The 89,592-nt window shown below is 71.6% G+C and carries 82 protein-coding genes, 7 tRNA genes and 3 pseudogenes; 29 read left to right on the top strand and 63 right to left on the bottom strand.

Annotated elements, in window-relative coordinates; translation table 11 throughout:
* From ACZ7J0_RS27340 to ACZ7J0_RS27330, 3 genes and pseudogenes are all read right to left on the bottom strand, one after another.
* Positions 1-140, bottom strand: a pseudogene (locus ACZ7J0_RS27340) (vitamin K epoxide reductase family protein); the annotation flags it as partial.
* A 173-nt stretch (positions 141-313) separates the two neighbouring features.
* Positions 314-1,576: a histidine--tRNA ligase gene (gene hisS / locus ACZ7J0_RS27335; protein ID WP_470891648.1), complete on the bottom strand. Its 1,263-nt coding sequence runs from the start codon at positions 1,574-1,576 to the stop codon at positions 314-316.
* A gap of 10 nt (positions 1,577-1,586) precedes the next feature.
* Entirely contained in the window at positions 1,587-2,294 is a 708-nt protein-coding gene (locus ACZ7J0_RS27330; RefSeq protein ID WP_468709276.1) for an MBL fold metallo-hydrolase, read from the bottom strand.
* A 154-nt stretch (positions 2,295-2,448) separates the two neighbouring features.
* Here ACZ7J0_RS27330 and ACZ7J0_RS27325 point away from each other — a divergent pair, with 154 nt between their 5' ends.
* Positions 2,449-3,234: a peptidylprolyl isomerase gene (locus tag ACZ7J0_RS27325; protein ID WP_470891646.1), complete on the top strand. Its 786-nt coding sequence runs from the start codon at positions 2,449-2,451 to the stop codon at positions 3,232-3,234.
* Positions 3,235-3,409: 175 nt separating this feature from the next.
* Complete coding sequence (locus tag ACZ7J0_RS27320; protein WP_470891644.1) at positions 3,410-4,639, top strand: DUF349 domain-containing protein; 1,230 nt, start codon at positions 3,410-3,412, stop codon at positions 4,637-4,639.
* 66 nt (positions 4,640-4,705) lie between these two features.
* Here ACZ7J0_RS27320 and ACZ7J0_RS27315 read toward each other — a convergent pair whose 3' ends face one another.
* The 16 genes from ACZ7J0_RS27315 to pgsA all read right to left on the bottom strand — a co-directional run bounded on the left by ACZ7J0_RS27315 (position 4,706) and on the right by pgsA (position 20,783).
* Positions 4,706-7,198: a RelA/SpoT family protein gene (locus ACZ7J0_RS27315; protein ID WP_470891642.1), complete on the bottom strand. Its 2,493-nt coding sequence runs from the start codon at positions 7,196-7,198 to the stop codon at positions 4,706-4,708.
* A 148-nt stretch (positions 7,199-7,346) separates the two neighbouring features.
* Positions 7,347-7,739: a hypothetical protein gene (locus tag ACZ7J0_RS27310; protein ID WP_470891640.1), complete on the bottom strand. Its 393-nt coding sequence runs from the start codon at positions 7,737-7,739 to the stop codon at positions 7,347-7,349.
* Between the two features lie 126 nt (positions 7,740-7,865).
* Entirely contained in the window at positions 7,866-8,408 is a 543-nt protein-coding gene (locus tag ACZ7J0_RS27305; RefSeq protein ID WP_470891638.1) for an adenine phosphoribosyltransferase, read from the bottom strand.
* Entirely contained in the window at positions 8,405-9,502 is a 1,098-nt protein-coding gene (gene secF / locus ACZ7J0_RS27300) for a protein translocase subunit SecF (protein WP_470891636.1), read from the bottom strand. Before secF ends, ACZ7J0_RS27305 begins: the two co-directional genes overlap by 4 nt.
* 1 nt (position 9,503) lies before the next feature.
* The gene (gene secD, locus ACZ7J0_RS27295) at positions 9,504-11,264 is read right to left on the bottom strand and encodes a protein translocase subunit SecD (protein WP_470891634.1); all 1,761 of its coding nucleotides are present in this window, start codon (positions 11,262-11,264) and stop codon (positions 9,504-9,506) included.
* A gap of 144 nt (positions 11,265-11,408) precedes the next feature.
* On the bottom strand, positions 11,409-11,888 hold the full coding sequence (yajC, locus tag ACZ7J0_RS27290; RefSeq protein WP_470891632.1) for a preprotein translocase subunit YajC: 480 nt from the start codon (positions 11,886-11,888) through the stop codon (positions 11,409-11,411).
* 165 nt (positions 11,889-12,053) lie between these two features.
* Complete coding sequence (gene ruvB / locus ACZ7J0_RS27285; RefSeq protein ID WP_470891630.1) at positions 12,054-13,145, bottom strand: Holliday junction branch migration DNA helicase RuvB; 1,092 nt, start codon at positions 13,143-13,145, stop codon at positions 12,054-12,056.
* Between the two features lie 7 nt (positions 13,146-13,152).
* A complete protein-coding gene (gene ruvA / locus ACZ7J0_RS27280; RefSeq protein ID WP_470891627.1) occupies positions 13,153-13,779 on the bottom strand; it encodes a Holliday junction branch migration protein RuvA in 627 nt (208 codons plus the stop codon).
* Positions 13,776-14,399 carry a crossover junction endodeoxyribonuclease RuvC gene (gene ruvC, locus ACZ7J0_RS27275; protein WP_470891625.1) on the bottom strand — a complete coding sequence of 208 codons (624 nt, stop codon included), beginning with the start codon at positions 14,397-14,399 and terminating at the stop codon, positions 13,776-13,778. The genes ruvA and ruvC overlap by 4 nt, the downstream gene beginning before the upstream one ends.
* 146 nt (positions 14,400-14,545) lie before the next feature.
* On the bottom strand, positions 14,546-15,298 hold the full coding sequence (locus tag ACZ7J0_RS27270; RefSeq protein WP_470891623.1) for a YebC/PmpR family DNA-binding transcriptional regulator: 753 nt from the start codon (positions 15,296-15,298) through the stop codon (positions 14,546-14,548).
* 62 nt (positions 15,299-15,360) lie between these two features.
* Positions 15,361-15,951 (bottom strand): pyridoxal 5'-phosphate synthase glutaminase subunit PdxT, encoded by a 591-nt coding sequence (pdxT, locus tag ACZ7J0_RS27265; RefSeq protein WP_470891621.1) that lies wholly within the window; start codon positions 15,949-15,951, stop codon positions 15,361-15,363.
* 3 nt (positions 15,952-15,954) lie between these two features.
* The gene (gene pdxS / locus ACZ7J0_RS27260) at positions 15,955-16,869 is read right to left on the bottom strand and encodes a pyridoxal 5'-phosphate synthase lyase subunit PdxS (RefSeq protein WP_468709298.1); all 915 of its coding nucleotides are present in this window, start codon (positions 16,867-16,869) and stop codon (positions 15,955-15,957) included.
* 159 nt (positions 16,870-17,028) lie between these two features.
* Positions 17,029-17,574, bottom strand: a complete 546-nt coding sequence (locus tag ACZ7J0_RS27255) for a LemA family protein (protein ID WP_470891619.1) — start codon at positions 17,572-17,574, stop codon at positions 17,029-17,031.
* 406 nt (positions 17,575-17,980) lie between these two features.
* Positions 17,981-19,171 (bottom strand): glycosyltransferase family 4 protein, encoded by a 1,191-nt coding sequence (locus tag ACZ7J0_RS27250; protein ID WP_470891617.1) that lies wholly within the window; start codon positions 19,169-19,171, stop codon positions 17,981-17,983.
* Complete coding sequence (locus ACZ7J0_RS27245; protein WP_470891615.1) at positions 19,168-20,073, bottom strand: phosphatidylinositol mannoside acyltransferase; 906 nt, start codon at positions 20,071-20,073, stop codon at positions 19,168-19,170. The genes ACZ7J0_RS27250 and ACZ7J0_RS27245 overlap by 4 nt, the downstream gene beginning before the upstream one ends.
* Positions 20,070-20,783, bottom strand: coding sequence for a phosphatidylinositol phosphate synthase (gene pgsA / locus ACZ7J0_RS27240; RefSeq protein WP_470891663.1), 714 nt, complete (start codon positions 20,781-20,783; stop codon positions 20,070-20,072). The genes ACZ7J0_RS27245 and pgsA overlap by 4 nt, the downstream gene beginning before the upstream one ends.
* A gap of 225 nt (positions 20,784-21,008) precedes the next feature.
* On the opposite strand from pgsA, the gene ACZ7J0_RS27235 reads away from it, so the two are divergent.
* Together ACZ7J0_RS27235 and ACZ7J0_RS27230 are read left to right on the top strand one after the other, a co-directional pair.
* On the top strand, positions 21,009-23,216 hold the full coding sequence (locus ACZ7J0_RS27235; protein WP_470891613.1) for an elongation factor G-like protein EF-G2: 2,208 nt from the start codon (positions 21,009-21,011) through the stop codon (positions 23,214-23,216).
* Between the two features lie 210 nt (positions 23,217-23,426).
* Positions 23,427-25,082: a hypothetical protein gene (locus tag ACZ7J0_RS27230; RefSeq protein WP_470891611.1), complete on the top strand. Its 1,656-nt coding sequence runs from the start codon at positions 23,427-23,429 to the stop codon at positions 25,080-25,082.
* A 63-nt stretch (positions 25,083-25,145) separates the two neighbouring features.
* On the opposite strand, the gene ACZ7J0_RS27225 is transcribed toward ACZ7J0_RS27230, so the two are convergent.
* Positions 25,146-25,706, bottom strand: a complete 561-nt coding sequence (locus ACZ7J0_RS27225; protein WP_470891609.1) for an HIT family protein — start codon at positions 25,704-25,706, stop codon at positions 25,146-25,148.
* A 66-nt stretch (positions 25,707-25,772) separates the two neighbouring features.
* Between ACZ7J0_RS27225 and ACZ7J0_RS27220 the strand changes: the two genes are divergently transcribed.
* A complete protein-coding gene (locus ACZ7J0_RS27220) occupies positions 25,773-26,450 on the top strand; it encodes a potassium channel family protein (RefSeq protein ID WP_470891607.1) in 678 nt (225 codons plus the stop codon).
* A 12-nt stretch (positions 26,451-26,462) separates the two neighbouring features.
* Here the strand turns inward: ACZ7J0_RS27220 and thrS are convergent, their stop codons facing one another.
* From thrS to ACZ7J0_RS27205, 3 genes are all read right to left on the bottom strand, one after another.
* Positions 26,463-28,439: a threonine--tRNA ligase gene (gene thrS, locus ACZ7J0_RS27215; RefSeq protein ID WP_470891605.1), complete on the bottom strand. Its 1,977-nt coding sequence runs from the start codon at positions 28,437-28,439 to the stop codon at positions 26,463-26,465.
* A gap of 113 nt (positions 28,440-28,552) precedes the next feature.
* On the bottom strand, positions 28,553-29,806 hold the full coding sequence (locus ACZ7J0_RS27210) for a hypothetical protein (RefSeq protein WP_470891603.1): 1,254 nt from the start codon (positions 29,804-29,806) through the stop codon (positions 28,553-28,555).
* Positions 29,806-30,372, bottom strand: a complete 567-nt coding sequence (locus ACZ7J0_RS27205) for a DUF4365 domain-containing protein (RefSeq protein WP_470891601.1) — start codon at positions 30,370-30,372, stop codon at positions 29,806-29,808. The genes ACZ7J0_RS27210 and ACZ7J0_RS27205 overlap by 1 nt, the downstream gene beginning before the upstream one ends.
* Before the next feature lie 184 nt (positions 30,373-30,556).
* On the opposite strand from ACZ7J0_RS27205, the gene ACZ7J0_RS27200 reads away from it, so the two are divergent.
* Positions 30,557-31,285 (top strand): exonuclease domain-containing protein, encoded by a 729-nt coding sequence (locus ACZ7J0_RS27200; RefSeq protein ID WP_469122817.1) that lies wholly within the window; start codon positions 30,557-30,559, stop codon positions 31,283-31,285.
* Between the two features lie 86 nt (positions 31,286-31,371).
* Here ACZ7J0_RS27200 and ACZ7J0_RS27195 read toward each other — a convergent pair.
* Together ACZ7J0_RS27195 and ACZ7J0_RS27190 are read right to left on the bottom strand one after the other, a co-directional pair.
* Positions 31,372-31,443: transfer RNA gene (locus ACZ7J0_RS27195), tRNA-Val, on the bottom strand.
* Positions 31,444-31,482: 39 nt separating this feature from the next.
* Positions 31,483-31,929, bottom strand: coding sequence for an SRPBCC family protein (locus tag ACZ7J0_RS27190; RefSeq protein ID WP_470891599.1), 447 nt, complete (start codon positions 31,927-31,929; stop codon positions 31,483-31,485).
* 91 nt (positions 31,930-32,020) lie between these two features.
* Between ACZ7J0_RS27190 and ACZ7J0_RS27185 the strand changes: the two genes are divergently transcribed.
* Entirely contained in the window at positions 32,021-34,723 is a 2,703-nt protein-coding gene (locus ACZ7J0_RS27185) for an SCO7613 C-terminal domain-containing membrane protein (protein ID WP_470891597.1), read from the top strand.
* A 62-nt stretch (positions 34,724-34,785) separates the two neighbouring features.
* On the opposite strand, the gene ACZ7J0_RS27180 is transcribed toward ACZ7J0_RS27185, so the two are convergent.
* A tRNA-Val gene (locus tag ACZ7J0_RS27180) sits at positions 34,786-34,860 on the bottom strand.
* Between the two features lie 54 nt (positions 34,861-34,914).
* Positions 34,915-35,382: a TIGR02611 family protein gene (locus tag ACZ7J0_RS27175; protein ID WP_469122814.1), complete on the bottom strand. Its 468-nt coding sequence runs from the start codon at positions 35,380-35,382 to the stop codon at positions 34,915-34,917.
* 190 nt (positions 35,383-35,572) lie between these two features.
* Here ACZ7J0_RS27175 and ACZ7J0_RS27170 point away from each other — a divergent pair, with 190 nt between their 5' ends.
* Together ACZ7J0_RS27170 and ACZ7J0_RS27165 are read left to right on the top strand one after the other, a co-directional pair.
* Positions 35,573-35,986, top strand: coding sequence for an SsgA family sporulation/cell division regulator (locus ACZ7J0_RS27170; protein ID WP_003959770.1), 414 nt, complete (start codon positions 35,573-35,575; stop codon positions 35,984-35,986).
* Positions 35,987-36,240: 254 nt separating this feature from the next.
* On the top strand, positions 36,241-36,798 hold the full coding sequence (locus ACZ7J0_RS27165; RefSeq protein WP_470891595.1) for a CGNR zinc finger domain-containing protein: 558 nt from the start codon (positions 36,241-36,243) through the stop codon (positions 36,796-36,798).
* 31 nt (positions 36,799-36,829) lie between these two features.
* Here ACZ7J0_RS27165 and ACZ7J0_RS27160 read toward each other — a convergent pair whose 3' ends face one another.
* Both ACZ7J0_RS27160 and ACZ7J0_RS27155 read right to left on the bottom strand, forming a co-directional pair.
* On the bottom strand, positions 36,830-36,982 hold the full coding sequence (locus tag ACZ7J0_RS27160) for a hypothetical protein (RefSeq protein ID WP_468709318.1): 153 nt from the start codon (positions 36,980-36,982) through the stop codon (positions 36,830-36,832).
* 133 nt (positions 36,983-37,115) lie between these two features.
* On the bottom strand, positions 37,116-37,565 hold the full coding sequence (locus ACZ7J0_RS27155) for a hypothetical protein (protein ID WP_470891593.1): 450 nt from the start codon (positions 37,563-37,565) through the stop codon (positions 37,116-37,118).
* Between the two features lie 156 nt (positions 37,566-37,721).
* Here ACZ7J0_RS27155 and ACZ7J0_RS27150 point away from each other — a divergent pair, with 156 nt between their 5' ends.
* Entirely contained in the window at positions 37,722-38,252 is a 531-nt protein-coding gene (locus tag ACZ7J0_RS27150) for a DsbA family protein (protein WP_470891591.1), read from the top strand.
* 19 nt (positions 38,253-38,271) lie between these two features.
* On the opposite strand, the gene ACZ7J0_RS27145 is transcribed toward ACZ7J0_RS27150, so the two are convergent.
* From ACZ7J0_RS27145 to ACZ7J0_RS27135, 3 genes are read right to left on the bottom strand one after another with little or no spacing between them, the layout of a single operon-like run.
* Positions 38,272-39,108 (bottom strand): GNAT family N-acetyltransferase, encoded by an 837-nt coding sequence (locus tag ACZ7J0_RS27145; protein WP_470891589.1) that lies wholly within the window; start codon positions 39,106-39,108, stop codon positions 38,272-38,274.
* Between the two features lie 42 nt (positions 39,109-39,150).
* Positions 39,151-39,981, bottom strand: coding sequence for an aminotransferase class IV (locus tag ACZ7J0_RS27140; protein ID WP_470891587.1), 831 nt, complete (start codon positions 39,979-39,981; stop codon positions 39,151-39,153).
* Entirely contained in the window at positions 39,978-41,039 is a 1,062-nt protein-coding gene (locus tag ACZ7J0_RS27135) for a chorismate-binding protein (RefSeq protein WP_470891585.1), read from the bottom strand. The genes ACZ7J0_RS27140 and ACZ7J0_RS27135 overlap by 4 nt, the downstream gene beginning before the upstream one ends.
* 189 nt (positions 41,040-41,228) lie before the next feature.
* On the opposite strand from ACZ7J0_RS27135, the gene ACZ7J0_RS27130 reads away from it, so the two are divergent.
* From ACZ7J0_RS27130 to ACZ7J0_RS27110, 5 genes are all read left to right on the top strand, one after another.
* Positions 41,229-41,301 (top strand) — tRNA-Gly (locus ACZ7J0_RS27130).
* A gap of 38 nt (positions 41,302-41,339) precedes the next feature.
* Positions 41,340-41,413 (top strand) — tRNA-Cys (locus ACZ7J0_RS27125).
* Between the two features lies 1 nt (position 41,414).
* Positions 41,415-41,486: transfer RNA gene (locus ACZ7J0_RS27120), tRNA-Val, on the top strand.
* 19 nt (positions 41,487-41,505) lie between these two features.
* Positions 41,506-41,577, top strand: a tRNA-Val gene (locus ACZ7J0_RS27115).
* A 48-nt stretch (positions 41,578-41,625) separates the two neighbouring features.
* Positions 41,626-41,697 (top strand) — tRNA-Val (locus tag ACZ7J0_RS27110).
* Positions 41,698-41,743: 46 nt separating this feature from the next.
* On the opposite strand, the gene ACZ7J0_RS27105 is transcribed toward ACZ7J0_RS27110, so the two are convergent.
* From ACZ7J0_RS27105 to ACZ7J0_RS27090, 4 genes are all read right to left on the bottom strand, one after another.
* Positions 41,744-42,031, bottom strand: a complete 288-nt coding sequence (locus ACZ7J0_RS27105) for a TFIIB-type zinc ribbon-containing protein (protein WP_470891583.1) — start codon at positions 42,029-42,031, stop codon at positions 41,744-41,746.
* A gap of 40 nt (positions 42,032-42,071) precedes the next feature.
* A complete protein-coding gene (locus ACZ7J0_RS27100; RefSeq protein WP_470891581.1) occupies positions 42,072-43,058 on the bottom strand; it encodes a phosphotransferase family protein in 987 nt (328 codons plus the stop codon).
* 237 nt (positions 43,059-43,295) lie between these two features.
* The gene (locus ACZ7J0_RS27095) at positions 43,296-43,481 is read right to left on the bottom strand and encodes a hypothetical protein (RefSeq protein ID WP_470891579.1); all 186 of its coding nucleotides are present in this window, start codon (positions 43,479-43,481) and stop codon (positions 43,296-43,298) included.
* A gap of 213 nt (positions 43,482-43,694) precedes the next feature.
* The gene (locus tag ACZ7J0_RS27090; protein ID WP_468709329.1) at positions 43,695-43,925 is read right to left on the bottom strand and encodes a hypothetical protein; all 231 of its coding nucleotides are present in this window, start codon (positions 43,923-43,925) and stop codon (positions 43,695-43,697) included.
* 232 nt (positions 43,926-44,157) lie between these two features.
* Between ACZ7J0_RS27090 and ACZ7J0_RS27085 the strand changes: the two genes are divergently transcribed.
* Entirely contained in the window at positions 44,158-45,321 is a 1,164-nt protein-coding gene (locus tag ACZ7J0_RS27085; RefSeq protein WP_470891577.1) for a serine/threonine-protein kinase, read from the top strand.
* 3 nt (positions 45,322-45,324) lie between these two features.
* Here the strand turns inward: ACZ7J0_RS27085 and ACZ7J0_RS27080 are convergent, their stop codons facing one another.
* The 8 genes from ACZ7J0_RS27080 to ACZ7J0_RS27045 all read right to left on the bottom strand — a co-directional run bounded on the left by ACZ7J0_RS27080 (position 45,325) and on the right by ACZ7J0_RS27045 (position 56,993).
* Entirely contained in the window at positions 45,325-46,143 is an 819-nt protein-coding gene (locus tag ACZ7J0_RS27080; protein ID WP_470891575.1) for a TrmH family RNA methyltransferase, read from the bottom strand.
* Positions 46,144-46,206: 63 nt separating this feature from the next.
* Positions 46,207-47,430 (bottom strand): uroporphyrinogen-III C-methyltransferase, encoded by a 1,224-nt coding sequence (gene cobA / locus ACZ7J0_RS27075; protein WP_470891573.1) that lies wholly within the window; start codon positions 47,428-47,430, stop codon positions 46,207-46,209.
* Between the two features lie 725 nt (positions 47,431-48,155).
* A complete protein-coding gene (cobT, locus tag ACZ7J0_RS27070) occupies positions 48,156-51,614 on the bottom strand; it encodes a nicotinate-nucleotide--dimethylbenzimidazole phosphoribosyltransferase (protein WP_470891571.1) in 3,459 nt (1,152 codons plus the stop codon).
* Positions 51,615-51,943: 329 nt separating this feature from the next.
* On the bottom strand, positions 51,944-53,308 hold the full coding sequence (gene cbiE, locus ACZ7J0_RS27065; protein ID WP_470891569.1) for a precorrin-6y C5,15-methyltransferase (decarboxylating) subunit CbiE: 1,365 nt from the start codon (positions 53,306-53,308) through the stop codon (positions 51,944-51,946).
* Positions 53,309-53,463: 155 nt separating this feature from the next.
* Positions 53,464-54,102 carry a GNAT family N-acetyltransferase gene (locus ACZ7J0_RS27060; protein ID WP_470891567.1) on the bottom strand — a complete coding sequence of 213 codons (639 nt, stop codon included), beginning with the start codon at positions 54,100-54,102 and terminating at the stop codon, positions 53,464-53,466.
* Positions 54,103-54,271: 169 nt separating this feature from the next.
* On the bottom strand, positions 54,272-55,135 hold the full coding sequence (locus ACZ7J0_RS27055) for a MetQ/NlpA family ABC transporter substrate-binding protein (protein WP_470891565.1): 864 nt from the start codon (positions 55,133-55,135) through the stop codon (positions 54,272-54,274).
* A gap of 68 nt (positions 55,136-55,203) precedes the next feature.
* On the bottom strand, positions 55,204-55,875 hold the full coding sequence (locus tag ACZ7J0_RS27050; protein ID WP_470891563.1) for a methionine ABC transporter permease: 672 nt from the start codon (positions 55,873-55,875) through the stop codon (positions 55,204-55,206).
* Positions 55,872-56,993 carry a methionine ABC transporter ATP-binding protein gene (locus ACZ7J0_RS27045; RefSeq protein ID WP_470891561.1) on the bottom strand — a complete coding sequence of 374 codons (1,122 nt, stop codon included), beginning with the start codon at positions 56,991-56,993 and terminating at the stop codon, positions 55,872-55,874. The genes ACZ7J0_RS27050 and ACZ7J0_RS27045 overlap by 4 nt, the downstream gene beginning before the upstream one ends.
* A 580-nt stretch (positions 56,994-57,573) precedes the next feature.
* On the opposite strand from ACZ7J0_RS27045, the gene ACZ7J0_RS27040 reads away from it, so the two are divergent.
* The 3 genes and pseudogenes from ACZ7J0_RS27040 to ACZ7J0_RS27030 all read left to right on the top strand — a co-directional run.
* Positions 57,574-57,942 (top strand): hypothetical protein, encoded by a 369-nt coding sequence (locus ACZ7J0_RS27040; RefSeq protein ID WP_470891559.1) that lies wholly within the window; start codon positions 57,574-57,576, stop codon positions 57,940-57,942.
* A gap of 58 nt (positions 57,943-58,000) precedes the next feature.
* Entirely contained in the window at positions 58,001-58,363 is a 363-nt protein-coding gene (locus tag ACZ7J0_RS27035; protein WP_470891661.1) for a hypothetical protein, read from the top strand.
* Positions 58,364-58,374: 11 nt separating this feature from the next.
* Positions 58,375-58,630 (top strand): annotated as a pseudogene (locus ACZ7J0_RS27030) (SAM-dependent methyltransferase); the annotation flags it as partial.
* On the opposite strand, the gene ACZ7J0_RS27025 reads toward ACZ7J0_RS27030, so the two are convergent.
* The 3 genes and pseudogenes from ACZ7J0_RS27025 to ACZ7J0_RS27015 all read right to left on the bottom strand — a co-directional run bounded on the left by ACZ7J0_RS27025 (position 58,627) and on the right by ACZ7J0_RS27015 (position 61,252).
* Positions 58,627-59,109 carry a GNAT family N-acetyltransferase gene (locus ACZ7J0_RS27025; RefSeq protein ID WP_470891557.1) on the bottom strand — a complete coding sequence of 161 codons (483 nt, stop codon included), beginning with the start codon at positions 59,107-59,109 and terminating at the stop codon, positions 58,627-58,629. The pseudogene ACZ7J0_RS27030 and the gene ACZ7J0_RS27025 overlap by 4 nt on opposite strands.
* A gap of 39 nt (positions 59,110-59,148) precedes the next feature.
* Positions 59,149-59,717 (bottom strand): annotated as a pseudogene (locus ACZ7J0_RS27020) (sigma-70 family RNA polymerase sigma factor).
* Positions 59,718-60,091: 374 nt separating this feature from the next.
* A complete protein-coding gene (locus ACZ7J0_RS27015) occupies positions 60,092-61,252 on the bottom strand; it encodes a glycerophosphodiester phosphodiesterase (protein ID WP_470891555.1) in 1,161 nt (386 codons plus the stop codon).
* A 286-nt stretch (positions 61,253-61,538) separates the two neighbouring features.
* On the opposite strand from ACZ7J0_RS27015, the gene ACZ7J0_RS27010 reads away from it, so the two are divergent.
* On the top strand, positions 61,539-62,210 hold the full coding sequence (locus tag ACZ7J0_RS27010) for a lysophospholipid acyltransferase family protein (protein ID WP_470891553.1): 672 nt from the start codon (positions 61,539-61,541) through the stop codon (positions 62,208-62,210).
* A gap of 93 nt (positions 62,211-62,303) precedes the next feature.
* Here the strand turns inward: ACZ7J0_RS27010 and ACZ7J0_RS27005 are convergent, their stop codons facing one another.
* The 4 genes from ACZ7J0_RS27005 to ACZ7J0_RS26990 all read right to left on the bottom strand — a co-directional run bounded on the left by ACZ7J0_RS27005 (position 62,304) and on the right by ACZ7J0_RS26990 (position 67,430).
* Positions 62,304-63,848 carry an MFS transporter gene (locus tag ACZ7J0_RS27005; protein ID WP_470891551.1) on the bottom strand — a complete coding sequence of 515 codons (1,545 nt, stop codon included), beginning with the start codon at positions 63,846-63,848 and terminating at the stop codon, positions 62,304-62,306.
* Positions 63,845-64,396, bottom strand: a complete 552-nt coding sequence (locus ACZ7J0_RS27000; protein ID WP_470891549.1) for a TetR/AcrR family transcriptional regulator — start codon at positions 64,394-64,396, stop codon at positions 63,845-63,847. Before ACZ7J0_RS27000 ends, ACZ7J0_RS27005 begins: the two co-directional genes overlap by 4 nt.
* Positions 64,397-64,718: 322 nt before the next feature.
* Positions 64,719-66,146 carry an argininosuccinate lyase gene (gene argH, locus ACZ7J0_RS26995; RefSeq protein WP_470891547.1) on the bottom strand — a complete coding sequence of 476 codons (1,428 nt, stop codon included), beginning with the start codon at positions 66,144-66,146 and terminating at the stop codon, positions 64,719-64,721.
* A 90-nt stretch (positions 66,147-66,236) separates the two neighbouring features.
* Complete coding sequence (locus tag ACZ7J0_RS26990) at positions 66,237-67,430, bottom strand: argininosuccinate synthase (RefSeq protein WP_470891545.1); 1,194 nt, start codon at positions 67,428-67,430, stop codon at positions 66,237-66,239.
* A 180-nt stretch (positions 67,431-67,610) separates the two neighbouring features.
* Here ACZ7J0_RS26990 and ACZ7J0_RS26985 point away from each other — a divergent pair, with 180 nt between their 5' ends.
* Positions 67,611-68,300 (top strand): L,D-transpeptidase family protein, encoded by a 690-nt coding sequence (locus tag ACZ7J0_RS26985; protein ID WP_470891543.1) that lies wholly within the window; start codon positions 67,611-67,613, stop codon positions 68,298-68,300.
* Between the two features lie 9 nt (positions 68,301-68,309).
* Here ACZ7J0_RS26985 and ACZ7J0_RS26980 read toward each other — a convergent pair whose 3' ends face one another.
* The 5 genes from ACZ7J0_RS26980 to argC are packed head-to-tail and all read right to left on the bottom strand — an operon-like array spanning position 68,310 to position 73,149.
* Positions 68,310-68,846, bottom strand: a complete 537-nt coding sequence (locus ACZ7J0_RS26980) for an arginine repressor (protein WP_468709363.1) — start codon at positions 68,844-68,846, stop codon at positions 68,310-68,312.
* A gap of 10 nt (positions 68,847-68,856) precedes the next feature.
* Positions 68,857-70,065 (bottom strand): acetylornithine transaminase, encoded by a 1,209-nt coding sequence (locus tag ACZ7J0_RS26975; RefSeq protein ID WP_470891541.1) that lies wholly within the window; start codon positions 70,063-70,065, stop codon positions 68,857-68,859.
* Positions 70,062-70,964 (bottom strand): acetylglutamate kinase, encoded by a 903-nt coding sequence (gene argB / locus ACZ7J0_RS26970; protein ID WP_470891539.1) that lies wholly within the window; start codon positions 70,962-70,964, stop codon positions 70,062-70,064. The genes ACZ7J0_RS26975 and argB overlap by 4 nt, the downstream gene beginning before the upstream one ends.
* A complete protein-coding gene (gene argJ / locus ACZ7J0_RS26965; RefSeq protein WP_470891537.1) occupies positions 70,961-72,112 on the bottom strand; it encodes a bifunctional glutamate N-acetyltransferase/amino-acid acetyltransferase ArgJ in 1,152 nt (383 codons plus the stop codon). The genes argB and argJ overlap by 4 nt, the downstream gene beginning before the upstream one ends.
* A complete protein-coding gene (gene argC, locus ACZ7J0_RS26960) occupies positions 72,109-73,149 on the bottom strand; it encodes an N-acetyl-gamma-glutamyl-phosphate reductase (RefSeq protein WP_470891535.1) in 1,041 nt (346 codons plus the stop codon). Before argC ends, argJ begins: the two co-directional genes overlap by 4 nt.
* 229 nt (positions 73,150-73,378) lie before the next feature.
* On the opposite strand from argC, the gene ACZ7J0_RS26955 reads away from it, so the two are divergent.
* The 5 genes from ACZ7J0_RS26955 (at position 73,379) to ACZ7J0_RS26935 (ending at position 79,898) form a co-directional block, all read left to right on the top strand.
* Positions 73,379-75,601: an NADP-dependent isocitrate dehydrogenase gene (locus ACZ7J0_RS26955; protein ID WP_470891533.1), complete on the top strand. Its 2,223-nt coding sequence runs from the start codon at positions 73,379-73,381 to the stop codon at positions 75,599-75,601.
* Positions 75,602-75,812: 211 nt separating this feature from the next.
* The gene (locus ACZ7J0_RS26950) at positions 75,813-76,760 is read left to right on the top strand and encodes an alpha/beta hydrolase (RefSeq protein WP_470891531.1); all 948 of its coding nucleotides are present in this window, start codon (positions 75,813-75,815) and stop codon (positions 76,758-76,760) included.
* Positions 76,753-77,928, top strand: a complete 1,176-nt coding sequence (locus ACZ7J0_RS26945) for an acyltransferase family protein (protein ID WP_470891529.1) — start codon at positions 76,753-76,755, stop codon at positions 77,926-77,928. Before ACZ7J0_RS26950 ends, ACZ7J0_RS26945 begins: the two co-directional genes overlap by 8 nt.
* 36 nt (positions 77,929-77,964) lie before the next feature.
* A complete protein-coding gene (locus ACZ7J0_RS26940) occupies positions 77,965-79,233 on the top strand; it encodes a sensor histidine kinase (protein ID WP_470891527.1) in 1,269 nt (422 codons plus the stop codon).
* The gene (locus ACZ7J0_RS26935) at positions 79,230-79,898 is read left to right on the top strand and encodes a response regulator (RefSeq protein WP_470891526.1); all 669 of its coding nucleotides are present in this window, start codon (positions 79,230-79,232) and stop codon (positions 79,896-79,898) included. Before ACZ7J0_RS26940 ends, ACZ7J0_RS26935 begins: the two co-directional genes overlap by 4 nt.
* A gap of 11 nt (positions 79,899-79,909) precedes the next feature.
* Here the strand turns inward: ACZ7J0_RS26935 and ACZ7J0_RS26930 are convergent, their stop codons facing one another.
* The 3 genes from ACZ7J0_RS26930 to ACZ7J0_RS26920 form a co-directional block, all read right to left on the bottom strand.
* Entirely contained in the window at positions 79,910-81,061 is a 1,152-nt protein-coding gene (locus ACZ7J0_RS26930; protein ID WP_470891524.1) for a methyltransferase, read from the bottom strand.
* 194 nt (positions 81,062-81,255) lie between these two features.
* A complete protein-coding gene (locus ACZ7J0_RS26925) occupies positions 81,256-81,831 on the bottom strand; it encodes a histidine phosphatase family protein (protein WP_470891522.1) in 576 nt (191 codons plus the stop codon).
* Positions 81,832-81,886: 55 nt separating this feature from the next.
* Positions 81,887-82,294, bottom strand: a complete 408-nt coding sequence (locus ACZ7J0_RS26920) for a GNAT family N-acetyltransferase (RefSeq protein ID WP_470891659.1) — start codon at positions 82,292-82,294, stop codon at positions 81,887-81,889.
* Positions 82,295-82,795: 501 nt separating this feature from the next.
* Here ACZ7J0_RS26920 and ACZ7J0_RS26915 point away from each other — a divergent pair.
* Positions 82,796-82,999, top strand: coding sequence for a DUF1918 domain-containing protein (locus tag ACZ7J0_RS26915; RefSeq protein WP_468709379.1), 204 nt, complete (start codon positions 82,796-82,798; stop codon positions 82,997-82,999).
* 7 nt (positions 83,000-83,006) lie between these two features.
* Here ACZ7J0_RS26915 and ACZ7J0_RS26910 read toward each other — a convergent pair whose 3' ends face one another.
* Complete coding sequence (locus ACZ7J0_RS26910) at positions 83,007-84,239, bottom strand: glycoside hydrolase family 10-like protein (protein WP_470891520.1); 1,233 nt, start codon at positions 84,237-84,239, stop codon at positions 83,007-83,009.
* Between the two features lie 297 nt (positions 84,240-84,536).
* Here ACZ7J0_RS26910 and ACZ7J0_RS26905 point away from each other — a divergent pair, with 297 nt between their 5' ends.
* Complete coding sequence (locus ACZ7J0_RS26905; RefSeq protein WP_468709381.1) at positions 84,537-85,397, top strand: 3-hydroxybutyryl-CoA dehydrogenase; 861 nt, start codon at positions 84,537-84,539, stop codon at positions 85,395-85,397.
* A gap of 132 nt (positions 85,398-85,529) precedes the next feature.
* Positions 85,530-85,787 carry a hypothetical protein gene (locus tag ACZ7J0_RS26900; protein WP_470891517.1) on the top strand — a complete coding sequence of 86 codons (258 nt, stop codon included), beginning with the start codon at positions 85,530-85,532 and terminating at the stop codon, positions 85,785-85,787.
* 18 nt (positions 85,788-85,805) lie between these two features.
* Here ACZ7J0_RS26900 and ACZ7J0_RS26895 read toward each other — a convergent pair whose 3' ends face one another.
* The 3 genes from ACZ7J0_RS26895 to ACZ7J0_RS26885 all read right to left on the bottom strand — a co-directional run bounded on the left by ACZ7J0_RS26895 (position 85,806) and on the right by ACZ7J0_RS26885 (position 89,119).
* Complete coding sequence (locus ACZ7J0_RS26895) at positions 85,806-86,336, bottom strand: NUDIX hydrolase (RefSeq protein ID WP_468709384.1); 531 nt, start codon at positions 86,334-86,336, stop codon at positions 85,806-85,808.
* A 65-nt stretch (positions 86,337-86,401) separates the two neighbouring features.
* Positions 86,402-87,742 carry a transcriptional regulator gene (locus ACZ7J0_RS26890; RefSeq protein ID WP_470891515.1) on the bottom strand — a complete coding sequence of 447 codons (1,341 nt, stop codon included), beginning with the start codon at positions 87,740-87,742 and terminating at the stop codon, positions 86,402-86,404.
* 267 nt (positions 87,743-88,009) lie between these two features.
* Complete coding sequence (locus ACZ7J0_RS26885; protein WP_470891513.1) at positions 88,010-89,119, bottom strand: PP2C family protein-serine/threonine phosphatase; 1,110 nt, start codon at positions 89,117-89,119, stop codon at positions 88,010-88,012.
* Between the last annotated feature and the right edge of the window lie 473 nt (positions 89,120-89,592).

The raw sequence follows: 89,592 nt of genomic DNA, 5'->3' as shown, positions 1-89,592 counted from the left end.
CTGAACTTGTCAATGGTGATCACCCAGGCAGCCAACAGCCCGGCCGCGCCGGTGACCACCAGCAGCCACGCCAGCGCCCGGCTCGCACCCACGAGTCCGTCCCGCTCGGAGGGGGCGCCGTCAACCGCTGCTTTCGTCATATCGCCGTTCCATCACTCGGGGCCGCTGGGCACGGACATTCTGCCGTACGGCCCACCGGGTCCACCGTTCGATGGGCATAAGGACGGGACGCAACGAGAGCTCTCGGGCCGCACCGACACGAAGGGGCCCGGACCGCTGGAACGGTCCGGGCCCCTTCGCTGTCGTACGTGGCTCAGCTGAGCTTCGCCCGGATCGCCTCGGTCACCGCGTCCAGGGCGACGGCCTCCTGTTCGCCGGACTCCATGTCCTTGAGCTGGACGACGCCGTCGGCGAGGTCGCGCTCGCCGGCGACGAGCGTGAAGCGCGCGCCCGAGCGGTTGGCGTTCTTCATGTGGCTCTTCAGGCCCTTGGAGCCGTACGAGAAGTCGGCCGCGACTCCTGCCCTGCGCAGCTCGGTGACCTTGGCGAAGAGCACCCGGCGGGCCTCCTCGCCCAGGGCCACCGCGAAGACGCTGGTGGTGGCGGGGATGTCCAACTCGACGCCCTCCGCCTCCAGGGCGAGGACCGTGCGGTCCACGCCCAGCGCCCAGCCGACCGACGGGAGAGCCGGGCCGCCGATCATCTCGGACAGGCCGTCGTAGCGGCCGCCGCCGCCCACGGCCGACTGCGAACCGAGACCGTCGTGCACGAACTCGAAGGTCGTGCGCGTGTAGTAGTCCAGGCCGCGCACCAGCTTCTCGTCGTCCTCGAAGGCGACCCCGGCGGCCGTGATCAGCTCGCGGACCTCCTCGTGGTACGCCTTGCAGGCGTCGCACAGGTAGTCGCGCAGCACCGGCGCCCCCGCCAGCTGCTTCTGCACCTCGGGACGCTTGTCGTCGAGGACCCGCAGCGGATTGATCTCGCTGCGCCGCAGGGTCTCGTCGTCGAGGTCGAGGCCGCGCAGGAAGCCCTGGAGAGCGTCGCGGTAGACGGGACGGCACTCCTTGTCGCCCAGCGAGTTCAGCAGGATGCGGAAGTTCCGCAGACCGAGCGAGCGGTACGCCTGGTCGGCGAGGATGATCAGTTCGGCGTCGAGCGCCGGGTCCTCGGCCCCGATGGCCTCGGCGCCGACCTGCGAGAAGTGGCGGTAGCGGCCCTTCTGCGGACGCTCGTAGCGGTAGTACGAACCGGAGTACCAGAGCTTGACCGGCAGACCACCGGCCTTGTGCATGTTGGCCTCCAGCGCCGCGCGCAGCACGGAGGCGGTGCCCTCGGGGCGCAGCGCCAGGTTGGCGCCCCCCTTCGTGGTGAGGGTGTACATCTCCTTGGTCACGATGTCGGTGGACTCACCGACACCGCGGGCGAACAGGTCGACGTCCTCAAAACCCGGCGTCTCGATGTATCCGTAGCCGGACTTCCGCAGCGGGCCGGAGATCGCGTCCCGGACGGCCAGGTACGCGGCGGAGTACGGCGGGATGAGGTCGTAGGTGCCCTTGGGGGCCTTGAAGGTGCTCACGGGACTCTCGTCACATTCCTCGTCGTGGAGCGGGCTGCGCTCCGAGGCCGGCGGCCACTTCCCTGAGGTAGGGATTCGTGGCGCGCTCGCGGCCGATGGTCGTCTGGGGGCCGTGGCCGGACAGCACCACGGTCGAGTCGTCGAGCGGCAGGGCCACACGGGCCAGCGACTCGAGCATCTCGGCGTGGTCGCCGCCGGGCAGGTCGGTGCGTCCGATGGAGCCGGCGAAGAGCAGATCCCCGGAGAAGAGCACGGACGGGATGTCCGGCGCCTCGGGCATCTGGAAGGTCACCGACCCCTTGGTATGCCCGGGCGCGTGCGCGACCGAGAACTCCAGACCCGCCAGGCTCAGCTTCGCGCCGTCGCTCAGCTCCTTGACGTCGTCCGGCTCACCCACGGTGAGCTCGCCCATGAGCGGCATCCCGATGGAGCGGCCCAGGGCCTTCTCGGGGTCGCTCATCATGTACCGGTCGGAGGGGTGGATCCACGCGGGTACGTCATGGGCCCCGCAGACCGGGACGACGGAGGCGACATGGTCGATGTGGCCATGGGTGAGCACAACGGCGACAGGCTTGAGCCGATGCTTCCTGAGCGTCTCCTCGACTCCCTGGGCGGCCTGGTGGCCCGGGTCGATGATCACGCACTCCTCGCCTGCGGCGGGGGCGACCAGATAGCAATTGGTCCCCCAGGCCCCGGCGGGGAACCCGGCAATGAGCACGATCGTCCTTAGATGTCGTCCCGCCGACGGATACGGCAGAGCGGAATGCGGCAGATCAGAGCCTACCGGCGCTGCTCATTCCACAGCCAACCCGTATACGGTACGGGCACATCCGGGCAGGACAGGAACAGACGACCGACAAGGAGCACAACCGGTGGTCAGCAGCGATCAGCGGCGGCGGCAGCTCGCCAGGGAGAAGTTCGAGCGGCAGCAGCAGCGCCGGCAGGAAGCACGGCAGAAGGCCAGGCGCCGCAACACGATCATCGCCGCCGCGCTGGCCGTCGTGCTGGCCTCCGGCGCCGCCGTGTACGCCTCCGTCGGGCTGACCGACGGCGACCGCAAGGACGACGCCGCCACTCCGTCCGACAGCCCGACGCCCTCGGCGAGCGAGTCGAAGGTGCCCGAGCCCGCGATGGCCATCGACAAGAAGGCCACGTACGCGATGTCGCTCGCGACCAGCCAGGGCGACATCACGATCACGATGGACGCGTCGAAGGCCCCGCGGACGGTGAACTCGTTCAAGCACCTCGCGGACAAGAAGTACTTCGACCACACGAAGTGCCACCGCCTGACGACGTCCGGCATCTTCGTGCTGCAGTGCGGCGACCCGAAGGGCGACGGCACCGGCGGCCCCGGCTACACCATCCCCGACGAGAACCTGAACGCGCTGGGCAAGGCGGGCAAGGACGGTTCGGTGACCTTCCCGGCCGGGACGGTGGCGATGGCCAACACGATGCAGCCGAACACCGGCGGCAGCCAGTTCTTCCTCGTCTACGAGGACACCAAGCTGCCTCCGCAGTTCACCCCCTTCGGCACGATCGACGCGGCCGGTCTGAAGGTCGTCCGGGACGTGGCGAAGGCCGGCGTCGAGGGCGGCGCCAAGGACGGTGCGCCCAAGAAGGCCGTCACCATCGAGAAGGCCGCTGTCCGGAAGGTGTGAACCGGCGAAATCCGGTCGCGCTGAGTGCGGACAGCCGGGCGGCCGGTCGCCTAGATTGGCGTTGTGGCAGCGCGGGCTCGACCCGCGTTGTGGAGGGCGGGCGAGGCCCGTCAGGAACTGTGGACGATGCCCAGGGGGCACAACCCCCTCAGCGGCATCATGTGGAGGAGGCGCTGTGAGCAGCGACCCGTGGGGCCGCGTCGACGAGACGGGCACCGTGTACGTGCGGACAGCCGAGGGCGAGAAGGTCGTCGGATCGTGGCAGGCCGGAACTCCAGAGGAGGCACTGGCTTACTTCGAGCGCAAGTACGAGGGCTTGGTGGTCGAGATCGGCCTCCTCGAGAAGCGGGTGAAGACCACCGACCTCTCGGCGAAGGACGCGACGGCGGCGATCGATCACATCCGCAAGCAGGTCGACGAGCATCACGCCGTCGGTGACCTGGCGGCGCTCGGCACGCGCCTCGACAAGCTCGTCGAGACCGTGGAGTCGCGTCGCGAGGAGCGCAAGGTCCAGAAGGCCAAGCAGACCGACGAGGCCAAGGCGGCCAAGGAGAAGCTGGTCACCGAGGCCGAGTCGCTGGCCGAGAGTGAGCAGTGGCGCTCGGCCGGGGAGCGGCTGAGGGCCCTGGTGGACATCTGGAAGGGCCTGCCGCGGCTCGACCGGAAGTCCGACGACGAGCTCTGGCACCGCTTCTCGCACGCCCGCTCGGCCTTCTCCAAGCGCCGCAAGGCCCACTTCGCCTCGCTGGACGCCCAGCGCGAGGAGGCCCGCAAGGCCAAGGAGAAGCTGGTCGCCGAGGCCGAGTCGCTCTCCAACTCCACCGACTGGGGGGCGACGGCCGCGCGCTACCGCGACCTCATGACGGAGTGGAAGGCGGCGGGCCGCGCCCAGCGCGAGCACGAGGACGACTTGTGGAACCGCTTCCGCGGCGCCCAGGACGTCTTCTTCGCGGCGCGTGGCGAGGTCTTCGCCGAGCGGGACGCGGAGCAGACCGAGAACCTCAAGCTGAAGGAGGAGCTCGCGGTCGAGGCCGAGAAGCTGGTGCCCGTGAAGGACCTGAAGGCGGCCCGTGCGGCCTTCCGTGCCCTGAACGAGCGCTGGGAGGCCATCGGCCACGTGCCGCGCGACGCCCGCCCGAAGGTCGAGGGCCGGATGCACGCGGTGGAGCGGGCGCTTCAGGAGGCCGAGGAGACCGAGTGGCGGCGTACGAACCCGGAGGCACGCGCGCGTGCGGCGGGTCTGACCGGTCAGCTCCAGGACGCCGTCGACAAGCTGCAGAAGCAGATCGACGCGGCCCGTTCGGCGGGCAACGACGCGAAGGCCGACAAGCTCGCCCGTGAGCTCGAGGGCCGTCAGGCGCTGCTCGACCAGGCTCTGAAGGGCCTGGAGGAGTTCGGCGGCTGAGTTTTCCCGTACGAGGAAGGAGGCCCCCGGTACGCATCCGTACCGGGGGCCTCTTCGTGTGCTCCGTTACGGCCTGCGCGCCGAGGTCACCCGGTAGACGTCATAGACGCCCTCCACGCCGCGTACGGCCTTCAGGACGTGCCCGAGGTGCTTCGGGTCGCCCATCTCGAAGGTGAAGCGGGAGGTGGCCACCCGGTCGCGGGAGGTCTGGACTGCGGCGGACAGGATGTTGACGTGCTGGTCCGACAGGACGCGCGTGACGTCCGAGAGGAGCCGGGAGCGGTCCAGCGCCTCGACCTGGATGGCGACCAGGAAGACCGAGGACTGGGTGGGCGCCCACTCGACGTCCAGCATCCGCTCGGGCTGCTGGGAGAGCGAGTCCACGTTGACGCAGTCGGCGCGGTGCACCGATACGCCGCTGCCCCGGGTGACGAAGCCGATGATCGGGTCGCCGGGCACCGGCGTACAGCAGCGGGCGAGCTTCACCCAGACGTCCTCGACGCCCTTGACGACCACGCCGGGGTCGGCGTTGGCACGGCGCTTGGAGCGGCCGCGGGACGGCGGGGTGGTCTCGACGAGGTCCTCGTTGGCGGCCTCTTCGCCGCCGAGGGCCTGGACCAGTTTCTGGACGACGCCCTGGGCCGCGACATGGCCCTCGCCGATCGCCGCGTAGAGGGAGGAGATGTCGGGGTAGCGCATCTCGTGGGCGAGGGTGACGAGCGAGTCGCCGGTGAGGATCCGCTGGATCGGCAGGTTCTGCTTGCGCATGGCCCGCGCGATGGCGTCCTTGCCCTGCTCGATCGCCTCGTCGCGGCGCTCCTTGGAGAACCACGCGCGGATCTTGTTGCGCGCGCGGGGCGACTTGACGAAGCCGAGCCAGTCGCGGGACGGGCCCGCGCCGGCCGCCTTCGAGGTGAAGACCTCCACCAGGTCGCCGTTGTCGAGGGTCGATTCGAGCGGGACGAGCCGCCCGTTGACCCGCGCCCCTATGGTCCGGTGTCCGACCTCGGTGTGGACGGCGTAGGAGAAGTCGACCGGTGTCGCCCCGGCCGGCAGCGCTATGACATCGCCCTTGGGGGTGAAGACGAAGACCTCGTTGCGCGACAGGTCGAAGCGCAGGGACTCGAGGAACTCCGACGGGTCCTCGGTCTCCTTCTGCCAGTCCAGGAGCTGGCGCAGCCACGCCATGTCGTTGAGGTGGTCGTCCTTGCCGGTCTTCTTCGGTACGTCGGTGCGCACCTTGGAGGCACCGGCGACGGCCTCCTGCTTGTACTTCCAGTGCGCGGCGATGCCGTACTCGGCGCGGCGGTGCATGTCGAAGGTACGGATCTGCAGCTCGACCGGCTTGCCGTTGGGCCCTATGACCGTCGTGTGGAGCGACTGGTACATGTTGAACTTCGGCATCGCGATGTAGTCCTTGAACCGGCCGGGGACCGGGTTCCATCGCGCGTGCACGGTGCCGAGGGCCGCGTAGCAGTCGCGGACCGTGTCGACGAGGACACGGATGCCGACCAGGTCGTAGATCTCCGCGAAGTCACGGCCGCGGACGATCATCTTCTGGTAGACGCTGTAGTAGTGCTTGGGGCGGCCGGTGACGGTGGCCTTGATCCGGGCGGAGCGCAGATCGGACTGGACCTCGTCGGTCACTATGGCGAGGTACTCGTCGCGCTTGGGCGCCCGCTCGGCGACGAGCCGCACGATCTCGTCGTACATCTTGGGGTAGAGGATCGCGAAGGCGAGGTCCTCCAGCTCCCACTTGATGGTGTTCATGCCCAGGCGGTGGGCCAGGGGCGCGTAGATCTCGAGGGTCTCGCGGGCCTTCTTCTCCTGCTTCTCCCGCTTGAGATAACGCATGGTGCGCATGTTGTGCAGCCGGTCGGCGAGCTTGATGACCAGGACACGGGGGTCCTTGGCCATGGCGACGACCATCTTGCGCACGGTCTCGGCCTGGGCGGCCTCGCCGAACTTGACCTTGTCCAGCTTGGTGACGCCGTCGACGAGCAGCGCGACCTGGTCGCCGAAGTCGCGGCGCAGGGTGTCCAGGCCGTACTCGGTGTCCTCGACGGTGTCGTGCAGCAGTCCCGCCATCAGCGTCGCCGGGTCCATGCCCAGCTCGGCCAGGATGGTGGTGACGGCCAGGGGATGCGTGATGTACGGGTCGCCGCTCTTGCGCTTCTGGCCGCGGTGCCAGCGCTCGGCGACCTGGTAGGCCCGTTCGATCTGGCGGAGCGTGGCCGTCTCGATCTTGGGGTCGTTGCTGCGGACGATGCGCAGCAGGGGTTCGAGGACCGGGTTGTAGGGCGAGGAGCGCTGCACGCCGAGGCGGGCGAGGCGGGCGCGGACCCGGTTGGAGGAGCCGCCGCCGGTGCGGGCGGCGGAGGCGGGCACGGGCTTGGGGGCGGAGACGGGCACCGGTGCCGGGCTCTGCGCGCGCTCGGGCACCGCCGGCTTCGGCTCGTGCTCCGCGGGCTTGTTCTGGGGCGCGGCGGGACCCGCCGCGGCCTTCTCGGCCTGCTGGTCGTGGTTCGCGGCGGAGAGTGGCTGGGCCTCGTCTGGCAAGAGCGCTCCTCGGGCGGGTCCGGGTCCCCCGGTCAGGCCCGGACATCCCATGGTATCGACCCGCGCGCCCCGCTGCTCACGGGCTGTTGCCAAGGACACGTGGAGGGGGCGCCGAGACCCCTCCACGCGCCCCTGGCGGGCCGCTCGGCTATGCCCATCGGATCAGCGAAGCGCCCTTGATCATGATCTCCTTCTCGGCGGCGACGTTGCCCCACGGCACCTTGATCGACGCGCCCTTGCCGCAGCCCGCGTCGAACCACGCCTTCTTGCCCTGGCTGTCGAATCCCTTGACCTTGACGCAGGCGCTGCCCTTGAAGGCCTTCCAGGAGTAGCCCATCCGCATGCCCGGGGCTCCGAAGTGGCCGCAGCCGTCATGAGCGGTGCTCCACTTCAGCGGGACGCCGCCCGCGTTCTTCCAGCCCACGCAGGTGTTGGCGGTGGGAGCGGCACCGGCCGGGGCCGCGCTCGTGGTCAGCGCCGCGACGGCGAGCAGCGCGGCGAGTGCGGCCTCGCGGGTGAATGTCAGAGGTGTGCGGGTCATGGCTGTCCTTCTGTCCGGATGCCTCGATCGATGGCATCCCCAAGATCCAACCAGGACATCTCCGGAAAAACGGGAAGGGCACCCCGGGAGATCCCGGGGTGCCCCGCCGTATCCGTGGACACGGCCTCAGATCGTGATCAGCGCCTCCAGCGGGGCGCCGCGCAGGGCCGGCTCAAGCCGGGCCCGGCCGGACAGGAAACCCAGCTCCATGAGGACCGCGACGCCCGCGACCTCGGCGCCGGCCCGCCGGATGAGCTCCAGCGAGGCCTCGGCCGTACCGCCGGTGGCGAGGACGTCGTCGATGACCATGACGCGGTCGCCCGCGGCCAGGTCCTCGGCGTGCACCTCGATCTCGGCGGTGCCGTACTCCAGCTCGTACGCCTGGCTGAGGGTCGCTCCGGGGAGCTTGCCCGCCTTGCGTACGGGGATGAACCCCAGGCCGGAGCGGACGGCGACGGGCGCGGCCAGGATGAAGCCGCGCGCCTCCAGACCGACGACCTTCGTCGCGCCGTGCGTCAGGCACAGCTCGGCGAGCTCATGGGTCAGGGCCGTGAACGCCTCCGGGTCCGCGAGCAGCGGCGTGATGTCCTTGAACAGCACACCGGGCTTTGGATAGTCGGCGACGTCCCTGATCCGGCTGAGCAGGAGCTCCCGCGTGGACTCGGTCATCGGCGCTTGCCCGACGGGCGGCCACGGCGGCCGCGCGGGCCGACGACGGCGCCGGCCGCCGCGGGCTCGTCGTCCCCGAACCCGTCCGTGCCGTCCGTACCGTCCGGCGACTCGCCCTTGGCGGCGGCCGCGGCGCGCTTCGCCAGGATGCGCTTCTTGAGCGCCTTCATCTGCGGGTCGCGCTCCTTGAGGTCGGCGACCAGCGGAGTGGCGATGAAGATCGACGAGTACGCACCGGCGGCGAGACCGACGAAGAGCGACAGCGAGATGTCGTTCAGCATGCCGGCGCCGAGGACTCCGCCACCGATGAAGAGCAGACCGGCGACCGGGAGCAGCGCGACCACGGTGGTGTTGATCGAACGGACCAGGGTGCCGTTGATCGAACGGTTGGCGATCTCGCTGTACGTCCACCGGGTCTGCTTGGTGATGTCCTTCGTGCCCTCCTTGAGGGAGTCGAAGACCACGACCGTGTCGTAGAGCGAGTAACCGAGGATGGTCAGCAGACCGATCACGGTGCCCGGGGTGACCTCGAAGCCGACCAGGGCGTAGATGCCGACCGTGATGGTGATGTCGTGGATCAGCGCGACCAGGGCCGCGACGGCCATGCGCCACTCGAAGGCGATGGCCAGGTAGACGACGACCAGGACCATGAAGACGCCGAGGCCCGTCCAGGCCTTGTTGGCGATCTGCTCGCCCCAGCTGGGGCCGACCAGCGCGGAGTTGATCTTGTCCGCCGGGACGCCGAGGTTCTTGGAGAGCTCGGCCTCGATCTGGTTGGCCTTGGCGGTGTCGACCTCGGTGATCTGGATCCGCAGACCGCCGTCACCGAGCTCCTGGACGATGGCCTCGTGGCCCGAGGCCTCGACCGCGAAGTCATGGGCCTGGGAGAGCGAGACCTTGGCCTTCTGGTCGGTCGTGAAGACCGCGCCGCCCTTGAACTCGATACCCATGTTCAGGCCGCTGACCGCCAGACCGAGGATGGCCGTGATGGTGATCAGGATCGAGACGCCGTACCAGATCTTGCGCTTGCCGATGAAGTCGTAGCCGACCTCGCCGCGGTAGAGCCGGGCGCCGAGATTGCCGAGTCGCGACATCTCACGCCTCCTTCGGGTCGGTGGATGCGTTGACACGGCGGGAGCGGCGCAGAGGCGGCTTGGCGCCGAGCCGCTGCGGGTCCAGACCGGACCACGCGTGACCGCTCCCGAAGAACTTCGTACGCGCCATCAGCGTCATCACCGGCTTGGTGAAGAGGAAGACCACGACCACGTCGAGCAGGGTGGTCAGGCCGAGCGTGAAGGCGAAGCCCTGCACCTTGCCGACGGTGACGATGAAGAGCACCGCGGCCGCCAGGAACGACACGAAGTCGGAGACCATGATCGTGCGGCGGGCACGGGGCCAGGCGCGCTCGACGGCCGGACGCAGGGTGCGGCCTTCCCGGATCTCGTCACGGATGCGTTCGAAGTAGACGATGAACGAGTCCGCGGTGATACCGATCGCGACGATCGCACCGCACACCGCGGGCAGATTGAGCGCGAAGCCGATGGCCGGGCCGAGCAGCGCCATGATCGTGTACGTCAGGATCGCCGAGGCGAGCAGGCTCAGCAGCGCGATCAGCGAGAGGCCGCGGTAGTAGACCACCAGGTAGATGACGACCAGGGCGAGACCGATCGCACCGGCGATCAGACCGGCCTTCAGCTGCTCACCGCCCAGCGCGGCGGTGACCGTGTCGACGCTCTGCTCCTGGAAGGTGAGGGGGAGCGCGCCGTAGGACAGGATGTTGCCGAGGTCCTGGGCGGACTGCTGGTTGAAGCTGCCGGAGATCTCCGCGTTCGCGCTGAGCGTCGTACGCACCGACGGGGCCGAGACAACCTCGCCGTCGAGGACGATGGCGAACTGGTTCATCGGCGGCTGCTGCTGCGACAGACGGCCGGTGATCTTCTGGAACTTCTTGGCGCCGCCGTCGGTGAACTCCATCTGGACGATCCACTGACCATTGCGCTGGTCGATGGCGGCCTTGGCGTTGTCGACGTCCTTACCGTCCACCTCGGACGGGCCGAGGATGTACTTCTCCCACTGGCCGATGCCGTTCTTGCCACAGGCGACGGTCGTCTCGGTGGGCTTGGTGCCCTTGCCGGCGGCGGCGCGCTGCTTCGGGTCGGTGCAGTTCAGAGCGGCGAACTGCTGCTCGACCTTGGCGGTGGAGGGGTCCGGCGCCGGGGCCTTGGGGGTCTCCGGCGTCTTCGGCTTGCCCGAGGGGGTGGCACTCGGGGTGGGCGCCTTCTTCAGGGCGTCGGTGACCGCGCGTCCCTGGGTGGTGGCGCTTGCCGTGGGCGTGGCGGAGGTGCCCTTGCCCTTGTCCTTGGCCTTACCGTCGGACGCCGAGGCGCCCGGGGAGGGCTTGGAGCTGGGGCTCGTCGACGGCTTCGGCTTCGGCGCCGGCTCGCTCGCGGCGAGGGTGAGCACCGGGCGGAAGTACAGCTGAGCGGTCTTGCCGACCTGCTCGCGGGCCTGCTTCGCGTTCGTCCCCTTGGGGACGTTCACGATGATGTTCTCCTTGCCCTGCGTCTGGACCTCGGCCTCCGTGACGCCGAGACCGTTGACACGGCGCTCGATGATGCCGACCGCGGTGTTCATGTTGGTCTCGTTGACGGCGGACGGGTCCTGCCCGGGCTCGACCTTCGCCTTGAGCGTGATCGTCGTGCCGCCCGCCAGGTCGATGCCCAGCCGCGGCGTGACATGACCGGACCAGAACATCCCGCCGGTGAGGGCGACCATGGCGATGAGGATCAGTGCCAGGGCACGCCCCGGCCTGCCCTGTCCCCCCGCCGGCCCGCGGCCCTTCTTCGGTGCTGCCACCTTGTCGTTTCTCCCTGTCCAACCGCCCCGCGCCGGGTGTGCGCGGGACGGCCACGAAGTGTTGTGGGGACCTGCCCCCGCAGAGGTAGACACGATCCGGGGACCGCGGGCGCCGGTAGGCGTCCCCGCGGTCCCCGGTCCTGGCTACTTGGCGTCGGTCTCGCCGTCGGCCTTGCCGTCCTTCTTGTCGCCCTCGACGTCCACGACGTCCGCGTCGGCCTTCTTGGTGAGGTCCGGCTTGGCGGCGTCGGCGTCGGCGTCCGCGTCCGTCGCGACGACGGTGTCCTCGGTCAGGGAGGAGACGTCGTCCGGCACGACGGCGTCGTCGCCGACGGAGGCCACCTCGCCGTGCACGATGCGGTTGTACTCGTCGTCGCCGAGTACCGCACCGATGGCGTTCTTGGCGAAGAGCGCGTGGACGGCCGGGGCCAGCTCGAGGAGGACGGTGTCGTCGTTGACCTCCTTGACCGTGGCGTACAGGCCGCCGATGGTGCGGACGCCGGTGCCGGGCTGCATCTCATTGCGCATCTGCGCGGCGGCCTGCTGCTTCTTCTTGGCGGACCGGGTCATCAGGAACATTGCCCCGATGAGCACGATGAAGGGGAGGAGAGTCACGAGGTTCACGGGACGGGGTTTCCTTCGCACGACCGCGAGGAAGCGCGGCCTGATCTTCGGGGGTGGGCACGCCGACCGAGAAGGGCGGCATCGGCGGAGTCTAAGCGAGTCCGCATCGATGGAACAACGCCCAGCATGGCACCGTGGTTCCTCCAACCACGACTCTCCTCGCCCTCAGGCCCCGAACAGGCCGGCTTGTCCCGGTGTCCCCGCGCCGCCACCGGGCCCCCCTTGTGGGGGTACGAGGCCCAGGTGGGCCCAGGCCGCGGGGGTGGCGACCCGGCCACGGGGCGTACGCGCCAGTAGGCCCTCGCGCACCAGGAAGGGCTCGGCGACCTCCTCGACCGTCTCGCGCTCCTCCCCCACCGCCACCGCCAGGGTGGACAGGCCGACCGGTCCGCCGCCGAAGAGCTTGAGCAGGGCCCGCAGGACGGCCCGGTCCAGGCGGTCGAGGCCCCGGCTGTCCACCTCGTACACCCCAAGGGCGGCGGCGGAGATCTCCTGGGTGATGACACCGTCGGCCTTGACCTGGGCGTAGTCGCGGACGCGGCGCAGCAGCCTGTTCGCGATCCGGGGCGTGCCGCGCGAACGGCCGGCGATCTCGGCGGCTCCCGCGGTGTCGATCTCGACGTCGAGCAGGCCGGCCGAGCGGTGGATGACGCGCTCCAGCTCGGTGGGCTCGTAGAACTCCATGTGTCCCGTGAAGCCGAAGCGGTCGCGCAGCGGCGGCGGCAGCAGTCCTGCCCGGGTGGTGGCGCCGACCAGGGTGAAGGGCGGCAGCTCCAGGGGGATGGCGGTGGCGCCGGGGCCCTTGCCGACGATCACGTCGACCCGGAAGTCCTCCATCGCCATGTACAGCATCTCCTCGGCGGGGCGCGACATCCGGTGGATCTCGTCGAGGAACAGGACCTCGCCCTCCTGGAGGGAGGAGAGGATCGCGGCGAGGTCGCCGGCGTGCTGGATGGCCGGGCCCGAAGTGATCCGGATCGGGGCGTTCATCTCCGCCGCGATGATCATGGAGAGGGTGGTCTTGCCGAGGCCGGGGGCACCGGACAGCAGGACGTGGTCGGCGGTGGCGCCTCGGGCGAGGGCCGCCTTGAGGACGAGATCGAGCTGCTCGCGGACCCGCTCCTGGCCGACGAACTCGCCGAGCGACTTGGGGCGCAGAGCCGCTTCTACGGCCTGGTCCTCGCCGTCGGCCACCGCCTCGACCAGGCGGCCGTCCAGGGACTCTTCGGGGCCCGGTGTGGTGTCGTCCCAGTTCACAGCCGGATCACCTCGTGCGGTTCAGGGTCTGGAGGGCGGCCTTGAGGAGCCCGCCGATCTGCGGGGTGCCGCCCTCGGCGACAGCGGCCTCGGCCTGGGGGGCGACAGCGGTCACCGCTTCGTCGGCCTCCCGAGCCGCGTATCCGAGCCCGATCAGCGCGGCGCTCAGCTGATCGCGCCAGGGCGCGGGGCCGGCCGCGGAGGTGCCCTGCTTGCCGATGTGCGCGCCGAGCGGCTCTCCGAGACGGTCCTTCAGTTCGAGGAGGAGCTTCTGCGCCCCCTTCTTGCCGATGCCGGGAACGGCGGTGAGCGCCTTCTCGTCCCCCGAGGCGACCGCGATCCGCAGCGCGTCCGGGGTGTGCACGGCGAGCATGGCCTGGGCGAGCCGTGGGCCGACGCCGCTCGCGGTCTGGAGCAGTTCGAAGATCTGACGCTCGTCGTCGGCGGCGAAGCCGTACAGCGTCAGCGAGTCCTCCCGGACGACCAGGGAGGTGGCGAGCCTGGCGTCCTGACCGATCCTCAGGGTGGAAAGAGTGTTCGGAGTGCACTGGACGGCCATGCCGATGCCGCCGACCTCGATCACGGCCGTCGTCGGGGCGAGCGCGGCGACGGGGCCGCTCACAAAGGCGATCATGCGGAACGGCCTTTCGATGCGTGGGGCGTTGACGCGTGGGGGGTCGATGGGCGGGGGGTCGACGCCTGGGGCCCGGAGGCCGGTCGCGCCGGTGTCTGCCGCACGGCCGCCTGGTGCGCTGCGACGGCCCGCTGGAGGCGGTTCTGCGCGGGAGCCCGCCAGATGTGACAGATGGCGAGGGCGAGGGCGTCCGCCGCGTCGGCCGGTTTGGGCGGGGAGTCGAGCCGCAGCAGCCGCGTCACCATCGCGCCGACCTGCGCCTTGTCGGCCCGTCCGCTGCCTGTGACGGCTGCCTTGACCTCGCTGGGGGTGTGCAGGGCGACCGGGATGCCGCGGCGCGCGGCACAGAGCATGGCGACGGCGCTGGCCTGGGCGGTCCCCATGACCGTACGCACGTTGTGCTGGCTGAACACCCGCTCCACGGCGACGTATTCGGGCCGGTGTTCGTCGAGCCACTGCTCGATGCCCTGCTCGATCGCGACCAGCCGGTGGCCCAACTCGGCGTCCGCCGGAGTGCGCACGACACCGACGCCGAGCATCGTCAGCGGGCGGCCCGCGACGCCCTCGACTACGCCGACACCGCACCGGGTCAGACCCGGATCCACCCCGAGTACGCGCACCCCGCCCCTCCTTTGTTCTTCCCCGGCTACCGCTGGGAGGTGCCCCCAATTCGTGCAGGCTATCGGGTGGCTCTGACAATCGGCGGCACCGACAAAGCGACGGGCCGACGGGGGGTGTCCCGTCGGCCCGTTCGCTGTCAGCCGGTTCAGGCGTCGACCTTCTCCATGACCTCGTCCGAGACATCGAAGTTGGCGAAGACGTTCTGCACGTCGTCGCTGTCCTCGAGCGCGTCGATCAGCTTGAAGATCTTGCGCGCGCCCTCTTCGTCGAGTTCGACCTGCATGGTCGGGACGAAGTTGGCCTCGGCGGAGTCGTAGTCGATGCCCGCCCCCTGGAGCGCGGTGCGGACCGCGACCAGGTCGGTGGCCTCGCTCATCACCTCGAAGGACTCACCGAGGTCGTTGACCTCTTCGGCGCCCGCGTCCAGGACCGCGCCGAGCACGTCGTCCTCGGTCAGCTCGCCCTTCGGGACGATGACGACGCCCTTGCGGTTGAAGAGGTACGAGACGGAGCCCGGGTCGGCCATCGAGCCGCCGTTGCGGGTCATGGCGACGCGCACGTCGGAGGCGGCCCGGTTGCGGTTGTCGGTGAGGCACTCGATGAGCACCGCGACACCGTTCGGTCCGTAGCCCTCGTACATGATGGTCTCGTAGTCGACGCCGCCCGCCTCGAGACCGCCACCGCGCTTGACCGCGGAGTCGATGTTCTTGTTGGGGACGGAGCTCTTCTTCGCCTTCTGGATGGCGTCGAAGAGGGTCGGGTTTCCGTCGATGTCGGCGCCACCGGTGCGCGCCGCCACCTCGATGTTCTTGATCAGCTTCGCGAAGAGCTTGCCGCGCTTGGCGTCGATCACGGCCTTCTTGTGCTTCGTCGTAGCCCATTTAGAGTGGCCGGACATCTGCCTGTCTCCTTCGCGTAACCAATTTCTGAACGAACCCGAGAGATCCTACCGGGATCCGCTCAGGCCGCAGCGCGCACCATGTCGACGAACAGGGCGTGCATGCGGTGGTCACCCGTCAGTTCCGGGTGGAAGGACGTGGCCAGGGCGTTGCCCTGCCGTACGGCGACGACATGGCCCTCGTGCTCGGCGAGGACCTCGACCTGGGCGCCGGTCGATTCGACCCAGGGGGCACGGATGAAGACGCCCTCGACGGGGCCGTCCTCGACGCCGGTGACGTCGACGGCCGCTTCGAAGGACTCGTTCTGCCGGCCGAAGGCGTTGCGGCGGACGATCATGTCGATGCCGCCGAGCGTCTCCTGGCCCGAACGCGGGTCGAGGATCTTGTCGGCGAGCATGATCAGGCCGGCGCAGGTGCCGTAGACGGGCATTCCCGCCGCGATGCGCTCGCGCAGCGGCTGCATCATGCCGAAGATCGTCGCGAGCTTGGACATCGTGGTGGACTCGCCACCGGGGATGACCAGGCCGTCGATCTCGGCGAGCTCCTCGGGGCGCCGGACCGGCCTGGCCACGGCGTCAGCCGAGGCCAGGGCGATCAGATGCTCCCGTACGTCGCCCTGCAGTGCCAGGACGCCAATGACGGGGGTGTTCATGGGTTACCAGCCGCGGTTGGCGTAGCGCTCGGACTCGGGGAGGGTGTCGCAGTTGATGCCGACCATGGCCTCGCCCAGGTTGCGGGACGCGTCCGCGATGATCTTCGGGTCGTCGAAGAAGGTGGTGGCCTTCACGATGGCGGCGGCGCGCTTGGCCGGGTCGCCCGACTTGAAGATGCCGGAGCCGACGAAGACACCCTCGGCACCGAGCTGGCGCATCAGCGCGGCGTCCGCGGGGGTGGCGACACCACCGGCGGAGAACAGCACCACGGGGAGCTTGCCGAGCTCGGCGACCTCCTTGACGAGCTCGTACGGCGCGCGCAGCTCCTTGGCGGCGGCGAAGAGCTCGTTGTTGTCGTAGCCGCGCAGGCGGGCGATCTCGTTCTTGATCTGGCGCAGGTGACGGACGGCCTCGACGACGTTGCCGGTGCCGGCCTCGCCCTTGGAGCGGATCATGGCCGCGCCCTCGGCGATGCGGCGCAGGGCCTCGCCCAGGTTGGTGGCGCCACAGACGAAGGGGGTCGTGAAGGCCCACTTGTCGGAGTGGTTGACCTCGTCGGCCGGGGTGAGGACCTCGGACTCGTCGATGTAGTCGACACCGAGGGACTGCAGGACCTGGGCCTCGACGAAGTGGCCGATGCGGGACTTGGCCATGACCGGGATGGAGACGGCCTCGATGATCTCTTCGATCATGTTCGGGTCGGACATACGGGCCACGCCGCCGTCCTTGCGGATGTCGGCCGGGACCCGCTCGAGGGCCATGACCGCCACGGCGCCGGCGTCCTCGGCGATCTTCGCCTGCTCGGCGTTGACCACGTCCATGATCACGCCGCCCTTGAGCTGCTCGGCCATGCCGCGCTTCACGCGGGCGGTGCCGGTCTCGGGGGTCTGGGGGGTGGTGGGAAGCGTGCTGGACACGGGACGACCTCACTCGTGAGAACGGGGGTTTTACGACACCAGTGAGGAAACAGGCCAGGACCAGTCCACTGCAAGGGCCAATAGCGAGCCGGTGGCTCGTTTTCCGAGGTCAGGGGTGAGGGTCGGCTTCGATTACCGGGTGGTTCAGGGGTTTCAAGGTCATGTTCCGGGGCGGTCCGCCAGGGCGGTGGGGGGTTCGTCGTCCATTTCGAAGGCCAGCGGGAAGGGGGCATGGCCCGCCAGCCGGAACCAGCGGACCTTGCGGTGGCGGCGCAGCGCGCGGGCCGCGCGGACGGCGTCGTTGTGGAAGCGGCGGGCCATCGGGACGCGGCGCACGGCGGCCGCGAGCTCGCCCGCCGCCTCCTCGCCGCCCGGGGCCTCCCGTACGAGCTCCACCTGCTCCGGCTCCCCGAAGACGGCGCGCAACGCCTGGCTGAGCTCGCTCTCGGCGACCTCCCGGTGGTCCTCCTCGGCCTGGCGTGCGGCGTGCGCGGCCTGGTAGAGCACGATGGATGCGGCCGGGTCGAGGACGCCGGAGGTGGCCAGTTCCTGGGTGACCGAGGCGCGGCGTACGAGCTGGGCGTCGAGCGCGGCACGGGCCGCGTCGATCCGGGCGTGGAGCCGGTCGAGCCGCCCGGCGGTCCAGCTCAGATAGAGGCCGATCGCGAACAGGCCGACGATGATCCAGATGAGAGTTGCGGTCACGGGCGCACAGGCTACCGGCCAGATCAGCGGGTGCGCCGGGGGCGGCGGGTACGGGGGCGGCGGGGGCCGGGGCCCGGACCTCGCGGTCGCCGGGCAGAACACGGGGTGCGCCGGGGGACGGCGGGGCCTCGGGCGCGGGGCAGATCAGCCGGTGCGCCGGGGCGTGGCCTCGCGCGCCGGGGCGGACCCCGCGGTCACGAGCGCACAGCTATCGGGCAGAACAGCGGGTGCGCCGGGGGCGGCGGGCTCGGGCGCGGGGCAGATCAGCCGGTGCGTCGGGGGCCGGACTTCACCGTCACGGGGACCAGCCACCCGGCGGGTGGCCCCGGCCCTGGCGACCGACCGGGCGGGCGGTGCCGCTCCCCGCTGGATGGACGCGGCCGGGCTCCCACTGGGGGCGGTCCCCCTACGCGCCGTTCCCCTTCCGCGCGAGGCTTCCGTTCCAGCGTCCGCCCCACGGCGCCCGCAGGCCCGTGCGCTCGTCCTCCGCCACCGACGCCGCGCCGTCCGTCACCGTCTCGTACACCGCCAGGATGTCCGCACCCACCGTCGACCAGTCGAAGCGCCGGACGTGCGCGCTGCCCCGCGCGCGCAGTTCCTCGCGGCGCGCCGGGTCGCCCAGGAGCCGGATCGCCCCCGTGGCCAGGGCGTCCGCGTCCTCGTTGGCGAAGAGTTCGCCGGCGCCGCCCTGGTCGAGGACCTGCGCGAAGGCGTCCAGGTCGCTGGCGAGGACCGGCGCGGCGGCCGAGAGGGCCTCGACGAGGATGATGCCGAAGCTCTCGCCGCCGGTGTTCGGCGCCACGTACACGTCGACGCTGCTCAGCAGCCTGGCCTTGTCCTCGTCACTGATCATTCCGAGGAACTCGACGCGGGAGCGCATCTCCTTGGGGAGGGAGGCGACCGCCTCCTCCTCGTCGCCGCGGCCGGCCACCAGGAGCCGGGCGTCGGGCCGTTCGGCGAGGATCTTGGGCAGGGCGTGCATGAGGACCGGCAGGCCCTTGCGCGGTTCGTCGATCCGGCCGATGAAGCCGAGCGTGCCGCCCTGCCACTCGGCCTTGGGCTCGGCCTCGGCGAAGAAGTCGACATCGACGCCGTTGGGGATGACGACCGCGTCACCGCCCAGGTGCTCGACCAGCGTCCGGCGCGCGTACTCGCTGACCGCGATCCGCGCGCTGATCTTCTCCAGCGCGGGCTGGAGGATCGGGTACGCGGCGATCATCGCCCGCGAGCGCGGGTTCGAGGTGTGGAAGGTCGCGACGATCGGGCCCTGCGCCGCCCAGCAGGTGAGCAGCCCGAGCGACGGGGAGGTCGGCTCGTGGATGTGGATCACGTCGAAGGTGCCGTCGTGGAGCCAGCGCCGCACCCGCGCGGCGGAGAGGAAACCGAAGTTGAGCCGGGCGACCGAGCCGTTGTACGGGACGGGGACGGCCCGGCCCGCCGAGACGACGTACGGCGGCAGCGGGGTCTCGTCGTCCGCGGGGGCGAGGACGGAGACCTGGTGGCCGAGCCCGATCAGATGCTCGGCGAGGTCCCGGATGTGGAACTGGACGCCGCCCGGCACGTCCCAGGAGTAGGGGCAGACGATGCCGATCTTCACGGACGCCGCTCCTCCAGGTCCGCGAGCCACAGTCGCTGGAGCATGTGCCAGTCCTCCGGGTGTTCGGCGATTCCGGTGGCGAAGGCGTCGGCCAGCGCCTGTGTCATGGAGGCCGTCCGCTCGGTCCTGTCACCTGTCTCGGGGACGTCGACGGGCGGGTGGATCCGCCCCTTCATGACCGCCGACTCGTCGTACCAGAGCGTCACGGGCAGCAGCAGCGCGCCCGTCTGCTGGGCCAGCAGCGCCGGTCCCGCCGGCATGCGCGCGGTGTCGCCGAAGAACTTCACCTCGACCCCCGAGGCGGACAGATCCCGGTCGGAGACCAGGCAGACGAGGCCACCGGCGCGCAGCCGGCGCGCCAGCGTCCCGAAGGCGGCGCCTCCGGTGTGCGGCAGCACCTCCATGCCCAGGGATTCCCGGTAGGCCACGAACCGGTCGTAGAGCGTCTCGGGCTTGAGCCGCTCGGCGACCGTCGTGAACGGCACTCCGAGGGAACGGGTGACCCAGACGCCCGCGAGGTCCCAGTTGGCCAGGTGGGGCAGCGCGAGGACCACGCCGCGGCCGGACGCGAGGCCGTCCTTCAGGTAGTGGACGTCCTTCACGTCGAAGCCGGCGGAGACCCGCTCCGCGCTCCAGGACGGCAGCCGGAAGGACTCCATCCAGTACCGCATGTACGAGCGCATGCCGGCCTTGGAGAGCTCGGCGAGCCGCTCGGGCGTGGCGTCCGGGACCACGCGCGCGAGGTTGGACTCCAGCCGCAGCACGCTCTTGCCGCGCCGCTTCCAGGCGGTGTCGGCGATGCGCCGGCCGAGTCCGGCCGCGACGGGCTCGGGAAGCTTTTTCACGGCGCTCCAGCCGAGCCCGTACAGGGCGTCGGTGAGCCTGTCCTTCACACCGCTCACGAGGTCGCCCCGGTTCCCCTGGAGGCGGCGTCCGCCTCGGCCGACTCCCGGCGCACGGTCACGACCCGCTGTCCGAGGGTGACGGCGCTGCCGATGGCCACGATCCACAGGGCGATGGGCAGCAGGATGTCGATGCCCGGCACACCGAAGCCGTGGAGTCCGGCGAGGCCGGCCGCGACCAGCGAGATCACCAGTCGCTCGGCGCGCTCCACCAGTCCGTTGACCGCGACCGGCAGGCCAATCGATTCGCCGCGCGCCTTGGTGTACGAGACGACCTGGCCGCTGGCCAGGCAGAAGATGGCCACCGCGCACAGAATGTTGTCATCGCCCGTGCCGGCGTACCAGAGCGCGAAACCGCCGAAGATCGCCCCGTCGGCGACCCGGTCGAGCGTCGAGTCCAGGAACGCGCCCCAGCGGCTGGAGATCCCGGCCTGCCGGGCCATGTTCCCGTCGACCAGGTCCGAGAAGACGAAGAGGGTGATGACGATCGTGCCCCAGAAGAACTCTCCCCGCGGGAAGAAGACCAGCGCACCCGCCATCACCCCGGCCGTACCGATGAGCGTGACCGCGTCCGGACTGACCCCTCGTCGGAGCAGAAACGCGGCGAACGGTGTGAGGACACGCGTAAAAAACGCACGCGCGTACTTGTTCAGCATGGCCTTCCCGAGGGTCGGTGGCCGGGCGGCCCCAATGGCCTCCGGCTGGCCCATCGTAGCCAGGACGTCGGGGCTCCAGTGCCGGGCACCCGGCCGGTCGCGTCCCGTCCGGCGGATGGCCGTGGTCACGTACGACGTATGGACGCACCGTGACGGCAATGCGAAGCTCGAAGGACGACCGCGGGCATCGTCGGAGCCGCCGCGGATGCTCCCCCTCGCCCGCGCCCCCACTCCTCTCCTCACCGTGTGATCGGATCGGGACATCGGAGGGCAAGAATCATGGGCGAAAAGGCGCACGCACACCCCGGGGCCGCCGGCAGGGCCACAGCGGCCGACCGGCCCTCGGCGGTACGGAACGTGGTGCTGGTCGGCCACAGCGGTTCGGGAAAGACGACTCTGGTCGAGGCCCTCGCGTTGACCGCTGGAGCGGTCAACCGGGCGGGCCGAGTCGAGGACGGCGGCACGATCTCCGACTACGACGAGATCGAGCACCGTCAGCAACGCTCCGTACAGCTGTCCCTCGTCCCCGTCGAATGGGGCGGGTACAAGATCAACCTCTTGGACACTCCCGGATACGCCGACTTCGTCGGTGAGCTGAGGGCCGGTCTGCGTGCGGCGGACGCGGCCCTTTTCGTCGTCTCGGCCGCCCAGGAGGCCGACGCCGTGGCGGGGGCCACCCGCATGGTCTGGGAGGAGTGCGCGGCGGTCGGGATGCCGCGCGCCATCGTGGTGACCCATCTGGACACCGCGCGCACCGGCTTCGACGAGCTCACCTCGGTCTGCGGCCGGATCTTCGGCGGCGACGACCCGGACGCCGTGCTGCCGCTGTACCTGCCGGTGCACGGTGCCGAGGCGGCCGACGGGCACGCCCCCGCCACCGGCCTCGTCGGCCTGCTCACGCGCAAGATCTTCGACTACTCGTCGGGGTCGCGGACGGAGAACGCGCCGGACTCCGGTCAGGAGTCACTGATCCAGGAGGCACGCAGCAGGCTCATCGAGGGGATCATCGCCGAGAGCGAGGACGAGTCCCTGATGGACCGCTATCTCGGCGGCGAGGAGATCGATCTCAAGACCCTCGTCGACGACCTGGAGAAGGCCGTCGCGCGGGGCACGTTCCATCCCGTCCTGGCGGCCGCGCCGGCCTCCGACGGCGGAAAGCAGGGCCTGGGGACCGTCGAGCTCCTGGAGCTGATCACGGGCGGTTTCCCCACGCCGCTGGAGCGGCAGGCGCCGGCCGTCACCACTCCCAAGGGCGCTCCGCGCCCGCCGATCAGCTGCGACCCGGACGGTCCGCTGGTGGCCGAGGTGGTCAAGACGGCCTCGGACCCCTACGTCGGGCGGATCTCGCTGGTGCGGGTCTTCTCCGGCACGCTGCGTCCCGACGAGACGGTCCATGTCTCCGGGCACGGCCTTGAGGACCGGGGTCATGAGGACCACGACGTCGAGGAGCGGGTCGGCGCGCTGTCGGTCCCCTTCGGCAAGCAGCAGCGCGGCCTGAACGCGTGCATCGCCGGTGATCTCGCCTGTGTCGCCAAACTGGGCCGCGCGGAGACCGGCGACACGCTCTCCGCCAAGGACGATCCGCTGCTGATGGAGCCCTGGTCGATGCCGGAGCCGCTGCTGCCGCTCGCCATCCAGGCGCACAGCAAGGCCGACGAGGACAAGCTCTCCCAGGGCCTCGCGCGACTGGTCGCCGAGGACCCGACGATGCGTCTGGAGCAGAACCAGGACACGCATCAGGTGGTGCTGTGGTGCCTGGGCGAGGCCCATAGGGACGTGACGCTGGAGCGCTTGCGCAGCCGGTACGGAGTCCAGGTCGACGCCGTCCCGCACAAGGTGTCGCTGCGGGAGACGTTCGCGGGAGCCTCGGCGGGGCGCGGCCGGCATGTGAAGCAGTCCGGCGGCCACGGCCAGTTCGCGATCTGCGAGATCCAGGTGGATCCGCTGCCGCCCGGGTCGGGACTCGAGTTCGTCGACAAGGTGGTCGGCGGGGCGGTGCCGCGGCAGTTCATCCCGTCCGTGGAGAAGGGCGTGCGGGCCCAGGCGGCCCGTGGGGTCGCGGCCGGATATCCGCTGGTGGACGTGCGCGTGACGCTGCTGGACGGCAAGGCCCACTCGGTGGACTCCTCCGACGCCGCGTTCCAGACGGCGGGCGCGCTGGCACTGCGCGAGGCGGCCGCCGAGGCGCGGATCAGTCTGCTGGAGCCGGTGGTCGAGGTGCGGGTACTGGTGCCGGACAGCTATGTCGGCCCGGTGATGAGCGATCTGTCGGGGCGGCGCGGACGCGTCGTCGGCACGGAACAGGCGGGCCCGGGGCGCACGCTCGTCCGGGCGGAGGTGCCGGAGATCGAGATCGGCCGGTACGCCGTGGACCTGCGGTCCATCTCTCACGGCACCGGGCGCTTCGACCGTTCGTACGCCCGGCACGAGCCCATGCCGCCCCAGCTGGCCGACAAGATCCGCGAACAGGCCGAGAAAGGCTCATAGTTGAGAGGCCGTCCGGAAACCGCCCGCCCAACCGTCTTGCGGACGGGCGGTATTCGGCCGGTCGGGGCGGGGGCGCGCGCCCCGCTTTTCCCTACCACCTGACGCGCCCGCCGCTCCCCCGATACGCTGGGGTGCCCAGCTCAGAAGGTGTGCGGGGCGCGGTGGTGGGGAACAGGCCGCAGAGCGGAGTACTCGCGTGGCAACGCGGCGATGGGGGCGCAGTTGAGTTTCGACGGATTCGGTCCCGGGGCGCAGATCCCCCTGCAGGGCTCGGACGGGCAGACGGCGGCGACCCATGCGCTCGCCTCCGCCGCGTACCGCGACGGCCCGGCCGACGAGATACTCAAGGCGAACAACGAGTGGCACGAATCCACGCTCAAGAAGGGCAAGTTCGCCCTCTTCAGGCCGGACCTCGGAGAGGCGTTCTCCCGGGCCGTGCAGGTGCGGATGCTGGGCGGCGCCCGTAAGCCGCTCATCCAGTCCTTCGGAACCGAACCGCAGCCGGTCGTCGAGCACTGCCTGGCCGCCACCGGGATCCGCAAGCAGCGTGACACCCGGCTCACCCTGGTGACGCTCTTCTTCGGCGTGCTCTTCCTGCCCGGGCTGCTGCTGTGGCTCGGCATCTTCCAGCTGCGCCGGATGATCGCCGGCGCCTCCGACCGGCGTGCGGGGGCCCTGGGGACGATTCTGCTGGCGGGCTTCGGCATCCTCGCCGTGATCTTCATGATCAAGCTGCCCTTCAGCGGGCTGCTCTCGATATACCTGCGCGCCATGATGGTCGCCCCGGTCCTCGGCTGGGTGCTCGCCAAGCGGATCTGCGAATCGACCGCGCAGGACCTGCGCGCCCGCTGGGACTCGCTGCTCAGCGGCGGCGGCGTCGGCGCGAAGATCCCCGAGGCCGTGCCGCAGGACCCGAACCAGACGGCCGCCGAGGAGCTGCGCCAGTCCCTGGAGAAGCTCACCGCGGAGCAGCAGTCCAATGTCGTCTTCTACGCGGGGCCCAAGGGAATACTGGGCATGGGCACCCGCTGGGGCAGCTGGCACCTGGCCGAGGAGCTCGTTCCCCAGGCGGGCCGGGAGATCCATGACTTCCGCAGCTGGGACGTCATCCGGCCGATCCACGACCAGTTGAAGATGCTGGAGCGCGGCTCCCTCAAGACCGGCTTCCCCAAGCCGGTGGTCAAGCACTGGATCGTGGCGCCGGTGGGCGAGGGGGCCGCGGAGGTCGCCCGCCCCGAGGGCGAGAACATCGTCACGTTCCAGGTCAAGCCGCACGAGATACAGCGCATCTGCAACGACCAGCAGTTCGGCAGCGGCAACCGCCACTACCTGGGGGTGCAGTTCACCCTCTGGGACGGCCAGCTGGTCCTCACCATGATGATCACGGTGACGTCGCTGCTGCACACGCTCCGTATCGAGGTGACGGGTCACGCGCTCGGCCCGGTGCATCCCCTCTTCACCACCAAGCCGAAGCCGAACACCAAGGAGATCAGCAAGACGGTCCGGTTCTGGGAGACCAAGGAGATAACGCTGCCGCTCATCACGACGGACGAGGTCGTCCGTCTCGCGGTCCGCGCCCCGCTCACCTGGTTCCCGCCGGTGCTGGACTTCCTCGGCGGCAAGCTCGTCCTGCCCGAGCCCTTCGGACTGCGGCACGCCTGGGCCGACAAGCCCTGGCGTCACCGCTTCATGGCCGATGACGCGATCCGCGCGGCGACGCCCGTGATGCGGGCCGTCCACGCCGCGACGATCAAGGTGCTCGACGAGCACGGCGTGGACACCGAGCGCTTCAGCAACCGCTCCCTCGTCCTGAGCGGGTTCGTCCAGGACCCGACCCCGAAGAAGGCCGACTCCTACGACGCCTGAGCCGCGCGAGCCCGAACCGCGCGGAGCCGCCCGGGCCTGAGCCCGGGGCGGCTCCGCGCGGCTCTAGGTGGCCGGCCAGGCGTCGGCGAGCATCTTGCGGGTGTCCGCGAGCAGTTGCGGAAGCACCTTGGTGTGGCCGACGACCGGCATGAAGTTGGTGTCGCCGCCCCAGCGAGGCACGACGTGCTGGTGCAGATGGGCGGCGATTCCGGCGCCGGCCACCCCGCCCTGGTTCATGCCGATGTTGAATCCATGTGCCCCGGAGGCCGTCCGCAGCGCGGTCATCGCGTACTTGGTGAACGCGGCAAGCTCCACCGTCTCCGCGTCGTCCAGCTCCGTGTAGTCGGCGACATGGCGGAAGGGCACCACCATCAGGTGGCCGCCGTTGTACGGGTAGAGGTTGAGTACGGCGTACACCTTCTCGCCGCGGGCGATGACCAGCCCGTCCTCGTCCGACATCGCCGGGATCGTGCAGAACGGACAGCCGTCGTCAGCCCCGGGCCCGGTGGGCTTGTTCTCGCCCTGGATGTACGCCATCCGATGGGGCGTCCAGAGGCGCTGGAACGCGTCCTGCGTCCCCACTCCGATCTGCTGCTCCGGCTCAATCGTCATGCTGTGCAGCATATTGCTTCGCCCGTTCGGAGCGTGTCGCCGGGGCGGCCGATCAAGGCGTCCGGCGATGCTGACGTGATGACCGACAGCGGTGGGACCCCTCAGGAGCGCTGGGAGCGCCGCAGCGAGCTCCCGCTGGCGGTGGCGTCGCTGCTGTTCCTCGCCGGGTACGCGGTCCGTGTGCTCGCGCACGGTCTCCCCGAGGGATGGCGGGACGTGTGCCTGGCGGTCACGCTCGGCGCCTGGGCGGTCTTCGCGGTGGACTACGCGGTGCGGCTGCGGCTCAGCGGCGAGGGCCCGGGGTTCGTCCACCGGCACTGGCTGGACACCGTGGTGCTCGTCCTGCCGCTGCTGCGGCCGGTGCGGATGGTCCGGCTGTACGAGAGGGTCCAGCGCCATCGGGAGCGGCCGCGCCTGAGCCTGCACGCGCGCGTGATCGTGTACGCGGGGGTGACGGTGACCCTGCTCGGCTTCGCCGGGGCGCTGAGCGTCTACCACGTGGAGCACGCGGCGCCGGGCGCCACCGTCCGTACCTTCGGGGACGCGGTGTGGTGGACCTGCTCGACGCTCGCGACGGTGGGATACGGGGACGTGGCGCCGGTGACGCCGCTCGGCCGGGTGGTCGCGGTGGGCCTGATGGGGTGCGGTCTGGCGCTGCTGGGGGCGGTGACCGGATCGTTCTCGTCGTGGCTGCTGCAGACGTTCACACGTGAGGACGAGAAGAGGCCCCCGGGGAGCTCCCCGGGGGCCTCGTGAAGCGTCGGCGGATCAGACCTGGACGCGGTCCTCGACGATCTTGGCGATCTTGGCGATGGCCTCGTCGACCGGGACGCCGTTCTCCTGCGAACCGTCGCGGTAGCGGAAGGAGACCGCGCCTGCGGCCATGTCCTCGTCGCCCGCGATGATCATGAACGGGACCTTCTGCTTCTGGGCGTTGCGGATCTTCTTCTGCATCCGGTCGGAGGACGCGTCGACGTCCACACGGAGCCCCTGGGCCTTCGCCTTGGCGGCGAAGCCCTGGAGGTACTCGACGTGCGCGTCGCCGATCGGGATGCCGAGCGCCTGGACCGGGGCCAGCCACACGGGGAAGGCGCCCGCGTAGTGCTCGAGGAGCACCGCGAAGAAGCGCTCGATGGAGCCGAACAGGGCGCGGTGGATCATGACCGGGCGCTGCTTGGTGCCGTCGGGGCCGGTGTACTCCAGGTCGAAGCGCTCCGGCAGGTTGAAGTCCAGCTGGACCGTCGACATCTGCCAGGTACGGCCGATGGCGTCCTTGGCCTGGACGGAGATCTTCGGGCCGTAGAACGCGGCGCCGCCCGGGTCGGGGACCAGCGGCAGGCCCTGCTTCTCGGCCACCTGCCGCAGCGTCTCGGTGGCCTCCTCCCAGACCTCGTCCGAGCCGACGAACTTCTCCGGGTCCTTGGTGGACAGCTCCAGGTAGAAGTCGGTCAGACCGTAGTCGCGCAGCAGGTCGAGGACGAAGGTGAGCGTCTTGTCGAGCTCGTCCGCCATCTGCTCCTTGGTGCAGTAGATGTGCGCGTCGTCCTGGGTGAAGCCGCGGGCCCGGGTCAGACCGTGCACGACGCCGGACTTCTCGTACCGGTACACGGTCCCGAACTCGAAGAGACGCAGCGGCAGTTCACGGTACGAGCGGCCGCGCGCGTCGAAGATCAGGTTGTGCATCGGGCAGTTCATGGGCTTGAGGTAGTAGTCCACGCCCTCGTCGAGCTGCATGGGGGGGTACATGCCCTCGGCGTACCAGTCCAGGTGGCCCGACTTCTCGAACAGCTTGCCCTTGGTGGCGTGCGGCGAGTACACGAACTCGTAGCCGTGCTCCTCGTGCCGGCGGCGCGAGTAGTCCTCCATGACCCGGCGGATGATGCCGCCCTTGGGGTGGAAGACCGCGAGGCCGGAACCGACCTCGTCGGGGAAGGAGAAGAGGTCCAGCTCGTTGCCGAGCTTGCGGTGGTCGCGCTTCTCGGCCTCGGCGAGGAAGTCCAGGTGCGCCTTCAGCTCGTCCTTCGACGGCCATGCGGTGCCGTAGATGCGCTGGAGCATCGGGTTCTTCTCGCTGCCCCGCCAGTAGGCGGCGGCGTTGCGCATCAGCTTGAAAGCCGGGATGTTGCGGGTGGTGGGCAGGTGCGGACCGCGGCAGAGGTCCTTCCAGCACAGGTCACCGGTCTTGGCGTCCAGGTTGTCGTAGATGGTCAGCTCGCCGCCGCCCACCTCGACGTTCGCGCCGTCGTCGGTCGACGCGGAGCCCTTGATGCCGATGAGCTCCAGCTTGTACGGCTCGTCCGCGAGCTCCTCGCGGGCGGCGTCGTCGGTCACCACGCGGCGCGAGAAGCGCTGGCCGCGCTTCTGGATCTCCTGCATCTTCTTCTCGACGGCCTTGAGGTCCTCGGGCGTGAACGGCTTCTCGACGTCGAAGTCGTAGTAGAAGCCGTCCTTGACCGGCGGGCCGATGCCGAGCTTGGCCTCGGGGAAGAGCTCCTGCACGGCCTGGGCCATGACGTGCGCGGTGGAGTGGCGCAGGATGTTGAGACCGTCCTCGGAGGAGATCTCGACGGGCTCGACCTCCTCGCCGTCCTTCACCTCGTACGCGAGGTCCTTCAGCTCACCCGCGACGCGCGCGGCGACGATGGAGCGCTCGCCGGCGAAGAGCTCGGCCGCCGTAGTCCCCGTCGTCACCACGCGCTCTTCCCGCTCGGAATCGCGATGGATGATCACACGGACGTCTGACACCGGTCTCTCCTGACTGAAGGGAAGCGCCGCATCACGTAGTGCGGACGCAATACGTCATGTTACCGAGCCGCCGGGGGCGCTCGCGAAACGGTTTCCGCTCCCTCCGGGTCCGGTCAGTCGCCGGGCCCGCACGCCTCCTCGAAGAAGTCCAGGTTCTCCTGGAGCGACTTCATCAGCCGGTCCCGCTCCGCCTCGTCCACCTGCACCGGCACCACTCCCGACGCGTCGGTGAGCCGCCGGAAGCCGCCCCGGCTCTCCAGCCGCCCGACGACGCGAATGGGCAGCCCGACCAGATGGGCGTGGCCGGCCGTGCGATAGGACTCCTCGTCGAGCGCCACCCGCACGTGCGCCACCTCCGCGCCGCCGAGCACCCTCAGCCGTACGGTTCCCCGGCCGCGCGGCCCGGCCCTGCGCATCCGCACCACCGCGCCCGTGATCCGGACCGGCACGGACGGCTCGCCCATGAGGTAGCGGGCCCCCGCCTCGCGCAGCGCGGGCAGGTCCCCGGGGGAGAACTCCACCGGCTCGGGCCGGGCCGCGCACCCCTCGGGCACTCCGGCGGCCGGGGCCCACCGCAGGGCGATCCTGGCCCCCTCGGCGCCGCGCACGAGGGCGATGAGCGCCTCCGTCAGTTCACGGCTCGCGCCCGCCTCGACGGCGGCGTCGAAGGCCTCCATGCCGCCGGTCGCCCGCTGGTAGTCCGCGGCCTCACGGACCGCGTAGAGCGCGCGGTAGAGCCGCGCGGTGACCGTCCGGCCCGGGTCGACCGGCACGAACGCGGTGAGGCCGCGCCCGCCGGACGCGGAGCCGACCAGGACGCCGTCGAGCGAGGCCTGGGCCTGTCGCCGGTGGCGTGCTCCGTAGTACCCGGCGCGTGCGCGGGCGGCCAGCGCGCCGGCCAGGAGCAGTTGTCTGGCCGCCGACCTGAACTGCTCCTGCACCACCCAGGGGATCTCGCCGGAGGGCCCCTGTGGCACATCGCGCCACCAGCGGATCTCGTCGCTGGGCACGGTCAGTCCGACCAGGACGTCACGGGCGGAGGGCGCGGAGCTGCGCGCGAGCGCGGTGAGGGCCTCGCCGAGCAGGTCCTCGCAGTCCGGAAAGGCACTGCTCTCGGGCACGAGCAGACTCGGGCCGCCCGCGGCGGGCCCGGGCGGTGTCCAGCGCGTGTACCGCCCGGCGGCCCCTCCGCGCCGGCGCCAGCCGTGCCGGTCGAGGAGCGCGCCGAGGACGCGCGGGTCGACGCGCGCGGGGTCGGGAGAGCCGCCGGCGTCGTGCCAGCGGTCCGGAACACCGCCCGCGGCGCGCGGGCGCGCCTCGGGCGGAAGCTCCGGATTGACGGGTGGTTCGTCGATCGGCCGGTGCATCAGGGTCTCCCTCCCGCCCCGACCCGGGACATGATCTCGCAGAGCGCCCGGTCGTCGAATATCCGCGAGGTCGGAATGCGCACGGTGGTCCTGCGCCTGCCCGTCACCGGGTGGCCTGCCAGGTTGATCCAGTAGCAGCAGTGCCGCAGGTCGAGCCCGTCGTGGCCGGCCCGCAGCCACTCGTCCTGGGTCCTGGGCACGAGCATCACGACCAGGATCTTGTGCACCGCGACGGGGCTGCGGGCCAGCTTCACCAGGTGGTCGTTGTCGAGGGTGAAGGAGAACGCGGCCCCGGGCGGGTTCGGCGGAATCTGGTACGTGCACTTGAGCTGGACCTTGATGGTGACTTCGTCGTCGACCGTGTGCCCGGGAGCGCTGTGGCTCACGTGCCAGTCGATGCCGTTGTCCGGAAACGGCTGCGCGAGAGAACATCCCGCGGCGGCCGCGACCGCGTGCAGATAGCCCACTTGGAAGGTCTCCATGCAGGCGGTGGTGGCGAGCGCTCCGCGCAGCGGTACGACCCGCTGGGGTAGCAGCCCCCCGGATTCGGGCTGCGCGAGTGCCATGGCTCCCCGTGCCTTCCGGGCTGTGCCGATCGGCTTCCCGTTGGTGCGTGTGGCGACGGGGTGTCAACTCTCTTGCCCGTCATCTGTGTTGTCACCGCCCGGCGTACGGCGCAAACAGGCCGGGTATCACCGATTCGGGCAGGGGGATCACGCCATCTGCCAGTCAGGTGCGAGGAGTTCGGCGATGACGCTCTGGTACGAGGGGCCCTTGGCCGCATTCGACACGGAAACCACAGGAGTTGACGTCGAGGAGGACCGGATCGTTTCGGCCGCCCTCGTCGTCCAGGACACGGCGGGCGGGCGCGCCCGGGTCACCCGCTGGCTGGTCAACCCGGGAGTGCCCGTACCGCCGGGGGCCACCGAGATACACGGACTGACGGACGATCACCTGCGGCGCAACGGACGGTGGCCGTCGCCGGTGATGGAGGAGATAGCCCGGGGACTGGCCGAGCAGTGCGCGGCCGGCCGGCCGCTCGTGGTGATGAACGCGCCGTTCGACCTGACGCTCCTCGACCGTGAACTGCGGCGCCACCGGGCGTCGTCGCTGGCCCGCTATCTGGAGAACGTCCCGCTGTGCGTGCTCGACCCCCGGGTCATGGACAAGCATCTGGACCGCTACCGCAAGGGCCGGCGCACCCTCACGGATCTGTGCGCGCAGTACGGCGTGGTGCTGGACGGCGCGCATGACGCGGCGGCGGACGCCACGGCGGCGCTGGAGGTCGTCCGAGCGGTGGCGCGACGGTTCGCGTCCCGGATGGAGCGGCTGTCCCCGGCGGAGCTGCACACCCTGCAGGCGGTGTGGCACGCGGCGCAGGCCCGGGGCCTGCAGGCGTGGTTCGCGCGCAACGGATCACCGGAGGCGGTCGACCCGGCCTGGCCGCTGCGGCCCGAACTCCCGGCGGCGGCCGCCTGAGCGTGCCCGACCCGACCACGACACGGCCGAAGGGCCGTTCCATGCGGAAGGGCCGGTCCGCGTGATGCGGACCGGCCCTTTCCCGGTGGGCGATACTGGGTTCGAACCAGTGACCTCTTCGGTGTGAACGAAGCGCTCTCCCACTGAGCTAATCGCCCGGGAACGGGTTGAACCATACAGCCCCCGGCGGGCTTCCTTCAAACCGATCGCAGGTGGGCCGCCAGTCCGCGGCGGCCGGCGCGCATCATCAGGGTGTGGTTGGCGGTGAACACGGGCCGCCCGGGCACGGCGAGGCGCCGCATCAGGGGCTTGCGCACCTCCACCTCCTGCTCGAAGAGAGCCCGGGTGCCCGCGCCGCAGGGGGTCACGGTCCAGCGGGCCCACCCCTCGAGGTCCCCGGTGAGCCCGATCTCCAGGACACCCGCGGCCGGGTCGTGACGCCGCGCGGTCGCGGTGACGACGAGGTCGTACGGGAGGAGCGAGCGGAATCGGGCGGTACCGGTCCGGTCGTCGACGCGGGTGACCTCGCGGACCTGGGGCCACCAGCGGGGGTACTCCTCGGTCCGTTCGAGCGCCGCGAGGACGGCGCCGGGCGGCGCGGCCAACTGCCAGACGCTGCGGAAGCGGTATCGGCACCAGTCCATGCGGCCAGTGTGACCCGGTGGGGCGTACTCACACGCGATCTGAGTACGCGCGCCCATACCGTCGCGGTGTGGCGGGGGACACACTCCAGGCATGGTCAATGCCCTGCCGCCCGCCGAGGAGCTGACGCTCGTCGACCGGGAGCTGTCCCAACTCGACGCCCGCCGGTCCCATTTGCTGGCGCGCCGCGCCTGGCTGCTCCAGGTTCTGCACCCGCCCGTCGCGCCCGTTCCCGGTCCGCAGTGGCAGCCGGGTCCACCGCGGCCCGGTCCGGACGCCTCCCCGCCGAGCGTGCAGAACGTGCTGCTCGTGCTCGGTGGGATTCTGCTGACGGTCGCCGCCCTCGCCTTCACGCTGGTCAGCTGGGGCCACATGGGCATCGGCGGCCGCTCGGCGGTCCTCGGCCTGGTGACGGCCGCCGCCCTCGCGGCGCCGGTCGTGCTGCTGCGCCGGGGCCTGGCCTCGACGGCCGAGTCGGTGGCGGCCCTGGGGCTGGTCCTGACCGTGCTGGACGCGTACGCGCTGCACCGGGTCGCGCTGCCGGAGGCCGACGGCGTGGGTTACACGGCCGTGGCGTCCGCCGTGCTCGCGGGCCTGTGGACGGTGTACGGGTCGGCTCTCGACCGGCTCCGCATCCCGCTGCCCGTCGCCGTCGTCGCCGCTCAACTGCCGCTGCCGCTCTGGGCGCTCGCCGTGGACGCGAATGCCCTGACGGTGGGCTGGGCGATGCTGGCCACCGCGGCGGTGGACCTCGCGCTCGTGCTGTGGGCCAAGCCCGTCGCCGTCCGGGCGCTCGCCGCGACGGGGGCGTGCCTGACGGGCGGCTGGGCGCTGCTGGCCGGCGGATGGTTCTCGGTGACGGCGCAGAGCCCGGCCGGTGCCCTGGCCCCGGGCGCGCTGGTGCTGGCCGGCGCCGCGCTGGCGCTGTACGCGGCGTGGCGCCTGACGGCGGCCGCCGTCGCCGCGTCCGCGGTGGCCGGTCTCGCGGCGGTCCTCGCGGCGGGCGGCGTGCTCCGCCCCGCCGTCCCGGAGGGCTGGTCGGTCCTCGGCTATCTGCTGTGCGCGGTCGCCCTGGCGGCCGTCCTGCGGACACCGGCGCCGCGCGCGGTGAAGCGGGGGCTGGTGGGCGCCTCCGGCGGCGTGCAGGCACTCTCGGTCCTGTGGTCCCTTCCGGCGGTCGCGACGGCCCTCGCCGCGCCGCTCACCGTCGTCACGGACATCTGGTCCGGCGCCCCGTCTCGCCCCCATGCCGACCTGCCGTGGGCGGACCTGTCGGCGGCCCCGTTGACCCTGCTCGTCGTCGCCGCGGTCCTGACGGCGGTCCCCCGCCTCTGGACCCGCTCCACCGCTCTGGCCCTGACCTGGTCCACGGCCGTCCTGCTCCCCGCGTCCCTCGATCTCGCGTACGCCCCGACGGTGGCGGTCCTCCTCCTGACGACGGCGGCCGCGCTGTACGCGGCGACGCGTCCGACGCTCCTGACCCGGGGCCTGGACGCGCCGGCCGCCCGTACGGGCACGGACTCCGCGGCGGGCCCCGCCGGTCGTACCGCCCCGGGCTCGGCGCCCGGCGCCGCGTCCGGACAGGCTGGACCGGTCGCACCGGACTCCGCCGCAGGACCGGACACCGCCGGCCGCCCGGCGCCCCCGGAAGGCGCTCCGGCATCGGGAACGCCCGACGCGCCCGGCACCGCGCCCGGGCCGGTCGGGAAGAGCGGCGCCTTCGGGGCCGCGGGCCAGGCTGTCCCGGATCCGCGTCAGGACGGCACACCGGGCGCCGCCGGATGGGCCGGTCCCTCCGCGGCGAGCGCTCCCCCCACGCCCCTCTCCCCCGCCGTCGCCGTCGCGTGGACCGCTCTGGCCTGCGCGCTCACGTCCGGCGTGACCGGGGTGCTCTTCGCGCTCGCCACGCGGTCCGCGACGTTCGCCGCGCTGGGCGTACTGGTGGCGCTGTTCGCGGGGGCGGGATTCGCCGCCGCCGGTGTCGTACGGGTGGTCGCGGCCTGCTCCGCCGTCGTCGCCGTCACCGGGCTCGTCGCCGCGGGTGCGGCGGCCGCCGATCTCACGGGCCCTCAGGCGGCCTTGGCGCTGCTCGCCGTGCCGGCGGCCACCGCCGGCCTCGGGGCGCGGCTGCGCCGGCACCCGGTCTCGCTGCCGGTCGAACTGACCGGCGCCGCCGCCGGCCTGCTGGCGGTGAGCCTCGCGGCGCCCCGGCCCGCGTATCTGGCGACGGTTCTGGCCCTCACCGGTGTGATCGCCGCGGCCACCGCGGTGCGGGAGGAACGCCGCCCGGTCGCCGGGTGGGTCGCTGCGGGGCTCTTCGTCATCGCGACCTGGGTGCGGCTGGGCGCGTGGGAGGTCTCCGCTCCGGAGGCGTACACCCTTCCCGTCACCCTTCCCGCGCTGGCCGTGGGTGTGGTGCGACGGCGGCGGGACCCGGAGGCGTCGTCCTGGACGGCGTACGGCCCCGGGCTCGCCGCGACGCTGCTGCCGAGCCTCTTCGCCGCCTGGGGCGACGACCTGTGGACGCGCCCCCTCCTCCTGGGCCTCGCGGCGCTTGCGGTCACCCTGGCCGGCGCGCGGCTGCGGCTGCAGGCGCCCCTGGTGCTCGGCGGGCTGGTGCTCGGGCTCGACGCGCTCCACGAGCTGGCGCCGTACGTCGTCCAGGTCGTCGGGGCGCTGCCCCGCTGGCTGCCGCCCGCGGTCGCCGGTCTGCTGCTGCTCGCGCTGGGCGCGACGTACGAGCAGCGGCTGCGTGACGCCCGCAGGCTGCGCGAGCGCCTGGGCCGGATGCACTGAGGCGCCCGACACGGGCGCACGACGAAGGCCCTGGAGATCATCTCCAGGGCCTTCGATCCGGGTGGTGGGCGATACTGGGTTCGAACCAGTGACCTCTTCGGTGTGAACGAAGCGCTCTCCCACTGAGCTAATCGCCCGGGCGCACCGCAAACATTACCCCATGTCAGCGGCGCTTCCGGACCGGTCCGGGGTCACTCGTCGATCTTCCACGGCATGACGAGGCCGAACTTCCAGAGGTACACCCCGACCAGCACGGCGATGATCACCAGACCGATCGTGGTGAGGATGATGTTGCGACGCCGCACCCGGGGGTCGAGGGCGCGCTGCGCGGCCTCGCTCACCTTCCGCTTGGTCCAGCGCAGCACCAGCTGGGCCCAGACGAACTCGGTCGCCCAGATCGCCATGCCGCCGAAGATCACGATCCAGCCCGGGCCGGGCAGGACCAGCATGGCGACGCCCGCGCCGACGACGGCGAGGCCGATGACGAAGACACCGACCTGCCAGCTCAGGTGGAGCGTCCTTCGCGCCTTGATGAACTCGGGCGCGCGGGAGCCGAGCTCCGGCTCACCCTGCGTCACGCCGTCGGTCGCGTCCCCCGTGGCGGGTGCCTCGGGCAGGGGCCCGTCGACCTTTCCCCGCTCGTCACTCTCCGCATTCATGGGCACCAACCTACCGGACTCTGCCGCGTCACCCGTTTGGCCGTATAACCCGAAGTTACACGCCCCCATACGAGCTACCTGAAGGATCACAAAACAGACAGAGGGGTTTACAACGGCACCGTAGGTGGCATGTCGATTTCGCCGACGTGCGAATCCCCGAGCGCACACTGAGCGAAAGGCCCTGGCGCTTATGAACACCACGGTCAGCTGCGAGCTGCACCTGCGCCTCGTTGTGTCGAGCGAGTCCTCACTGCCTGTACCCGCGGGCCTGCGGTATGACACGGCCGATCCTTATGCCGTGCACGCCACCTTCCACACCGGAGCCGAGGAGACGGTCGAGTGGGTCTTCGCCCGCGACCTTCTCGCCGAGGGCCTTCACCGGCCCACCGGCACCGGCGACGTCAGAGTCTGGCCGTCACGCAGTCATGGCCAGGGCGTCGTCTGCATCGCGCTGAGCTCCCCTGAGGGCGAAGCCCTGCTCGAGGCCCCCGCGAGGGCCCTGGAATCGTTCCTGAAGCGGACCGACGCCGCGGTGCCACCGGGCACCGAGCACCGCCACTTCGACCTGGACACGGAGCTCTCCCACATCCTGGCCGAAAGCTGAGCCAGGCCGAGAGCCGCACGGCGCCGTCCGACTCGGGGCGACGGCGCCGCGCGGACAACCCCCTACGGCGGACATCGGCGCCCTCACCGCGAAGCCACCGCGGTGAGGGCGCCGATGCGCTTTTCGGCCCCGACCGACCCGGTTCGCGCCCTCTTCGTGCCCACTTTCGGACCGCCCCGGGTCTCTTACGGCCGAGCCGCTAGAGTCAGCGCAATCCGGCGGGCGCCCGCCCGCAGCTGGCCAGGGAGCGAATCGTGCTGATCCCCCACGACACCCGGATCGCCCTCGACACCGTCGTCGATCTGATGAACACCGCGCCGGAGGGCGAGCGCGGCGACGAGCTCGGGGACATCACGGCGCTGAACGCGTTCGTGCGCGCTCATGACATCAGCGACGTCGGGGAGCTCGGGGAGCGCGACCTGAAGGCCGTACAGGACGTGCGCGGCCGGTTCGCCGCCGTGTTCGGGGCCCCGGACGCCCGGGTCGCCGCAGCGCTGATCAACCAGCTGGTGGCCGCCGCCGGTACGACTCCCCAGCTGACCGACCACGACGGCTACGACTGGCACGTGCACTACTTCGCGCCGGGCGCCTCGGTCGCCGACCACCTGGCCGCCGACTGCGGGATGGCACTGGCGTTCATCGTGGTCGCCGGCGAGCAGGAGCGGCTGCGGCGCTGCGAGGCGCCGGACTGCGGGCGCGCGTTCGTCGACCTGTCGCGCAACCGCTCGCGCCGCTACTGCGACAGCCGCACCTGCGGTAACCGCCTGCACGTGGCCGCGTACCGGGCCCGGCGCAAGGAAGCGGCCGGCTGAGCGGTGGCGCACGGCGCCGCGGGTGAGGGCCTCACAGCAGGAAGAGATCGTGCACGGAGGCCATGAGCAACAGACAGCCGATCACCGCCAGGAAGATCATCAGCGGCGGCTGGGAGAGCGCGAAAAGGCAGCCTCGCGGCTCTTCGGTGGGGGCGGGGGGCTGTTCCCGCGAGGTTTCCAGCATCTCGGGGCGATGATGGCGCAGGAGGCCGCCGGGCAACGATCAACACGCCCCACATCGGCGGCAGTTCATCACATCTCGTCAGCGCCTCCCACAATCATGGGAAGCGCTGGTCGGGCTGTCGGCCGACTGCCGGTCAGATGCCGTGCTTCTTGAGAATGGCCTCGATGTCGCTGAAGTCCTCCCCCGCGTCGGTGGCGCGAGGCTTCGCCGTCTGCTGCGCGGCGGCGGGCTTCGTCGACGGGCCGAGCGACGGCACGGACGCGGCGGGGGCGACCGCCTCCTCCCGGGACGCCCTGGCCGCGGCTCTGCGCTCCTTGCGGGTGCCACCGGTACGGCGCTCGACGGCTCGGGTGACCATGAAGAGCAGCCAGGCGACGCCCAGTACGCCGAACCCGGCCCACGCCATCGGGCTGAACGCCGTCTCCGCCAGCCACTCGACCGCGCCGGTCATGACCAGGCCGACCGGGACGAGCGCGTAGGCCGCGAGCCGTGCGGCGGTCAGGAACCGCTTGCGGTAGGCCGTGATCGCGGCGATGCCCAGCCCGGCCGCGGACACCGCGGAGCAAATGGTCTCGGCAAGCATCCCGTCCTCCAGGCATGGGGCGATACGTCCCTTCCATCCTGCACCTCATGGACCGGCCGTGGCCACGCCGCCGGAGGACCTCAGGGAGATCTCCGGGAGGCCCTCCTCCCCAGGTGCCGGTTGGGCGGCCGGCACGGGGGCTGGAAGACTGGCCCCATGAGTGACTCCACCACCCACCGCGCCGCCGCCCCGGTCGTCCTCGACGTCTGGTGCGAGCTCCAGTGCTCCGACTGCCACAGCGCCCTGGACGACATCCGCGCGCTGCGGGCCCGCTACGGGGACCGTCTGGATGTGCGGCTGCGCCACTTCCCCCTGGAGAAGCACAAGCACGCGTTCGCCGCCGCGCAGGCGGCCGAGGAGGCCGCCGAGCAGGGCCAGGGCTGGGCGTACGCGGAGGCCGTCCTGGCCAGGACCGCGGAGCTGGCCGACCGGGGTGAGCCGCTGCTCGTCGAGGTGGCGCGCGAACTGGGCCTGGACGCCGAGGAGTTCGACACCGCCCTCATCGACGGGCGGCACATCCTGATCGTCGACGCCGACCAGGCGGAGGGCAAGGCGATCGGGGTCACCGGCACCCCGACCTACGTCATCGACGGCGAACGCCTCGACGGCGGCAAGAGCCAGGAGGGGCTGCGGGCCCGCGTCGAGGAGATCGCCGACCGGCTCCTGACCGCGGGCGGCCAGGCCTGAGGGCCGAGCAGCCCACTGGCTAGAACAGCTCCTTGAGGCTGTTGACGTTGGTCGTCCGGTAACCGAGCGACTCGTACAGCCGCAGCGCCGGGGTGTTGCCCGCGAAGACATGGAGTCCGAGCAGGCGTGCCCCGGCTTCCAGGGCGACCCGTTCGGCGAGCAGCATCAGCGCGCGGCCGTAGCCCTTGCCGCGCTGGGCCTCGGCGACCCCGACGTCGTACACGAACGCCGCCTCGACGCCCGGTTCCACCTCGTGCGGTCCGGTCCAGAGCGTGCCGACGACCTGCCCGTCGCGGACGGCCACGTGAACGGCCACGCCCCGGGTCGCGAGCCCGTCGGGGAGATGCTCCCGCGCGCTGGCCTCGGCCTTGGCCCTGGCCTGCTCCGCGGGCAGCCCCCGGGCGATCCAGCTCTGAGCGAAGCTGTCGTGGGTGGCGGCTGCCCACACTTCGTACTCGGCCTGCGTCATCGGGCGCATGTCGAGGCCTTCCGGCAGCTCGGGCGCGGGGCCGAGCTCCTTGAGCATGTTGCGGCTGCGTTCGGTGTAGCCGAGGGTGGTCGCCATGCGCAGGGCCACCTGCGCGTCGGCCGGTACGGAGATCATGATCTGGCGGCAGCGCCAGCCACGCAGCACCTCCTCGGCGGCGAGCGCGGCGACCGTGCCCCGGCCCCGGCGACGGTCGGCCTCGTCGATGCGCAGCCCGCTGATCGTCCCCACCGCGGGGCCGAAGTCGGCCACGGTGGCCAGCTCGACCGCACCCACGGGACGGCTGTTGACGCAGACCTCGTAGGTACGCGAGCGGGTGCCGTCAGCGGCCTGCTGAAGCGGCCCGGTCGGCCGCAGGGTGGTGGTCATCAGGGGTGTTCTACCTGCCCCACGGCCGGCCGTCACCACCTTTTACGCGGTGATGGGGTCCGGATCGGCCGCGGCCCGCTCGTCGAAGATCCGCATGGCCTTGGCGGTCACCGGGCCCGGGGCGCCCGTGAGTTGACGGTCGTCGACGCGGTGGACGGCCTGCACGTCGCGGAGCGTGGAGGTCAGGAAGATCTCGTCGGCCCGCTCCAGCACGTCCATGGGCAGGTCGGTCTCCTGCGCCCCGGTCCACTCGACGGTCAGCGCGCGGGTGATGCCGGCGAGGCAGCCGGAGGCGACCGGCGGAGTGTGGATCTGCCCGTCGAGGACGACGAAGACGTTGGACCCGGTGCCTTCGCAGAGCTGCCCGACGGTGTTGGCGAACAGCGCCTCCGAGGCGCCCTGCTCCCGCGCCCTGGCGAGGGCGACGACGTTCTCCCCGTAGGAGGTGGTCTTCAGGCCCGTGAGCGCGCCGCGTTCGTTGCGGGTCCAGGGGACGGTGATCACCGCGGTGGAGTCGGGGCGGCGGCTCGACTCGCCCAGCGCCACGATCAGGGTGGGCCCGGCGTCGCCCCGGTCGGAGCCGAGCGGAGACAATCCGCCGGTGTACGTGATGCGGAGCCGGCCCAGCTCCATCGGGTTGGCCTCGAGGACCGCCGCGCACGCGCGCCGCACCTCGTCGAGGTCGGGGTCGGGCAGCCCGAGACCGCGGGCCGAGCGGGTCAGCCGCTCGAGGTGACGGGTCAGCGCGAACGTTTCACCACGCACCGCCTTGACCGTCTCGAAAATGCCGTCGCCCACGGTCAGACCGTGGTCCAGCACGGAGACCCGGGCTGCGTCCTCGTCGTACAGCCCGCCGTTGACCCAGAGTTTCATCGCGATATGGCCCTTCCGCTCGCCTCGTACGCTCCCGACGCTACCGCGAGCAGCCGTGAGGCCTTGAGTTCGGTCTCCGCCCACTCCCGCTCCGGGTCCGAGCCCCAGGTGATGCCCGCGCCGGTACCGAAGCGCAGGGCGGCCCCCCCGGGGGCGGCGCGGTCGATCCAGAAGGTACGTATCCCGACGGCGAGCTCGGCAGTGCCGGCATCGGCGTCCACCCAGCCGACGCCGCCGCAGTACGGCCCGCGCGGGGCGGTCTCCAGGGCGTCGATGATCCTCAGCGCGCTGGACTTGGGGGCTCCGGTGACGGAGCCCGGCGGGAAGGTCGCGGTCAGCAGCTCGCGCCACCCGGCGTCCTCCCGCAGTACCCCGCGCACGGTCGACACGAGGTGGACCAGGCCGGGGTGCTCCTCGACCGCGCAGAGCTCGGGCACCGAGACGGAACCGGTCTCGCAGACCCGCCCCAGGTCGTTGCGGACCAAGTCGACGATCATGACGTTCTCGGCGTGGTCCTTCTCCAGCAGGTCGGCGGCGGTCCGGCCGGTCCCCTTGATGGGCCCCGACTCGACGACGGCCCCGGAGCGGCGCAGGAAGAGCTCGGGGGACGCGGTGGCGATCTCCACGCCGTGGGCGGACAGCCGAATCGTTCCGGCATAGGGGGCCGGGTTGCCCCGGGCCAGCAGGGAGGTCAGCGCGTCGACGTCCGCGGCCGCCGGGTCGGGCAGCGGGGCGGAGAGCACCCGGCAGAGGTTCGCCTGATAGACCTCGCCCGCCGCGATGTGCTCGCGGATACGACGGACCCCGGCCGTGTACGCGGAGCGGTCGAGCGATGACGTCCAGTCACCGGCGGCGGGCCCGCGCCAGGCGTCCGGGGCGGGCGCGGGGACCGGCTCGCGCCGTACGTCGCCGAAGCGGGCGCAGGTCAGACGGCCTTCGAAGTCCGCCGCGACGGCCCAGAAGCCGGAGGAGTCGAGGGCCTCGGGATCACTGGTGACATCCCGGAGGTCGGTTGCGACGAGGCCGCCGAAGCGGGCCAGAGGAGCGAGGTCGTGCACGGATGTGAGTCTAGGGCGGCGCGGGACGGGATGCCCCGGGGCCGCCACGGGGCGCCGCCGGAGCGTGTCCACGGCGAACGCGACACGAACACAGGTCAGCACGCTGCGGAAACGCGTTTTTGTGCTGGCCCAGGAATCCGCTAGAGTTCAACACGTCGCCGGGACGCGCAAGCGGATCGGAAACGACAAGCGGACGTGGCTCAGTTGGTAGAGCATCACCTTGCCAAGGTGAGGGTCGCGAGTTCGAATCTCGTCGTCCGCTCGATGTGGGGGATCTTCCCGACCCCTGTATTCACTCCTGGTGGAGTGGCCGAGAGGCGAGGCAACGGCCTGCAAAGCCGTCTACACGGGTTCAAATCCCGTCTCCACCTCCAAGGACGATTAGCTCAGCGGGAGAGCGCTTCCCTGACACGGAAGAGGTCACTGGTTCAATCCCAGTATCGTCCACTGATCCGCAAGGATCCCCGCGCGATTAGCTCAGCGGGAGAGCGCTTCCCTGACACGGAAGAGGTCACTGGTTCAATCCCAGTATCGCGCACGCAGCACCACGCAGTAACGGCATGACCTGCGGTATTCGTACCGTCCCGCGCGATTAGCTCAGCGGGAGAGCGCTTCCCTGACACGGAAGAGGTCACTGGTTCAATCCCAGTATCGCGCACAGCCCGGAGCCCCCGGCCGCATCTCGCGGCCGGGGGCTCCGTCGTTCAGGAGGAGAACAGCATCCGGCCGAAGCTGCGCTGACGGTAGTGACCGCCGTGGCTACCGTGGCCGTGGTGCTGCGGGGCGCCCCAGGCCGGAGCGGCGGGCGCGGGGTAGGCCTGGGGGGCCGGCGGCGCGGGCGGGGCCTGCTGGCCCCACTGGGACTCCAGGCGGGTCAGGGACTCCAGCTCGCCGTAGTCCAGGAAGATGCCCCGGCAGCCGCTGCACTGCTCGATCTGGACGCCGTTGCGGTTGTACGTGTGCATCGCCGCGTGGCACTTGGGACACTGCATGATCGGCTCAACTCCTCGCCGTTCGGATGATGGCTTCACCCTACGATGACGCCGGATCCGCCAACTCGGTTCGGAGCGACGCGATTCGGGCACACGTGTCGATCATCACCTGCTCGACGTCGTCGACCTCGCGGTTCTCGGCAGCGGACTTGGCCAGAGCGAGGGCGGCCGTCTGCACGGTGAGGGCCCGGGCGGGCACGTCGAGTTGGGGCCAGGGGTCGCCCTGCGGGGGTGTGGCGGGGCCACCGGCCGCGCGGTACGCGTCCAGGAAACGGGTCCATATCTCCGGCGGCAGCAGCCCGGCGGCGTACCAGGCGGCGGGCCGGGCCAGATCCCAGGCGGGGTCGCCGAGCCCGAGGTCGTCCACGTCGATGAGCAGCCAGGGGCCGTCGGGCTCGGGGTGGCGGACGAGCTGGCCCAGGTGGAGATCGCCGTGGCAGACGGCGCCGGGACGGGGGGACGGTGCCTCGTCGCGGGCCCAGGCGGGAAGGCTCTCCCAGGCGCGGATCACGGTCCGCTCCGCGGGGTGCGGTCCGGCGGCACGCATCCGGGCGACGGCGAGGGCGGCCTTCGCGGGGCCGCGCATCGGCGGGAGCGGCCCGGGCATCGCGGCGGCCGGGACGCGGTGCAGCCGGGCGAGGAGGACGGCGGCCTCTTCCCAGGGGGCGGCGTCCGGGTCGGCGGGGTCGACGGGGGTGCCGTAGGGCCAGGCGGTGACGGGGCGACCGTGGACCTCGGTCGCGTCCGCCGCCGGCAGGGGCGGCAGCAGAATCCCGGCGAGCCGTGGGTGCCCGGCGACGGCGACGCGGACGCGGTGCGCGTCGGGGTCCGTCCCGGGCGCGTGCGCCTTGGCGACAGCACGCCCGTGCCGGACGACTGTGCCGTCGGCCCGGTCGGCGAGGACGGGGCCTGCGGGGGCGGCGGCGGCTCCGCAGGCTCGGCAGGGGTCGCGGGGCGCGAGCAGGTGCGCGGCGTGGCGGGCGACATCGCCGAGGACACGGAGAAGGGCCGGGGAGTCGGACTGCACGGAGGGAGCCTACGCGTGGGGCTTCGCGGGGGATCCCGGTCCCCCCGCCACTTGCCGAAGCCGGTGGCAGGCGCCAGGGACCAGGCGCGGGGGCCGACCCGCCCCGGGGAAAGCGCGATGGCCGGTCAGCTCCCCAGCTGACCGGCCAAACGCTGCCGTCCGCCGCACCCCCGTCCCCACGGGGTTGTTGGCCGGATGTCCCCGACCCGGGCCGCTCTCCCGGGTCCGGGGCGCCGCTCAGCGCCCCAGCATCACGCCCACGGACGACGCCTGTGTGACCACCGCGTCCCAGCCGCCGAAGACGACTACGAGCAGGGCCGCGAGAGGGAGGACCATGGCGGTCGCCACCAGGGGGTGGCGGCGGCCGGACGGGGCCGTGGGCCGCTGGGTGCGGATCATGCTCCGTACTGCCGTGTCCGCCATGGGTCCTCTCCTTCATGTCTGACAGCGGCGGGTGTCTGACCTCGGGGGACGAGTACTCCACCCGCCGCTTGCCTCAACACTAGGGACGCCGGGGGCCCGGGGCGTCATGCCCGCGTACCGCTTGGCGGGCCTCCCGGAGGATGAGCCGCCCCCGTCCCGCGTACTCCCCTGGGTGGAGACGGGGGTCCGCGGGTGGGGGTCATCCCCCAGGGGTCACTCCTGCTCGGCCTCCCTCGGGACCGGCTGCTCGACCAGGGCCAGGACACGGTTGGCCATGAAACGGGCGGTCCGGACGACCGAGCCGTTCCGGGTGACTTCGCTCACTTCGACCACCCCTCTGCGCACCGCCGTCTCGACCCTGCGACCTGCCCGGCTTGCCACCACTTCGTAGGTACGCGTCGTGTCTCCCGCGTCCACGACTATCTCCACGCGGTCACCCTTCATCGATCCAATCCCCCTTCTGCGACGGACCATTGGGATATCGCACGGGTCAAGAGAGCCTGGATCCCCGGCTCCCTGACCACTCCTCAAGTTTCCCACCCAGCACTGACAATCGATCGGTTCATGAGGGCGCGGCCTATGAGCGCACCGGGGCCGGGATACGTAAGCTGTGCCACGTCAAACGGATAACCGCGGCTGCGGGGTGGGGCCTGCCCACCGTAGGTAGGGGACGGACATGGCGATGATGCGGCTCCGGCGCGAGGATCCGCGGGTCGTCGGCTCGTTCAGGCTCCATCGGCGGCTCGGCGCCGGCGGCATGGGGGTCGTCTATCTCGGCTCCGACCGGCGCGGACAGCGGGTGGCCCTGAAGGTGATCCGACCGGATCTCGCCGAGGACCAGGAGTTCCGGTCACGGTTCGCCCGCGAGGTGTCGGCGGCGCGCCGGATCCGGGGCGGGTGCACGGCCCGGCTGGTGGCCGCCGATCTCGAGGCGGACCGCCCGTGGTTCGCCACCCAGTACGTCCCCGGCCCCTCCCTGCACGACCGGGTCGCCGACGAGGGGCCCCTGCAGGCCGCCGATGTCGCCGCGATCGGCGCGGCCCTCTCCGAAGGCCTGGTGGCCGTTCACGAGGCCGGCGTCGTCCACCGGGATCTCAAGCCGTCGAACATCCTGCTCTCCCCGAAGGGCCCCCGGATCATCGACTTCGGCATCGCCTGGGCCACCGGCGCGAGCACGCTCACCCATGTGGGCACCGCCGTCGGCTCGCCCGGCTTCCTCGCCCCCGAGCAGGTGCGGGGCGCGGCGGTCACCCCCGCCACTGACGTCTTCTCGCTGGGCGCCACCCTCGCGTACGCCGCGATGGCGGACTCTCCGTTCGGGCACGGCAGTTCGGAGGTCATGCTGTACCGAGTGGTGCACGAGGAGCCGCACCTGGACGGGGTGCCCGACGCCCTGGCCCCGCTCGTACGGGCGTGTCTCGCGAAGGATCCGGAGGAGCGCCCCAGCACCCTGCAACTGTCCATGCGGCTCAAGGAGATCGCCGCACGTGAGGCGCAGGGGCTGCCCGAGACGAGGCCGCCGGCGCAGCGGGACCGCACGGAGCAGGAACGGCCCACGGAGCGGTACACGGAGCGCGGGTCCACGCAGGGACGTACGACTCAGGGCTCCTCGCCCCGCCCGCCAGGGCCCCGCACCGGCGGCTCAAGGCCCCAGCAGGGCCGTCCCACCGGTGCCCGCACGGGCGGTGGGCGCCCGGCGTCCCGTCCCGGCGTACGCACCACGTCCACCGGCCGCAGGCCCGCGAACCCCCGTCTGCTGCGGCAGCGGATCTTCGTCTTCGTCGTCGTGACGCTGATCGTGGCCCTGGGCATCGCGGCGGCCCAGGGCCTTCAGGGCTGAGTCTCAGTCCTGCGGGCGGCCCGTGGCCACCGCGTAGAACGCCACCGCCGCCGCGGCGCCGACGTTCAGCGAGTCCACGCCGTGCGCCATCGGGATGCGCACCCACTCGTCGGCGGCCATCAGGGCCTTCGTCGACAGGCCGTCGCCCTCCGCGCCCAGCATGAGCGCGACCCGCTCGAGCCGGTGTGCCGCCGCCTCGTCGATCGAGGACGCCTTCTCGTCGGGCGTGAGGGCAAGGAGCTTGAATCCCGCCTCGCGCACCGACTCGAGGCCCTTGGGCCATGTTTCGAGGCGGGCGTACGGCACGGAGAACACCGCTCCCATGGAGACCTTGACCGAGCGCCGGTACAGCGGGTCCGCGCAGTCCGGCGACAGCAGTACGGCGTCCATGCCGAGGGCCGCCGCGCTACGGAAGATCGCGCCGATGTTGGTGTGGTCGTTGACCGACTCCATCACGACCACCCGGCGGGCCGTGGTGAGCAGCTCGTCGGCCGTCGGCAGCGGCTTGCGCTGCATGGACGCCAGCGCGCCCCGGTGGACGTGGTAGCCGGTGACGCGCTCGGCGAGGTCGGGGTTTACCGCGTACACCGGCGCCGGTACCTCGTCGATGACATCGCGCATGACGTCGACCCACTTGGCGGACAGCAGCATGGACCGCATCTCGTAACCGGCCTGCTTCGCCCGCCTGATGACCTTCTCGCCCTCGGCGATGAACAGGCCCTCCTCCGGCTCGCGTCTGCGGCGGAGCTCGACGTCGGTCAGACCCGTGTAATCGCGCAGGCGCGGGTCGTCGGGGTCGTCAACAGTGATGAGTTCGGCCACAGGGTGATACTGCCTTGTCCGGAGTGAGGTTCCAACGGCTGGGCGGAGTTGGGTAACCGGCGGTTACTTGTTCGGGCCCTCGGCGACGACAGCGCCGATGACGATGACAGCGGGCGGTCGTACGTCTTCGGCCCTGACCGTCTCGGCCACCGTCGCGAGCGTCGCGTCGACGCGGCGCTGGGTGGCCGTCGTGCCCTCCTGGACCAGGGCCAGAGGGGTTTCGGGGGACTTGCCGTGGGCGATCAGCGCCTCGGCGATCTTTCCGATCTTGTCGACGCCCATGAGGATCACCAGCGTGCCGCGCAGCTTAGCGAGGGACGCCCAGTCGACGAGGGAACGCGGGTCGTCGGGCGCGACATGGCCGCTGACGACGGTGAACTCGTGCGCCACTCCGCGGTGCGTGACCGGGATGCCGGCCGCGCCGGGCACGGAGATGGAGCTGGAGATACCGGGGACGACCGTGCAGGCGATACCGGCCTCGGCGAGCGCCTGGGCCTCCTCCATGCCGCGGCCGAAGACGAACGGGTCGCCGCCCTTGAGGCGGACCACCGACTTGCCGGCCTTCGCGTGCTCGATCAGCGCGTTGTTGATGGCCTCCTGCGCCATGAAACGGCCGTACGGGATCTTCGCCGCGTCGATGACCTCGACGTGCGGCGGGAGTTCGCTGAGGAGGTCGCGCGGGCCGAGCCGGTCGGCGATCACCACATCGGCCTCGGCGAGCAGCCTGCGTCCACGGACCGTGATCAAGTCCGGGTCACCGGGGCCGCCGCCGACCAGCGCGACGAAGGGGGTACGGGAACGGTGCTGCGGCGCCGCGATCGAACCGTCGCGCAGACCCTCCACGATCGCGTCGCGCACGGCGGCGGAGCGGCGGGGGTCCCTGCCGGTGAGCACGGCGACCGTCACGCCCTCGCTGCGCCCGGTCGCCGGGGTCCAGGCGGTCGCGGCCTCGGCGTCGTCGGAGCGCACGCACCACGTCCTGGTCCGCTCGGCCTCGGCGGACGCGCGCGCGTTGGCGTCGGGGTCGCTCGTGGCGACGAGGGCGTACCAGGTGTCGGCGAGGTCGCCGTCCTCGTAGCGGCGCTTCACCCAGGTGATCTCGCCCGCTTCGGCCATCGCCTCGACGGAGGGGGTCGCGGACGGGGAGACGAGCGTGACGTCGGCACCGGCCGCGACGAGGGCGGGGAGGCGGCGCTGGGCGACCTGGCCGCCCCCGACGACGACAACGCGGCGCCCGGTCAGGCGCAGTCCGACGGGGTAGGCGGGGTGCTCGGCATGCTCGGCCATGGCGGTGCGGCTCCTCGGAGGGGGCGTGGCGTGTGCGGGGCCGCTGCGGCGGTGAAGCGGCTGGTGGGAGGGGGTGCGGAGTGGGCCGGGGGCCCAGCGAACACGATAGCGGGATGGTGGGGGGTGTGGCGGTGGGGAGTGGGGTTCGTCTCGCGCCGCGACGGCGGTTCGCGGGCGGGGCAGGCGCCCCAAGCCTCCGGAACCGCCCACCGCGACGCACACCGCACGTGCGGTCGGCCACGGCGTCGTGTCCACCCACGGGACTCCGTGGGCGCGAGGGCTGCCCTCGGCCAGAGGGGACTTGCCCCCTGGACTCCGTCCGACGCAGGCCGTCCTCCGGGCAGGAGGGGACACTTTCGGACTCCGTCCGGGGGGCGGTTGCCACCGGCCAGAGAAGGCCCTCCACCGAGCTCCGTCGGACGCGACGACTACCCACCAGCCTGAGGAGGCCGGCCCCCGGACTCCGTTCGGCAGGGCGGTTACCCACGGCCCGAGGTCGACCTTCGCCCAAAGGGGGCCGGGCCACAGGCCGGAGGGGGCCGGGGCCGCAGGTGGGGGGTGTTCGGACGTAAAGCACCGGAACTCGCGCGAAGCGCGGTGAGGCTGCAGTCCGAACACCCCCCACCGGAGGCCCCGGCCCCCGCACCACCCCGGGGGCAACCGGACCACCCACCGGGTGACCGGGCCGACCCGGGACCGGCCCACCCACGGGGTGACCGGACCGCCTACTTCTCCGTGACGCCCGCCGAGTCGAACGTCGCCACCTCGTGCATCGCACGAGCCGCGCTCTGGACGATCGGCAGGGCCAGCAGCGCGCCCGTCCCCTCGCCCAGGCGGAGGTCGAGGTCGACCAGCGGCCGCAGGCCCAGCTTGTTCAGAGCCGCCACGTGCCCCGGCTCCGCGCTGCGGTGGCCCGCGATACAGGCCGCGAGGGCCTCCGGGGCGATCGCGCGGGCGACCAGCGCCGCCGCGCCGGTGGAGACGCCGTCCAGAATCACCGGCGTACGCAGGGACGCGCCGCCGAGGATCAGGCCGACGATCGCCGCGTGCTCGAGTCCGCCGACCGCCGAGAGGACGCCGATCGGGTCCGCCGGGTCGGGCTTGTGGAGGTCCAGCGCACGGCGGACGACGTCGACCTTGCGGGCGTGCATCTCGTCGTTGATGCCGGTGCCCCGCCCGGTGACCTCGACCGGGTCGACGCCGGTGTACACGGAGATGAGCGCGGCCGACGCCGTGGTGTTCGCGATGCCCATCTCGCCGGTCAGCAGCGCCTTGTTGCCGGCGGCGACGAGGTCACGGGCCGTCTCGATGCCGACCTCGATCGCGGCGAGGACATCCTCGCGGGTCATGGCGAGACCCGTGGTGAAGTCGCCCGTACCGGCGCGGACCTTGCGCGGCAGCAGGCCCGGCGTGGCGGGGAGGTCCGAGGCGACACCCACGTCGATGACGCAGACCTCGGCGCCCACCTGATTGGCGAACGCGTTGCAGACCGCGCCGCCGCCCAGGAAGTTGGCGACCATCTGGCCGGTCACCTCCTGGGGCCAGGCGGTGACGCCCTGGGCGTGCACGCCGTGGTCGCCGGCGAAGATGGCGACGGCGGCCGGCTCCGGGATCGGCGGCGGGCACTTCCGGGACAGCCCGGACAGCTGCGCCGAGATGATCTCCAGCATGCCGAGCGCCCCGGCCGGCTTGGTCATCCGCTTCTGCCGCTCCCACGCCTCGCCGAGGGCCTTGGCGTCGAGGGGGCGGATGTTGGTGATGGTCTCCTGCAGGAGGTCGTGCGGCTCCTCGCCGGGCAGGGCGCGGCGGCCGTACGTCTCCTCGTGGACGACCCAGGAGAGCGGGCGGCGCTTGGACCAGCCCGCCTGCATCAGCTCGGGCTCCTCGGGGAACTCGTCGACGTACCCGACGCAGAGGTACGCGACGACCTCCAGGTGCTCGGGCAGGCCCAGGCACCTGACCATCTCCCGCTCGTCGAAGAAGCTGACCCAGCCGACGCCGAGGCCTTCGGCACGGGCGGCGAGCCAGAGGTTCTCGACGGCGAGGGCGGAGGAGTAGGGGGCCATCTGCGGCTGCGTGTGCCGGCCGAGGGTGTGGCGGCCACCGCGGGTCGGGTCGGCGGTGACGACGATGTTCACCGGCGTGTCGAGGATGGCCTCGATCTTCAGTTCCTTGAACTGCTTGGCCCGGCCCTTGGGCAGCGACTTGGCGTATGCCTCACGCTGACGGGTGGCCAGTTCGTGCATCGTCCGGCGGGTCTCGGCGGAGCGGATGACGACGAAGTCCCAGGGCTGCGAATGCCCGACGCTCGGCGCGGTGTGCGCGGCCTCGAGGACGCGCAGCAGCACCTCGTGCGGGATGGGGTCGCTGCGGAAGCCGTTCCGGATGTCGCGGCGCTCGCGCATGACGCGCAGGACGGCCTCGCGCTCGGCGTCGTCGTAGCCGGGCGCCCGGGCGCCGAGCTGCCCGGCGGCCGGCTCGACGCCGGCCTCCTGCGCGTCCGGCTCGGCATCCGCTTCACCGACGGACTCACCGACGGGCTCAGCAACGATCGGCTCGGGGGCCGCTCCCTGCTCGGCCTCCGCCTGCACCTGCTGGTCGCCCGGCACGGGCGCCTGCCCCTCCGCGGCGACCACCGGAACGTCCTCCGCACCAGCCGCAACAGCGGCGACGGCCGCGACCGGCTCGGCAACTTCCACAACCTCTACGGCCTCAGCGACCGCCGGTGCCTCAGACTCCTCGCCGGGCTGGACCGGCTCCACGGCCACCGCGGCCTCGGCGGGAGCCTCCGAAGCCGGCTCGCCTTCACGCGGCGCCGGGACGACGGCCACCGCGTCCTCGGCCACAACCTCGGCCACCGGCTCGGCCCCGGGCTCGTCGACCGCAACGACCTCAGCCACGGTGACCGCCTCGGGTACGGATTCGGGTCCCGGCACGGAAACCGGAGCAGGCTCCTCCAGGGCCACGGCCACGGGCTCCACGACCTCTACGGGCTCCACTGCCTCGCCGGGCTCGGCCTGCTCGACGGGCGCGACCGGAGCCACGGCCTCAACCACGTTCTCGGCCACCGCCTGGGGCGCCTCCTCGGCCACCGGCTCAGCAGCGACCGGCTCCACGGCGACCGGCTCCACCGGGGCGACCTCCCCCACCGGCGTCGGAGCCAGATGCGGAGTCGTCGGAACGGAACCCTCGACCGGGACGAACTGAGCGGCGGCCGCCGGAGCGTCCGGGGCCGCCTCCGGGACGACCGTTTCTGCTGGGACTGGTGCAGGCGCCTGAGGCTGCTGCGCCTCGTGTGACTGGGCTGATTCCTGAGGCTGGCCCACTCCCTGGGGCTGAGCCACCTCCTGGGGCTGGACTGGCCCCTGGGGCTGGACTGGCTCCTGCGGCTGCGACGCCCACGGCGCGCCCGCCTGCGGCGGGATCTCGCCGAGCTGCGGACCGGGCAGCGCGGCCTCGACCGGAGCGGCGACCGGCTGGGGAGCGGACACCGCGGCGGGGGCCGCCGCCTGGGCCGGGGCGGTCTCCTCGCCCGAAACGTCCAAGTACTCGAGACCCGTGGCCTGGGGGGCGGCCACGCGGGCGGGCATCGGGGTCGGCGGGGTGCCCGCCGGGCCGCGGTCGGCGAGCGAGCGGACGACGCCACCGCTGCCCTCGGGCACGGGCGGGCCCATGTGCAGGGGGCGACGCGAGGGCGGCGCCTGGGCGGCGACGGGCGGCGGCACGCGTACGCCTCCGAGGTCCACGGACCCGGAGTCGCGGCCGGACGTCTCGTGGACGCCCGGCTCATAGGTGTCGTACGCGGGCACGGCCTGCATCTGTTCCTGCGCCGGCCCCTGGGCGTAGGCCTGCGGCTGTCCCTGACTCTGGCCGTGCGCGACCGGCTCGGCGGTCACGGGTCCGGACGCGGGGGCCTGGGGCTGGCCCGCCATCGGCACCTGACCCGGGACGATCCCCACCGCGGGGACCTGCCCCGGGACCTGCGCCGGCGCGGACACGGAGCCCTGGTGCGGTTCACTCCACGCACCCTGCGCACCGGGCATCAGCAGCAGGTCGTCGTCCTCGGCAGCGCTCTCGGAGGGGTCCAGGAAGGTGTACGCGCCCGGAGCGGGGATGCCCGGCTGCTCGACCATGCCTGCGTTCTCCGGCAGCCCCTCGCCCGGGATCTGGCCGGTGTCAGTCATGCGTACCCCTCGCCCATCGGTTGTGCTCCTTCAGACCTTCGCCCGCAACAAGAACGAGCCTGCGCGCCGTGCGGCACGAAACGGCTCGCGGACATGAAGCATTGTCGCGGCCTTTCCCCCGCCGCGGCAGCGAGATCCGCCACGGTGCGCTGTGGACTGCGCCACGTCGCGCGTCCCCCAGTTCCGCCGTACCACGCATGGGGGGTCAAAACGGGCCCCTTTTCCGGATATTGACGGGGCACCTTCCAGCGGTCGCTGGACAGAACCGCCGAACACCGGGCTGCGGTACAACAATCGGCCAGCCTACCTGCCGTTCCGTGCCGTATCGGTCACGGGGCGCGTTCCGGCCTGCGTCCGGAGAGGAGGAAGACGACGGAGCGCTCACGCTCGGTCCAGGCGCCGGGGTCGAGTTCGACGGACTGGAGGAGCGAGCACTCCACCTCGTAGCCGCCCTCGGCGAGAGCGGCGCCGATCGCCTCCGCCTCGTCGCGGTTGGCGGCGTGGGTGACGATGCGTTCGGGGCGGCGGTCGGCGCAGGCGGTGACGACGGGGACTCCGCCGCCACCGATCCGTACGACGTCGGGCTCGGGCAGGGATTCCAGTACGTGCGGGGCGCGGCCGGGTACGGCCTGGAGCTGGACACCGAAGCGGCGGGCGGCGGCCTCGGTCCGGGCGCAGGCGGCCGGGTCCAGATCGACGGCGATGACGGCGGCGCCGAAGCGCGCGGCCTCGACGGAGAGCGCGCCGCCGCCGCAGCCGATGTCCCACACGAGGTCGCCGATGCGCGGGCCCAGACGTGCCAGTTGAGCGGCGCGCAACCCGGCCGACTCCCCCGCCGGCACGGCATCGGACCGCGGCGCGTCCGCCCGTACCGCATCGGACCGCGCCCCCTCCGCTCGCACCGCGTCCGCCCCTACCGCGTCGGACCGCACGGCGGCGGGCCGCGCGACATCGGCCCGTACCCTCTCGCCGTGCGACCCGCCTGCCTGGTGGTCGGCGTACGCCTCCGCCGGCAGCGCCCAGCCCCGCACCCCTGAGGGGAAGCCGGCGTCGTGGCCCATCAGCCAGCCACCGCCCGGCGCGGCGGTGGCGGCGCCGCCGATGACGATGACGACATTGGGGTCGCGCCAGGCGTGGTCGGCGGCCTTGTCGGAGGTGAGGACGGTGACCTGTTCGCGCGGGGTGCCGAGTTCCTCGCAGATGACGAAGGTCCGGTGGACGCCGTCGAGGAGGAGGGCCAGTTCGGCGGGGCCCGCGCCGGGAGAGGTGAGGACGGCGACCTTGGGGTGGGCCCGGCAGACGTTCACGGCGCGGCGCAGGGTGCGCTGGTGGGCGACGACGGTCCGGGCGTCGTCCCAGGGCATTCCGGCACGGGCGAAGGCGGCGGCGACGGAGGAGACCGCGGGCACGACCTCGACCTCCAGGCCGTGCTCGGGGGCCCGCAGGGAGCGGACGACTCCGAAGAAGCCGGGGTCGCCGTCGGCGAGGACGACGGCGCTGCCGCGGTGTCCGGCGATGCGCCGGGCGGCGAGGTCGACACTGCCCAGGCGGATCCTTTCGGCCCCGGGCGGGACCTCGGGGAGAGCCAGATGGTGCGCGGCGCCGGCCACCAGGGTGGCGGCGGAGAGCGCGGAGCGGGCCGCCGCGGTGAGGGGCGAACCGTCCCAGCCGATCACCGTGACCCGGTCGGCCATCGTCGTGTGTCTCCTGAGGGTCTCGCGGGTGAGGAGGTCTCGCGGTTCGAGGCGTCCGGGGCGCGGCCCACGGTGTGGGCGCCGCGGGTCGGGGCGTCTCGGGCGCGGCCCACGGGGTGTGTGGGCGCGGCAGTGGTGAGGCTACCTGGTGTGTGTCAGTTCCAGTCGGCGAAGGTGCCGTAGCCGCCGGCCTCGGCCATCTGGTCGGCGACGCCCTCGAGGTCCTCGGCGAGCAGGCTCCAGACGATCAGGTCCGTCCTGATGTCGGTCCAGCCGCCGTCCTCGGTCTGGGTCCGCGCTATCCACGCGTTGCGCAGGACTCCCTCGCTGATGCAGCCGATCTTCTGGGCGACCTGCTGGGAGGCGGTGTTTCCGGCCGCGGTGCGCAGTTCGAGGCGCTCGAACCGCTGGTCACGGAAGAGCCACTGGGCGGTGGCGAGCGCGGCCTCGGAGGCGTAGCCCTCGCCGCGGGCCCAGGGGGCGATGATGTACGAGATCTCGGTGGAGCGGATGCGCCAGTTGGTGCTCGCCAGTTGGACGACACCGACCAGGCGCTGGGTGAGGAACTCGGTGACGGCGAGGTCGAGTCCGCGGCCCGCGGCGCGTTCGGCGGGCGCGTACTCGGTGATCCAGTGGCGGGCCGCGGCCTCGGTGAAGGGCTGGGGAACGGCGGTCCAGGAGACGACGAGTTCGTCGTTCATCATCTCGGCCAGGGCGGGGGCGTCGTCGTCCTCGAGCGCGCGCAGCACCAGCCGTTCCGTGCTGATGGAGATGTCCGGAAACGTGGTAGTCATGCGCAGCTCCATACCGAAGACCGTCTGTAAAAGACCGTGAACGCACAGCATGCAGCATGGGGCCGGGGATGCGCATGGCCGGGTCACCGGCGGCCGAGTACGGCGAAGACCCCCACGCACCGGACGGGATGCGGGGGGGGCCTTCGCCTCAAGGAATGTACCGCCGGGCCTACTTGGCCGCGCCGAAGGCCGGAATGACCGAGCCGTTCTTGTACGTGTCCTCGATGTACTTCTTCACCTCGGGCGAGTTGAGGAGCTTGGCGAGCTTCTGCACGCGCGCGTCCTTCTCATTGCCCTCCTTGACGGCGAGGAAGTTGGCGTAGGGGTTGCCCTCCGCCTTCTCCAGGGCCAGGGAGTCGGTGGCCGGGTTGAGCTTGGCCTCGATGGCGTAGTTGCCGTTGACGACGGCGGCGTCCACGTCGTTCAGGGCGCGGGGCACGGTGGCGGCCTCCAGCTCCTTGAACTCCAGGCCCTTCTTGTCGGTGATGTCGGAGAGCTTGCCGTTGGAACCGACACCGTCCTTGAGGGTGATCAGACCGTTGTCCGCGAGCAGCTTGAGCGCGCGGCCGCCGTTGGTGGTGTCGTTGGGAACGGCGATGGTCTGGCCGGCCTTGAGGTCCTTGAGGTCCTTGACCTTCTTGGAGTAGAGGCCGAGCGGCTCGAGGTGGACGTTGACGACCGGGACGATGTGGGTCTTGTTCTTCTGGTTGAAGTCGTCCAGGTACGGCTTGTGCTGGAAGAAGTTGGCGTCGACCTGGCCGGACTCGGTGGCGGTGTTCGGCAGGACGTAGTCCGTGAACTCCTTCACCTCCAGCTTCAGGCCCTCCTTCGCGGCGAGCTTGTCCTTGACGAAGTTGAGGATGTCGGCGTGCGGCGTCGGGGACGCGGCGACGACGAGCGCCTTGGAGGTGTCGGCGTTGCCGTCCTTGTCCTTGGAGGAGGACGGGTCCGAGGCCGTGCCGCAGGCGGTGAGGCCGAGGGCGAGCGCGGCGGTGGCGGCGGCAGCGGCGGTGAGCTTGATGTTCTTACGCACGAAAAGTGCCTCTTTCTGGTGGTGCGACGGACGCCCGGACAAGGAGTGCGGGCTTGTTGGTGAAGAAGTCAGGAGCTGGTGCGGCCTCGGCGTGCGAGGAGCCGGACGGCGCCGTCGCCGACGAGCTGCACGACGGTGACGATCGCGATCAGCACGACGACGGTGACCAGCATGAACTGCGTGTCGAAGCGCTGGTATCCGTAGGTGATCGCCTTGGATCCGAGGCCCTCGCCGCCGACCGCCCCGGCCATCGCCGAGTAGCCGATGAGCACGATGACGGTCGTGGTGACGGCGGAGACGAGCGAGGGCAGAGCCTGCGGCAGCAGGACCTTGCGGACGATCGTGGGGACGGATCCGCCCATGGACTCGACGGCTTCGACGAGGCCGTGGTCCACCTCGCGGATCGCCGTCTCGACCAGGCGCGCGAAGAAGGGGATGGCGCCGATGGCGAGCGGGACGATCATCGCCGTGGGACCGATGAAGGTGCCGACGACCAGGGTGGTGAACGGGATCAGGGCGATCAGCAGGATGATGAACGGCAGCGAGCGGCCGATGTTCACGATCACGCCGACGACCTTGTTCACCACGGCGTTCTGCAGCAGTCCGCCCTTGTCGGTGAGGACGAGGAGGATGCCGAGCGGCAGTCCGCCGCCGATGGTGACCAGCGTGGCCCACAGCACCATGTAAAGGGTGTCGATGGTGCCCTGTTCGAGCAGGGGCTGCATCTCCGACCAGGTCACTTGGCACCTTCCTTGGCCAGCGGGGCGCTCTGCGCCGGTACGGACAGGGCGTCGGCGCCCGGGACGGTGTCGGTCGGGCCGCCCGCGGCCGGGGCGGCGTCCGCCTCGACCGTGTCCGCGTCGACGACCTCGACCTGGAGGCCCTGCTCGCGCAGGAAGCCGACCGGGACGACGTTCTCCTCGTAGCGGCCGGGGAGTTCGATCCGCATCCGGCCGATCTGCTTGCCGGCGACGGTGTCCATGGCGGCGCCGAGGATCGAGATGTCGATGTTGTACCTGCGGGAGAGCTGGGAGATCACCGGCTGGGTGGCGGCCTCGCCGTGGAACGTCACGTCGACGACGGTGCGGTCGGGGCCGGAGGCGTCGCCGGTCACCGGGAAGAGTTCGGCGGCGAGCTCGGAGCCGGGTGTGGCGAGCAGTTCCGGGACCGTGCCGGACTCGACGATCCTGCCGCCGCGCATCAGCGCGGCCGAGTCGCAGACCGTCTTGACGACGTCCATCTCGTGCGTGATGAGCAGCACGGTCAGGCCGAGCTGCTGGTTGAGGTCGCGCAGCAGCTGCAGGATCGAGCGGGTGGTCTCGGGGTCGAGGGCGCTGGTGGCCTCGTCGGAGAGCAGCACCTTGGGGTTGCCGGCCAGTGCGCGGGCGATGCCGACGCGCTGCTTCTGGCCGCCGGAGAGCTGGGCGGGGTAGGCCTTGGCCTTGTCGGCGAGGCCGACGAGGTCGAGGAGTTCGAGGGCGCGCCGGGAGCGTTCGGCTCCGGAGAGGCCGAGGATCTCCAGCGGCAGTTCGATGTTGTCCTTGACGGTGCGCGAGGACAGCAGGTTGAAGTGCTGGAAGACCATGCCGATGCTGCTGCGGGCGCGGCGCAGGTCCGCGCCGGCGCGCCGGCCGCGGCCGGCCAGGGCGGTGAGGTCGACGCCGTCGACGGTCACCGTGCCGGCGGTGGGGCGCTCCAGCAGGTTGACGCAGCGGATGAGCGAGGACTTTCCGGCGCCGCTCTGGCCGATCACGCCGAAGACCTCGCCCTCGCGGACGTGGAGGTCGACGCCGTCCAGAGCGGTGACCTGGCGGCCTCGCGACTCATAGACCTTGGTCAGGCCCGAAGTGGTGATCACAGGGTTTCCGTCACTGTCGAGTGCGCGGCGCGGGGTCCGCCGGGCACGGGGCATTCGTCATTCGGACAGTCAGGCGCGGGGAGCCGGCTCGGCTGGTGGCCGGAGGCGGCGCGTGCGCGGGGCAGGCCCGGTCCGTTGGTTCGTACGGACGCGAGGCATGGCTGTCGGGTCTCGCTTCGGGGCGCGAGGCTCAGGCAGGGGCCCTCAGAAGGCGCACATTCGACACATACAACGAGCACCGGGCGTCGTGATCGCCTCGGTCGCAAGGGTGCGGCTGCTCGTCGTGGTCATGTGCGCCAGTAAACCAGACACCCTTGCGAGCCAATGGACGGTGTCCGCATAGCGGACAAGACCCTCCCGCCATACGGACGGCCGCCTCGAACCCCGTGACCTCCTGGCCCCCCGTCCTGGCCTGGGCCGACACCGCCGACGGGTCGCTGACGACGACATCGGCGAGGAGCTCGGAGCGCGCGTGCTCTGTGGCGGAGCCCACGGTCTCGCCCGCGCGGCGCTCCCGGCCCCACGTCCGCGGCCGGGGTCGCCCGCACCGGGTCTTTTGGCCCGTAATACCCTCGGGGCCATGCTTGACGCCCTGACGGTCGCGGTCGCCGTGACCGCGCTCGCCCTCGCCGCCTGGTGCGGCTTCGCCTTCTCACGGAACCAGCCGACGAAGGACTGGCACTTCATCGGCATGGCCGTGGTCACGGTCCTCGCACTGGCCCAGCTGGTCGTCGGGATCGTGCGGCTGGCGCGCGGCGAGAAGGCCGACGAGGGCACGACGATCTTCATCGCGTATCTGCTCGGGGCGCTCCTGGCGGTGCCCGGGGCCGGTTTCATGTCCCTGACCGAGCGCAGCCGCTGGGGCTCGGCGACGGTCGCGGCCGGTGCGGTCGTGCTGGCGGTGCTGGAAGTGCGGCTGTACGACATCTGGGGAGGCATCGGTGCCTGAGTCGACGACGTCCACTGCCCCTGCCGGGGAGAGGACCCGGCTGGTCGAGGGTCCCGGCATGCTGCTGGTGTGGCTGTACTCGGTGATGTCGGTCGGCGCGGTCTCCCGCTCGATCTACCAGATCGCCACCGAGTACGACCGCGCCCCGCTCGCGTACGCGCTCTCGGCCGTCGCCGCCGTGGTGTACGCGTTCATCACCTACACCCTCTTCCGGGGCGGAGAGACGGCCCGCCGCGCGGCGCTGGTGTGCTGCGCCGCCGAGCTGGTGGGGGTCGTGACCGTCGGAACCTGGACGCTGGCGGACCCGTCAGCGTTCCCGGACGCCACGGTCTGGTCCGACTACGGCATGGGCTACCTCTTCATCCCTGTACTGCTTCCGGTCACCGGAATCCTCTGGCTGCGCAGGGCCCGCCGGGCCTAGGCAGCTCTGCTTCCGGGGCCGGCATCCGGTTCCACCACGGGGACGCCTTCGCGCTCGACGTGGCCGAGCTGGGCGGTCCGTACGACCTCATTCACGACTCGGGCTGCTTCCACCACCTGCCGCCCCACCGGCCGCCACCGGGCGCGAGCGCGCGTTCTGCGCCGCATGCACGACGAGCCGCCGGAGTCCTCGTCCTTCGGTGAGCCCTTCCTCTGGGCGGCGCTCTTCCGCCGCGAGCCGCGGGGCGGTGCGGTGCGGCCGGGCTAGGCGGCCTTCTCCAGGGTGACCAGGGTGAGTCGGGGGCCGACCTCGCGCGTGGCCACGGCTTCGTAGCCCCTGCTGCGGTACAGGCGCAGGTTGCCCTCGCTGCGATGTCCGGTGAAGAGCCGGAAGCGCTTGGCGGCGGGAGCGGGATCGGCGGCGAAGTGCTGCTCGATGGCGTCGAGGAGGCGGCCGCCGAGACCGTGCCGCCGCAACCGGGGATGGACGATGAGCTTGGCGATCCTGACCGTGCCGTCGCCGTCCGCGGTGGCACGTACGGACGCCACGACCTCGTCGCCGAGCCGCGCCACCAGGGCGTGACCCCGGTCGAGTTCGGTCCGCAGCGCGTCGAGTGACTGGGTGAGGGGCTCGATGGTGTAGTCGCCGTACAGCTCGGCCTCGCTCTGATAACACAGGTACTGCAGCTTGAGGATCTGCTCGGCGTCCTGTGCGCCTGCCGCTGAGATGGTCACGCTCATGCCCATGTGCGCATGCCTCCCGCTCACCTGGTCCGCCCGGTCGGTCTACCGCTCCTTTCCCCGGAGTTCAGGAGCGGAACCTCTGTAGCGAGCATTCTGCGCAGGCATCCCAGGCATCGGGAACGCATCGGCCCCAGACTGCCCTGTGAGATACCCAACTCCCCTGCGATTTCCCGGTAGGTGGGGTCGGCCGGAGACAGCATCGCGGTGAGCAGGCTCGGGCACCGGCCGGGCGTGCGGCGGACCGCCGCGCGCAGGACCCGGCGGCGTTCGGCGACGAGGAGGGCACGCTCGGGCGAGGCGTGCGGGTCCTGGGCGGGTGCGTGGGCCTCGTCCGTGTAGCGCTGCTCACGGGCTACCGCCCGGCGCGCCTGGCGGGCTTCGGCGCGGACGGCGCGGCGCAGCCAGTCGGCGGGGCGCTCCGGGGCGCCGTCGTCCTGGAGACGTTCGAGGAGCCGCAGCCAGACGGCCTGTTCCAGGTCGCCGGGTTCGACGCCCGCGGCGGCGGCCTCGGCCAGGGACTCGGCGGCGAGTAGGGGACTCAGTGCGCCGACCAGGTCGGGCGCGGCGGAGGGGGCGCGCAGTGCGTCCGAGGTCGGGGCGTCCGAAAACAGGGCGCCCGTGGTCAGCGCGTCCGAGGTCAGCGCGTCCGGGACGGTGTCGTCCTTCGCCGCGCTGTCCGTGACCCCGCCGTCCGACCCCTCGCCGTCCGTGACCCCGCGGTTCGTGTCCCGGCTGTCCCTCACCCCGCCGCCCGGCCCCTCGCCATCCGGTTCGTTCGCCGAGGGCTCCTCGCTCGCCACCCGGTCCCCCGCGGCCGCGCCGGCCGCCGCCGCGCTCGTCGCAGCCGCGTCGCCCGTCGTCATGTCCCTGTGCGCCGTGTCGCTGTTCGTCATGACGGGCACGACACGCGGGGTTCGCGGCTTGGTTGCCCTCCCCGCCGCAAACCCCTCGTCCGGGTGCGCCTGCGGGCCGTCCGGGTGACGGCTCAGCGGCCGGTGAAGTCCGCCGCCGCCAGCACGCCCGTATCCGGGTTGTCGGTGAAGATGCCGTCGATGCCCGTCTCGAAGTAGACCCTCAATGCCCCGAAGGCGTCGCCGTACGCCGTCGGGTCGGTGCCCCGCCGGAATTCGGCCGGCAGGAAGGTGTTCTCGTTGCGGGCCGTGTACGGATGGAGGATCAGCCCCTCCTCATGGGCGTCCCGGACCAGCGTGGTGGGCGTCGTCAGCCTGCCGTTCGCGTCCTTGGGGATGATCAGGTCCAGCGTCGGGCCCAGGCCCTGCGCGAACGACGCGATCCACGTCAGCCCCTGGGGAGTGATCAGATCGGCGACCGTCCGCGGGTCCCCCGCCTCGACGAAGTCCCAGGGGCGCGTGGTGGCCCCGGAGAGCAGCACCACCCTCGGCGAGGAGACGAGCCGGGAGAGCCGCTGGATGCTGCTCGGCTCGAACGACTGCAGGAAGACCGGGGAGTCGGCGCGGTGGCGTCCGTACCGGCGCAGCAGCTTCGCCAGCCGCTCCTCCAGGGCCAGACCGATGCCGCGGAAGTACGAGGGGTGCTTGGTCTCGACGTGCAGCCAGACCGGGTGGCCGCGGCGCCGGCCCTCCTTCTCGGCCCAGCGCAGCACCTCCTCGAAGGTGGGGATCTCCCAGCGTCCGTCGTAGAGGGTGTTCTCCTGGCGGGTGCCGGGGATGCGCTCCTTGGCTCGCAGGGTCTTGAGCTCGGCGAGCGTGAAGTCCTCGGTGAACCAGCCGGTGAGGGAGGTGCCGTCGACGGACTTGGTCGCCTTGCGGGACGCGAACTCGGGGTGGTCGGCGACATCGGTGGTGCCGGTGATGTCGTTCTCGTGACGGCAGACGAGATGGCCGTCCTTGGTGGGGACGAGGTCCTGTTCGATGACATGGGCGCCCATGTCGAGGGCGAGCTGGTAGGAGCCGAGGGTGTGCTCGGGGCGGTAGCCGCTGGCGCCCCGGTGGGCGACGACGGTCGGCACGGGCAGTCCGCGGCCGGGCGGGCGGTGACCGCCTCCCTCCGCGTTCCGCGCGGCGGCCGGGCTCGGGACACCGATCGCGCCGAGTGCCGCGGAGCCCAGTACCGCCGCTCCGAGAACGGTCCGCCGGGCCGGGGTCCTGCGCGCGCCCTGTGTCATCGCACTCTCCTTCTTCCGCTGCTTCCGCGCCGTGCCGGTGTGATGTCCCGCACCTGTCAAACGGAGGCCGATCGTAGGCAGCTACGCCTTACGGAGGGGAGACCCTCGACGAACGGGCCGAAAACTCACGTCAACACTGCGTATCCACTCGGTGAACCCGATGTGCGCGCGGAAGCGACCCGCGAGTATCGTCCTCACCTGCACAGACCACGTGCACGGACCAGCTGTACAGATCACCTGCCCAGACCGTCGGCCGTCCACGACCGCCACGACACCGGAGGAACCGTTGTCCCGTCTCGCGCTCATCAAGGCAGTGCTCGGACCGATCATGCGCCTGATGTTCCGCCCACGCGTGGAAGGCGCGGAGAACATTCCCGGGACCGGCCCCGTCATTCTGGCGGGTAATCACCTCACCTTCATCGACTCCATGATCATGCCGATCTGCCTGGACCGCCCGGTCTACTTCATCGGCAAGGACGAGTACGTCACCGGCAAGGGCCTCAAGGGCCGGCTGATGGCCTGGTTCTTCACGAGCGTCGGCATGATCCCCGTCGACCGCGACGGTGGCCGCGGCGGTGTCGCCGCGCTGATGACGGGCCGGCGCGTGCTGGAGGAGGGCAAGATCTTCTCGATCTACCCGGAGGGCACCCGCTCCCCCGACGGCCGGCTGTACCGGGGCCGTACCGGCATCGCGCGACTGACGCTGATGACCGGCGCTCCCGTGGTGCCCTTCGCCATGATCGGCACCGACAAGATCCAGCCGGGCGGCGCGGGGCTGCCGCGCCCGGGACGGGTGACGGTCCGCTTCGGCGAGGCGATGGAGTTCTCCCGCTACGACGGGATGGACCGCGACCGTTATGTCCTGCGGGCGGTGACGGACTCCGTGATGACCGAGGTCATGCGGCTGTCGGGTCAGGAGTACGTGGACATGTACGCGACCAAGGCCAAGGCCGCGTAGCGGCTTCCGGCCACGGGAGCGCGAGAGCGCAAGAGCCGAGGACTCGGCACCCATGTGGGCCCCGACCGGTGACCGGTCGGGGCCCGCGTGCGTCTACGGGTGCCCGACACCCTCTTCCAGCTTCTGCCCCTTCAGCAGGAACCAGGCCGCCACCGCCGTCGTCAGCAGGACCGCCGCACCGACGCCCGCCGCGATGTGGAGACCCTCGACGAAGGCGTCCTGAGCCGCCGAGACCAGCGCCGGACCGCTCGGGGCCGGGAGGGCGGACGCCGCTTCCACCGCGCCGCCCAGGGACTCGTGCGCCGCGGAGGCGGCGCCGCCCGGGACGCCCGGCGGGGTCGCGAAACCCTGGTAGACGCCGGTGACGATGGAGCCGAGCAGCGCGATACCGAGCGCGGCGCCCAGTTCGTACGCGGTCTCCGACACCGCGGAGGCCGATCCCGCCTGCTCGCGCGGGACGCTGGAGAGGATCACGTCGGCGGTGACGGTGAAGGCGAAGCCCGCACCCACGCCGACGACCAGCAGGGTCGCGCCGAGCAGCGGATACCCGGTGGACCGGTCGAGGGTCGTCAGCGCGGCGAGCGCGAGGCCGACCGCCGCGAGCCCGCCGGCCACCACGGACCGTACGGAGAAGCGCCGGGCGACCGTACCGGCGATCAGGCCGGCCGTCACGGCGCCGATGGCGGCGGGGAGTTCGGCGAGGCCTGCCTCCAAGGGCTGTCGGCCCTGGACCAGTTGCAGGAACTGGGAGAGGAAGAAGATCAGCCCGGACAGTCCGAGGATGGTCAGCAGGTCGGCCAGCACCGCGCCGGAGAAGCCGCGGTGGTGGAAGAGCCGCATGTCCAGCAGCGGTGACGGCAGGGTGAGCTGCCTGCGGACGAACCAGGCCAGCGCACCGAGGCCGATGACGGCCGAGAGTGCCACATCCGCCCGGAAACCGTGCGCCGCCGCCTCCTTGACGGCGTAGACGACACCGATCATGCCGATGAGCGACAGGCCGACGCTGATCAGGTCCCAGGGGCCGGGCGACGGGTTCTTCGACTCCGGGATCATCTTCACGCCGACGATCACCAGGACGGCCATGACGGGCAGATTGATCAGGAAGACCGTGCCCCACCAGAAGTGTTCGAGCAGGAAACCGCCGACGACGGGTCCGACGGCCGCGCCGGCGGAGGCCATCGCGCCCCAGACACCGACGGCGAGGCTGCGCTCGCGCGGGTCGTGGAAGAGGTTGCGGATGAGCGCCAGCGTGGACGGCATCAGGGTCGCACCGGCCACACCGAGCAGCGCCCGGGCGGCGATCATCATCTCGGGGCTGGTGGCGTAGGCGTTGAGCACCGAGACGGCACCGAACGCGACGGCGCCGGTGAGCAGCAGTTTCTTGCGGCCGATGCGGTCGCCCAGGCTGCCCATGGACACCAGCAGTCCGGCGATGACGAAGGAGTAGACGTCACCGATCCAGAGCAGCTGGGTGCCGGACGGCTTGAGGTCCTCGCTGAGGAAGGGGGTCGCGAGTCCGAGTACGGTGGCGTCCACCGCCACCAGCAGTACGGCCAGGACGAGAACGGCGAGAGCCAGCCAGCGTCCCGGGCGGCGCACCACCTCCGCGTCCTTCGCGAGCTGGTCGGTCCTGGTCATTTCTCCACGCTCCTGCGTGCTCCGCCGAGCAACAGCTCGACGATCATGTACTGGAAGTCCTTGCCCGCGACACGACCGTCCTGGACGGCCCAGGCGCAGGTGCCGATGAGCCCGTAGAGGGCCTCGGTGAGCCAGGCGGGGGTCAGGTCGATGCGGAACGCGCCCTGCTCCTGGCCGCGCCGGAAGAGCGCGGAGACACGGGCGTCGAGCCGGGACCAGCCTTCGTTCTGCTGGTCGCCCTCGAAGAGCTGGTTCTCGGTGACGAGGAAGGACAGCAGTCCGGCGACGGGCTCCACCTCGGTGACGAACCGCCGCAATGCCTCCTCGGCATCGCCGTCCTCGAAGCGGGCGCGGTCGATGGCCGCCTCGAGCTCCTGGATCCCGAATGCTTCCAGGGCCCTGACCAGGGCTTCCCGCCCCGCGACGTGCCGGTGCAGGGTGGCCCGGCCGATCCCGGCGGCCCGGGCGACCTCGTCCATGGTGGCGGTCGACTTGCGGGAGAGGAGGGCGGCGGCGGCGCGGAGGACTTGCTCACGGTCGACTGACATGAGACGACCTTACACCAAGTGAGACATCACTGTCTCATCCGAGGTTTTCATGCCTCATCGAGGCGCGAGGAATTGCTGTGACCATGAAGCCGCTGTTGCTGATCGACGTGGACGGCCCGCTGAATCCGTAGGCCGCCGGGCGGCCCTTCGCGTGGGTCGACGACGACATCACGCCGTACGACCGCGCGTTCGTGGAGCAGAAACACGTCGCCGCCGCCCTGCTGCCGCACATCGATCCCCGGATCGGACTGGTCCGACCGGACTTCGACGCGCTCGCGCAGTGGGCGGCGGCGCTGTGACCCGCTGAGGTGCTCTTGCCGAACTACTTCTTGGCGGCGGCCCAGGCCTGCTGGATCACCAGGTCCGCCTTCACCTCGACCAGCTGGGTGGCGACGGCCGAGGGAGCGGTGCCGCCCCGGCCGTTGCGGGAGGCGAGCGCGCCGGGGACGTCGAGGACCGTCCGGACCTCGGGGGTCAGGTGCTCGGAGATCTTGGCGAACTGCTCGTCGGTCAGCTCGTCCAACTCGATCCCGAGGCTCTCGCACTCCTTGACGCATTCGCCGGCGACCTCGTGCGCCACCCGGAAGGGCACGCCCTGCTTGACCAGCCACTCGGCGATGTCGGTGGCGAGGGAGAAACCGGCCGGGGCCAGCTCCTCCATGCGCTCCCGGTTGACGGTGAGCGTGGCCATCATGCCGGTGAAGGCGGGGAGCAGGACTTCCAGCTGGTCGCAGGAGTCGAAGACCGGCTCCTTGTCCTCCTGCAGGTCCCGGTTGTAGGCGAGCGGGAGGGCCTTGAGGGTCGCGAGGAGCCCGGTCAGATTGCCGATGAGTCGACCGGACTTGCCGCGGGCCAGCTCGGCGATGTCGGGGTTCTTCTTCTGCGGCATGATCGACGAGCCGGTCGAGAAGGCGTCGTGCAGGGTCACGAAGGAGAACTCCTTCGTGTTCCAGAGGATGACCTCCTCGGCGATCCTCGACAGGTTCACGCCGATCATCGCGGTGATGAAGGCGAACTCGGCGACGAAGTCGCGCGAGGCCGTGCCGTCGATGGAGTTGCCGACCGAGCCGCGCTCGAAGCCCAGGTCCCGGGCGACCGCCTCGGGGTCCAGGCCGAGCGAGGAGCCGGCCAGGGCTCCGGAGCCGTACGGCGAGACCGCGGTCCGCGTGTCCCACTGGCGCAGCCGCTCGCCGTCCCGGGAGAGGGACTGCACGTGGGCCAGGACATGGTGGGCGAAGAGCACCGGCTGCGCGTGCTGGAGGTGCGTACGGCCGGGCATGGCGACGTCCGCGTGCGCCTCGGCGAGGCCCACCAGCGCGTTCTGGAGGTCGGCGATGAGGCCGCCGATGATCCGCGCGTGGTCGCGCAGGTACATCCGGAAGAGGGTGGCGACCTGGTCGTTGCGGGACCGGCCGGCGCGCAGCTTGCCGCCGAGGTCGGCGCCGAGGCGCTCGAGCAGACCCCGCTCCAGTGCGGTGTGGACGTCCTCGTCGGCGATGGTGCCGACGAAGGAGCCGTCCGCCACATCGGCCTCGAGCTGGTCGAGACCGGCCAGCATGCGCGTGAGTTCGTCGGCCGTCAGCAGGCCCGCCCGGTGGAGCACGCGCGCGTGGGCACGGGAGCCGGCGATGTCGTACGGCGCGAGCCGCCAGTCGAAGTGGACCGACGCGGACAGCTTCGCCAGCGCCTCGGCCGGACCGTCGGCGAACCGGCCGCCCCAGAGCCGGACGTCACCGTTGTTGCTGCTCACTGCATGCTCCTCAAGACAAGGGTGGGATACGCCGCCGCCTCCCCTTCCCCCGGCGGAGGAACAGGGAGGCGGCTGTCGAACGAGTCGTACTTACGCGAGGTCACGCCGTGCGGCGATCTTCGCGGACAGCGCGAAGATGTCGATGAAGCCCTGCGCCTTCGACTGGTCGAAGGTGTCGCCGGAGTCGTAGGTCGCCAGGTTGAAGTCGTAGAGCGACTCCTCCGACTTCCGGCCGGTGACGACGGCGCGACCGCCGTGCAGGGTCATCCGGATGTCACCGGTGACGTGCTGGTTCGCCTCGTTGATGAAGCCGTCCAGGGCCCGCTTGAGCGGGGAGAACCACAGACCGTCGTAGACCATCTCGCCCCAGCGCTGCTCGACCTGCCGCTTGTAGCGGGCCAGCTCGCGCTCGACGGTGACGTTCTCGAGCTCCTGGTGGGCGGTGATCAGGGCGATCGCGCCGGGGGCCTCGTACACCTCACGGGACTTGATGCCCACGAGCCGGTCCTCGACCATGTCGATCCGGCCGATGCCCTGGGCTCCGGCGCGCTCGTTGAGCTGCTGGATGGCCTGCAGGACGGTGACGGGCCTGCCGTCGATGGCGACGGGGACGCCCTCCTTGAAGGAGATGACGACCTCGTCGGCCTCGCGGGCGACGGCCGGGTTCTGCGTGTACTCGTAGATGTCCTCGATCGGCGCGTTCCAGATGTCCTCGAGGAAGCCGGTCTCGACGGCCCGGCCGAAGACGTTCTGGTCGATGGAGTACGGGGACTTCTTCGTGGTCGCGATCGGCAGGTTCGCCTTCTCGGCGAAGGCGATGGCCTTGTCCCGGGTCATCGCGTAGTCACGGACCGGCGCGATGCACTTCAGATCCGGGCCCAGCGCCTGGATGCCCGCCTCGAACCGCACCTGGTCGTTGCCCTTGCCGGTGCAGCCGTGGGCGACGATGCCGGCGTTGTGCTTCTTCGCGGCGGCGACGAGGTGCTTGACGATGGTCGGCCGGGAGAGCGCCGAGACCAGCGGGTAGCGGTCCATGTAGAGGGCGTTTGCCTTGATCGCCGGGAGGCAGTACTCGTCGGCGAACTCGTCCTTGGCGTCCGCGACCTCGGCCTCGACCGCACCGCAGGCGAGCGCGCGCTTGCGGATGACGTCCAGGTCCTCGCCGCCCTGGCCGACGTCCACGGCGACGGCGATGACCTCGGCACCCGTCTCCTCGGCGATCCAGCCGATGGCGACGGAGGTGTCCAGGCCGCCCGAGTAGGCGAGTACGACGCGCTCGGTCACGGGTTTCTCCTTACCTTGCAATCACTGATGGGTATAACTATGCAGAGCTCCGTATGTTTTGTCAACGCCGGCGCAAAGGAGCTGGTCATCGGGCCGAGACTCTGTGATCGATGGGCGTACGGGCGCCGAACGGCCCCGTCCGCGTGGCCCGCCGCGCGGGCCGGCCCTAGCGTCGCGAGCATGCGTACCGTTCTCGCGCTCGGCGCCGTCCTGGTCGGTCTGCTCGCGGGTCAAGACGCTCCGCCCCCGCTGCCGGCCCGCATGGCCGATACCGGCGGCGGCAGTCAGCTGATCACCGCCGAGGCGCCGCGCGCCGGGTCCACCACCGGCAGGGTGACCTGGTGGGACCGCCGGGGCCGGCACTGGATCGAGGCAGGGTCGGCGCCCGCCCGGTTCGGGAAGAACGGGCTGACGGAGGGCGGGCGGCGGGTGCAGGGGACGTCCACCACGCCGACCGGTCTGTACGCACTGCCGTACGCCTTCGGGAACAAGGCCGCACCCGCCGGGACCTCGTACGCCTACCGCCGGGTGACCGAGCGGTCCTGGTGGTGCCAGGACAACGCCTCAGGGGCGTACAACCGCTGGGTCGAGGGGCTGCCGCCGGACTGCCGGGCGGCCGAGGCAGAGCATCTGGTCACCTACGGGACGCAGTACGCGCACGCGCTCGTCATCGGCTTCAACTACGACCGGCCGGTGCGCGGCCGGGGCGCCGGGATCTTCCTGCACGTCGACGGGCGCGGGGCGACGGCCGGCTGCGTCTCCGTACCGGCCGGGGCGATGGCCCGCATCCTCGCCTGGGCCGAACCGGCCCGCCGCCCGTCCATCGCGATCGGGACCAGCGGCGGACCGACGGCGATCACCCGCTACTGATCGGGCGCCCTAGCGGTCGTTCTGCGCGAGGCGCAGCAGATGGTCGGCGAGCGCCTGGCCGCCGGCCGGGTCGCGGGAGATGAGCATCAGGGTGTCGTCTCCGGCGATGGTGCCGAGGATGTCGTTCAGCTCCGCCTGGTCGATGGCCGACGCGAGGAACTGCGCGGCGCCCGGCGGAGTACGCAGGACCACGAGGTTGGCCGACGCCTCGGCGGAGATCAGCAGTTCACCGGAGAGGCGCCGCATGCGCTCCTCCTTGGCCGACTCGCCGAGCGGCGCCTGCGGGGTGCGGAAACCACCCTCGCTCGGTACCGCGTAGATCAGCTCGCCGCCGGTGTTGCGGATCTTCACCGCGCCCAGTTCGTCCAGGTCCCGGGAGAGCGTCGCCTGGGTGACGCTCAGCCCGTCGTCCGCGAGCAGCTTCGCCAACTGGCTCTGCGAGCGGACCGGCTGCCGGTTGAGGATGTCCACGATCCGCCGGTGCCGCGCGGTACGGGTCTGCGGAACGGACGGCCCGCCGTGCTCGGTGTCCTGCGCGTCGGTCATCGTCGTCGTCTCATTCCCCGGATCGTCCTGCCTGGTACACCGCGTCGAGGACGCCGGGCAGGGCCCGGAGGAACGTGTCCACCTCGTCGTCCCCGATGATCAGCGGCGGCATGAGCCGTACGACGTCGGGGGCGGGCGCGTTCACCAGGAGGCCGGCGTCCTGAGCCGCCTTCTGCACCTGGGGCGCGAGGGGCTCGGTGAGCACGATACCCAGCAGCAGACCCGCGCCACGGACGTGGGAGACCAGCGGGTGGCCGAGCGCCTCGGTTCCCTCCCGCACCTTCTCGCCGAGTCGCTTCACCGCGTCGAGCGTCCCGTCGGCCGCGAGGGTGTCGATCACGGCGAGCCCCGCGGCGCAGGACACCGGGTTGCCGCCGAAGGTCGTGCCGTGGTGACCGGGCTTCAGTAGGTCGGCGGCCGCGCCGAAGGCGACGGTCGCGCCGAGCGGCAGCCCCCCGCCGAGGCCCTTGGCGAGGGTGACGACGTCCGGCTCCACGCCGTCGTGGCCCTGGTGCTCGAACCAGTGCCCGGTGCGACCGATGCCGGTCTGCACCTCGTCGAGGACGAGCAGGGTGCCGGTGGCGCGGGTGATCTCGCGGGCGGCCTTCAGATACCCGGCGGGGGGCACGACCACGCCGTTCTCGCCCTGGATCGGCTCGATGATCACGAAAGCGGTCCGTTCGGTGACGGCGGCGCGCAGGGCGTCGACGTCTCCGTACGGCACATGCGTGACCTCGCCGGGCAGCGGCAGGAACGGCTCCTGCTTGCCGGGCTGGCCGGTCAGGGCGAGGGAGCCCATGGTGCGGCCGTGGAACCCGCCCGTGGTGGCGACCATGTGCGGCCGTCCGGTGAGCCGGCCGATCTTGAAGGCGGCTTCGTTGGCCTCGGCGCCGGAGTTGCAGAAGAAGACCCTGCCCGGGCGGCCGAAGAGCTGGAGCAGCCGCTCGGCGAGGGCGACGGGCGGCTCGGCGACGAAGAGGTTGGAGACATGGCCGAGCGAGGCGATCTGCCGGGAGACCGCCTCGACGACGGCCGGGTGGGCGTGGCCGAGTGCGTTGACCGCGATTCCGCCGACGAAGTCGATGTACTCGGTGCCGTCGGCGTCCCAGACCTTCGCGCCCTCGCCGTGCGCCAGGGACAGCTTCGGCGTGCCGTAGTTGTCCATCAGCGCGCCCTGCCAGCGCAGGGCCAGTGCTTCGTTGCCGCTCGTGCCGCTCATGACGCCCCCCGGCCGTCGGGCACGACCATCGTGCCGATTCCCTCGTCGGTGAAGATCTCCAGCAGGATCGAGTGCGGGACCCGGCCGTCGATCACACGGGCGGTGGTGACCCCGTTGCGCACGGCGTGGAGGCAGCCCTCCATCTTGGGGACCATGCCGCTGGAGAGCTCGGGCAGCAGCTTCTCCAGCTGGCTCGCCGTGAGCCGGCTGATCACCTCGTCGCTGTGCGGCCAGTCCTCGTAGAGTCCCTCGACGTCGGTGAGGACCATCAGCGTCTCGGCGCCGAGGGCCGCGGCGAGCGCGGCCGCCGCCGTGTCGGCGTTGACGTTGTAGACGTGGTTGTCGTCGGCGCTGCGGGCGATGGAGGAGACGACCGGGATACGGCCGTCCTTCAGGAGCGCCTCGATCGCGCCCGCGTCGACCGAGGTGATCTCGCCGACCCGGCCGATGTCCACGGACTCGCCGTCTATTTGCGGGAAGTGCTGGGTGGCGGTGATGGTGTGGGCGTCCTCGCCGGTCATGCCGACCGCGAGCGGACCGTGTTCGTTGAGCAGCCCCACGAGCTCCCGCTGGACCTTGCCGGCCAGCACCATGCGGACGACGTCCATGGCCTCGGGCGTGGTCACCCGAAGGCCGGCCTTGAACTCGCTGACCAGGCCGTGCCGGTCGAGCTGCGCGCTGATCTGCGGGCCGCCGCCGTGCACGACGACCGGCTTGAGGCCGGCGTGGTGCAGGAAGACGACGTCCTGGGCGAAGGCCGCCTTCAGGTCCTCGTCGATCATGGCGTTGCCGCCGAACTTGATGACGACGGTCTTGCCGTGGTGGCGGGTGAGCCAGGGCAGGGCCTCGATGAGGATCTGCGCCTTGGGCAGGGCCGTGTGCTTCCGTGTCTGGCTCATGAGCTGTACGCGCTGTTCTCGTGGACGTAGTCGGCGGTGAGGTCGTTGGCCCAGATGACGGCCGACTCACTGCCCGCGGCCAGGTCAGCGGTGATCTTGACCTCCCGGTAGCGCATGTCGACCAGGTCGCGGTCCTCGCCGACGCCGCCGTTCTTGCAGACCCAGACGCCGTTGATGGCGACATTGAGCTGGTCGGGCTCGAACGCGGCCTTCGTGGTGCCGATGGCGGAGAGCACCCGGCCCCAGTTGGGGTCCTCGCCGTGGATGGCGCACTTGAGGAGGTTGTTGCGGGCGATGGAGCGGCCCACCTCGACGGCGTCGTCCTCGGAGGCGGCGTTGATCACCTCGATACGGATGTCCTTGCTGGCGCCCTCGGCGTCGCCGATGAGCTGGCGGGCGAGGTCGTCGCAGACGGTCCGTACGGCCTCGGCGAACTCCTCGTACGCCGGCGTCACCGCGGCCGCGCCGGAGGCGAGCAGCAGGACCGTGTCGTTGGTCGACATGCAGCCGTCGGAGTCGACCCGGTCGAAGGTGACCCGGGTGGCGTCGCGCAGGGCCTTGTCGAGCGTCGGGGCGTCGAGGTCGGCGTCGGTGGTGAGGACGACGAGCATGGTGGCGAGGCCGGGGGCGAGCATGCCCGCGCCCTTGGCCATGCCGCCGACGGTCCAGCCGTCCTTCGTCACCACGGAGGTCTTGTGGACGGTGTCGGTGGTCTTGATGGCGATGGCGGCCTTCTCGCCGCCGTGCTCGGAGAGCTCACCGGCGGCCCTCTCGACGCCCGGCAGCAGCTTGTCCATCGGGAGGAGGACGCCGATGAGGCCGGTGGAGGCGACGGCGACCTCGCCGGCGCCGATGCCGAGCACCTCGGCCGCCTTCTCCGCCGTCGCGTGCGTGTCCTGGAAGCCCTTGGGACCCGTGCAGGCGTTGGCGCCACCGGAGTTGAGGACGACGGCGGACACCTCCCCGCCCTTGAGGACCTGCTCGGACCAGAGGACCGGCGCGGCCTTGACGCGATTGGAGGTGAAGACGCCCGCCGCGGCCTGACGGGGCCCGTTGTTGACCACGAGGGCCAGGTCCGGGTTGCCGTTCTCCTTGATCCCGGCGGCGATGCCCGCCGCCGTGAATCCCTTCGCTGCGGTCACGCTCACGGCGCAACTCCAATCGTGGAAAGACCGGTCTCCTCGGCGAACCCGAGGGCGATGTTCATGCTCTGCACCGCGCCGCCGGCGGTGCCCTTGGTGAGGTTGTCGATGGCGCTGATCGCGATGATCCGCTGCGCCGCCTCGTCGTAGGCGACCTGGACCTGAACGGCGTTGGAACCGTAGACGGACGCGGTCGCCGGCCACTGCCCCTCGGGGAGCAGGTGGACGAACGCCTCGTCGGCGAAGGCCTTCTCGTAGGCGGCCCGCACGGTCTCCGCCGTGACGCCCGGCTTCGCCTTGGCCGAGCAGGTGGCGAGGATGCCGCGGGCCATCGGCGCGAGGGTCGGCGTGAAGGACACCGTCACCTTCTCGCCGGCCACCGTGTCGAGGTTCTGGATCATCTCCGGGATGTGCCGGTGGCCGCCGCCGACGCCGTACGGGCTCATGGAGCCCATGACCTCGGAGCCGAGCAGATGAGGCTTGAGGGCCTTGCCCGCGCCGGAGGTGCCGGTGGCCGCGACGACGACGGCCTCCGGCTCGGCCAGGCCGCTCTCGTACGCCGGGAAGAGCGCGAGGGACACGGCGGTCGGGTAGCAGCCGGGCACCGCGATGCGCCGGGAGCCCTCCAGGGCCGCGCGGGCGCCCGGGAGCTCGGGCAGGCCGTACGGCCAGGTGCCGGCGTGCGGGGAGCCGTAGAACTTCTCCCAGTCCGAGGAGTCCTTCAGCCGGTGGTCGGCGCCCATGTCGATGACGAGGACGTCAGGCCCGAGCTGCTCCGCGACCGCGGCGGACTCGCCGTGCGGGAGCGCGAGGAAGACGACGTCGTGCGGTCGGTCCTGCCCGGCGAGCACCTCGGCGGTGGTCGGCTCGAGGACGCGGTCGGCCAGCGGCAGCAGATGCGGCTGCAGGGAGCCGAGCCGCTGACCCGCGTTGGAGAAACCGGTCAGGGCGCCGATCTCCACCTCGGGGTGGGAGAGAAGCAGACGCAGGACCTCTCCGCCCGCGTATCCGCTCGCTCCTGCCACTGCTGCACGTACCGTCATCGAACCCTCCTTGTCGATGGCATGACTATACGCATCACTGCAGTTTTATGCAATGGTCCACGGTCGTGAGTGATCCACTGAACGAGCCTAGTTCGCATCGGCGCTCCGCATGAGGGATACGGAGAGAAGATCGGCGAAGCGAGAGAAGGGGTCTGTCGAGACGGGGGCGCTCACGAGATATCTTGATGTCGAGCAATCTCGCAGACGCAGACGTGGAGCGGAGCACCCGGTGACTGACTCGACCATCATCTACACCCACACTGACGAGGCGCCTGCCCTGGCGACCTACTCGTTCCTCCCCGTGATCCAGGCGTACGCGTCTACCGCCGGGGTGAATGTCGAGACCCGTGACATCTCCCTGGCCGGCCGGATCATCGCCAGCTTCCCCGAGCGTCTCGAAGAGGGGCAGCGCATCGACGACGCCCTCGCCGAGCTCGGCGAACTGGCGAAGACGCCCGAGGCCAACATCATCAAGCTGCCGAACATCTCGGCCTCGATCCCGCAGCTGAAGGCGGCCGTCGCCGAGCTTCAGGCGCAGGGCTACGCGCTGCCGGACTACCCGGACGACCCCAAGACCGACGAGGAGCGCGAGATCCGCGCCCGCTACGACAAGGTCAAGGGCAGCGCCGTCAACCCGGTCCTGCGCGAGGGCAACTCCGACCGCCGCGCACCGGCGTCGGTGAAGAACTACGCCAAGGCGCACCCCCACCGCATGGGTGCCTGGTCGCCCGAGTCGAAGACGAACGTCGCCACCATGGGCGCCGACGACTTCCGCTCCACCGAGAAGTCCGCGGTCGTGGCCGAGGCCGGCTCGCTGCGCATCGAGCTCGCGGGCGAGGACGGCTCCACCACCGTGCTGCGCGAGTCGGTACCCGTCCTCGCGGGTGAGGTCGTCGACGCGTCCGTCATGCGCGTCGCCGCCCTGCGCGAGTTCCTCGCGGAGCAGGTCGCCCGCGCCAAGGCCGAGGGCGTGCTGTTCTCGGTGCACCTGAAGGCCACGATGATGAAGGTCTCCGACCCCATCGTCTTCGGTCACGTGGTGCGCGCCTTCTTCCCGAAGACCTTCGCGAAGTACGGCGAGGCGCTCGTCGCGGCCGGCCTGTCGCCGAACGACGGCCTCGGCGCCATCCTGAAGGGCCTGGAGTCGCTGCCCCACATGGGCGACGAGATCAAGGCCTCCTTCGAGGCCGAGATCGCCGAGGGCCCCGCCCTCGCGATGGTCGACTCCGACAAGGGCATCACCAACCTGCACGTGCCGAGCGATGTCATCGTCGACGCCTCCATGCCGGCCATGATCCGCACCTCCGGCCACATGTGGGGCCCGGACGGCCAGGAGGCCGACACCCTCGCCGTCCTCCCGGACAGCAGCTACTCCGGCGTGTACCAGGTCGTCATCGACGACTGCCGGGCCAACGGCGCCTTCGACCCGTCGACGATGGGCTCGGTTCCCAACGTCGGTCTGATGGCGCAGAAGGCCGAGGAGTACGGCAGCCACGACAAGACGTTCGAGATCGCGACCCCGGGCACCGTGCGGGTCGTCGACGGCGCCGGCAACGTCGTCCTGGAGCAGCTGGTCGGCGCCGGCGACATCTTCCGCATGTGCCAGACCAAGGACCTGCCGATCCAGGACTGGGTCAAGCTCGCCGTGACCCGTGCCCGCGCGACCGGCAACCCGGCCGTGTTCTGGCTCGACGAGGGCCGCGCGCACGACGCCACCCTCATCGAGAAGGTCCGGACGTACCTGGCCGACCACGACACCGAGGGCCTGCAGATCGAGATCATGTCGCCGGTCGAGGCGACGGCGTTCTCCCTGGAGCGCATCCGCCGCGGCGAGGACACCATCTCGGTCACCGGCAACGTCCTGCGTGACTACCTGACGGACCTCTTCCCGATCCTGGAGCTGGGCACCAGCGCCAAGATGCTCTCCGTCGTCCCGCTGATGAACGGTGGCGGTCTGTTCGAGACCGGCGCCGGCGGCTCCGCGCCGAAGCACGTCCAGCAGCTGGTCAAGGAGAACTACCTCCGCTGGGACAGCCTGGGCGAGTTCCTCGCGCTCGCGGTCAGCTTCGAGCACCTCGCGACGACCACGGGCAACGCCCGCGCCCAGGTCCTCGCCGACACCCTCGACCGCGCGACCGGCACCTTCCTCAACGAGGACAAGTCGCCGAGCCGCAAGCTCGGTGGCATCGACAACCGCGGCAGCCACTTCTACCTGGCCCTGTACTGGGCGCAGGAGCTGGCGCGGCAGACCGAGGACGCGCAGCTCGCGGAGGCGTTCGCGGCCCTGGCCAAGACGCTGTCCGAGCAGGAGCGGACCATCGTCGACGAGCTGATCGCCGTTCAGGGCTCGCCCGCCGAGATCGGTGGCTACTACCAGCCCGACCCGGCGAAGGCCTCGGCGGTCATGCGCCCGTCGGCGACCTTCAACCAGGCGATCGCCACTCTCGGCTAGTCCCTGACGGGGCGTTCCCGCGTCCCCGTCCGTTCCGCCCCGGCAGGCCTCCGCCCGCCGGGGCGGACCTGTGTCCGGGGCGACGCACCCCCTACCCCTCATACCTGAGAGCCAGTCGGCAGGTGCACCCCCTGGTGGGACGCGGACGACAGGGCTAGATCCATAACTTCGGTTCCGGAAACACGCGTCCGTCCGGCCGAAAGGATCTCCCATGGCGTTCCGCATCCGCGGCAGCCGTCTGCGCCGCACCCTGCTCGCGGTGCTCGTCACCGCCTCGGTCGCGGTGCCGGTGGCGGGCGCGGCCGGCCCGGCGGCCGTGCCCGCACCAGGGCCCGCCCGCCTCGCGCCGCTGCGTGACGCGGCGCCCGCCGCCCTCGCCGCGCGGTACGCCGCCCACCGGAACGGGATCCGGGCCGCCGCGCGCATGGCCTCCGCCCACGGCGACCGCAAGCGGGCAGCCTCGCTGGAGGCCATGGCGGACCCGGCGCGTCACTTCCTCGCCTTCGACGGCCGCGACGGCGGGCGCAGCGTCGAGGTCTTCGGCGACCTGTCCCGCGCCGTCCGGATCGCCGTCCTGGTGCCCGGCTCCGACACGAGTCTTGACACCTACGGGCGTCTGGGGGCCGGCTCGTCGGCGCTCCACCGGCAGATGGGCGGCCGTTCCGCCGTCATCGCCTGGCTCGGCTACCCGACGCCGAGCACGGTCGGCCCGCGGATCCTCACCTCGGGGCGGGCCGAAGACGCCGCGCCCCGACTGCGCGCCTTCATCGAGGAGTTGAGGGCGCTGAAGCCCGCCGCCCGGACGTCGTTGCTGTGCCACTCGTACGGCTCGGTGGTCTGCGCGCGCGCCGCCTCCGGGCTCGAAGTCGCGGACATCGTTCTCTACGGGAGTCCCGGCACCGGCTACGACAACGCCGCGGCCCTGCGCACCCGGGCCACGGTGTGGGCGGGCCGGGGGTCCGCCGACTGGATTGCCTTCGTGCCGCACGGCCGGCTCCCCCTGGGCTTCGCCGACGTGGGGTTCGGCGGAGACCCGGTGTCGCGGGAGTTCGGCGCCCGGACCTTCGACGCGGGCGCGGCGGGCCACAGCGACTACCTCCGGCCCGGCTCGACCGCCCTCGCGAGCATCGCGCGGATCATGAACGGCCGTCATGCGTGAGCTCGCCCGGCGCATCGACGCCGCGACCCCGCCCGGCCGCGACCGGGCCGTCGACGCGCTGCGCGCCCTCGCGATCCTCGGGGTGGTCCTCGGCCACTGGCTGGTCACCGCCCTGATCGTCGACACCGGCACCGTCCGGGCGGCCAGCCCGCTCCATTTCATGCCGGAACTGACCCCGGTCTCCTGGGTCTTCCAGACCCTGGCCGTCTTCTTCCTGGTCGGAGGCCAGGTGGGCGCCGGGAGCTACGCCTCGGCCCGGGCCCGGGGCGAGACGTACGGCCGGTGGCTCGCCGCACGCTTGGGACGGCTGTTCCGGCCCGTGGCGGCCCTCCTGACCGTATGGGCGGTCGCGGCGGGCCTCATGCTCGTCTCGGGGGTGTCCTGGGCGACCGTGCACACGCTGGGCAAACTGGTGCTGTCCCCGCTCTGGTTCCTGATGGTCTTCGCGGCTCTGACGGCGGCGACGCCACTGGTGGCCGCGCTCCACCCGCTGTGGCCCCTGGCCGTGGTGCTCCATGTCGACCTGATCCGGTTCGGCCTCGGCGGGCCGCAGTGGCTGGGCTGGATCAATGTGGCGGCGGGCTGGCTGGTCCCCTACTGCCTGGGCGCGGCCTGGGCCCGGGGCGGGCTGAGTTCCCGCACCAGCGGGTGGGCCCTGCTCGGCGGGGGCACCACGGCCACCGTCCTGCTGGTCCTGTTCGCCGGATACCCGGCGTCCATGGTCGGCGTCCCCGGCGCCGCCGTCTCGAACCTCAACCCGCCGACACTGGCCGCCGTCTGCTTCGGCCTCGCCCAGTGCGGGGCGGCGCTGCTGCTGCTCGGCCCCCTGCGGAGGGTGCTGCGCCGCCCCATCGCCTGGGCCGCGGTGGCACTGGTGAACCTTTCCGCGATGACGGTCTTCCTGTGGCACCAGACCGCGATGATCGCGGTCACCGCGCTCGGCCTGCTCGCCGGCTCCGGCGCTGTGCCCGGCCTGCACACCGTGCCCGATGGGAGCGAGTGGGTGCCGGCCAGGCTGGCGTGGCTTCCGCTGTTCGCACTCGCCCTGCTGGTGTGCTGGGCGGCCTTCCACACATACGAACAGGGAGGCGGACGGGGAGGGAGCATCGTCGTGCGCGAGGGGGAGCCCGACCGGCGCAAGGCGGCGCGTCGTGATCAATACACCTAGGGTTGACGTCGTGCTCATGAGGACGGGGGACGCCGGGTGAAGCCGGAAGACTGGGATCGGCTGCGCGCGGCGGTCAGCGCGGTGCCGCGCGCCTTCCGTGAGGACCTGTGGACCTTGGCCGCGGATCCGCTGCCGCGGCAGCGCTGGCTCGGCCGGCTGCCCCACGCCCATGCGGTGCTGTTCGTGATCCTCATGGCCGGCGGCGACATGAGCGACTACGAGCGGATGGCGGTGCCGACGAACATGTCGGTACTCGTCCTGTTCCAGGCGGGGGCCGCGGTTCTCGCGATGTTCCGCCCGGTGCCGGCGTGGTGGCTGTCGACGCTCACGCTCTTCGTGACCGGGATGGTCGGGGAGGCCCGCGTCGGCCGCGACATCGTCTGGCCCTGGAGCGTCTGGGGCATCGCGCTGCAGACGCTCGTCCTGCTCCTCCTGGCCCTGCGGGTCCGGCCCCTGGCGTCGGTCCTGGCGCTGGCGATCACCGTGCTTTCGGGCGCGCTCAACACGGCTCTGGCCGGGCCCGAGCACAATGTCGTCGTCGAACGGGGCGCCGTCGCCTTCGCCACGGCGGTGGTCGTCGGAGCGTCGCTGCGCATCGGCCGGGTGGCCCGGACACAGCTGGTCGAGCAGGAGGTACTGACCGCCGAGGAGCGCTCCCGCCGCACCCTCCTGGAGGAACGCAACCGCATCGCCCGGGAGCTGCACGACGTCGTCGCCCACCACATGTCGGTGATCTCCATCCAGGCGCAGGTCGCCCCGCACCTCGTGGAGAACCCGTCCGACGAACTGAAGGAGAACCTCGCCGGGATACGCGGCAACGCCGTCGAGGCGCTCACCGAACTGCGCCGCGTGCTCGGCGTGCTGCGGTCGGAAGACGCCCTGGCGAAGGGGATCCGCCACGCCCCGCAGCCCACCCTGGACAGGCTGGACGAGCTGGTCGGCAATGTGCGGGGCGCCGGGGTCGAGGTCTCCACCGACATCACCGGCGAGCGGCGTCCGCTGTCGCCGGGCGTCGAACTGTCGGCGTTCCGGATCGTGCAGGAGGCGCTCAGCAACGCCATGCGGCACGCCCCGGGCGCGCGCGTACGGGTCGAGCTCGGCTACCGGGCGGCGAGTCTCACGGTCCGGGTCACCAATACCGCGCCGACCGCTCCTCCGGCGCCCTCGCAGCGGGTGGGGCACGGGGTGCTGGGCATGCGGGAGCGCACTGGCATGCTGGGCGGCGAACTCGCCAACGGTCCGACGCCCGGCGGCGGTTACGAAGTAGTCGCCACGCTTCCGCTGGACCTGGAGAACCGTTCATGACCATTCGCGTGCTGATCGCCGACGACCAGATGATGATCCGCCAGGGCTTCACGGTGCTGCTCGACGCCGAGCCCGGGATCGAGGTCGTCGGGCAGGCCGTGGACGGCCTCGACGCCATCGCGAGAGTCGCCGAACTCGATCCCGATGTGGTCCTGATGGACATACGGATGCCGGAACTCGGCGGCATCGAGGCGACCCGGCGGATCACCGAACCCGAGGGGGCCACCGTCAAGGTCCTCGTCCTGACCACCTTCGACCTCGACGAGTACGTGTACGAGGCGCTGCGCGCGGGCGCGTCGGGTTTCCTGCTGAAGGACGCGTCGGCCGACGAACTCGCCCAGGCGGTGCGCGTGGTGGCCGCGGGGGACGCCCTGCTCGCACCGAACATCACCAAGCGGCTGATCACCGAGTTCTCCCGGATGAGCAGCGCCCCGCGCGCCCCGCTCAAGGAGCGCCTCGGCGACCTGACGGAACGGGAGACGGAGGTCCTGGCGCTGATCGCCCAGGGCCTGTCGAACGCGGAGATCGCCAAGCACCTGGTCGTGGCCGAGCAGACCGTGAAGTCCCATGTGAGCCGGATGCTGGTCAAGCTGGGCCTGCGCGACCGGACGCAGGCGGCGGTCTTCGCGTACGAGACGGGGCTGGTGCGGCCGTCGGGCTACTGATTCCGGGGCGGCTACTTCTTCACGGCCCGCAGGACGACGAACTTCGGGTCACTCGCGACGAGTTCACTGTTGCCGAAGATGCGGCGCAGTGTCACGTGGTAGCCCAGGTGCCGGTTGCCGACGACCCAGAGCTCACCACCGGGGCGCAGGGCCCGGCGCGCTCCGCTGAACATGCGGCGGGCGGTCGCGTCCGTGGTCGCCTGGTGGCTGTGGAAGGGCGGATTGTTGAGTACCAGGTCCACTGAGTCGGCCGGCACGTCGGACAGCCCGTCACCAACCACGAACTCCGCCTTCGCGCCGGCGCCGGCGTTGGCCCGGAAGGTCGCCTCGGCGGACGCCACCGCCTGGTACGACTCGTCGACGAAGAGGAGCTCCGCGTCGGGTTCGGTCAGCGCGGCGGCCAGCCCGACGACACCGTTTCCGCAGCCCAGGTCGACGATCCGGCGGCCGGGAGCGCCGGCCGGGGGAAGGTGCTGGAGGAAGAAGCGCGTGCCGATGTCGAGCCGGTCGGCGCAGAAGACACCGGCGTGGTTGGTGACGGTCCGGCCGGCGACCGTCGCGGCGTCGGACGGCAGCGCGTAGGAGTACGGCCAGGGGCTGGCCGGACGGGCCCGTGAGACGTCGGGCGTGGAGTGGATGAGCCGGGCCTTCTTCACGGCCAGGGACGTCCGGGTCGGGCCGACGAGCCGCTCGAACAGGTTCAGCGTCGAGGTGTGGATCTCCTTCACCATGCCCGTACCGATGACGACCGTGCCCTCGTGCAGGGCGGGTGCCAGTCGATGCAGCTGGTCCTCCAGGAGCGCCAGGCTCTTGGGGACGCGGATCAGCAGGACGTCGATCCGCTCGGGCGGGGTGTCCCGGGGCGACAGGAGACGTACGGCACCGGTGTCGGCGCCCGCGCGTTCCAGGTTGGCGAGGGTGGCCCGGTGGCCGAGGTACGAGTCGGAGATCTGTACGGGCGCGTGCGCGGCGAGCGCCGTGACCAGGGCCCCCCACCGGTCGCCGACGACCACGACGGACCCGGACAGGTCGACGTCGGCGCGCTCAGCCAGGTGGCGCAGCAGATACTCGTCGGCGGCGTCCCAGGCGCGGAGGGTGTCGCGCGGGTCCTCGGGAAAGCGGGTGAGGGCGAACTCGCCCCATGACGTGGTCAAACGATTCATTGTTCCCTCAGGCTAACCGCTCGCGCCGGGCGAGCCCGCCGCCGCGTCCCCGATCCGTGCCCGGAGCGCGGAGAGGCGCCCGGTCGGGGAGTCCTTCGGCGGGACGTCCGGACCGGTCGCCAGGGCGGTGAGCGTCGCGGACCGCGGTCACGGGTCACGGGGCGCGTGGCACGGCGCCCGTCACACGGGACGCGTCACCCTGCGCCCGGCACGAGGCACAGGTTCCAGCGGCCCGGGCGGCCGGTGAGGGTGACCGTGGACAGAGGGCGGACGTCCACGTTCCAGTACGCCGCGGGCGGTGCCTTCAGGGCGTACACCAGGGCCGCACGCACGACAGCGGGCTCGGCGACGGCGACGATGGCGCCGTCCTCGGCGGGGCGGGTCTCCAGCCAGCCCCCTATGCGGGTGATGAACGACAGCAGCGGCTCCCCGCCGTGCGGGGCAGTACGCGGATCGCCGAGCCAGGCGTCGACGGCGGCCGGGTCCTGGGCGGCCACCTCGGCGAGGGTGAAGCCCCGCCAGCGGCCCATGTCGCAGTCGCGGAGGGCGGGCTGAGCGAGCGGCGCGAAGCCGAGCGCCCGGCCGGTGGCGCGGCTGCGCTCGGTCGGCGAGCAGTAGCGCAGCTCGGCCGCGCCCAGCGGCACCAGCGCGTGCGCGGCGAGCCGCACCTCGTGCCAGCCCTCCTGGTCGAGCGGCCGGTCGTCGTCGAACCGCTCGGCGAGCAGGGAGCAGCTGCGCGCCGCGGCGACCAGCGTGACCCGTAGACCCATGGGCGAGATCGTGAGGCCGGGAGCGCCGCAGGTCAAGAGGTGCGGGGCGGCGGGTCTACGGTCGGTTCAGGTCGAGATTCATCCAGATCCCCGGGTCCTCCAGTGGCGTGAAACCGATCTTCTCGTAGACGCCGTGGGCGTCGGCGGTCGCCAGCATGATCCGGCGCAGTCCGAGCGGCGCCAGGTGGTCGCGGACCGCCTCCACGAGGGTGGTGCCGAGGCCCTTGCCGCGCGCGGCGCGGTCGACGTAGACGTCGCAGAGCCAGGCGAAGGTGGCGTGGTCGGTGACCACACGGGCGTAGCCGACGATCTCTCCGGAAGCCGGGTCGTACGCGCCGAAGTTGAGCGACCCGGTGCTGGCGCGGTCCTGGTGCTCGCGGGTACGGCCGAGGGCCCAGTAGGCGTCGGTGGAGAGCCAGTGGTGGATGCGTGCCGGGTCGAGGCGGGCGGGGTCGGTGGAGATCTCGTAGCCGCCGGGGTGCCGGGTGCGCCGTGGGTCGTCTCACTCATGTCCGAAGCCTCGCAGGCCACAGGGGAGTTGTCAGCGGTGGGTGACACGGCTCCGGGCGGTGCCTTCTCGTCCGGGCGCACCCCTCCCCGGCGCGTCCGGGCGACGCGGTCAGCCCCGTGGCAGCTCGTCGTAGGCCGTGCGCAGCCGGCGGACGCCCTCGGCGATCTCGGCCGGTCCCGCGACGCCCGCGAAGCTCACCCGGCGCGTCGGCGCTGAGCGTGACCTGCTGCCAGGAGGTGTCACCGGGCTCGATCGCGCCGGAGCGCGGTGTGGCACGGAAGACTCCAGCGCCGGGCCGGGTGATATCGCGGTCACCCAGCGCGCGAGCAGCTGACCCGGTGGCCGACCGGGCGGGCCGGCGGATGCCTGGCCGTGCGCCGGAGGGCCACCCGGGTCACAATGGCGGACGTAGACTCCGAAGTACGAAGGCCGGGCACGAGGAGGTCACTCCCGATGCAAGCGAGCGTGGGCGACAAGTTGCTGGTGCACGGCCGGACCGTCGGTCATCACGACCGTACGGCCCAGGTCGTCGAAGTACTGGGCGAGAACGGCACGCCCCCCTACCGGGTCCGATTCGACGACGACGGTCACGAGGCCCTGATGTCCCCGGGCCCCGACACCGTCGTGCGGCACCGCCAGGAATCCGGTCCCGCCTGAGCGCGAATCACCGCGGCGGACGGACCCTGGTCGGGTAGTGATCGGCCACCACGGTGGCCATCGCCCCGATCCGGTCCGCCGTCACCTCTTTCGCCGAGAAGAAGCAGTGGCCGCGCACCTGTGGGTACTCCTCGGCGAGGGTCAGGTGCCGGGAGAGTTCGGCCGGGTCCTGCCAGGGAGCCCCCTGGGCGGGGTCGCCCGCCTTGTGGAGCGCCTCGCCGATGTACAGCTGGACACCTGTGCCCCGGACCACGTCGTTCCACCAGGGCAGCAGCGTGGCGTAGTCGGCCGCGGCGAAGCCGATGTTCCAGTACAGCTGCGGCACGACGTAGTCGATCCAGCCCTCCCGCACCCATCCACGGGTGTCGGCGTGGAGGTCGTCGTAGGTCTGCACTCCCGCGCGGGTGTCCGAGCCGGACGGGTCGGTGGAGGCGTTGCGCCACACGCCGAAGGGACTGATGCCGAACCTCACCTCCTCCTTGATGTCCTTGATCCGCTCGGCCATCCCGCTGACCAGCCGGTCGGTGTTGTTCCTCCGCCAGGCGGCCCTGTCCGGGAACTCCGCGCCGTACCGGGCGAAGGTCTCGTCGTCACCGAAGACCTGCCCGGCCACCGGATACGGGTAGAAGTAGTCGTCCCAGTGCACGGCGTCGATGTCGTAGCGGCGGACCGCGTCGAGCATCGCGTCCTGGACGAAGTCCCGGACCTGGGGAAGCCCGGGGTCGTAGTAGAGCTTCCCGCCGTACGGAAGGACCCAGTCGGGGTGGAGCCGGGCCGGGTGGGATTCGGCCAGCCGGGTCGGGTCGGTGTGGGTCGCCACCCGGTAGGGATTGAACCAGGCATGCAGCTCCAGACCGCGGGAGTGGGCCTCCTCGACGGCGGTGCCGAGCGGGTCCCAGCCGGGATCGCGGCCCTGGACTCCGGTGAGGCACTGCGACCAGGGCTCGTACGGAGAGGGCCACAGGGCGTCGGCGGCGGGGCGGACCTGGAGGACGACGGCGTTGAGGTGGCGGGCGACGGCGGTGTCGAGGTGGGCCAGCAGTTCGGTCCGCTGCTGGGGGGCGGTGAGGCCGGGGCGCGAGGGCCAGTCGCGGTTGAGGACGGTGGCCAGCCACATGCCGCGGAACTGGCGGCCCGGCGTCCCGCGCCGGACGAAGGGGGCGGTCGGCGAGGTCAGGGGCGCGGCGTTCGCGGCCGCGCCGAGGGTAAGCGCCGTGAGCGCGCCGGCCGCGCCCGCCACGAATCCACGTCGGGCGACGCCCCCCTCACGGGCTCTTTCGACGACGGCGCCTTCCCACGCGGCGCCGGCCTCGCGGCCGATTTCGCCCTCAGCTCCACCCTGAGTCGTATGTGCACCTGTTTGCGGCATAAATGGCCCCTCCTTCGTCCGGTATGTCCCCCGTACGCGCAGAGCATGCCCGCCCCGGCACGACATCCACACGCACGGGCGGAGTAACGTCGTGGGGTCGAGGCGGGCGCCGGAATCACACGGAGGCCCGCCGCAGGTATCAGTGAAAGGCACGAGGTGACGGACTCAATGGCCGACATTGCACGCGTCGGAGTGGTGGGCTGTGGCCAGATGGGCGCGGGCATCGCGGAGGTGTGCGCCCGCAGCGGCCTCGAGGTGAAGGTCGCCGAGACCACCGGCGAAGCGCTGGAGATCGGCCGTACCCGGCTGTTCAACTCGCTGTCGAAGGCCGCCGAGCGCGGCAAGATCACCGAAGAGGAGCGCGACGCGACCCTGGCGCGGCTCAGCTTCACCACCGATCTGGGCGAGTTCGCCGACCGCGACCTGGTCATCGAGGCGGTCGTCGAGAACGAGCAGGTCAAGACGGAGATCTTCCAGATCCTCGACCAGGTCGTCACCCGCCAGGACGCCATCCTCGCCTCGAACACCTCCTCCATCCCGCTGGTGAAGCTGGCCGTCGCGACGTCCCGTCCCGACCAGGTCATCGGTATCCACTTCTTCAACCCGGCGCCGGTGCAGCAGCTCGTGGAGCTGATCCCCGCGCTCACCACCTCCGAGGGCACGATCAGCCGTGCCCAGGTGCTGGTGGAGAAGGTGCTGGGCAAGCACGCCATCCGCGCCCAGGACCGCTCGGGCTTCGTGGTGAACGCGCTGCTCATCCCGTATCTGCTCTCCGCGATCCGGATGTTCGAGTCGGGCATCGCGAGCCGCGAGGACATCGACAACGGCATGGAGATGGGCTGCGCCCACCCGATGGGCCCGCTGAAGCTCTCGGACCTCATCGGCCTGGACACGGTTGCCTCGGTCGCGGACTCGATGTACGCGGAGTTCAAGGAGCCGCTGTACGCCGCTCCCCCGCTGCTCCAGCGCATGGTGGACGCGGGGCGCCTCGGCCGTAAGACGGGCTCGGGTTTCTACCCGTACTCCTGATTCACACGGAGTGTGCGGGGCGTGCCCGCATATGCCCTGCGCACACGCTCCCGCCCTCCCACCAGGGAGAGTTGACTCGGTCCCGCTCAGTCAAGGGTCCGCTGTACAACTCTTCCGAAGAGGAGCCCGTCCGTGACAACCGACCCCGGTCATTTAGTGGCCGTCGAAGAGCTCGCCGAATTGCGCCGCAGTCTCGACGTCGGCCTTGCCCGGATCGACGGGCATCTGGCGCTGCTCGCCCAGCGCAACGACCAGATCGATCGTGAGCTGACCGATCTGGCCGTGCGCGTCGGGGCGCTCGAGCACACCAGGTGGCCGCTGCCCGCCGTGGCCGCGCTCACCGCCCTGGGGGCGCTGGCGGTGACGGCCTGGCAGGCTCTCGGCCACTGACCTCGCCGTATCGCGGGGTCAGCCCAGCCGCAGGTGATGCAGCATCAGCAGCCCGGCCGCCATGTTGGCGGCCGGGATCTCGCCCCGGGCGATCATGTCGGGGACCAGCTTCAGCGGTATCCATTCGCGGCGCGAGGACTCGAAGTCGTCCACGGGGTGACCGGTGTACGTGGCCTCCCGCGACCAGTACAGATGGTGGCGGGCGTCGGTGAGGCCGTTGGAAGGCTCCACGGTGAGCAGGTGCTGGAGCGGCCCGGGTCGCCAGCCGGTCTCCTCCTCCATCTCACGGGCCGCCGCCGCGGCGATGTCCTCGCCGTCCTCGACGACGCCGGCGGCGAGTTCCCAGCCCCAGCTGTCGGTGATGAACCGGTGCCGCCACAGCATCAGTACTTCGTTGGCCTCGTTGACGGCGGTCGCGACGGCGACCGGGCGGAGCCGGATGAGGAAGTGGTCGAGGTGGCGGCCGTCCGGGAGTGCGACGTCCGCGAGATTGACCTTGAACCAGCGGTTCTCATACACAGTCTGTTCGCTTTGTTTCGTCCACTGCACTGTTCTGCCACCTTCCGACAAGTAGATGGCAATATCGCAGCAGGCGCCGCCGCACAGGGGAACGGTCACAGGGGAACGCGCAAGGCCCCGTCGATGAGTTCGGCCGCCTCCCGGGCGTCGCCGCAGCCACTCGCCACCAGTTGTTCGCGCACCTCGCGCAGCCGGTCCCGCAGGCGCTGCGACTCCATCCCCCTGGCGCGCTCAGCCATTTCGACCGCCGTCCGCGCGGCGCGGTCCGCCTCGCCCTGCCGCAGCTCGATCTGGCTGAGCATGGCGAGCCGGTGCACCCGGCCCCGGTCGTGCGCCGGGGTCCCGACGGCGGCGGCCGCGTGCTCCCGCGCGGCCGGCAGATCACCCAGACTGAGCAGCGCCTCGGCGACCTGGACGTTCACCAGGCCCGGCTGGACGTAGCCGGTCTCGTCCGGCTCGTGTCCGGGGCGGATCCGCTCCGCCTCCGCCTCGGCCCGTCTGATACAGCCCAGGGCGCTGCCCCCGTCGCCCAGGTGCGCGTACGCCTTCGCCTGCATCGCGTACAGATCGGCGGCGAGCGCCGGGGTGATCTGCCGCCCGGCGGTGCGCAGCGCGGCCTCGGCGAACGCGACCGCCTGCCGGTACTCCCCCATGAACAGCGACTGGTTGACCAGCAGAGCGATCACATACGCGCCCAGCCCCCGGTCGCCGCTCGCCTTGGCCAGCCGCAGCGCCTGGTGGAAGTAGCGCTGGGCGAGACCGTGGGCGTCCGAGTCGTACGCGCAGATGCCGGCCACCGACACCAGGCCGCCGGTGGCGCGGTGCAACTGGCGGCCCAGCGCGTCGTTGTAGGCCCCGCGCAGCAGCGGCGCTGCCTCGGCGTTGAGGAAGCCGACGATGCGGGCACGGGTGGCGATCCCGCCCGCCTTGCGGTACATCAGTTCGTAGTGCGCCCGGGCCGCGCGCAGCATGGTGATGTCGGACATGGACACCCGCGTCTGGCCGTCGCGCGACACATCGGAGTCCTCCGGCGGGTTCTCCCACTCCCATACGGGCATCACGGCGGGTGTGCCGGTCACGGCGGGGGCACCGAGTATGTGCGGCCGCTGCTGCTCGTCGGAGCGCCACAGCGCGGTGGCCCGCTCGACGAAGCCGGACAGCGGTGAGCCATGGGGCTCGGTCGCTCCGCCCGGTACGCCGAGCCCGATGTCGTCCAGGGTGACGACCCGGTGCAACCGGGCGGCGAGCACCTCGCAGATCAGGTCCGGGACCTGGCCCCGGGGGCGCTGGCCCTTCAACCAGCGGGCCACGGCGGTGTGTTCGTACCGCAGCGCCAGGCCTCTGGACCGGCCCACCTGGTTGACGTGCGCGGCGAGACCCGCGTGGGAGACGCCCGCTTCGTCGAGCAGGGCGTCGAGCAGGGTATTGGGCTGCATGGTGGGCCCCTTTGACGACTCGTGGCGCACAGCGTAGTGGAGGTGGATTCGCACGGGGTGTGAACGGAGTGCCCGCATCCGTGCCCCGCGTACTCTGCCGCCGTGCCTCCCGCGCCGGTTGACTGAACTGCCTCTCATGGAGGCGGCCGGGCCGCCGGCTCCCCCTCGAACAGTGCGGCGGCCCGCTCCGCGCCGTCCGTCCTGCTGATCTGCCCGACACTCCGCGGCAGGACGGGCGGCGCCGGCCGTACGGAACACCTGACGGCTCTAGTGACGGGAGGGTGCTGGACGGGAACGGCGCAGACCCTGGTCCGGGGGCTGCGCCGGCACCCGCGAACGGTCGTTGCGCAGGACCAGCAGCGCCACGTCGTCGGTGACCCGGCCGCCGGTGTGCCGCAGCAGCGCGGCGTGCACGCGGTGGACCACCGCCGCGGGTGACACCGGTGCGCCGGCCGCGGCCTCGGCGAGGACCGCCTCCAGGGCGAAGAAGCGCCCGGCCGCGTCGCGGGCCTCCTCGGCGCCGTCGGTGTGCAGGAACAGCGCCTCGCCCGGCAGCAGCCGCGCGCACCGGTGCGATGACAGCTCGGCCGGCAGCGGAAAGCAGCCGAGCGGCGGCATCGTGTCCCCGGCCGTGACGGGGTGGGCGCCCCTGAGCAGCCGATAGGGCCAAGGATGCCCACAGTTGAGCGCCAGGACCTCACCGTCGGGCCGGATCTCCAGAAGGAGTACGGTGACGAACTCCTCGGCCGCCGGATGCTCCGGCTCCCGCCCACCGGCCGCCGGGTGCTCGTCGCGGGCACGCTCCCGCAGATGGCGCTGGTGGGCACGGTCGAGGCGCCGCAGTACGCCCGCGAGTTCGGGCTCGTCGTACGCGGCCTCCCGGAAGCTGCCGAGGACCGCGGCGACCGCCCCGATCGCGGCGATGCCGTGACCGCGCACATCGCCGATCACCACGCGGACGCCGTGCGGGGTGGCGACGGCCTCGTAGAGATCGCCGCCGATCTCCGCTCCCCGGGACGCGGAGAGCTGTCCGGCGGCGATCGTCAGCCCGTCCAGCCGGGCCGGCGGCGGCCGCAGCAGCACCCGCTGGGTGGCCTGCGCGATCGCCCGGACCTGCTTGAGCTCCCGGGCCAGGCCCCGCCGGATACCGAGGACCAATCCGGTGCCGACGGTGAAGAACACCACGCTGGTGGCGATCCGGGTGGCCAGCCCCTCCTGCTGGGCCAGCGGGCACCCCATCTTCCAGCTGATCGCCGCGAGGCCCCACACGCTGGGGAGCGCGAGCGGGGCCAGCCGGCGCAACCACGTCCGGTCCAACGAGGCGGCCCGCCCTCGCGACGCTGCCGGGAAGGGAAGCCAAGAGCTGATACGGATCATTCCGGTGGCCCCCTTCAGGCCCTACAGCACGCAGGCCCGCCCCTGCGGCCGGGACGATTCTGTCGATCGTCGACGCCCGGAAGGAACAACCGCCAGGGATCTCACCCGAATGAGTGAGATGACTGAGGGGGTGGAGGGTTCGCCCCGGCGGGGGCCTTCCGGGCGGTGCGGCGCCGTGGCCGCTCGGGCCGGCGGATCCGCGAAGGGACCGGGGCCGGGGCGGGCGCCGGGCGGGCTCGGGGCCACGGGTCCGCCAAGGGGCCGGGGACGGGGCGGTCGCCGGGCGGCCACGGATCCGCCACAGGGCCGGGGACGGGCCCCGCGACCGTGCGGGCTCGGGGCCACGGGTCCGCCAAGGGGCCGGGGCGGGCGCCGGGCGCCGGGCGGCCACGGATCCGCCACAGGGCCGGGGACGGGCCCCGCGACCGTGCGGGCTCGGGGCCACGGGTCCGCCAAGGGGCCGGGGCGGGCGC

The organism is Streptomyces sp. NPDC038280 (genome assembly GCF_055600045.1).
Note: the sequence above shows the minus strand (reverse complement) of the source record. Positions and strands in the feature narration are given on the sequence as shown.

Coding starts and splice junctions, on each gene's coding strand:
- ACZ7J0_RS27105 (WP_470891583.1), bottom strand. CDS start 42,031: ATGCAGTGTCCCAAGTGCCACGCGGCGATGCACACGTACAACCGCAAC.
- ACZ7J0_RS26975 (WP_470891541.1), bottom strand. CDS start 70,065: ATGAGCGGCACGAGCGGCAACGAAGCACTGGCCCTGCGCTGGCAGGGC.
- secF (WP_470891636.1), bottom strand. CDS start 9,502: ATGTCGCGACTCGGCAATCTCGGCGCCCGGCTCTACCGCGGCGAGGTC.
- ACZ7J0_RS27145 (WP_470891589.1), bottom strand. CDS start 39,108: ATGACCACCACCCTGCGGCCGACCGGGCCGCTTCAGCAGGCCGCTGAC.
- ACZ7J0_RS27035 (WP_470891661.1), top strand. CDS start 58,001: ATGCTGCTGGTGTGGCTGTACTCGGTGATGTCGGTCGGCGCGGTCTCC.
- argC (WP_470891535.1), bottom strand. CDS start 73,149: ATGACGGTACGTGCAGCAGTGGCAGGAGCGAGCGGATACGCGGGCGGA.
- ACZ7J0_RS27235 (WP_470891613.1), top strand. CDS start 21,009: ATGGGCGAAAAGGCGCACGCACACCCCGGGGCCGCCGGCAGGGCCACA.
- ACZ7J0_RS27270 (WP_470891623.1), bottom strand. CDS start 15,298: ATGTCCGGCCACTCTAAATGGGCTACGACGAAGCACAAGAAGGCCGTG.
- ACZ7J0_RS27060 (WP_470891567.1), bottom strand. CDS start 54,102: ATGACTACCACGTTTCCGGACATCTCCATCAGCACGGAACGGCTGGTG.
- cbiE (WP_470891569.1), bottom strand. CDS start 53,308: ATGGCCGACCGGGTCACGGTGATCGGCTGGGACGGTTCGCCCCTCACC.
- ACZ7J0_RS27305 (WP_470891638.1), bottom strand. CDS start 8,408: ATGACCGAGTCCACGCGGGAGCTCCTGCTCAGCCGGATCAGGGACGTC.
- ACZ7J0_RS26950 (WP_470891531.1), top strand. CDS start 75,813: ATGGCGTTCCGCATCCGCGGCAGCCGTCTGCGCCGCACCCTGCTCGCG.
- ACZ7J0_RS26930 (WP_470891524.1), bottom strand. CDS start 81,061: ATGAATCGTTTGACCACGTCATGGGGCGAGTTCGCCCTCACCCGCTTT.
- ACZ7J0_RS27170 (WP_003959770.1), top strand. CDS start 35,573: ATGAACACCACGGTCAGCTGCGAGCTGCACCTGCGCCTCGTTGTGTCG.
- ACZ7J0_RS26935 (WP_470891526.1), top strand. CDS start 79,230: ATGACCATTCGCGTGCTGATCGCCGACGACCAGATGATGATCCGCCAG.
- ACZ7J0_RS27190 (WP_470891599.1), bottom strand. CDS start 31,929: ATGGACTGGTGCCGATACCGCTTCCGCAGCGTCTGGCAGTTGGCCGCG.
- ACZ7J0_RS27310 (WP_470891640.1), bottom strand. CDS start 7,739: ATGACCCGCACACCTCTGACATTCACCCGCGAGGCCGCACTCGCCGCG.
- ACZ7J0_RS26925 (WP_470891522.1), bottom strand. CDS start 81,831: ATGGGTCTACGGGTCACGCTGGTCGCCGCGGCGCGCAGCTGCTCCCTG.
- ACZ7J0_RS27095 (WP_470891579.1), bottom strand. CDS start 43,481: ATGGCGGACACGGCAGTACGGAGCATGATCCGCACCCAGCGGCCCACG.
- ACZ7J0_RS27015 (WP_470891555.1), bottom strand. CDS start 61,252: ATGACACAGGGCGCGCGCAGGACCCCGGCCCGGCGGACCGTTCTCGGA.
- ACZ7J0_RS27090 (WP_468709329.1), bottom strand. CDS start 43,925: ATGAAGGGTGACCGCGTGGAGATAGTCGTGGACGCGGGAGACACGACG.
- ACZ7J0_RS26980 (WP_468709363.1), bottom strand. CDS start 68,846: ATGACCGACGCGCAGGACACCGAGCACGGCGGGCCGTCCGTTCCGCAG.
- ACZ7J0_RS27000 (WP_470891549.1), bottom strand. CDS start 64,396: ATGTCAGTCGACCGTGAGCAAGTCCTCCGCGCCGCCGCCGCCCTCCTC.
- ACZ7J0_RS27210 (WP_470891603.1), bottom strand. CDS start 29,806: ATGCACCGGCCGATCGACGAACCACCCGTCAATCCGGAGCTTCCGCCC.
- cobA (WP_470891573.1), bottom strand. CDS start 47,430: ATGGCCGAGCATGCCGAGCACCCCGCCTACCCCGTCGGACTGCGCCTG.
- ACZ7J0_RS27225 (WP_470891609.1), bottom strand. CDS start 25,706: ATGCTGCACAGCATGACGATTGAGCCGGAGCAGCAGATCGGAGTGGGG.
- ACZ7J0_RS27185 (WP_470891597.1), top strand. CDS start 32,021: ATGGTCAATGCCCTGCCGCCCGCCGAGGAGCTGACGCTCGTCGACCGG.
- ACZ7J0_RS27085 (WP_470891577.1), top strand. CDS start 44,158: ATGGCGATGATGCGGCTCCGGCGCGAGGATCCGCGGGTCGTCGGCTCG.
- ACZ7J0_RS26885 (WP_470891513.1), bottom strand. CDS start 89,119: ATGATCCGTATCAGCTCTTGGCTTCCCTTCCCGGCAGCGTCGCGAGGG.
- ACZ7J0_RS26905 (WP_468709381.1), top strand. CDS start 84,537: ATGGCCGACATTGCACGCGTCGGAGTGGTGGGCTGTGGCCAGATGGGC.
- ACZ7J0_RS27220 (WP_470891607.1), top strand. CDS start 25,773: ATGACCGACAGCGGTGGGACCCCTCAGGAGCGCTGGGAGCGCCGCAGC.
- ACZ7J0_RS27005 (WP_470891551.1), bottom strand. CDS start 63,848: ATGACCAGGACCGACCAGCTCGCGAAGGACGCGGAGGTGGTGCGCCGC.
- cobT (WP_470891571.1), bottom strand. CDS start 51,614: ATGACTGACACCGGCCAGATCCCGGGCGAGGGGCTGCCGGAGAACGCA.
- pgsA (WP_470891663.1), bottom strand. CDS start 20,783: ATGGGCCAGCCGGAGGCCATTGGGGCCGCCCGGCCACCGACCCTCGGG.
- ACZ7J0_RS26890 (WP_470891515.1), bottom strand. CDS start 87,742: ATGCAGCCCAATACCCTGCTCGACGCCCTGCTCGACGAAGCGGGCGTC.
- ruvA (WP_470891627.1), bottom strand. CDS start 13,779: ATGATCGCCTTTGTGAGCGGCCCCGTCGCCGCGCTCGCCCCGACGACG.
- ACZ7J0_RS27205 (WP_470891601.1), bottom strand. CDS start 30,372: ATGGCACTCGCGCAGCCCGAATCCGGGGGGCTGCTACCCCAGCGGGTC.
- ACZ7J0_RS26945 (WP_470891529.1), top strand. CDS start 76,753: ATGCGTGAGCTCGCCCGGCGCATCGACGCCGCGACCCCGCCCGGCCGC.
- pdxT (WP_470891621.1), bottom strand. CDS start 15,951: ATGAACACCCCCGTCATTGGCGTCCTGGCACTGCAGGGCGACGTACGG.
- ACZ7J0_RS27155 (WP_470891593.1), bottom strand. CDS start 37,565: ATGCTTGCCGAGACCATTTGCTCCGCGGTGTCCGCGGCCGGGCTGGGC.
- ACZ7J0_RS27040 (WP_470891559.1), top strand. CDS start 57,574: ATGCTTGACGCCCTGACGGTCGCGGTCGCCGTGACCGCGCTCGCCCTC.
- argB (WP_470891539.1), bottom strand. CDS start 70,964: ATGAGCCAGACACGGAAGCACACGGCCCTGCCCAAGGCGCAGATCCTC.
- ACZ7J0_RS26985 (WP_470891543.1), top strand. CDS start 67,611: ATGCGTACCGTTCTCGCGCTCGGCGCCGTCCTGGTCGGTCTGCTCGCG.
- ACZ7J0_RS27140 (WP_470891587.1), bottom strand. CDS start 39,981: ATGAAACTCTGGGTCAACGGCGGGCTGTACGACGAGGACGCAGCCCGG.
- ACZ7J0_RS27160 (WP_468709318.1), bottom strand. CDS start 36,982: ATGCTGGAAACCTCGCGGGAACAGCCCCCCGCCCCCACCGAAGAGCCG.
- ACZ7J0_RS27200 (WP_469122817.1), top strand. CDS start 30,557: ATGACGCTCTGGTACGAGGGGCCCTTGGCCGCATTCGACACGGAAACC.
- ACZ7J0_RS27025 (WP_470891557.1), bottom strand. CDS start 59,109: ATGGGCATGAGCGTGACCATCTCAGCGGCAGGCGCACAGGACGCCGAG.
- ACZ7J0_RS27150 (WP_470891591.1), top strand. CDS start 37,722: ATGAGTGACTCCACCACCCACCGCGCCGCCGCCCCGGTCGTCCTCGAC.
- ACZ7J0_RS27230 (WP_470891611.1), top strand. CDS start 23,427: ATGGGGGCGCAGTTGAGTTTCGACGGATTCGGTCCCGGGGCGCAGATC.
- ACZ7J0_RS27175 (WP_469122814.1), bottom strand. CDS start 35,382: ATGAATGCGGAGAGTGACGAGCGGGGAAAGGTCGACGGGCCCCTGCCC.
- ACZ7J0_RS26915 (WP_468709379.1), top strand. CDS start 82,796: ATGCAAGCGAGCGTGGGCGACAAGTTGCTGGTGCACGGCCGGACCGTC.